102 protein-coding genes, 5 tRNA genes, 4 pseudogenes and 1 riboswitch (2 of these 112 running past the window's edge) are annotated in these 115343 nt (G+C 71.6%); of the genes and pseudogenes, 76 read left to right on the top strand and 35 right to left on the bottom strand.

What is annotated here, in order from left to right:
• The 4 genes from C3492_RS09095 to C3492_RS09080 form a co-directional block, all read left to right on the top strand.
• A protein-coding gene (locus tag C3492_RS09095) for a hypothetical protein (RefSeq protein WP_014675203.1) crosses the window boundary here: on the top strand, positions 1-393 show its 3' portion. It extends 114 nt beyond the left edge of the window; 393 of the gene's 507 nt are visible here — the last part of the coding sequence; its start codon lies off the left edge, out of view; its stop codon occupies positions 391-393.
• A gap of 34 nt (positions 394-427) precedes the next feature.
• On the top strand, positions 428-2731 hold the full coding sequence (locus C3492_RS09090) for a polysaccharide lyase 8 family protein (RefSeq protein ID WP_103811320.1): 2304 nt from the start codon (positions 428-430) through the stop codon (positions 2729-2731).
• A gap of 154 nt (positions 2732-2885) precedes the next feature.
• Entirely contained in the window at positions 2886-4481 is a 1596-nt protein-coding gene (locus C3492_RS09085; protein ID WP_103811214.1) for an acyl-CoA carboxylase subunit beta, read from the top strand.
• Positions 4482-4516: 35 nt separating this feature from the next.
• Positions 4517-4708 (top strand): acyl-CoA carboxylase subunit epsilon, encoded by a 192-nt coding sequence (locus tag C3492_RS09080; RefSeq protein WP_103811213.1) that lies wholly within the window; start codon positions 4517-4519, stop codon positions 4706-4708.
• Positions 4709-4862: 154 nt separating this feature from the next.
• Here the strand turns inward: C3492_RS09080 and C3492_RS09075 are convergent, their stop codons facing one another.
• From C3492_RS09075 to C3492_RS09040, 8 genes are all read right to left on the bottom strand, one after another.
• Positions 4863-5444 (bottom strand): ATP/GTP-binding protein, encoded by a 582-nt coding sequence (locus C3492_RS09075; RefSeq protein WP_014675207.1) that lies wholly within the window; start codon positions 5442-5444, stop codon positions 4863-4865.
• Positions 5425-5994 carry a DUF742 domain-containing protein gene (locus C3492_RS09070; protein WP_103811212.1) on the bottom strand — a complete coding sequence of 190 codons (570 nt, stop codon included), beginning with the start codon at positions 5992-5994 and terminating at the stop codon, positions 5425-5427. Before C3492_RS09070 ends, C3492_RS09075 begins: the two co-directional genes overlap by 20 nt.
• Before the next feature lie 94 nt (positions 5995-6088).
• Positions 6089-6502, bottom strand: a complete 414-nt coding sequence (locus tag C3492_RS09065) for a roadblock/LC7 domain-containing protein (protein ID WP_004983065.1) — start codon at positions 6500-6502, stop codon at positions 6089-6091.
• A gap of 10 nt (positions 6503-6512) precedes the next feature.
• Positions 6513-9743 carry a nitrate- and nitrite sensing domain-containing protein gene (locus tag C3492_RS09060; protein ID WP_181140274.1) on the bottom strand — a complete coding sequence of 1077 codons (3231 nt, stop codon included), beginning with the start codon at positions 9741-9743 and terminating at the stop codon, positions 6513-6515.
• A 398-nt stretch (positions 9744-10141) separates the two neighbouring features.
• Positions 10142-10717: an ATP/GTP-binding protein gene (locus tag C3492_RS09055; protein WP_014675211.1), complete on the bottom strand. Its 576-nt coding sequence runs from the start codon at positions 10715-10717 to the stop codon at positions 10142-10144.
• The gene (locus C3492_RS09050) at positions 10698-11096 is read right to left on the bottom strand and encodes a DUF742 domain-containing protein (RefSeq protein ID WP_009190816.1); all 399 of its coding nucleotides are present in this window, start codon (positions 11094-11096) and stop codon (positions 10698-10700) included. Before C3492_RS09050 ends, C3492_RS09055 begins: the two co-directional genes overlap by 20 nt.
• Positions 11097-11207: 111 nt before the next feature.
• Positions 11208-11621: a roadblock/LC7 domain-containing protein gene (locus C3492_RS09045; protein ID WP_014675212.1), complete on the bottom strand. Its 414-nt coding sequence runs from the start codon at positions 11619-11621 to the stop codon at positions 11208-11210.
• A gap of 9 nt (positions 11622-11630) precedes the next feature.
• Entirely contained in the window at positions 11631-15527 is a 3897-nt protein-coding gene (locus tag C3492_RS09040; RefSeq protein ID WP_103811211.1) for a nitrate- and nitrite sensing domain-containing protein, read from the bottom strand.
• A 568-nt stretch (positions 15528-16095) separates the two neighbouring features.
• Here C3492_RS09040 and C3492_RS09035 point away from each other — a divergent pair.
• From C3492_RS09035 to C3492_RS08990, 10 genes are all read left to right on the top strand, one after another.
• Positions 16096-16290, top strand: coding sequence for a hypothetical protein (locus C3492_RS09035; RefSeq protein ID WP_103811210.1), 195 nt, complete (start codon positions 16096-16098; stop codon positions 16288-16290).
• Positions 16291-16515: 225 nt separating this feature from the next.
• Complete coding sequence (locus tag C3492_RS09030; RefSeq protein WP_103811209.1) at positions 16516-17301, top strand: fumarylacetoacetate hydrolase family protein; 786 nt, start codon at positions 16516-16518, stop codon at positions 17299-17301.
• Positions 17294-18775 carry a glutamate--tRNA ligase gene (gene gltX, locus C3492_RS09025; RefSeq protein WP_103811208.1) on the top strand — a complete coding sequence of 494 codons (1482 nt, stop codon included), beginning with the start codon at positions 17294-17296 and terminating at the stop codon, positions 18773-18775. Before C3492_RS09030 ends, gltX begins: the two co-directional genes overlap by 8 nt.
• A gap of 126 nt (positions 18776-18901) precedes the next feature.
• The gene (locus C3492_RS09020) at positions 18902-19576 is read left to right on the top strand and encodes a DUF4241 domain-containing protein (protein ID WP_103811207.1); all 675 of its coding nucleotides are present in this window, start codon (positions 18902-18904) and stop codon (positions 19574-19576) included.
• Positions 19577-19642: 66 nt separating this feature from the next.
• Positions 19643-20374: an HAD family hydrolase gene (locus tag C3492_RS09015; protein ID WP_103811206.1), complete on the top strand. Its 732-nt coding sequence runs from the start codon at positions 19643-19645 to the stop codon at positions 20372-20374.
• Positions 20375-20464: 90 nt separating this feature from the next.
• Positions 20465-20536, top strand: a tRNA-Gln gene (locus C3492_RS09010).
• A gap of 21 nt (positions 20537-20557) precedes the next feature.
• A tRNA-Glu gene (locus C3492_RS09005) sits at positions 20558-20630 on the top strand.
• Positions 20631-20659: 29 nt separating this feature from the next.
• Positions 20660-20732 (top strand) — tRNA-Glu (locus C3492_RS09000).
• Between the two features lie 21 nt (positions 20733-20753).
• A tRNA-Gln gene (locus tag C3492_RS08995) sits at positions 20754-20825 on the top strand.
• Between the two features lie 28 nt (positions 20826-20853).
• A tRNA-Glu gene (locus C3492_RS08990) sits at positions 20854-20926 on the top strand.
• A 51-nt stretch (positions 20927-20977) separates the two neighbouring features.
• Here the strand turns inward: C3492_RS08990 and C3492_RS08985 are convergent.
• Entirely contained in the window at positions 20978-21622 is a 645-nt protein-coding gene (locus C3492_RS08985; RefSeq protein WP_103811205.1) for a MerR family transcriptional regulator, read from the bottom strand.
• Between the two features lie 81 nt (positions 21623-21703).
• On the opposite strand from C3492_RS08985, the gene C3492_RS08980 reads away from it, so the two are divergent.
• Complete coding sequence (locus tag C3492_RS08980) at positions 21704-22201, top strand: DUF4188 domain-containing protein (RefSeq protein WP_103811204.1); 498 nt, start codon at positions 21704-21706, stop codon at positions 22199-22201.
• A 91-nt stretch (positions 22202-22292) separates the two neighbouring features.
• On the opposite strand, the gene ndgR is transcribed toward C3492_RS08980, so the two are convergent.
• Complete coding sequence (gene ndgR / locus C3492_RS08975) at positions 22293-23009, bottom strand: IclR family transcriptional regulator NdgR (protein WP_014675221.1); 717 nt, start codon at positions 23007-23009, stop codon at positions 22293-22295.
• A 206-nt stretch (positions 23010-23215) separates the two neighbouring features.
• Here ndgR and leuC point away from each other — a divergent pair, with 206 nt between their 5' ends.
• The 4 genes from leuC to C3492_RS08955 all read left to right on the top strand — a co-directional run bounded on the left by leuC (position 23216) and on the right by C3492_RS08955 (position 26541).
• Positions 23216-24640, top strand: a complete 1425-nt coding sequence (gene leuC / locus C3492_RS08970; RefSeq protein WP_103811203.1) for a 3-isopropylmalate dehydratase large subunit — start codon at positions 23216-23218, stop codon at positions 24638-24640.
• A 5-nt stretch (positions 24641-24645) separates the two neighbouring features.
• Positions 24646-25239, top strand: coding sequence for a 3-isopropylmalate dehydratase small subunit (leuD, locus tag C3492_RS08965; protein ID WP_031102275.1), 594 nt, complete (start codon positions 24646-24648; stop codon positions 25237-25239).
• A gap of 272 nt (positions 25240-25511) precedes the next feature.
• On the top strand, positions 25512-25742 hold the full coding sequence (locus tag C3492_RS08960) for a hypothetical protein (protein ID WP_103811202.1): 231 nt from the start codon (positions 25512-25514) through the stop codon (positions 25740-25742).
• Positions 25743-25878: 136 nt separating this feature from the next.
• Complete coding sequence (locus C3492_RS08955) at positions 25879-26541, top strand: HU family DNA-binding protein (protein ID WP_103811201.1); 663 nt, start codon at positions 25879-25881, stop codon at positions 26539-26541.
• Positions 26542-26612: 71 nt separating this feature from the next.
• Here the strand turns inward: C3492_RS08955 and C3492_RS08950 are convergent, their stop codons facing one another.
• Both C3492_RS08950 and cofC read right to left on the bottom strand, forming a co-directional pair.
• Positions 26613-26816 (bottom strand): hypothetical protein, encoded by a 204-nt coding sequence (locus C3492_RS08950; protein WP_014675226.1) that lies wholly within the window; start codon positions 26814-26816, stop codon positions 26613-26615.
• Between the two features lie 135 nt (positions 26817-26951).
• Complete coding sequence (gene cofC, locus C3492_RS08945; protein ID WP_103811200.1) at positions 26952-27590, bottom strand: 2-phospho-L-lactate guanylyltransferase; 639 nt, start codon at positions 27588-27590, stop codon at positions 26952-26954.
• Positions 27591-27743: 153 nt separating this feature from the next.
• Here cofC and C3492_RS08940 point away from each other — a divergent pair, with 153 nt between their 5' ends.
• The 3 genes from C3492_RS08940 to C3492_RS08930 all read left to right on the top strand — a co-directional run bounded on the left by C3492_RS08940 (position 27744) and on the right by C3492_RS08930 (position 30999).
• Positions 27744-28514 carry a 1-acyl-sn-glycerol-3-phosphate acyltransferase gene (locus C3492_RS08940; protein WP_103811199.1) on the top strand — a complete coding sequence of 257 codons (771 nt, stop codon included), beginning with the start codon at positions 27744-27746 and terminating at the stop codon, positions 28512-28514.
• Entirely contained in the window at positions 28511-29521 is a 1011-nt protein-coding gene (locus C3492_RS08935) for an NAD(P)H-dependent glycerol-3-phosphate dehydrogenase (protein WP_103811198.1), read from the top strand. Before C3492_RS08940 ends, C3492_RS08935 begins: the two co-directional genes overlap by 4 nt.
• Before the next feature lie 320 nt (positions 29522-29841).
• A complete protein-coding gene (locus C3492_RS08930) occupies positions 29842-30999 on the top strand; it encodes a D-alanine--D-alanine ligase family protein (protein ID WP_103811197.1) in 1158 nt (385 codons plus the stop codon).
• Positions 31000-31011: 12 nt separating this feature from the next.
• Here the strand turns inward: C3492_RS08930 and C3492_RS08925 are convergent, their stop codons facing one another.
• Positions 31012-31533, bottom strand: coding sequence for a DUF3515 domain-containing protein (locus C3492_RS08925; RefSeq protein WP_103811196.1), 522 nt, complete (start codon positions 31531-31533; stop codon positions 31012-31014).
• 20 nt (positions 31534-31553) lie between these two features.
• On the bottom strand, positions 31554-31787 hold the full coding sequence (locus tag C3492_RS08920; RefSeq protein ID WP_014675232.1) for an Lrp/AsnC family transcriptional regulator: 234 nt from the start codon (positions 31785-31787) through the stop codon (positions 31554-31556).
• Between the two features lie 204 nt (positions 31788-31991).
• Here C3492_RS08920 and C3492_RS08915 point away from each other — a divergent pair, with 204 nt between their 5' ends.
• On the top strand, positions 31992-32957 hold the full coding sequence (locus C3492_RS08915) for a thiamine-phosphate kinase (protein WP_103811195.1): 966 nt from the start codon (positions 31992-31994) through the stop codon (positions 32955-32957).
• The gene (gene thiD, locus C3492_RS08910; protein WP_103811194.1) at positions 32954-33763 is read left to right on the top strand and encodes a bifunctional hydroxymethylpyrimidine kinase/phosphomethylpyrimidine kinase; all 810 of its coding nucleotides are present in this window, start codon (positions 32954-32956) and stop codon (positions 33761-33763) included. The genes C3492_RS08915 and thiD overlap by 4 nt, the downstream gene beginning before the upstream one ends.
• A gap of 92 nt (positions 33764-33855) precedes the next feature.
• On the opposite strand, the gene C3492_RS08905 is transcribed toward thiD, so the two are convergent.
• The 3 genes from C3492_RS08905 to rpmB all read right to left on the bottom strand — a co-directional run bounded on the left by C3492_RS08905 (position 33856) and on the right by rpmB (position 38759).
• A complete protein-coding gene (locus C3492_RS08905; RefSeq protein WP_181140273.1) occupies positions 33856-35058 on the bottom strand; it encodes an FAD-dependent monooxygenase in 1203 nt (400 codons plus the stop codon).
• A gap of 35 nt (positions 35059-35093) precedes the next feature.
• Entirely contained in the window at positions 35094-38417 is a 3324-nt protein-coding gene (locus tag C3492_RS45495; protein WP_258055572.1) for a BTAD domain-containing putative transcriptional regulator, read from the bottom strand.
• A 156-nt stretch (positions 38418-38573) separates the two neighbouring features.
• On the bottom strand, positions 38574-38759 hold the full coding sequence (gene rpmB, locus C3492_RS08890; protein ID WP_003993230.1) for a 50S ribosomal protein L28: 186 nt from the start codon (positions 38757-38759) through the stop codon (positions 38574-38576).
• Positions 38760-39019: 260 nt separating this feature from the next.
• On the opposite strand from rpmB, the gene C3492_RS08885 reads away from it, so the two are divergent.
• A complete protein-coding gene (locus tag C3492_RS08885) occupies positions 39020-40807 on the top strand; it encodes a DAK2 domain-containing protein (protein WP_103811192.1) in 1788 nt (595 codons plus the stop codon).
• 13 nt (positions 40808-40820) lie between these two features.
• On the opposite strand, the gene C3492_RS45490 is transcribed toward C3492_RS08885, so the two are convergent.
• From C3492_RS45490 to C3492_RS08875, 3 genes are read right to left on the bottom strand one after another with little or no spacing between them, the layout of a single operon-like run.
• Complete coding sequence (locus tag C3492_RS45490; protein WP_258055571.1) at positions 40821-41291, bottom strand: hypothetical protein; 471 nt, start codon at positions 41289-41291, stop codon at positions 40821-40823.
• Positions 41292-41319: 28 nt separating this feature from the next.
• Positions 41320-44019: a tetratricopeptide repeat protein gene (locus tag C3492_RS08880; protein WP_258055569.1), complete on the bottom strand. Its 2700-nt coding sequence runs from the start codon at positions 44017-44019 to the stop codon at positions 41320-41322.
• Positions 44016-45863, bottom strand: a complete 1848-nt coding sequence (locus C3492_RS08875; RefSeq protein WP_103811191.1) for an HSP90 family protein — start codon at positions 45861-45863, stop codon at positions 44016-44018. The genes C3492_RS08880 and C3492_RS08875 overlap by 4 nt, the downstream gene beginning before the upstream one ends.
• 198 nt (positions 45864-46061) lie before the next feature.
• On the opposite strand from C3492_RS08875, the gene recG reads away from it, so the two are divergent.
• From recG to mutM, 8 genes are all read left to right on the top strand, one after another.
• Positions 46062-48269 (top strand): ATP-dependent DNA helicase RecG, encoded by a 2208-nt coding sequence (gene recG, locus C3492_RS08870; protein WP_103811190.1) that lies wholly within the window; start codon positions 46062-46064, stop codon positions 48267-48269.
• A 62-nt stretch (positions 48270-48331) separates the two neighbouring features.
• A complete protein-coding gene (rsmD, locus tag C3492_RS08865) occupies positions 48332-48919 on the top strand; it encodes a 16S rRNA (guanine(966)-N(2))-methyltransferase RsmD (protein WP_103811189.1) in 588 nt (195 codons plus the stop codon).
• A 26-nt stretch (positions 48920-48945) separates the two neighbouring features.
• Positions 48946-49425 carry a pantetheine-phosphate adenylyltransferase gene (gene coaD / locus C3492_RS08860; protein ID WP_181140288.1) on the top strand — a complete coding sequence of 160 codons (480 nt, stop codon included), beginning with the start codon at positions 48946-48948 and terminating at the stop codon, positions 49423-49425.
• A gap of 57 nt (positions 49426-49482) precedes the next feature.
• Positions 49483-50541: a cell division initiation protein gene (locus C3492_RS08855; RefSeq protein WP_103811187.1), complete on the top strand. Its 1059-nt coding sequence runs from the start codon at positions 49483-49485 to the stop codon at positions 50539-50541.
• A gap of 129 nt (positions 50542-50670) precedes the next feature.
• On the top strand, positions 50671-51315 hold the full coding sequence (locus tag C3492_RS08850) for a DUF177 domain-containing protein (RefSeq protein ID WP_103811186.1): 645 nt from the start codon (positions 50671-50673) through the stop codon (positions 51313-51315).
• Between the two features lie 2 nt (positions 51316-51317).
• A complete protein-coding gene (gene rpmF / locus C3492_RS08845; protein ID WP_003951102.1) occupies positions 51318-51491 on the top strand; it encodes a 50S ribosomal protein L32 in 174 nt (57 codons plus the stop codon).
• 20 nt (positions 51492-51511) lie between these two features.
• Positions 51512-52336 (top strand): ribonuclease III, encoded by an 825-nt coding sequence (gene rnc, locus C3492_RS08840; RefSeq protein WP_103811185.1) that lies wholly within the window; start codon positions 51512-51514, stop codon positions 52334-52336.
• Positions 52337-52560: 224 nt separating this feature from the next.
• Positions 52561-53421, top strand: a complete 861-nt coding sequence (mutM, locus tag C3492_RS08835) for a bifunctional DNA-formamidopyrimidine glycosylase/DNA-(apurinic or apyrimidinic site) lyase (protein ID WP_103811184.1) — start codon at positions 52561-52563, stop codon at positions 53419-53421.
• Here the strand turns inward: mutM and C3492_RS08830 are convergent.
• On the bottom strand, positions 53394-53789 hold the full coding sequence (locus C3492_RS08830; protein ID WP_103811183.1) for a helix-turn-helix domain-containing protein: 396 nt from the start codon (positions 53787-53789) through the stop codon (positions 53394-53396). The genes mutM and C3492_RS08830 overlap by 28 nt on opposite strands.
• A gap of 141 nt (positions 53790-53930) precedes the next feature.
• Between C3492_RS08830 and C3492_RS08825 the strand changes: the two genes are divergently transcribed.
• Positions 53931-54515, top strand: a complete 585-nt coding sequence (locus C3492_RS08825; protein WP_103811182.1) for a flavodoxin family protein — start codon at positions 53931-53933, stop codon at positions 54513-54515.
• Positions 54516-54570: 55 nt separating this feature from the next.
• Here the strand turns inward: C3492_RS08825 and C3492_RS46840 are convergent, their stop codons facing one another.
• Positions 54571-55725, bottom strand: coding sequence for a CAP domain-containing protein (locus C3492_RS46840; protein WP_374938334.1), 1155 nt, complete (start codon positions 55723-55725; stop codon positions 54571-54573).
• Positions 55726-56267: 542 nt separating this feature from the next.
• On the opposite strand from C3492_RS46840, the gene C3492_RS08815 reads away from it, so the two are divergent.
• The 4 genes and pseudogenes from C3492_RS08815 (at position 56268) to C3492_RS08795 (ending at position 62710) form a co-directional block, all read left to right on the top strand.
• Positions 56268-56549 (top strand): acylphosphatase, encoded by a 282-nt coding sequence (locus C3492_RS08815; RefSeq protein ID WP_103811181.1) that lies wholly within the window; start codon positions 56268-56270, stop codon positions 56547-56549.
• 381 nt (positions 56550-56930) lie between these two features.
• A complete protein-coding gene (locus C3492_RS08810; RefSeq protein WP_031167290.1) occupies positions 56931-57134 on the top strand; it encodes a hypothetical protein in 204 nt (67 codons plus the stop codon).
• Positions 57135-57405: 271 nt separating this feature from the next.
• A pseudogene (locus C3492_RS08800) lies at positions 57406-61093 on the top strand (AAA family ATPase).
• A 198-nt stretch (positions 61094-61291) separates the two neighbouring features.
• Positions 61292-62710 carry a sugar porter family MFS transporter gene (locus C3492_RS08795; RefSeq protein ID WP_103811180.1) on the top strand — a complete coding sequence of 473 codons (1419 nt, stop codon included), beginning with the start codon at positions 61292-61294 and terminating at the stop codon, positions 62708-62710.
• Here the strand turns inward: C3492_RS08795 and C3492_RS46835 are convergent.
• Positions 62594-63231 (bottom strand): annotated as a pseudogene (locus tag C3492_RS46835) (LLM class flavin-dependent oxidoreductase); the annotation flags it as partial. The gene C3492_RS08795 and the pseudogene C3492_RS46835 overlap by 117 nt on opposite strands.
• Before the next feature lie 338 nt (positions 63232-63569).
• On the bottom strand, positions 63570-65021 hold the full coding sequence (locus C3492_RS08785; RefSeq protein ID WP_103811179.1) for a cytosine permease: 1452 nt from the start codon (positions 65019-65021) through the stop codon (positions 63570-63572).
• Between the two features lie 168 nt (positions 65022-65189).
• Here C3492_RS08785 and ftsY point away from each other — a divergent pair, with 168 nt between their 5' ends.
• A complete protein-coding gene (ftsY, locus tag C3492_RS08780) occupies positions 65190-66392 on the top strand; it encodes a signal recognition particle-docking protein FtsY (protein ID WP_103811178.1) in 1203 nt (400 codons plus the stop codon).
• Positions 66393-66488: 96 nt separating this feature from the next.
• On the opposite strand, the gene C3492_RS08775 is transcribed toward ftsY, so the two are convergent.
• Positions 66489-67151, bottom strand: coding sequence for a bifunctional DNA primase/polymerase (locus tag C3492_RS08775; protein ID WP_103811177.1), 663 nt, complete (start codon positions 67149-67151; stop codon positions 66489-66491).
• 458 nt (positions 67152-67609) lie between these two features.
• Between C3492_RS08775 and C3492_RS08770 the strand changes: the two genes are divergently transcribed.
• The 6 genes from C3492_RS08770 to ftsH all read left to right on the top strand — a co-directional run bounded on the left by C3492_RS08770 (position 67610) and on the right by ftsH (position 77281).
• Positions 67610-69088 (top strand): hypothetical protein, encoded by a 1479-nt coding sequence (locus C3492_RS08770; protein ID WP_103811176.1) that lies wholly within the window; start codon positions 67610-67612, stop codon positions 69086-69088.
• A gap of 352 nt (positions 69089-69440) precedes the next feature.
• On the top strand, positions 69441-70781 hold the full coding sequence (locus C3492_RS08765) for an ammonium transporter (protein WP_103811175.1): 1341 nt from the start codon (positions 69441-69443) through the stop codon (positions 70779-70781).
• Positions 70778-71116, top strand: a complete 339-nt coding sequence (locus C3492_RS08760; RefSeq protein ID WP_030990174.1) for a P-II family nitrogen regulator — start codon at positions 70778-70780, stop codon at positions 71114-71116. The genes C3492_RS08765 and C3492_RS08760 overlap by 4 nt, the downstream gene beginning before the upstream one ends.
• 55 nt (positions 71117-71171) lie before the next feature.
• Positions 71172-73625: a [protein-PII] uridylyltransferase gene (locus tag C3492_RS08755; protein WP_103811174.1), complete on the top strand. Its 2454-nt coding sequence runs from the start codon at positions 71172-71174 to the stop codon at positions 73623-73625.
• An 81-nt stretch (positions 73626-73706) separates the two neighbouring features.
• Complete coding sequence (ffh, locus tag C3492_RS08750; protein ID WP_103811173.1) at positions 73707-75254, top strand: signal recognition particle protein; 1548 nt, start codon at positions 73707-73709, stop codon at positions 75252-75254.
• 92 nt (positions 75255-75346) lie between these two features.
• The gene (gene ftsH, locus C3492_RS08745) at positions 75347-77281 is read left to right on the top strand and encodes an ATP-dependent zinc metalloprotease FtsH (RefSeq protein ID WP_103811172.1); all 1935 of its coding nucleotides are present in this window, start codon (positions 75347-75349) and stop codon (positions 77279-77281) included.
• On the opposite strand, the gene C3492_RS08740 is transcribed toward ftsH, so the two are convergent.
• Complete coding sequence (locus C3492_RS08740; protein ID WP_181140271.1) at positions 77250-78191, bottom strand: class I SAM-dependent methyltransferase; 942 nt, start codon at positions 78189-78191, stop codon at positions 77250-77252. The two genes, ftsH and C3492_RS08740, sit on opposite strands and share 32 nt — an antisense overlap.
• 521 nt (positions 78192-78712) lie before the next feature.
• On the opposite strand from C3492_RS08740, the gene C3492_RS08735 reads away from it, so the two are divergent.
• From C3492_RS08735 to C3492_RS08655, 17 genes are all read left to right on the top strand, one after another.
• Positions 78713-79309, top strand: a complete 597-nt coding sequence (locus C3492_RS08735) for a hypothetical protein (protein WP_030649065.1) — start codon at positions 78713-78715, stop codon at positions 79307-79309.
• A 293-nt stretch (positions 79310-79602) separates the two neighbouring features.
• Positions 79603-80022, top strand: a complete 420-nt coding sequence (gene rpsP / locus C3492_RS08730) for a 30S ribosomal protein S16 (protein WP_030612777.1) — start codon at positions 79603-79605, stop codon at positions 80020-80022.
• A 5-nt stretch (positions 80023-80027) separates the two neighbouring features.
• Positions 80028-80267, top strand: a complete 240-nt coding sequence (locus C3492_RS08725; RefSeq protein ID WP_003973401.1) for an RNA-binding protein — start codon at positions 80028-80030, stop codon at positions 80265-80267.
• Positions 80268-80349: 82 nt separating this feature from the next.
• Positions 80350-80919 carry a ribosome maturation factor RimM gene (gene rimM / locus C3492_RS08720; protein WP_103811170.1) on the top strand — a complete coding sequence of 190 codons (570 nt, stop codon included), beginning with the start codon at positions 80350-80352 and terminating at the stop codon, positions 80917-80919.
• Entirely contained in the window at positions 80916-81749 is an 834-nt protein-coding gene (trmD, locus tag C3492_RS08715) for a tRNA (guanosine(37)-N1)-methyltransferase TrmD (protein ID WP_103811169.1), read from the top strand. The genes rimM and trmD overlap by 4 nt, the downstream gene beginning before the upstream one ends.
• Before the next feature lie 134 nt (positions 81750-81883).
• Positions 81884-82234, top strand: coding sequence for a 50S ribosomal protein L19 (gene rplS / locus C3492_RS08710; protein ID WP_103811168.1), 351 nt, complete (start codon positions 81884-81886; stop codon positions 82232-82234).
• A 46-nt stretch (positions 82235-82280) separates the two neighbouring features.
• Positions 82281-82982, top strand: a complete 702-nt coding sequence (lepB, locus tag C3492_RS08705) for a signal peptidase I (protein ID WP_103811167.1) — start codon at positions 82281-82283, stop codon at positions 82980-82982.
• Positions 82975-84066, top strand: coding sequence for a signal peptidase I (lepB, locus tag C3492_RS08700; RefSeq protein WP_103811166.1), 1092 nt, complete (start codon positions 82975-82977; stop codon positions 84064-84066). The genes lepB (C3492_RS08705) and lepB (C3492_RS08700) overlap by 8 nt, the downstream gene beginning before the upstream one ends.
• Positions 83954-85003 (top strand): signal peptidase I, encoded by a 1050-nt coding sequence (gene lepB, locus C3492_RS08695; protein ID WP_258055566.1) that lies wholly within the window; start codon positions 83954-83956, stop codon positions 85001-85003. The genes lepB (C3492_RS08700) and lepB (C3492_RS08695) overlap by 113 nt, the downstream gene beginning before the upstream one ends.
• Positions 85004-85068: 65 nt before the next feature.
• The gene (gene lepB, locus C3492_RS08690; protein WP_103811165.1) at positions 85069-85854 is read left to right on the top strand and encodes a signal peptidase I; all 786 of its coding nucleotides are present in this window, start codon (positions 85069-85071) and stop codon (positions 85852-85854) included.
• The gene (locus tag C3492_RS08685) at positions 85844-86392 is read left to right on the top strand and encodes an NUDIX hydrolase (RefSeq protein WP_103811164.1); all 549 of its coding nucleotides are present in this window, start codon (positions 85844-85846) and stop codon (positions 86390-86392) included. The genes lepB (C3492_RS08690) and C3492_RS08685 overlap by 11 nt, the downstream gene beginning before the upstream one ends.
• A 56-nt stretch (positions 86393-86448) precedes the next feature.
• The gene (locus C3492_RS08680; RefSeq protein ID WP_014675276.1) at positions 86449-86757 is read left to right on the top strand and encodes a DUF2469 domain-containing protein; all 309 of its coding nucleotides are present in this window, start codon (positions 86449-86451) and stop codon (positions 86755-86757) included.
• Positions 86758-86904: 147 nt separating this feature from the next.
• A complete protein-coding gene (locus tag C3492_RS08675; protein ID WP_258055565.1) occupies positions 86905-87270 on the top strand; it encodes a YraN family protein in 366 nt (121 codons plus the stop codon).
• A complete protein-coding gene (locus C3492_RS08670) occupies positions 87271-88896 on the top strand; it encodes a YifB family Mg chelatase-like AAA ATPase (protein ID WP_103811162.1) in 1626 nt (541 codons plus the stop codon).
• Entirely contained in the window at positions 88893-90053 is a 1161-nt protein-coding gene (gene dprA, locus C3492_RS08665; protein ID WP_103811161.1) for a DNA-processing protein DprA, read from the top strand. The genes C3492_RS08670 and dprA overlap by 4 nt, the downstream gene beginning before the upstream one ends.
• A gap of 324 nt (positions 90054-90377) precedes the next feature.
• The gene (gene whiG / locus C3492_RS08660; protein WP_103811160.1) at positions 90378-91220 is read left to right on the top strand and encodes an RNA polymerase sigma factor WhiG; all 843 of its coding nucleotides are present in this window, start codon (positions 90378-90380) and stop codon (positions 91218-91220) included.
• Positions 91221-91284: 64 nt separating this feature from the next.
• Positions 91285-91842, top strand: coding sequence for a TetR/AcrR family transcriptional regulator (locus C3492_RS08655; RefSeq protein WP_103811159.1), 558 nt, complete (start codon positions 91285-91287; stop codon positions 91840-91842).
• A 279-nt stretch (positions 91843-92121) separates the two neighbouring features.
• On the opposite strand, the gene C3492_RS08650 is transcribed toward C3492_RS08655, so the two are convergent.
• On the bottom strand, positions 92122-92706 hold the full coding sequence (locus tag C3492_RS08650; RefSeq protein WP_258055564.1) for a murein hydrolase activator EnvC: 585 nt from the start codon (positions 92704-92706) through the stop codon (positions 92122-92124).
• Between the two features lie 274 nt (positions 92707-92980).
• On the opposite strand from C3492_RS08650, the gene rpsB reads away from it, so the two are divergent.
• The 12 genes and pseudogenes from rpsB to C3492_RS46830 form a co-directional block, all read left to right on the top strand.
• Positions 92981-93868 (top strand): 30S ribosomal protein S2, encoded by an 888-nt coding sequence (gene rpsB, locus C3492_RS08645; RefSeq protein WP_103811157.1) that lies wholly within the window; start codon positions 92981-92983, stop codon positions 93866-93868.
• A 163-nt stretch (positions 93869-94031) separates the two neighbouring features.
• A complete protein-coding gene (gene tsf, locus C3492_RS08640) occupies positions 94032-94868 on the top strand; it encodes a translation elongation factor Ts (protein WP_103811156.1) in 837 nt (278 codons plus the stop codon).
• Positions 94869-95083: 215 nt separating this feature from the next.
• Positions 95084-95842 (top strand): UMP kinase, encoded by a 759-nt coding sequence (gene pyrH, locus C3492_RS08635; RefSeq protein ID WP_014675284.1) that lies wholly within the window; start codon positions 95084-95086, stop codon positions 95840-95842.
• Positions 95843-96018: 176 nt separating this feature from the next.
• A complete protein-coding gene (frr, locus tag C3492_RS08630; RefSeq protein ID WP_014675285.1) occupies positions 96019-96576 on the top strand; it encodes a ribosome recycling factor in 558 nt (185 codons plus the stop codon).
• Entirely contained in the window at positions 96576-97721 is a 1146-nt protein-coding gene (locus C3492_RS08625; RefSeq protein WP_103811155.1) for a phosphatidate cytidylyltransferase, read from the top strand. The genes frr and C3492_RS08625 overlap by 1 nt, the downstream gene beginning before the upstream one ends.
• Before the next feature lie 194 nt (positions 97722-97915).
• Positions 97916-99190 (top strand): cytochrome P450, encoded by a 1275-nt coding sequence (locus C3492_RS08620; RefSeq protein WP_103811154.1) that lies wholly within the window; start codon positions 97916-97918, stop codon positions 99188-99190.
• 40 nt (positions 99191-99230) lie between these two features.
• Positions 99231-99419 carry a hypothetical protein gene (locus tag C3492_RS08615; RefSeq protein ID WP_103811153.1) on the top strand — a complete coding sequence of 63 codons (189 nt, stop codon included), beginning with the start codon at positions 99231-99233 and terminating at the stop codon, positions 99417-99419.
• Between the two features lie 60 nt (positions 99420-99479).
• On the top strand, positions 99480-100586 hold the full coding sequence (rlmN, locus tag C3492_RS08610) for a 23S rRNA (adenine(2503)-C(2))-methyltransferase RlmN (RefSeq protein ID WP_103811152.1): 1107 nt from the start codon (positions 99480-99482) through the stop codon (positions 100584-100586).
• Between the two features lie 23 nt (positions 100587-100609).
• Positions 100610-100716: riboswitch (TPP riboswitch) on the top strand.
• Between the two features lie 80 nt (positions 100717-100796).
• Positions 100797-101870, top strand: a complete 1074-nt coding sequence (locus C3492_RS08605) for a thiamine ABC transporter substrate binding subunit (protein WP_103811151.1) — start codon at positions 100797-100799, stop codon at positions 101868-101870.
• 47 nt (positions 101871-101917) lie between these two features.
• Positions 101918-103519 carry an iron ABC transporter permease gene (locus C3492_RS08600; protein ID WP_103811318.1) on the top strand — a complete coding sequence of 534 codons (1602 nt, stop codon included), beginning with the start codon at positions 101918-101920 and terminating at the stop codon, positions 103517-103519.
• A complete protein-coding gene (locus C3492_RS08595; RefSeq protein ID WP_103811150.1) occupies positions 103520-104539 on the top strand; it encodes an ABC transporter ATP-binding protein in 1020 nt (339 codons plus the stop codon).
• Between the two features lie 24 nt (positions 104540-104563).
• Positions 104564-104930: pseudogene (locus C3492_RS46830) on the top strand (maleylpyruvate isomerase N-terminal domain-containing protein); the annotation flags it as partial.
• 148 nt (positions 104931-105078) lie between these two features.
• Here C3492_RS46830 and C3492_RS08585 read toward each other — a convergent pair.
• From C3492_RS08585 to C3492_RS08555, 7 genes and pseudogenes are all read right to left on the bottom strand, one after another.
• Positions 105079-105777, bottom strand: coding sequence for an LAETG motif-containing sortase-dependent surface protein (locus C3492_RS08585; protein ID WP_258055563.1), 699 nt, complete (start codon positions 105775-105777; stop codon positions 105079-105081).
• Between the two features lie 176 nt (positions 105778-105953).
• Positions 105954-107078 carry an LOG family protein gene (locus C3492_RS08580; protein ID WP_103811149.1) on the bottom strand — a complete coding sequence of 375 codons (1125 nt, stop codon included), beginning with the start codon at positions 107076-107078 and terminating at the stop codon, positions 105954-105956.
• Between the two features lie 35 nt (positions 107079-107113).
• Entirely contained in the window at positions 107114-107521 is a 408-nt protein-coding gene (locus C3492_RS08575) for a VOC family protein (protein WP_103811148.1), read from the bottom strand.
• Positions 107522-107616: 95 nt separating this feature from the next.
• Positions 107617-108926: pseudogene (locus C3492_RS08570) on the bottom strand (hypothetical protein).
• A complete protein-coding gene (locus C3492_RS08565) occupies positions 108908-109648 on the bottom strand; it encodes an ABC transporter ATP-binding protein (RefSeq protein ID WP_103811147.1) in 741 nt (246 codons plus the stop codon). The pseudogene C3492_RS08570 and the gene C3492_RS08565 overlap by 19 nt, the downstream one beginning before the upstream one ends.
• A 191-nt stretch (positions 109649-109839) precedes the next feature.
• Positions 109840-111204 carry an aspartate aminotransferase family protein gene (locus tag C3492_RS08560; RefSeq protein WP_103811146.1) on the bottom strand — a complete coding sequence of 455 codons (1365 nt, stop codon included), beginning with the start codon at positions 111202-111204 and terminating at the stop codon, positions 109840-109842.
• A gap of 19 nt (positions 111205-111223) precedes the next feature.
• Positions 111224-111745 (bottom strand): Lrp/AsnC family transcriptional regulator, encoded by a 522-nt coding sequence (locus C3492_RS08555; protein ID WP_041665515.1) that lies wholly within the window; start codon positions 111743-111745, stop codon positions 111224-111226.
• 170 nt (positions 111746-111915) lie between these two features.
• Here C3492_RS08555 and C3492_RS08550 point away from each other — a divergent pair, with 170 nt between their 5' ends.
• Positions 111916-113355, top strand: coding sequence for a gamma-aminobutyraldehyde dehydrogenase (locus C3492_RS08550; RefSeq protein WP_031097257.1), 1440 nt, complete (start codon positions 111916-111918; stop codon positions 113353-113355).
• 166 nt (positions 113356-113521) lie between these two features.
• The gene (locus C3492_RS08545; RefSeq protein WP_103811145.1) at positions 113522-114715 is read left to right on the top strand and encodes a spermidine/putrescine ABC transporter substrate-binding protein; all 1194 of its coding nucleotides are present in this window, start codon (positions 113522-113524) and stop codon (positions 114713-114715) included.
• Between the two features lie 24 nt (positions 114716-114739).
• On the opposite strand, the gene C3492_RS08540 is transcribed toward C3492_RS08545, so the two are convergent.
• A protein-coding gene (locus C3492_RS08540) for a carbohydrate ABC transporter permease (RefSeq protein ID WP_103811316.1) crosses the window boundary here: on the bottom strand, positions 114740-115343 show its 3' portion. It continues 266 nt past the right edge of the window; only the last 604 of its 870 coding nucleotides appear in the window; the start codon falls outside the window, past its right edge; its stop codon occupies positions 114740-114742.

Here is a 115343-nt window from a genome sequence, read left to right as displayed (position 1 = left end):
GCGACCGCCACCCAGATGTTCCGCGACGTCGGCATCACATGGTCGTCCTCAGGTAACTGCTCCGACCGCTACAACTCCACCTGTACGTCCTTCGAGCAGCTCAACCTCGCCACCGCCCAGGGCGCCCAGACCCTCAAGCGGGCCAGCGGCTGCGCCCTCAACATCACCGGCGGCACCGAGACCGGCCACGCCTCCGGCACCTACTCCCACTGGAACGGCTACAAGCTCGACTACGGCAAGAACACGTGCGTGACGTCGTACATCAAGAACAACTTCGGCTACATCGGCCTGCGTGGCGACGGCGCCCCGCAGTACCAGTCCGGCTCCGGCAACATCTACGCCGACGAGGGCAACCACTGGGACGTCCTCTACTACAACTGCGGCGGCTGCTGAGCCGGGAGCCGAGGAGGGGGCGGTGACCGGGCCCATGCGCATGACCCGACGCGCGCTGCTGCTGGCCGCCGCCCTCGCCGCCGCTCCGGCGCCCGGCGCCCGGGCGGCCGACGACCCGTACGACGTGCTGCGCCGCCGCTGGCTCGGCATCGCCCTGGGCGCGGGATACGACCCGGCCGCCGAGCCGTACGCCTCCCGGCTCGCCCTCCTCGGGCAGCAGGCGCGGGAGTTCCGGGAGGGTATGGAGCCCGGACCCGCCTCCCTCTGGCCCGGGCATCCCTTCGACCCGCCCTCCGGCATCACCTTCAGCTACGGCCGGCTGTGGACCATGACCCAGGCGTACGTCCAGGCCGGCACCGGTTCCACCGGCGACCCCGGCCTCCTCACCGACGTGCTGCGCGGGCTCGACCACCTCTCCGCCACCGTCTACAACCCCGCCACCACCCGCTACGGCAACTGGTGGGAGTGGCAGATCGGCAGCCCCCGGCTGCTGACGGACATCACGGCCGCCCTGTACGAGCAGGCCGGCCCCGCCCGGGTGGCGGCGGCCTGCGCGGCCGTCGACCACTTCGTCCCGGACACCGTGCTCACCGACTACTCGGGCACCTCCACCGGCGCCAACCGCGTCGACCTGTGCCGCTCGGTCGCCCTGCGCGGCATCCTGGGCCGCAGTCCGCAGAAGATCTCCCTGGCCCGTGACGCCCTCTCGCCCGTCTTCCCGTACGTGACGCGGGGCGACGGCCTCTACGCCGACGGCTCCTTCGTCCAGCACACCTGGGTCGCCTACTCCGGTACGTACGGCCAGGTCCTGCTTGATGGCCTCGGCCGGCTGTTCGCGCTGCTCGCCGGGTCCGAGTGGGAGGTCACCGACCCCGCCCGGCAGAACATCCTGGACAGCGTCGAGCACGCCTACGCCCCCCTGATCCACGACGGACTGGTGATGGACTGCGTCAACGGCCGTGCCATCAGCCGCGGTTACCTGCGCAGCGACGACCAGCACGTGCTGCGCAGCGACCACTACCACGGGCAGGCCCTGATCGCCGCCGTCGCCCTCCTCGCGGACGGCGCCGGCCCGGCCGAACGGGAGCGGTGGCACAGCCGGATCAAGGGGTGGATCGAACGGGACGCCGTGGTGCCTATGCTGACATCACGTCAGTTCGGTGTCGCCGACCTCGCGCGGCTGCACGCCATCGCCGCCTCGCCCGCACCCGCCGCCCCGGAACCTCTCGGTCACCGCCTCTTCCCGGCCATGGACCGCGCCGTCCACCGCACCCCACGCTTCACCGCTGCCCTCGCCATGGCCAGCGACCGCATCGCCCACTACGAGTGCGGCAACGGCGAGAACCCGCGCGGCTGGCACACCGGTTCCGGCATGCTCTCCTGGTGGCCCCGGGGCCGCGGCGACCAGTACACCGACTGGTACTGGCCCACCGTCGACTGGTACCGGTTGCCCGGCACCACCGTGTCCACGAAGCGGCTCCCCGACCGGGCCGGCGGCGAGTGGGGCGCCCCCAAGCCGGACGTCCGCTGGGTCGGCGGGACCACCGACGGCACGTACGCGGCGGTCGGCCAGCACCTCAGGGGCCTCGGCTCCACCCTCCAGGCCCACAAGTCCTGGTTCTTCCTCGACGACGCCGTGGTCTGCCTCGGCGCCGGGATCTCCTGCGCCGACGGCGTCCCGGTGGAGACGGTCGTGGACAGCCGCAACCTGGGCGAGAACGGCACCCAGAGCTTCGTACGCGGACGGAACTGGGCGCACCTGGAGGAGCACGGCGGCTGGATCCTGCCGTACGGCGGCCGGCTGTGCACCCTCCGCGAGGACCGCACCGGCGCCTGGTCCGACATCAACACCACCAGCACGGACGAACGGCGCACCCGGCGATGGCAGACCCTCTGGCTCGACCACGGCACCGACCCCGAGGCCGCCCGCTACGTCTATGTCCTGCTGCCCGGCGCCTCCCGCGCCGAGACCGCCGCGCGGGCCGCCGACCGGCACTGGCTGTCCGTCCTCGCCAACGACGCCGGTCAGCAGGCCGTCGCCGTCCCCCGGCTGGGCCTGATGGCGTGGAACTTCTGGCGGGCCGGTACGGTGGGGGACCTGACCGTCTCGGCCGGCGCGAGCGTGCTCGTCGTACGGCGGGGCCGTGCGGCCACCCTCTGCGTGAGCGAGCCGCCCCGCACCGGAGCCCCGCTGGAGCTGGTCTGGGACCGTCCGGTGCGCGCGGTGACCCGGGTCGACGACAGCGTCGAGGTCCTTTCGGCCGACCGCCGTCTGAGGCTCCGTGTCACTCCGGGGATGGCATGTGCCACCCACGAATGTGAGCTGACTCTCGGCTGACGGCTTTGTGGTCTCCCTACAACGAGATGCCCTCCTGAGCAGTCGGAATGCCTGCATGCCGCCATGGTTCTGTTCACTGGCACCAGGAAAACGGGCCGGAGACTGTACGGAGTCGACGGCTCGCTTTTCTTCGGGTCCTTCGTAAGGTCGCTACATGACCGTTTTGGAAGAGACGACGGGTGAGCCGACCGGTGAGCCGACGGACGCGCGCGGACGGGTCGCCGAACTGCACGAGATCCGTGCGCGGGCCCTGGCGGGGCCGAGCGAGAAGGCGACCGAGGCGCAGCACGCCAAGGGCAAGCTGACGGCGCGGGAGCGGATCGAGCTGCTCCTCGACCCCGGGTCCTTCCAGGAAGTCGAGCAGCTGCGTCGGCACCGGGCGACCGGCTTCGGCCTGGAGGCCAAGAAGCCGTACACCGACGGTGTCATCACCGGCTGGGGCACGGTGGAGGGCCGTACGGTCTTCGTCTACGCCCACGACTTCCGGATCTTCGGCGGCGCCCTCGGCGAGGCTCACGCCACCAAGATCCACAAGATCATGGACATGGCCATCGCGGCCGGTGCCCCGCTGGTGTCGCTCAACGACGGTGCCGGTGCCCGCATCCAGGAGGGCGTCTCCGCCCTCGCCGGCTACGGCGGCATCTTCCAGCGCAACACCAAGGCCAGCGGTGTCATCCCGCAGATCTCCGTGATGCTCGGCCCGTGCGCGGGCGGCGCGGCCTACTCCCCGGCGCTGACGGACTTCGTCTTCATGGTCCGCGACACCTCCCAGATGTTCATCACGGGCCCGGACGTGGTCAAGGCCGTCACCGGTGAGGAGATCACCCAGAACGGCCTGGGCGGCGCGGACGTCCACGCCGAGACGAGCGGCGTCTGCCACTTCGCGTACGACGACGAGGAGACGTGCATCGCCGAGGTGCGCTACCTCCTGTCGCTCCTCCCGCAGAACAACCGTGAGAACCCGCCGCGGGTCGATTCCACCGACCCGGCGGACCGCCGCGGCGACGTGCTGCTGGACCTGGTCCCGGCCGACGGCAACCGGCCCTACGACATGGCCAAGGTCATCGAGGAGATCGTCGACGACGGCGAGTACCTGGAGGTCCACGAGCGCTGGGCGCGCAACATCATCTGCGCCCTCGCCCGTCTGGACGGTCAGGTGGTCGGCATCATCGCGAACCAGCCGCAGGTACTGGCGGGTGTGCTGGACATCGAGGCGAGTGAAAAAGCTGCGCGCTTTGTCCAGATGTGTGACGCTTTCAATATCCCGATCGTCACCTTCCTGGACGTCCCCGGGTTCCTCCCCGGCGTCGACCAGGAGCACGGCGGAATCATCCGCCACGGCGCGAAGCTGCTGTACGCCTACTGCAACGCGACCGTGCCGAGGATCTCGCTCATCCTGCGCAAGGCGTACGGAGGTGCCTACATCGTCATGGACTCCCAGTCGATCGGCGCCGACCTCACCTACGCGTGGCCGACGAACGAGATCGCCGTGATGGGCGCGGAGGGCGCGGCCAACGTCATCTTCCGCCGGCAGATCGCCGAGGCCCAGGACCCGGAAGCCATGCGCGCGCGGATGGTCAAGGAGTACAAGTCCGAGCTGATGCACCCCTACTACGCGGCCGAGCGGGGCCTGGTCGACGACGTCATCGACCCCGCCGAGACCCGCGAGGTGCTGATCAAGTCCCTGGCGATGCTGCACACCAAGCACGCCGACCTGCCCTCCCGCAAGCACGGCAACCCTCCGCAGTAACCCGGCGGACACCTCTCTCAGGGAGACTGACACCCATGAGCACTGCTGACATCCGCGTCGAGAAGGGCCACGCCGAGCCCGAGGAGGTCGCCGCCATCACAGCGATCCTCCTGGCCCGCGCCGCCGCCCGCCCCGAGCCTTCGGCGACCCACCGGATCCGTCCCAGGGCAGGCTGGCGCCGCCTGGAGCGAGAGCCGGGCTTCCGGGCACCGCACAGCTGGCACTGAGCCTTTCGAACGCGACCGCAGCCCCGCCGCCCCTTGTGGGAGGCGGGGCTGCGGTGTGTCCGGCTCCCGGTCGCGCGCCAGGGGCCGCCGTACGGCCCACGGGGTACGACAAAGGGGCCCTCTCCGGACGGAAAGGGCCCCTCGTGAAGGAGCGCTAGCGCAGGCGTGCCATCAGGGCGTGTTCCACCAGGGTGATCAGCGCGCTCTTGGCGTCCGCGCGGTGGCGGGCGTCCGTCGTGATGATCGGGGTGTCCGGTCCGATCTGCAGGGCCTCGCGGACCTCGTCGGGGGTGTAGGGCTGCTGGCCGTCGAAGCCGTTGAGGGCGATGACGAAGGGCAGGCCCGAGTTCTCGAAGTAGTCGACCGCCGGGAAGCAGTCGGCGAGACGGCGGGTGTCCACCAGGACGATCGCGCCGATGGCGCCGCGGACCAGGTCGTCCCACATGAACCAGAAGCGGTCCTGGCCGGGGGTGCCGAACAGGTACAGGATCAGGTCCTGGTCCAGGGTGATGCGGCCGAAGTCCATGGCCACCGTGGTGGTGGTCTTGTCTCCGGTGTGGGTGAGGTCGTCGATGCCGGCCGAAGCGGACGTCATGACGGCCTCTGTGCGCAGCGGGTTGATCTCCGAGACGGCGCCGACGAACGTGGTCTTGCCCACGCCGAAGCCGCCCGCCACCACGATCTTCGCGGAGGTGGTGGAGCGGGAAGGACCGCCGCTAGAGCTTGCGAAGTCCACTGAGCACCCTTTCGAGCAGTGTCACGTCTGGCTGGCCGCCGGCGTTCTCGTCGCCGCCGGGCTGATGGATGGCGACCAGGCCCGCCTCCGCCAAGTCGGCGACGAGAATCCTGGCCACGCCGAGGGGGATCGTCAGCAGGGCCGAGATCTCGGCCACCGACTTGATCTCCCGGCACAGGTTGCAGATCCGCTGATGCTCGGGCAGCTGGCCCTGCATCTGGTGCGGAGCGGCGGTGGTGTGCACCAGCGCCTCGATGGCGAGCTGGTAGCGCGGGCGGGTCCGGCCGCCGGTCATGGCGTACGGACGCACCAAGGGGTTGTTGGACGCCGAAGCCGGTGCCGGCTCGGGGCGGCGCTGCGGCTGGACCGGCTGGATGCGCGGCGCCGGAGGCTGGTCGTACGGCGACGGGCCCGGACCCTGCGGGGCGTACGGCTGCCGGTGGCTGGGAGCGGAGGGGAAGTTGTACGGGTTCGCCGAACCGTCGCCCTGGCCCTGGGCAGGGCCGTACGACCAGTTGCCCGAAGACGAACCGCCTGGGGGTGTTGCCACTTTCTCCTCCTCCGACTGCGCCGGGCACCCATCCCTGGGGAACCGCGTCCCGAAACCTTACGGCCCCGGGACGCGAATACGCACCGTCCGATTATTAGTTGAGAAGGCTTCCCTGGAGCTCCGCGCGGAGATCCGGGGTGAGGACCGTGCCCGCGCGGTCCACCAGAAGGGCCATCTCGTACCCGATGAGGCCGATGTCCGCCTCCGGGTGGGCCAGGACCGCGAGCGAGGAACCGTCGGAGATGGACATGATGAAGAGGAATCCCCGCTCCATCTCCACAACCGTCTGATTCACGCTGCCTCCCTCGAAGATCCGGGAGGCGCCTGCCGTCAGAGACGTCAGACCGGAGGCGACGGCCGCGAGCTGGTCGGCGCGGTCGCGGGGGAAGCCTTCGGACATCGCCAGAAGGAGTCCGTCGGCGGAGACCACCACCGTGTGGGACACCCCCGGGGTGTTGTCCACGAAGTTGGTGATCAACCAGTTCAGGTTCTGTGCCGCCTGGCTCATCGGGCTCACACTAACGCTCCTGGTTGTAGGTGCTGTCAGGACCGAAGCCCTGGCCGTTCGTTTCACTGCCTGCGCTGCGTCCGCGCTGGACGCCCCGGCGCAGGTTGCTCAGCCTGCCCCGGACGTCCTCCGGGGCGCGGGAGACCTGTGGGCCTCCCTGGGGGGTGGTTTCGGCGGATCCCTCGACCAGATTGGCCTTGGGCACCCGCCGCGGCAGGCCCGAGGCGGTGACCCCGCCTGCCTTGGGCTTCCGGAGCTGCGCGGCCTGCTGCCACCGCTCGTCGTTCGCCGAACGCCAGTCGCTCTGGCCGCCCGTCCCCGGAGCGTTCCCCGGTGCGGGAGCCGGCGCCTCCTGCTGCACGCGGGCCGTGCCGTTCGCGGAGCCGGCGCCGTGGGAGCCGCTCGCGGGGGCCCCGCGGCGGGGCAGCCCGGCGTCGGTCAGCGCGTGCGCGGCGGGAGAGGCCGTTCCCGGACGGTCGAAGCCTACGCGGTTCCGCTCACTCGCGTCAGCGGCCTGCGAGGATTCCGTTTCCGGAGCGTACTGGGCCGGATAGCCGTTCTGGTAGCCGTCCTGCTGGGGCCAGTCGTCCTGGTAGGGCGCCGTCTGGGCAGGCTCCGCATACGCGGACGCGGGCTCCGGGTAGCCGCCGTTCGCGGAAAAACCGTCGTGCTGCGGCACTTCGCCGTTCTGCGCGTAGTACTGCTCGTCGTAGGGCTGCTCGTACCGCTGCTCGTACGACGCGTGCTGCGGCTGCTCCTCGTACGTCTGCTGCTGCTCCTCGTACGGAGCCTCGTACGACTGCTGCTGTTCCTGGTACGCCTGATGCTGCCCGGTGAACGGGTCCGTGTACCCGGCGGGGGCCTCGGTGGCCTCCTGCCGCGGCTCGGCGGGCTGCTGGCCGTGGTTCTGGGCCTCCAGGGCGGCGCGGCGCTCCTCGCGCATCAGCGAGCGGCCCACGGGGTCCAGGTCGCGGATGTCGTCGGGGACCTGCGGGTACTGGCTGTCGTCGAAACCCAGTTCGGCGGCGGTGCGCATCGGCTGCTGCTGGCCGAAGTTCTCACCCTGGAACTGCTGCTCCGGGATGATCTGCGAGACGGTGAACTCCTCGCGGTCCAGCGGGGCCTCGCCGCCACCGCCGTGCGTGATCGCGTCCGGCAGCATGACCAGGGACGTCGTGCCGGCCTGCTCGCCCGAGGGGCGGAGCTGGACCCGGATGCCGTGCCGGTCGGACAGCCGGCCGACCACGAACAGGCCCATGCGCTGCGAGATCGCGGCGTCCACGGTCGGCGGGTTGGCCAGCTTGTGGTTGATGTCCGCGAAGTCCTCGGCGGTCAGGCCGATGCCCTTGTCGTGGATCTCGATCATCACACGGCCGTCGGGCAGACGGGTCGCCGTGACGCGGACCTTGGTCTGCGGGGAGGAGAACGTGGTGGCGTTCTCCAGCAGCTCGGCCAGCAGGTGCACGAGGTCGGTGACCGCCCGGCCGTGGATCTCGGCCTCCGGCACGCCCGACAGTTCGATGCGCTCGTACTGCTCCACCTCGGAGGAGGCGGCGCGCAGCACGTCGATGAGCGGCACGGGCTGGTCCCAGCGGCGGCCGGGCTCCTCGCCGGCGAGGACCAGCAGGTTCTCGCCGTTGCGGCGCATACGGGTGGCCAGGTGGTCCAGCTTGAAGAGGTTCTCCAGCTGGTCCGGGTCGGCCTCGTTGTTCTCCAGGTCGGTGATCAGCGTGAGCTGGCCCTCGATCAGCGACTGGTTGCGGCGCGAGAGGTTGGTGAAGATCGCGTTGATGTTGCCCCGCAGCAGGGCCTGCTCGGAAGCGAGCCGGACCGCCTCGCGGTGGACCTGGTCGAAGGCGCGGGCGACCTCGCCGATCTCGTCCTTGGTGGTGATCGGGATCGGCGCGACCCGGGTGTCGACCCGTCCGGGGTCGGTGCGGGAGAGCTGGTCGACCAGCATCGGGAGCCGCTGCTCGGCGATGCCGAAGGCGGCGTTGCGGAGTTGGCGCATCGAGCGGCTCATCTGGCGCGCCACCGCACCGGCCAGGATGAAGGCCAGCAGCAGGGCGATCACGACGACGGCACCGGTGATGAACGCCGACGTCTTGGCGTCGTCGGCGATGGCCGAGGCCTCGTTCACCGCCTTGTCGGCCATGTCCGACTCGATCTGGCGGTAGGCCTTGTACTTCAGCGTGTTGACCGCCCACCAGTTGTCGGCGGTGATGCCGCCCGCGGCCAGCTGGTCACGGGTGGCCGTGCTGGTGTCCTTCATGGTCGCCACCAGGGTGACCATCCGGGTCGGGTCGGAGGGCGGGGCGACGTACTGCGGGTTCCTCGCCTTGGCCTTCTGGACCATGCCGGCGGCGTCCGTCTTGATCTTCTGTTCGGCGTCGCTCAGCTTCTGCGCGTCGGCCTCGGTGCCACCGCCGAGGTACTCCTCCCGGGCGATGCGCTCCAGGTAGGCGTACGAGGACAGGGAGACCCGCTGGGTCGCGAGGTTCGGGGCGTCCGGGCCGGGCTTGACCAGCAGGTGGGTGCCGATCGACCGCTCCAGCGACAGCGCCGCCTTGGTCAGTGAGATGGCGTAGACGGTACGGCCGTAGGAGGTGATGTTTCCGGTGCCCAGACCGAGTTCGTTGGCGAACTCCATCAGCGGGTGGCTGACCTCGACGTAGCCCTCTTCGGTCTGCACGCCGGTCGCCTTGGAGGTGTACGCGATCTGCCGCAGCTGAGCCAGCTTGGGCTCGGCCTCGCGGAACAGCTTCAGCCGGCGCTGCAGGCCCGACGTGGCGGGCATGCTCTTCGTCGCCTCGTCGAAGGCGTCGGCGGCCTGGTCCGTGGCCTTGCGGGCGTTGTCGACGACCGCCTTGCTGTCCGCGTCCTTCTTGTTCAGCAGCAGCGGTGCCGCGGTGACGTCGCGCTCGCTCTCCAGCGCGTCGGCGTAGCTGAGGGCGGCGCGCACGAGACGGGCGGTGTTCTCGGCGTCGCGGGCCTGCTGCCAGGTGTCGATCGAGCTCTTCACCTGGAAGCCGCCCATGACGAGGCCGACGGCCACGGGTATGAGCAGGATCGCGTTCAGCCGGGTCGGCACCCGCCAGTTCCGCGGGGAGAGACGGCCGCCGCTCGGCGCGGGCGTGGCCGCCGGTTCCGCAGCGGGAACGGGGGTGGGCGCCGCAGCGCGCGGCGGCGGGGTGAAGTTGCCCCGCGCCGACGGCTCGGGACCGTTCTTGCTTCGCCTCACTCGACCAACAACCTCTCGGCGGTCGGCACCTACGTCGTGCCGCAGTCTCTCAGAGCCCGGTTCGCCATCGACCACCAGTACGCACTCGGTACGCACTCAGTACGTCTTTGACCATTGGGCAGTTCAGGCATTCCAGCACGTGGACCAGTGCACTTCCAAACAGTGGGAACGTGGGGATGGAGCGGTTGTAAGCGCCAGATAAAACGGTCATAAAGAGCGAGCCCCGCCAAAAGGCGGGGCGTTCGTGCGCACAGCGGCACCACACGACCGCGTCGCGTGGTGATGCCGGGCGATTCCTCTGCCGAACTGTTATGAACACCGGAGCCGACCGTGTCAAAGGCCACAGTCGGCTCCGAACCCCGTACGGCAACTGCCATACGGACCGTCGTACTTGAGTGCTACTTCAGGCGTGCCATCAGGGCGTGTTCCACCAGGGTGATCAGCGCGCTCTTGGCGTCCGCGCGGTGGCGGGCGTCCGTCGTGATGATCGGGGTGTCCGGTCCGATCTGCAGGGCCTCGCGGACCTCGTCGGGGGTGTAGGGCTGCTGGCCGTCGAAGCCGTTGAGGGCGATGACGAAGGGCAGGCCCGAGTTCTCGAAGTAGTCGACCGCGGGGAAGCAGTCGGCCAGGCGCCGGGTGTCGACGAGGACGACGGCCCCGATGGCGCCGCGGACCAGGTCGTCCCACATGAACCAGAAGCGGTCCTGGCCGGGGGTGCCGAACAGGTACAGGATCAGGTCCTGGTCCAGGGTGATGCGGCCGAAGTCCATGGCGACGGTGGTCGTCGTCTTGTCTCCGGTGTGGGTGAGGTCGTCGATGCCGGCCGAAGCGGACGTCATGACGGCCTCTGTGCGCAGCGGGTTGATCTCCGAGACGGCGCCGACGAACGTGGTCTTGCCCACGCCGAAGCCGCCCGCCACCACGATCTTCGCGGAGGTGGTGGCCCGGCCCCCGTCAGAGCTTGCGAAGTCCACTGAGCACCCTTTCGAGCAGCGTCACGTCCGGAGCGCCACCGTTGTTCTCGTCCCCACCCGGCTGGTGGATGGCGACCAGGCCGGCCTCGGCGAGGTCGGCCACCAGGATCCGGGCCACACCGAGCGGCATGGCCAGCAGCGCGGAGACCTCCGCGACCGACTTGACCTCGCGGCACAGGTGGCAGATGCGCTGGTGCTCCGGGAGCAGCCCCATGAGCGCTGCCGGGTCGGCCGTGGTGCTGATCAGCGCCTCGATGGCGAGCTGGTAGCGAGGCCTGGTCCGGCCGCCGGTCATGGCGTACGGCCTCACCAGCGGCTGGTCGCCCTCGTCCCCGTACGGCTCCGCGTACGGATCATGATGGGCGGTGGGCGGGGTCATGAATCCTCCGGGCGGGACAGCAAGTCGGTCAGTCAAGCCGTCTGACGGGGCCGGTGGGGGGATTGTGGCGGCCGGACGGTGTTTTTGTGAGGCGGGTGGTGCCGGGGGCGGTCAGTGAAGCAGACTTCCCTGGAGTTCGGCGCGCAGGTCCGGGGTGAGTACCGCCCCTGCGCGGTCGACGAGCAGTGCCATCTCGTAGCCGACGAGACCGATGTCCGCCTCGGGATGGGCCAGGACCGCGAGCGACGACCCGTCCGAGATGGACATCAGGAAGAGGAACCCGCGCTCCATCTCGACGACCGTCTGCGCCACGGTGCCGCCCTCGAAGATCCGGGACGCCCCGGCCGTCAGGGACGTCAGACCGGATGCGACGGCCGCGAGCTGGTCCGCGCGGTCCCGCGGGAAGCCTTCGGACATCGCCAGCAGAAGGCCGTCGGCGGAGACCACCACGGTGTGGGACACCCCAGGGGTGTTGTCCACGAAGTTGGTGATCAACCAGTTCAGGTTCTGTGCCGCCTGGCTCATCGGACTCAACTAACGCTCCTGCTGGTGAGTGGGGCTCGGGAAGCTGCCGGTCTGGCCGCTGCCGGCCTGACGGCCCTGAGCGATGCCCCGACGGAGATTGGTCAGCCGTCCGCGCACGTCGTCAGGCGCGCGCGAGACCTGCGGACCGCTTTGGTGCTGTTGCTGCTGTGCGGTGCCCGGCACGAGGTTCGCCCGGGGGACGCGGCGCGGCAGGCCGGAGGTGGTGACCCCGCCGGCCGCGGGCTGACGGACGCGCTCGGCCTGCCGGACGAGTTCGTCGTTCGGCGAGGTACGCCAGGAGCCGGTGTTGTTGCCGTTGGTGTGCGCGGGCGCGGGACGCTGCGGAGCGGGCGCCTGCGGCTGCCGCTGCGCGGGCGCGTTCTCCTGCTGCTGACCGTGGAACCAGTTGGTCTCCAGCGTGTCGTACAGCGGGGTACGGCCGTCACCCGGGCTGCTGGCCGGCGGCAGGGCCCATCCGTCACCGGGCGCCTGGGCGGCGCCCCGGTTGCCGGGCCCCTGCTGGACCGGACGCTGCTGCGGGGCCGGCGGACGGGGGGCGCCGAAGTCGTCACGGGCCGGCTGCGGGCGCTCGAACTGACCGGTGTGACCGGGGTTCTGGCGACCGGGCAGAGCGTGCTGCCCGGTGGAGCTGCCGTCGTAGCCGCCGTCGTACCCCTGCGGGGCCTGCTGGGCCGGGAACTGGCCCGTGTGCTGGGCGCCGGGGTCCCGTCGCCCGGGCGCCGGCGTGCCGAACACGTCGGAGCGGACGAACGAGCCGGTGCCCTGCTGGTCGCCGCCGTCGAAACGGCCCTGCTGCCGGCCGTCGTCGGGGAGCCCGAACTGGCCCGTGTCCTGCGGGTTCTCGGGCCGCGCGAACTGGCCGGTCTGCTGGAGATCGTCGGGGCGCGCGAACTGGCCGGTCTGCTGGAGGTTGTCCGGGCGCGCGAACTGGCCCGTGTTCTGGGCGCCTTCAGGCCGCGCGAACTGGCCGCTCTGCTGGGCGAGGTCCGGGCGGGCGAACTGACCCGTGTGCGAGCCGCCGTTCAGCTCGGCACGCGGGAACTCGCCGGTCGCGGCCGGTCCCTGGGCGTCGATCCGGGGCATCTCCGCGGTCGAACCCGGACCCTGCCGGTCGTCCACGCGCGGCATGTGCGCGGTCTGTGCCGGGTCCTGCTCGTCGTGGCCGCGCGGGGTGTCCAGCGAGGCACGCGACAGCGGGGCCTGGGCGTCGCTCCAGTCCGGCGTGCGGGACTGTGGGTCACCGCCGGGCAGTTCGGCCCGCGGGCCGCCGCGCGGCGGGAGCTGGGGCTGGCGGACCTGGTCGGGGGCGCCGCCGGACCGCTTCGGGCGACGGCCGCCGAAGGCGTCCTGCTGCGGACCGCCCGGGTTCGCGGCCTGGAGCCCCTGCGGGGTGCCCGGCGCCTGACCGCCGAAGCCGCCGGCACCGGCACCGGCCGGAGCCGGCCGGCCGCCCTGGGGACCACGGGGGCCCGGCGCTCCGGGACGGCCGCCCTGGCCCGTGCCGGGCAGCGCGGCCCGGGAACCCTGGGCGGAGCCGACCTGGCCACGCGTGCCCGGACCGGCACCGAGCAGACCGCCGCCGCCCGGGGCGCCGCCGTTGCCGGCGGTCTGCCGCCGGGCCGCGGCCGCACCGGCGGCGGCCTGCGCGGCGGCGGGACCACCGGTGGACACGGGGGCACCGGGCTTGCCCGGAGCGGGCTTCTTGCCACCCTGGGCGACGTCCACGGGCAGCATGACCAGGGCGGTCGTGCCACCGGAGTCGGACGGGCGCAGCTGGATGCGGATGCCGTGCCGCTGGGACAGCCGGCCGACCACGAACAGGCCCATGCGGCGGGAGACGGAGACGTCCACGGTGGGCGGCGAGGCGAGCCGCTCGTTGATCGCGGCGAGGTCCTCGGGGGAGAGGCCGATACCGGTGTCGTGGATCTCGATCAGGACGCGGCCGTCGGGCAGCGCGTGACCGGTGACCTTGACCTTGGTCTGCGGCGAGGAGAACGAGGTCGCGTTCTCCAGCAGCTCGGCGAGCAGGTGCACGAGGTCGTTGACGACCCGGCCGGCCACCTCGGTGGTGGGGACGGCGGCCAGCTCGATGCGCTCGTACTGCTCCACCTCGGACGCGGCGGCGCGGAGCACGTCGACCAGCGGGACCGGGCGGGTCCAGCGACGGCCGGGCTCCTCACCCGCGAGGACGAGGAGGTTCTCACCGTTACGGCGCATACGCGTCGCGAGGTGGTCGAGCTTGAAGAGCGAGGAGAGCTGGTCCGGGTCGGCCTCGCGGGACTCCAGTTCGGAGATGAGGGAGAGCTGGCGCTGGATCAGACCCTGGGAGCGGCGCGAGAGGTTGGTGAACATCGCGTTGACGTTGCCCCGCAGCAGGGCCTGCTCGGCGGCGAGGCGGACCGCCTCGCGGTGCACGTCGTCGAAGGCCGCGGCCACCTGGCCGATCTCGTCCCGGGAGTGCACACCGACCGACTCCACCGAGGTGTCGACGTCCTGCGGGTCCGACTCCGACAGCTGCTTGACCAGCTCGGGCAGGCGGTCCTGGGCGACCTTGGTCGCGGTCTCCTGGAGCCGGCGCAGCGAGCGGATCATGGACCGGGCGACGACGAACGCGCCGACCAGCGAGACACCGAGCACGAGCAGGATCAGCGCACCGGAGATGATCGCGTCACGCTGGGTGGCGCTCTTCAGCTCGCGCGCCTTCTGCTCCATCTCCTCCAGGAGCGTGCGCTCGATCTTCTTCATCTGCTCGATCTTGGTCGAGCTGTCGTCCACCCAGTCCTTGTACGACCGCGCGGGGAGCTGCTGGAGGCCGTCCGGGGACTCGAAGGAGCGCTTGGCGTAGGTGTCGGCGGACTCGATCGTCGGGTTGCCCTCGTCGATCGGCTTGAGCAGTTCCTCGGCGTTCTGGCTGGCGTAGATCTTCCGGAAGATCGCCAGCTCGGAGCCCTCGCTCTCGTACGCCGACTGGCCGTAGAGGCGGTCGTTCTCGGAGAGGTCGCCCTTGGTGTTGGTGGTCGCGGGCAGCGCGGCGGCGATCATCGCGCGCTGCACGGAGGCGTACTCCTTGGCGGTGGAGAAGGCCGCCAGGGCGCGGGTGCGCGAGATCATCTCCGGGTTGCTGGACGCCTCGGCCATGTCCTGGGAGAGGCCGATCAGCTGGGTGATGAGCCGGTGGTAGGACTCGACCGTCTGGGTCGCGTTGTCCTTGGACGAGTAGGCCGACTTGCGGATCTTGGCGAGGTCGTCGAGCTGGTTGGCGAGGCCCACCAGCGCGTCGCGGACGCCCTGGAGATTGCCGTCCTTGCTGGCCGCGTCGATCTCCTCGGAGGCGTCGAGGAAGTTCTCGCGGGCCCGGTCGGTCTTCTGCTGGTAGGCCTTGATCTGGTAGTCGTTCGCCTTCAGGCCGCCGTGCGCCAGGGGACCGGCGGACTGATCGCGCTCCTCCTGGAGCGCGTGGGCCAGCTCGGTGGCCTGCTTGGTCATCTCCGTCAGCAGCTTCATGTTGTCGAGCTGCTGGATGTCCTCGACGGACTGGTCGATGCGCAGCGCGCCCAGCGAGGTGGCCGCGACCACCGGCAGCGCGAGCAGCGACACCAGGCGGGTGGAGATGCGCCAGTTGCGCAGGGCGAGCCGCGAACCGGTGCCGGCCGGGCCCTGCACGGGCTTCACCGTCGGCGCGGGGTCGCCCGAGGGCGTCGCGGTCGCGGAGGCCGACGAGGCCGAGGCGCCCGGACGCCCGCCGCGCTCACCGCCGTCCGCGGCCTGGCCCGGGCCCGGGTTCTGGGCGTGCTGGGGCGAGGAGCTGACGGCCTTGGGGCCAGTCCCGCCGTGCGGCTCCGGCTCCGCCGAAGCGCTGCCATCCCTCTTGAAACGTCCCTGCACTAGCGTCGCAACCTCTGGACCAGGCGCCCCTCCGGGTGAACGGAGGGACACGGTGTCGGCGTTGTGGAGAGCGCCCTGAATACGCCCCCCGGTGGTCTTGAGTGACCGGCGCTGGTTCCCCCCTGTCTCGCCGCCGCTCGGCGCTGTGCGCGCCCCCTGCGCCGGTTCGATCCCGCGGCGGTCCGTGGAATTCCAGCACAGTGCAGGATCTCCAACAAGGGCAGTGGGCCGAGCTGTGACCTCCGTGACGGCCAGTGAGTGCCGGGTTACCAGCCGTGGAACCGGATCTTGGGCATAACGGGCGTACTCGTGCGAGTCGCCGCGCGGCGCTCTGTGTCCCAGTCGCCATGATCAGGAGCGGAATGATGGCTTCAGTGGGCCAATGTCCGTTTCGCTGAGGCGGGTTGCCGGTCGGAATTGACCGGTTTGCCCGCGACTTCGTGAGCAAACTCACACGCGACTCGTGGGCAGTTGGCGTCTTCGTCGGGGAATCGGATGTTTAGCCTGACGCTTTACAAGACGGACGACTCTGCCAACCACTCGACTCAGAGGGCACAGGACGACAACGGTGAAGACGACGATGATGTTCCGCAAGATTGCCAACCCGCGGCGCACGACCCTGGCGCACCTGAAGGACGCCGGCGAACTGCAGACGCCCGAGCTGCCGGAGCACTCCGTCGACCTTCCCACCCAGACGGCCAACCCCAGGCGCACCGTCCTGATGGAGGTCCCGGTCGGCGCGGGGGCCCCGGCCGGCGAGTGACCGACGGCTCCGCCGGGCGCGGCCGGAAGGACCACGACGGTCCCTTCCGGCCGCGTTCGCGTTCTCTGGGTCCCCCGGCCGGCGCCGCGGGGGGACCGCGCCGGAGTGCGCCCCGGTGACCCGCCCCTGACCTGCGGCGATGCCCCCGGAAGCGAACAACTTCGCATAGCTCCGATAACCTGAGGCGTCAGTACGCCGGTTCTCAGTGAGGGGCGCAAGGATCCCGTGCGCATCGCCAGGTTCTCCATCGACGGGAACGTAGCCTTCGGCGCGGTCGAGGGCGACAAGCAGGACGAACTCGTCCTCGACATCATCAAGGGCATCCCGTTCGCGGACTTCGAGCTGTCCGGGACGAAGGTGCCGCTGAGCAAGGTCAGGCTGCTCCCGCCGGTGCTCCCCAACAAGGTCGTGGCGTTCGGCCGCAACTACGCCGAGCACGCGCGCGAACTGGGCAACGAGGTGCCCGACGCGCCGTTCGCCTTCTTCAAGCCGTCCACCTCCGTGATCGGCCCCGGCGACGACATCCAGTACCCCTCGTTCTCCCAGGAGCTGCACCACGAGGCCGAGCTGGCCGTCGTCATCGGCCGTCTGTGCCGCGAGGTCCCGCGCGACCGCGTCAAGGACGTGATCTTCGGCTACACCTGCGCCAACGACGTCACCGCCCGCGACGTGCAGAAGCGCGAGAAGCAGTGGGCCCGGGCCAAGGGCTTCGACACCTCCTGCCCGCTCGGCCCCTGGGTGGAGACCGACCTCTCGGTGGACGCCGCGAACGACCTCACCATCCAGCTCACGGTCAACGGCGAACAGCGTCAGCTCGGCCGCACGAGCGAGATGATCCACCCCATCGAGGACCTGATCGTCAACATCTCCGAGGCCATGACGCTGCTCCCCGGCGACGTGATCCTCACCGGCACCCCCGCGGGGGTCGGCCCCCTCGGCGTCGGCGACGAGGTCGCCGTCACCATCGAAGGCATCGGCACTCTCACCAACAAGGTTGTCAAGCGTGGCTAGCGCACCCGGCTCCGTACGCGTCCGTTTCTGCCCCTCGCCCACCGGTAACCCCCACGTGGGCCTGGTCCGCACCGCCCTGTTCAACTGGGCGTTCGCCCGGCACCACCAGGGCACCCTGGTCTTCCGCATCGAGGACACCGACGCGGCCCGCGACTCCGAGGAGTCGTACAACCAGCTGCTCGACGCGATGCGCTGGCTCGGCTTCGACTGGGACGAGGGCCCCGAGGTCGGCGGCCCGCACGCGCCGTACCGCCAGTCGCAGCGCATGGACGTCTACGCCGACGTCGCCCAGAAGCTCCTCGACGCCGGCCACGCCTACCACTGCTACTGCTCCCAGGAGGAGCTGGACAGCCGCCGCGAGGCCGCCCGCGCCGCCGGCAGGCCCTCCGGCTACGACGGCCACTGCCGCAACCTGACCGCCGAGCAGGTCGAGGAGTACCAGGCGCAGGGCCGTACCCCGATCGTCCGCTTCCGTATGCCGGACGAGACCATCACCTTCACCGACCTGGTCCGCGGCGAGCTCACCTTCACGCCGGAGAACGTGCCCGACTACGGCATCGTCCGCGCGAACGGCGCCCCGCTGTACACGCTGGTGAACCCGGTCGACGACGCCCTGATGGAGATCACCCACGTCCTGCGCGGAGAGGACCTGCTCTCCTCCACCCCGCGCCAGATCGCGCTGTACAAGGCGCTGATCGAGCTGGGCATCGCGAAGCAGATCCCGCGGTTCGGCCACCTGCCGTACGTCATGGGCGAGGGCAACAAGAAGCTCTCCAAGCGCGACCCGCAGTCGTCCCTCAACCTCTACCGCGAGCAGGGCTTCCTGCCCGAGGGCCTGCTCAACTACCTGTCCCTGCTGGGCTGGTCGCTCTCCGCGGACCAGGACATCTTCACGATCGAGGAGATGGTCCAGGCCTTCGACATCGCCGATGTGAACCCCAACCCGGCGCGCTTCGACCTGAAGAAGTGCGAGGCGATCAACGCCGACCACATCCGCATGCTGGACGTGAAGGAGTTCACCGAGCGCTGCCGCCCCTGGCTGAAGGCCCCGTTCGCGCCCTGGGCGCCGGAGGACTTCGACGAGGCCAAGTGGCAGGCGATCGCCCCGCACGCCCAGACCCGCCTGAAGGTCCTGTCCGAGATCACCGACAACGTCGACTTCCTGTTCCTGCCGGAGCCGGTCTCCGACGAGGCCTCGTGGACCAAGGCGATGAAGGAGGGCTCCGACGCCCTGCTGCGCACCGCCCGCGAGAAGCTCCAGGAGGCCGACTGGACCTCGGCCGAGTCGCTCAAGGAGGCCGTCCTGGCCGCCGGCGAGGCACACGGCCTCAAGCTCGGCAAGGCCCAGGCCCCGGTCCGCGTGGCCGTCACCGGCCGCACCGTCGGCCTGCCGCTCTTCGAGTCCCTGGAGATCCTGGGCCAGGAGAAGACGCTGGCCCGCATCGACGCGGCGCTGGCCAGGCTGACGGCGTAGGCGCGCGCATCCCCGAGGGGCGGTGGCCGTACGGCTGCCGCCCCTCGGGCGTGCCTGTCAGCGGGTCGCACTAGTGTTTCGGCTCACACGGCTCGCACAGCGAGCGGGATCGAGAAGGGCGCCGTCATGCCGATGAGTCCGCGGGACTACACCTGGCTGTTCACCCCGGGCAGCACGTTCGCTTACGAGTCCGGGACCACCGGTGTGATCCACGTGGCCGACGGGGGCGAACTGGACCTCCCCACCGGCCGGGTCGTCGCGAGCGATCCGTTCGTCTACCTCGGCAGCGGTGACATAGAGCCGTTCACGGCCACCGTCGAGCCCGGCCGCTACCGTGTCGAAGCGGCCGTCGCGACCCTCACCCGGCCCGGCGAGCCCCCGTCCGACGTGCCCCACCTGCGCGTGGCCGCCGCCCGCCTCGTCATCCGGGACGAGCCGGCCGCCACCTGGGAACTGGCCCTGCTCCCCGGCCAGGACCCCGCGACGCTCAAGGACGACGAGTTCTTCGGGTACGGCGTCGACGCCGGCACGGGCTGCTTCTACGACGCCTCGGCCGAGGAGGCCTTCCCGGAGACCCAGGAGGAGGAAGGGCCGCTGTGGGACGCGTTCGAGAGCAGCGACTGGTCGCCGGGGCCGTACCTGGTCAGGTCCACGGACGGCGGCCACACCCTGGCCGCGTTCACCTCCGGCTGGGGCGACGGCTGCTATCCCACCTGGACGGGCCGCTCGGCGTCGGGTGAGGTCACCTGCTTCCTGACGGACTTCTTCGTGGCCCCGGACCCCGCCTCCGACCAGGCCTGACCGCGTCCGACGGGCAACGATCCCGTTCCCCGGCGCCCCCGCCGGTGCGGCGGTACCGTCGGTCGTATGACGATCAGAGCCGTGGTCTGGGACGTGGACGACACCCTGTTCGACTACACGACCGCCGACCGGGAGGGCATGCGGGCCCACCTCGCGGTGGAGGGGCTGCTCGCCGGCCACGGCAGCGCCGAGGCCGCGCTGGTCCGGTGGCGGGAGATCACCGAGCGGCAGTGGGCGCGCTACGCGGCCGGCGAGACCACCTTCCAGGACCAGCGGCGCGACCGGGTGCGGGTCTTCCTGGACAAGGACCTGACCGACGCGGAGGCCGACGACTGGTTCGGGCGGTACATCGGGCACTACGAGGCCGCCTGGAGCGTCTTCCCGGACGTCCTGCCCGCCCTGGAGGCCCTCGCGGCCAGCCACCGGCACGCGGTGCTGTCCAACTCCAGCATCGCCGTCCAGGAGTACAAGCTGCGCACACTCGGCCTGCTCCACCGCTTCGAGTCCGTGCTGTGCGCCGCCGAGCTGGGCGTCTCCAAGCCGGAGCCGGGCGCCTTCCTGGCGTCCTGCGAGGCGCTGGGACTGCCCCCGCACGAGGTGGCGTACGTCGGCGACCACCCGGAGATCGACGGGCGGGGCGCCGCCGAGGCCGGGTTGCTGTCGGTGTGGATCGACCGCGGGGCGGCCTACGCGCGGGCCGCCGGGGAGGTCGTGGCGCACCGGATCTCGACCCTCGCCGAACTCCCGGCACTCGTCCGCGCGGATACCCGTTTTGGAGCCCCGTCCACCTTCAGGTAATGTTCTTCCTGCGCCGAGGGGAGCGGGCCGGAAGGCCGGAGCCCCGAGGAGCAAGCTAGAACGAGAACCCCGTAGGGGCTTGAGTTCCAGTGGCCTATGGTGTAATTGGCAGCACGACTGATTCTGGTTCAGTTAGTCTTGGTTCGAGTCCAGGTAGGCCAGCTCGCAGAGCTTATCTGCAAAGCCCCCGTTGTGTAGCGGCCTAGCACGCTGCCCTCTCAAGGCAGTAGCGCCGGTTCGAATCCGGTCGGGGGTACTGATCTCGACCGCGTCGGGATCGCTAGGGCCCCCGTTGTGTAGCGGCCTAGCACGCCGCCCTCTCAAGGCGGTAGCGCCGGTTCGAATCCGGTCGGGGGTACTGACTGGTCTAAACCATCATTGGTCTATGGTGTAATTGGCAGCACGACTGATTCTGGTTCAGTTAGTCTTGGTTCGAGTCCAGGTAGACCAGCTCGGACCTGCGGAAACGCAGAGTCCACGCCCCCGTTGTGTAGCGGCCTAGCACGCCGCCCTCTCAAGGCGGTAGCGCCGGTTCGAATCCGGTCGGGGGTACGCACAGGGAAGGCCCTCCACTTCGGTGGGGGGCCTTCGTCGTGCCGGGCGTTACTCGAAGCCGTACCGCCGGGCCGACTCCTCCTCCTGGGCCAGCCGGCGCAGGGCCTGGAGGATCGGCTCGGTCAGCACCGCGCCGAGCACCGCCGTCTCCACCTTCTCCGCCTCCGACGGGTGGGTCTCCACGAAATCCAGATCGAGCTTCGCCGTCTCGTGCATCAACTCGGCGTAGGAGACGAGCAGTTCGCTGTCCCAGCCGTAGCCGAGCCGGCGGAACGCGGCCACCGCCACCACCAGGGAGCGGTAGGCGGGGGAGATCGTGGTCAGCAGCCTCGCGTTCGACCAGCCCAGCCGGTCCAGCAGCTCGTCCGTCTCCCGGCGCGCGGCCCGGACGTACTCGTCCTCCTCGTCCGGCTCCGGCACCTGCGGCAGCGCCCACAGGGCCGCGCCCAGCCGGATCGTGCGTCCCAGGGACTCGTCGTCGACGTTCCGCAGCACCTCCCGGACCGTGGCCACCGGGAGTCCGCCGACCTGGATCATCGCGCGGACCAGCCGCAGCCGGCGCAGATGCGCGTCGTCGTACTCCGCCGTCGTCGCGTTGATCTGGCGGCCCGGCGGCAACAGGCCCTCGCGCAGGTAGTACTTGATCGTCGCGGTGGCCACACCGCTGTGTCTGCTCAGCTCGGCGAGCCGCATGTCTTGCGCTCCTCTTTGGATACCGCCACTATCCAAGCACCGGCCGTTGGATAGTGCCGCTCACCGACGAGGGGGGACGTCATGGTGTCCCGTACGACCGCCGACGCGAAGGGCGACGTCGTCGTCCTGCTGATCGGCATGCGCATCAACCGCTTCCGGGCGGTTCACCTGTGGCTGCCGGTGATGCTCGCGATGCTGCGCATGCTGCGGGAACTGGAGAAGGACCCCGGGCGGGGGCTGCTGGCCAAGGTGCTGTTGACCGCGTCCCCGCGTACGTACTACGTGGTGCAGTACTGGCAGTCCAAGGACAAGCTGTACGCCTACGCGACCGCGCCGGACGCCTTCCACCACAAGGTGTGGGCGCGGCTCAACCGCAAGGAGCGGGCCGGGAAGCTGCGCGGGCAGGTCGGGATATGGCACGAGTCGTACGTCGTGCCGGAGGGGGCCTACGAGGCGATCTACGGGGACATGCCGGCGTTCGGGCTGGCCGCCGCGCACGGGCAGGTGCCGCTGGAGAAGCGGGGGCGCTACGCGAAGGACCGGTTCGCCTACCGGTCGGGCGGTGATGTGCGCGCCTAGGCGGCGTGGGGGGAGGTGATCCGCTCCCGTCGGGAAGAGGCCGCCGCGGCGTTGAGGCGGCCGCTTCCCGACCGGAGCGGATCACCTGCTCTCAGCCCGAGCGGCGCAGGGCCTCCGAGAGGCGGCCCGCCGCGTCGATGACCGCCTGGGCGTGCATGCGGCCCGGGTGGCGGGTCAGGCGCTCGATGGGACCCGAGACGGAGACGGCGGCCACCACGCGGTTGGAGGGGCCGCGCACAGGCGCGGAGACGGACGCGACGCCCGGCTCGCGCTCGCCGATGGACTGGGCCCAGCCGCGCCGCCGTACGCCGGACAGGGCCGTCGCCGTGAAGCGGGCGCCCTGCAGACCCCGGTGCAGGCGCTCGGGCTCCTCCCAGGCGAGCAGGATCTGCGCCGAGGAGCCGGCCTTCATCGTGAGCGTGGAGCCGACCGGGACCGTGTCCCTGAGGCCGGACAGGCGTTCCGCCGCGGCCACACAGATCCGCATGTCACCCTGGCGCCGGTAGAGCTGCGCGCTCTCGCCGGTGACATCACGGAGGTGGGTGAGCACGGGGCCCGCCGTCGCGAGCAGGCGGTCCTCGCCCGCCGCTGCCGCGAGCTCCGCGAGACGCGGGCCGAGGATGAAACGGCCCTGCATGTCGCGTGCCACCATGCGGTGGTGTTCCAGGGCCACGGCCAGGCGGTGGGCCGTGGGTCGTGCCAGTCCGGTCGCGCCGACCAGACCCGCGAGGGTGGCCGGACCGGACTCCAGAGCGCTCAGGACGAGGGCCGCCTTGTCCAGAACGCCGACGCCGCTACTGTTGTCCATGCAACGATATTCACGTCTCACTCTGTGAAACGCAAGTTCAATTTTCCGTGGAACGCGCCACCCTTGAATCACACAGCGGCCCGCAGACCAACGGGCCTGGCGGTGGACGCCCGGAATCACGACGTTCAGGGGCCCGAGACGGGCAGCCACCGCTCCTCAAGATCTCTAGTTGGGTCGGTGGACGCTTGCCGGCCGGAGGGAAAGCGATGGGTAGGACACTCGCGGAGAAGGTCTGGGACGACCACGTCGTCCGGCGCGCCGAGGCAGAGCCCGACCTCCTCTACATCGATCTGCACCTGCTGCACGAGGTGACCAGCCCGCAGGCCTTCGACGGGCTCCGCAAGAACGGCCGCCGGGTGCGCCGCCTCGACCTCACCATCGCGACCGAGGACCACAACACCCCGACCCTCGACATCGACAAGCCCATCGCCGACCCGGTCTCCCGTGCCCAGCTGGAGACCCTGCGCAAGAACTGCGCCGAGTTCGGGGTGCGGCTGCACCCGCTGGGCGACGTCGAGCAGGGCGTCGTCCACGTCGTCGGCCCCCAGCTGGGTCTGACCCAGCCGGGCACCACCGTCGTCTGCGGTGACTCCCACACCTCCACGCACGGCGCGTTCGGCGCGCTGGCGTTCGGCATCGGCACCTCGCAGGTCGAGCACGTGCTGGCCACCCAGACGCTGCCCCTGGCCCGCCCGAAGACGATGGCGATCACGGTCGACGGCGAGCTGCCCGAGGGCGTCACCGCCAAGGACCTGATCCTGGCGATCATCGCGCGGATCGGCACCGGCGGCGGCCAGGGCTACATCCTGGAGTACCGCGGCTCCGCCATCGAGAAGCTCTCGATGGAGGCCCGGATGACCATCTGCAACATGTCGATCGAGGCCGGTGCCCGGGCGGGCATGATCGCCCCCGACGAGACCACCTTCGACTACCTCAAGGGCCGTCCGCACGCCCCCGAGGGCGCCGACTGGGACGCGGCCGTCGCGTACTGGAAGACGCTGCGGACCGACGAGGACGCCGTCTTCGACGCCGAGGTCGTCATCGACGCCGCCGAGCTGTCGCCGTTCGTCACCTGGGGCACCAACCCCGGCCAGGGCGCACCGCTTTCGGCGCACGTCCCCGACCCGGCTTCGTACGAAGACGCTTCGGAGCGCCTGGCCGCCGAAAAGGCCCTGGAATACATGGGGTTGGAGGCAGGACAGCCGCTGCGGTCCATCGGTGTGGACACCGTCTTCGTAGGCTCCTGCACCAACGGCCGCATCGAGGACCTGCGCGCCGCCGCCGACATCCTGCGGGGCCGCAAAGTCGCCGACGGCGTACGGATGCTGGTCGTCCCCGGCTCCGCGCGCGTGGGTCTCCAGGCCGTCTCCGAGGGCCTGGACGTGGTCTTCAAGGAGGCCGGCGCCGAATGGCGGCACGCGGGCTGCTCGATGTGCCTCGGCATGAACCCCGACCAGCTGGCCCCGGGCGAGCGCTCCGCCTCCACCTCCAACCGCAACTTCGAGGGCCGGCAGGGCAAGGGCGGTCGTACCCACCTGGTGTCGCCGCAGGTCGCGGCGGCCACCGCCGTCCTGGGCCACCTGGCCTCCCCGGCCGATCTGACCGACGACCGCACGCCCGCTGGAGTCTGAGAATCATGGAAGCCTTCACCACCCACACCGGCCGGGCCGTCCCGCTGCGCCGCAGCAACGTCGACACCGACCAGATCATCCCTGCTCACTGGCTCAAGAAGGTCACCCGGGACGGCTTCGAGGACGGGCTGTTCGAGGCCTGGCGCAAGGACCCCGAGTTCATCCTCAACCGCCCCGAGCGGCAGGGCGCCACGGTCCTGGTCGCCGGCCCCGACTTCGGCACCGGCTCCTCCCGCGAGCACGCCGTCTGGGCGCTCCAGAACTACGGCTTCAAGGCCGTGATCTCCTCCCGCTTCGCCGACATCTTCCGGGGCAACTCGCTGAAGAACGGCCTGCTCACGGTCGTGCTGGACCAGAAGATCGTGGACGCGCTGTGGGAGCTCACGGAAGCGGACCCCACGCTTGAGGTCACTGTGGACCTTGAGGCGCGTGAGGTGCGTGCCGAGGGCATCACCGCCTCCTTCGAGCTGGACGAGAACTCCCGCTGGCGGCTGCTGAACGGCCTGGACGACATCTCCATCACCCTCCGGAACGAGGACGAGATCGCCGCCTACGAGGCAGGGCGGCCCGCCTACAAGCCGCGGACGCTCCCGGTCTGATCCGGCGCCGACCGGGCCTTCGAAGGTCAGGTTTCGGCCACTCCCACACCTCGTCTGTACCCCCGATCGCCACGATTGGGGGTACAGCCATGTCTGCACCCGAACGGCCCTGCGACTCTGCCCTGGTCCGCTCAACTTCCCACGTTACGACGGCCGTTGCCCGGGTAGGTGAGTGCTGTGTTCGCGTCTTCCGCAAGTGCCTGGAAGGCCATTTGAGGCGGTAGTTGCACCCTGCGCAGGCGACAACTCGCCCCAGATGGCACAATCTGTGCATGGAACACGACGGCCAACTCCAGCTCTATACGGCGGTCGCGAACCAGCTCAAGGAAGCGCACGCAAGGGTGCGCGCACTGCAAGTCCCGGAGGGCGTACGGATGGCGCTGACCCGGAAGCTGCTGGTCATTACGGCCGCGGCCAAGCACGATCTCGCCGACGCGGCAAGGCGGCTCGATCGGTTCACGGCGGATCTCGACGCGGGTCGGATCCCCGACGAGGACCGCTGAACCGTCCGGCACAGCCGAGTCCGTTGCGGCACAAGGGTGATAAGCCCGTTTCGTGTTTGATTTGCGGTATATATCTGCCTAACGTGCGAAAAAGCTTGAACACTTTCGTTCTGGCGATGTCTCCGAAGGGGAAGACGTGAACAAGGCGCAGCTCGTAGAAGCGATTGCCGACAAGTTGGGTGGCCGCCAGCAGGCCGCCGACGCTGTCGATCATGTTCTGGACGCCATCGTCCGCGCGGTCGTCGCGGGCGAGCGGGTCTCCGTCACCGGCTTCGGGTCCTTCGAGAAGGTGGACCGCCCCGCCCGTTACGCGCGAAACCCGCAGACGGGCGAGCGGGTTCGGGTCAAGAAGACCTCCGTGCCGCGCTTCCGCGCCGGTCAGGGCTTCAAGGACCTGGTGAGCGGTTCGAAGAAGCTCCCGCGCGGGGGCGAGGTGGCGGTCAAGAAGGCGCCGAAGGGCAGCCTGTCCGGCCCGCCGCCCACCATCGCGAAGGCCGCAGGCAAGAAGGCCGCCGCCAAGAAGACGGCGGGCGCGGCGAAGAAGACCGCGGGTACCGCGGCGAAGAAGACGGCGGCGAAGAAGACCACCGCCGCCGCGAAGAAGACCACGGCGAAGAAGGCTCCCGCCAAGAAGACCACGGCGACCGCCAAGACCACCGCGACGAAGACCGCCGCCAAGAAGACGACGGCCAAGAAGGCCCCGGCGAAGAAGGTCACCGCCAAGAAGGCCCCGGCGAAGAAGTCGACGGCCCGCAAGACCACCGCCAAGAAGACCACCGCCCGCAAGGCGACGTCGTAAGGCCGCCAGGGCATTCACGCGCCGGGCCGGACTCCCCTGGGGAGCCCGGCCCGCGGTGTGTGTAAGGACGGTCAGAGGGTTTGAAGGGTTACGAGGGTGATCCGGAGGGCACCGCCCTCGGACTCCGTCTCGATCCGCACCCGCTGGCCCGGCCGCAGCAGCCGCAGTCCGCCCCGGTCGAACGCCGCCGCGTCGAAGGGGACCGGGGTGCCGTCGTCGAGGAGCACCTGGCCGCTGCGGGTTTCGGGGTCGTAGGTGTAGGCGGTTGCTTGCATGGCGGCCAGCGTAGTGCGTCCCGCGGTTCGCGTCGGGGTGCGGGCCGGACCCCGGCTGCTTGGACCGTCGTGGTTGCTCGCGTCCACGCGGCGGAGCCGCACATCGACACGGCCCCGCGCCCCCTTCGGGGCGCCTCAGGGGCCCGGGATGAGGAGTCCCGCCGACGCTGCTGCCGTATGCGGGCCCACGCCCAGTGTCAGTGCCGCTCGCAGGTCCGCGGCCGTGTCGACGTCCTGGCGGACCGAATCCACCCCCGTGAGCGCGAGTTCCACCGCGCCGGAGGCCCGGTGGCGGGAACGGGAATCGACGCCGAACGCCGGCCGCAATTCACGGTCACCGGCCGCCGCCAGCAAAGTCGTGCCCAGCGCCGCCGCGTCCGCGAGAAAAGCGCGCGGGAATTGCGAAGCAGTCGCCAGCACCCGGGACAGTTCCGCCGGGCGCAGGGCCGGCAGATCGGCGTTCAGGGCCGCCACCGCGGCGCCGGGACGGATCGCGCGTACGACGGCCGCGCCGTGCGCCAGCGCGGCGTTCAGGCCGCTGCCGGGCGTGTCCGGCACGATCCGCGCGCCCAGCGCGGCCAGCTCCCGGCCGGCCAGCTCGTCGTCCGTGACGACCGCCACATCCGACACCGCCGGACACGCCACCGCCGCGGCCACCGTGTCCTGCGCGAACGCCAGTGCCAGGCCCGGGCGCACCCCGTCGTCGGCGGTGTCCGCGAGCCTGCTCTTGGCCCGCGTCAGGGGCTTCAGGGGGATGACCAAGGTCCACTGCACCGGCGTACCGTCCCTCTCTCGTCGCGCTCATTGTCCCCCGCGCCATCTGGCGCCACGGGGGGCGGGGCGTACGGTGTTCTCGACAGACCGGCGGCCCGGGGCCACACTTGTGCGGCCCCCGCCGGGGTTGCAGCCCTAGAGGAAGGTGTCCTTGTGTCCCGCCGCAGAATCGGCTTCTGGTACCGCTTCGCCGCGGTGATCTGCAAACCGCCGCTGGTGGTTCTGATCAAGCGGGACTGGCGTGGAATGGAGCACATTCCGACCGAGGGCGGATTTATCACCGCGGTGAACCACAATTCCCACTTGGACCCCTTCGCGTACGCGCACTATCAGTACAACACCGGACGGGTCCCGCGATTCCTCGCGAAGAGCGGGCTTTTCAAGAAGGGATTCGTGGGCGCCGCCATGCGCGGCACCGGGCAGATCCCCGTCTACCGCGAGTCCACGGACGCCCTCAGCGCCTTCCGGGCCGCGATCGACGCCGTGGAGCGCGGCGAGTGCGTCGCGTTCTACCCCGAGGGCACCCTCACCCGCGACCCGAACGGCTGGCCCATGACCGGCAAGACCGGCGCCGCCCGGGTCGCCCTGCAGACCAAGTGCCCGGTCATCCCGGTCGCGCAGTGGGGCGCCAACGAACTGCTGCCGCCGTACGCCAAGAAGCCGAACCTCTTCCCGCGCAAGACGCACCACGTGCTCGCGGGACCCCCCGTGGACCTCTCCCGTTTCTACGACCAGGAGATGACCCCGGAGGTGCTGAAGGAGGCCACCGAGGTCATCATGGCGGCCATCACCCGCCAGCTGGAGGAGATCCGCGGCGAGAAGGCGCCCGAGACGCCCTACGACCCGCGCCGCGAGCGGATCGAGCAGCGCCGCCGCACCAAGGCGCAGGCGGAGGGCCGGCAAGTGGAAGGGCAGAGCAAGTGAGCGCACCGGTAAGGGCGGCGGTCTTCAGCGCCGGTTCGTGGGGCACCGCCTTCGGCATGGTGCTCGCCGACGCCGGCTGCGAGGTCACCCTGTGGGCCCGCCGGCCGGAGGTCGCGGAGGCGATCAACACCACCCGGATCAACCCCGACTACCTGCCGGGCGTCGAACTCCCCGAGAACCTCCGGGCCACCACCGACCCGGCCGAGGCCGCGGCCGGCGCCGACTTCACGGTCCTGTCCATCCCCTCCCAGACCCTGCGCGCCAACCTCGCCGAGTGGGCTCCGCTGCTCGCGCCGGACACCGTCCTCGTCTCCCTGATGAAGGGCGTCGAACTCGGCTCCACCATGCGGATGAGCGAGGTCATCGAGGACGTCGCCAAGGTCGGCGCCGACCGGATCGCGGTCGTCACCGGACCCAACCTGGCCCGCGAGATCGCCGCCCGCATGCCCGCCCTGGCCGTGGTGGCCTGCACCGACGAGGCGGTCGCCCAGCGGCTCCAGGGGGCCTGCCACACGCCGTACTTCCGGCCGTACACCAACACCGACGTGGTCGGCTGCGAACTCGCCGGCGCGGTCAAGAACGTCATCGGGCTCGCGGTCGGCATCGCCGACGGCATGGGGCTCGGCGACAACGCCAAGGGCTCGCTCATCACGCGCGGCCTCGCCGAGACCACCCGGCTCGGCCTCGCGATGGGCGCCGACCCGCTGACCTTCTCCGGACTCGCGGGCCTGGGCGACCTGGTGGCCACCTGCTCCTCGCCGCTGTCCCGCAACCACACCTTCGGCACCAACCTCGGCAAGGGCATGACCCTGGAGGAGACCATCGCGGTCACCAAGCAGACCGCCGAGGGCGTCAAGTCCTGCGAATCCGTGCTGGATCTGGCCCGCCGGCACGGTGTCGACATGCCCATCACCGAGACGGTCGTCAGCATCGTGCACGAGGGCAAGTCACCGGTCGTCGCGCTCAAGGAACTGATGGCACGCAGCGCCAAGCCCGAGAGGCACTGAGCCCGGAGGGACGCCGAGGTCTGGTGGCTTCGAGGTCGGGGGCGTCGGGCTGAGGGGGCCGGGCCCGGAAGCCGTTGCCCGGCGGGGTTCTGAGCCCGGGAGACGTTGGGCCCGGGAAGGCGCCGAGACCAGGAGCGGCGAAGGCCGGGTAGGCGCCGAGGCCGGTGGCGTCGAGGCCGGGAGACACCGAGGTCGGGAAGGTGCCGGGGCCGTCCGGGAGGTGTTGGGGACGACACTGAGCGACCGTCCGTGCGACGCTGAGCGACGGCCCGGGAGCGCGCGCTGACTTGGGCGCTACCTACGGGTACTCTCAACGCGATATGAGCACCGAGAACCTTCCCCAGAGCCCTGAGCAGCCGTCGCGCAAGCCGCGCGTGGCCGTCGTGTTCGGCGGGCGCAGCTCCGAACACGGGATCTCCGTGGTCACCGCCGGCGCCGTCCTCAAGGCCATCGACCGGACGAAGTACGACGTCCTGCCGATCGGCATCACCGCGGACGGCCGCTGGGCGCTGACGGCCGACGAGCCGGAGCGGATGGCCATCACCGACCGCCGCACCCCCAGCGTGGCCGAGCTGGCGGAATCGCACGAGGGCGGCGTGGTGCTCCCCGTCGACCCGTCGAACCGCGAGGTCGTCTACAGCGAGCCCGGCTCCGTGCCCAAGGCGCTCGGCGAGGTCGACGTGGTCTTCCCGGTGCTCCACGGCCCCTACGGCGAGGACGGCACCCTCCAGGGCCTGCTGGAACTGTCCGGAGTGCCGTACGTCGGCTCCGGCGTGCTCGCCTCGGCCGTCGGCCAGGACAAGGAGTACATGAAGCGGATCTTCACCTCCTACGGGCTCAAGGTCGGCCCGTACCTGGTGATCCGGCCCCGCGAGTGGGCCCAGGACGAGTCCGCCGCCCGCAAGCGGATCGTCGACTTCGCCGGCGAGCACGGCTGGCCGCTGTTCGTGAAGCCCGCGCGCGCGGGCTCGTCCATCGGCATCACGAAGGTCGACGACCTGTCCGGCCTGGACGAGGCGATCGCCGAGGCGCAGTCCCACGACCCGAAGATCCTGGTCGAGGCGGCCGTGCGCGGCCGTGAGATCGAGTGCGGCGTCCTGGAGTTCGAGGACGGCCCGCGTGCCTCCGTCCCGGCCGAGATCCCGCCGCCGGACGCGCACGCGTACTACGACTTCGAGGCCAAGTACATCGACTCCACGCCCGGCATCGTCCCGGCCCCGCTCACCGAGGAGCAGACCGCCGAGGTGCGCGGGCTCGCCGTCGAGGCGTTCGAGGCGGCCTCCTGCGAGGGCCTGGTCCGCGCGGACTTCTTCCTCACCGAGGACGGCGAGTTCGTGATCAACGAGATCAACACCATGCCCGGCTTCACGCCGATCTCGATGTACCCGCAGATGTGGCAGGCGACCGGGATCGGCTACCCCGAGCTGGTGGACCGCCTGGTGCAGGCGGCCCTGCGCCGCCCGACGGGGCTGCGCTGACCCCGTCAGGTCTCATCCCCGCATGGAGGCGATCCCCTTCGGGATCGCCTTCTTCACGGCTGGGGCCAGGTCCATCATCACCTGGGCGCTGTCGTCCGGCCCGGACAGCTTCTTCGGCAGGGTCACCTGCACGTACGCCCGGCGATTGGACGTGGTGAACCGCCAGGTGCCGTCGCCCTGCTTCTCCATCAGCCACTCGACGCCGTTCACCCCGCCGCCGATCGCGTTCGGGTCGTCGCCCTGCGCCACCTTGGCATCGACCATCTTCGGCGGCCGGACGATGCCGCAGCGCAGTATGATCGCCGGGCTTCCCCAGCCCGCCGTGTAGGCGGACCGGGGCTCGGGGTCGGCGCGGGTCTGCCCGTCCACCGTCCGCGGCAGGACCTTGTCCAGGTCCCGGCAGAGCGGGGCGGTCCGCGCGTCGGGGGTGGGAACCGCCACGGTGTCGCTGTCGTCTGCCGTGGAACAGCCCGTGACCGCGATGAGCAGGGCCGGCGCGATCAGGGCGAGAGGCCGGTGACGGAAGATGTTCACCGGCCAAGCGTAGACGGGGGCTACAGATGCACCACCGGACAGGTCAGGGTGCGCGTGATGCCGTCCACCTGCTGGACCTTCGCGACCACCATGCGGCCCAGATCGTCGACCGTCTCGGCCTGGGCGCGCACGATGACGTCGTACGGTCCGGTCACGTCCTCGGCCTGGATCACTCCGGGAATCTTGCTGATCGTCTCGGCGACGGTCGACGCCTTGCCGACCTCCGTCTGGATCAGGATGTACGCCTGTACCACGGAACCTCCAGGGCGGCCACGAGGATCATGTGGGGAAAAGGAACGCCACGGTATCGCGTCGCCGCTCCCCGAGGGGAGACCTGCGGGAACCGGGCTTGCGCGCCAGGGTGCAGGCACGACGGAAGTTGACGGTCACCTCGACCGTATCGGGGACACTGGTGACGCGCGACCGGGCGTGGCAAGGCACAGAAGGGGCTTGAGGCAATGAAGGGCACAGTGGGTGAGCTAGGTGAGTTCGGGCTCATCCGGGAGCTGACCTCCCGTCTCACCACCACCCCGGCGGTCCGGGTCGGCCCCGGCGACGACGCCGCGGTGGTCGCCGCGCCCGACCGGCGGGTGGTGGCGAGCACCGACATCCTGCTGGAGGGCCGGCACTTCCGCCGCGACTGGTCCACGGCCTACGACGTCGGCCGCAAGGCCGCCGCGCAGAACCTCGCGGACATCGCCGCCATGGGCGCCGTACCGACCGCGCTGCTGCTCGGCCTGGTCGTCCCCGCGGAACTGCCGGTCACCTGGCCGACCGAGCTGATGGACGGCCTGCGCGACGAGTGCCAGGTCGCCGGTGCCTCCGTGGTCGGCGGAGACGTCGTACGCGGCGACACGATCATGGTGTCGATCACCGCGCTCGGCGATCTGCGCAACCACGAGCCCGTCACGCGCGCGGGTGCCCAGCCCGGCGACCTCGTGGCCGTCACCGGCTGGCTGGGCTGGTCCGCGGCCGGGTACGCGGTGCTCGCCCGCGGTTTCCGCTCGCCCCGCGCCTTCGTGGAGGCCCACCGGCGCCCCGAGCCGCCGTACCACGCGGGCCCGGCCGCCGCCGCGCTCGGCGCCACCGCGATGTGCGACGTCAGCGACGGTCTGATCGCCGACCTCGGGCACATCGCCGAGGCCAGCAAGGTCCGCATCGACATCCGGTCCGGCGCGATCGACATCCCGACGCAGATGAACGACATCGGGCAGGCCGTCGGCGTGGACCCGCTCCAGTGGGTGCTGACCGGGGGAGAGGACCACGCGATCGTGGCCACCTTCCCGCCGGACGCCAAGCTCCCGGCCCGCTGGAAGGTCATCGGCGAGGTCCTCAACCCCTCCGCGCTGCCCCAGGTGACCGTCGACGGGGCGCCCTGGACCAGCAAGGGCGGCTGGGACCACTTCGGGGACATCGAGTCATGAGCACCTCCGCGGCGCCGCCCAGGGTGCTCACGGTGGCCGGCTCGGACTCCGGCGGCGGCGCCGGCATCCAGGCCGACCTGAAGACGATGCTCGCGCTCGGCGTGCACGGCATGAGCGTGCTGACCGCCGTCACCGCGCAGAACTCCGTGGGGGTGCAGGGCGCCTGGGAACTGCCCGTGGAGGCGGTCCGGGCCCAGTACCGCAGTGTCGTGGACGACATCGGCGTCCAGGCCGTGAAGACCGGCATGCTGGCCTCCGCGGAACTGGTCGAGGCGGTCGCCGAGTTGATCTCCGGCACGGACGCGCCGGCCGTGGTGGACCCGGTCGGCGTCTCCAAGCACGGCGACCCGCTGCTGGCCGCCTCCGCCCTGGACTCCGTACGGACGAAGCTGCTCCCGGTGGCGACCGTGGCCACCCCGAACCTCGACGAGGTGGCCCAACTCACCGGCGTCCGCGTCCAGTCGGAGGACGATCTGCGACGGGCCGCCGCGGCCGTGCTGGAGTTCGGGCCGCGCTGGGTGCTGGTCAAGGGCGGACACCTGGCGGGCGACGCCGTGGACCTGCTCACCGACGGCTCCGAGGTCCACCTGCTGCGGGCGCCCCGGCACGACAACCGGCACACCCATGGCACCGGCTGCACCCTCGCCTCCGCCATCGCCTGCGGCCTGGCCCAGGGACAGCCCGTGCCGGAGGCGGTCGCGGCGGCGAAGGAGTACGTCACCGGGGCCATCGCCGCCGGGTTCGCCCTCGGCGCGGGGATCGGGCCCGTGGACCACGGGTGGGCGCTCAGACGGGGCACGCCCTGAGGACCGGGCGGGGTACGTCCTGAGGAGGAGGCGGGGCGCTGGCGGAGGTCGGCGGGGCACGCCCTGAGAAGCGGGCGGGGTACTCGCCGAGGTCAGGCGGGGTAGTCCCCGAGCTCGATCGCGGTCGCCGCCTTCTCCGTCAGCCGTTTGAAGAAGCCGGCCAGCGGCCGGGAGCCGAGCAGCCGGTACATCCGGTCCCGGCTGCGGATGCGCCGCTCGGTGGCCGGGGCGAAGAACGACCCCGCGTTGCCGGAGATCTTCTGACAGCCCCTGGCGAAGTCCCGGACGCGGCTCTCGTAGGCGGCCAGCGCGACCCGGTGGTCGCCGCCCGCCAGGGCCAGCTCACCGGCGAGGACATGGGCGCCGACGATCGCCACACCCGTGCCCATGCCGCCCATCGTCGCCCCGTACCCGGCGTCCCCGAGCAGCGCCACCCGGCCCTTGACGAGACGGTCGACGTGGATCTGGGCGATGGCGTCGAAGTACAGGTCGTCCGCCTCCGCGAGGCCCTTCAGCACGGTCGGCGTCTCCCAGCCCGTCCCGGCGAACCGCTCGGCGAGGATCCGCTTCTGCGCCGCGACGTCCCGGCGGTCGTACGCCAGCCGCCCGGACCGGAAGACCAGCAGGGCGCCGGCGCGCTCCGGGTCGCCGTCGTAGTTGCTGATGCCGACACAGCGGCCGGGCTCGCTGTAGAGGCGGCCGGTGCGGTTCAGGCCCAGGTGATTCGGGAGGGTGAAGCCGGCCACGTAGTGGTCGAGGAAGCGCAGGTAGCGGGATTCGTCGCCGAAGACGAGGCGGCGGGTGTTCGAATGGAGGCCGTCGGCGCCGACGACGAGGTCGAAACGGCGGGGCGCGCCCCGCTCGAACGCGACCTCGACGCCGCTCGGGGTGTCGGTCAGCGCCGTGACGGAGTCGCCGAAGACGTACTCCACCGCGTCCTTCGTCCGCTCGTACATGATCCGGGCCAGGTCGCCGCGGAAGATCTCCACGTCGCCGCTCATCATCTCCGCGGGCAGGTTCACGCGCGGGGTGCCGTCTGAGGAGACGACGCTCTGGGGGCCCATGCGGGTCTGGTGGGCGTGCACGTCGTCCCAGATGCCCATCGCGGTGAGGACCGTACGGTGCACGTGCCCCCGGAAGTCGACGGCGAAGCCGCCGGCGCGCAGGGCGGGCGCCTTCTCCACGACCGTGACCCGGGCGCCGTAGCGGGCCAGGTTCAGGGCGAGGGCGGGGCCGGCGACGCTGGCGCCGGAGATCAGGACGGACAGGTGGCCGAGGTGCTGTGTCTGCGTCATGCCGGCCACTGTCCGGGGCCCTGCTCACCGTGCCCTTACCGTTCGCTGACCGCCGCTGACCGCAGGCGCCGGCCCCGCTCGTAGGCCCGGGCGTACGCCTCGGCGGACAGGCACGCGCGCGTGTCCTGCGTCGTCCGCGCCACGTCCGGGTCCCCGGGCAGGGGAGCGCCGCGCAGACCCGCGGCGGCACCGAGGAGTTCGGCCGCCCGCTCCGGCCGCGGGGCCATGGCGGCGAGCGCGTCGGCGACATCGGCGAGCAGGAGCCCGTCGGAGGACTCCAGGGCCTGTGCGCGGGCCTGGGCCAGCCAGTCCCGGGCGGCATCCGTGTTCCCCTCGGCAGCGGCGGTACGGCCCAGCCCGATGAGGATCCGCGCCGTCTCGCCCACGCTGAACCAGGTGGCCGCGCAGGCCTCCAGGGCGTTCTCGTAGTGCACGCGTGCGCGTGCCGTGTCGCCGCTCCGCCGGGCCGCGTCCCCCAGCCCGCGCAGCGCACCGGCCACCTTGTCGGTCGCCCCGGCGGTACGGGCCAGGTCACCGGAGCGCGTGAAGTGCGCGACCGCCTCCTCCGAGGCACCCTGGGCGAGCAGCACCACCGCGCGCGTGCGCAGCAGATCGGCGGTCTCCTCGGGCGCGTCCAGTTCCCGGACGTGCACCAGTCCCTCGTCCAGCAGGGCCAGCGCCCTGTCGTACGCGCCCCGGCCGTACGCGAACCCGCCCAGCGGGTCGAGGCAGTTGGCCATGCCCCAGCGGTCACCCGTCCCCTGGAAACCCTTCCACGCGCGCGTGAAGCGCGCTTCCGCGTCGGCGGCCCGCCCCGCGAACAGCGCCTGGTAGGCGAGGCCGAGCTCCAGTACGGCCAGGCCCCACGGCTCCCGGTCCAGTTGCACGCGCACGCGTTCGTCCACGTTCAGTCGGGGGCCGCCCGTGAGGGACCACAGGATCACCGTGAACGGCAGCCGCAGCGGGCCGTCCAAGGAGGCCATGAGGGTGGCCGCGCGGTCGATCAGGCCGGGGTCCGCCGGGTCGTCACCGCGCCCGGAGACCGCGTTCATCACACACAGCGCGTACTCCTCGGCCAGGCCGGGCGGCGGCTCCTCGCCGACCGCGGCTAGCAGGGCCCGGGCGCCCGGCACCCGGTCGCCGTGCAGGCCGCGCAGCCGCCGGAACCAGGTCAGCGCGGCCGTCAGCCGCAGCGCGTCCCGCGGAGCCGTCTCGGTCAGATACCGCAGGGCCGCGTCGAGATTGCCCTGCTCGGCGGCCAGCCGCCGCAGCCAGGGCAGTTGCCCGCCACCGCGCAGGAGCGGCTCGGCGTGCTCGGCCAGCCGCAGGAAGTAGGCCGCGTGGGCGGCGCGCAGTCGACGGAGGCCGGTGGCTGGTTCGGCGGGCGTGGTGCCGGGCTCTCGGGGGTAGGTGGGGGTGGTGCGGGGTCCTCGGGAGTCGGGGGGCGTGGTGCCGGGCTCTTGGGGGCCGGAGGGCATGGTGCCGGGTACTTGAGGGCCGGTGGGGGTGGTGCCCGGGTGCCGGGGCCCGGTAGACGTGGCGCCCGGGTGTCGGGAGCCGGTGGCGGTGGTGTCCGGCTGCCGGGGATCGGTGGCGGTGTTCGGCTGCCGGGAGTCGGCGGGCGTGCCGTCCGGCTGTCGGCGACCCGTGAGTGACTCGGCGGCGAAGGCGCGGATCGTCTCCAGCATCCGGTAGCGCCCGTCGGACACCTCCAGGAACGACTTCTCGACCAGGGACGCCAGCGGGTCCTCCGGGTACGGCACCCCGCAGACGGCCGCCACGGCGTCCAGCGTGGCCCCGCCCGCGAAGACGGTCAGCCTGCTCGCCAGGTCCCGTTCCGCCGCGTCCAGCAGTTCCCAACTCCACTCCACCACCGCGCGCAGCGTGCGATGACGGGGCGCCTTGGCCCGGTCCCCGCGCGCGAGCACCCGGAACCGGTCGTGCAGCCGGTCCGCCAGCTCGTCCACGGAGAGGGTGCGCAGCCGGGCCGCCGCCAGTTCGATCGCCAGCGGCAGCCCGTCCAGCGCCCGGCAGATCTCCACCACGCGCGCGTGGCCGTCGAAATCGGGCCGCACCGCCCGCGCGCGGTCCAGCAGCAGCCGTACGGCCGGCTCCTCGGGCAGCGGCGGCACCGGCACCAGCACCTCGCCCGTGATGCCCAGCGACTCCCGCCCGGTCGCCAGGACGCGGACCCCGGGGCAGGCACCGAGGAGCAGCGCGGTCGTGCGCGCGGCGGACTCGACCAGGTGCTCGCAGTTGTCGAGCACCAGCAGCACCTCACGGTCGGCCAGCGCGGCCAGCAGCCGGTCCAGGGCGTCCGTGGCGGGGCTGCGGAAGCCGTCCCGCACCCCGAGCGCCGCCAGGACCGCGTACGGGATCCGGGCACCGTCGGTGAGGGGCGCGAGTTCCACCAGACAGACGTCCGTGGCGTCGGCGGGACGGGCCGACGGCGGAGGGGTGCCGGTCCGGGCGCGGGCCGCCTCCAGGGCGAGCCTGGTCTTGCCCACGCCGCCGGGGCCCGTCAGCGTCACCAGGCGGGAGTCGGTGAGGGCGCGGTCGATCCGGGCGAGTTCCGGTTCACGGCCCACGAAGCGGGTGAGCTGGGCGGGCAGACGCGGGCGGGGCGGGGTCCGCGTGCCGTCCCGGAGCAGCTGGAGGTGGAGCGCGGACAGGGCGGGCGACGGGTCGGCGCCCAGCTCGTCGGCGAGGCCGCGCCGCGCCTCCTCGAACACCGAGAGCGCCTCGGCGGACCGCCCGGCCGTGTGCAGGGCCCGCATCAGTTGCCCGTACAGCCGTTCGTCCAGCGGACGTTCCCGGAGCAGCGCCCGCAACTCGGGTACCAGCTCCGGCCCGCCCCCGAGCTCCAGCTCCGCCTCGATCCGGTCCTGCACGGCGGCCAGCCGCAGCTCCTCCAGCCGCGCCCGGTCGGCGTGCGCGTCCGGCAGGTCGGGCAGCGCCGGCCCGCGCCACAGCGCGAGGGCGTCCCGCAGGAGGGCCGCCGCCCGCTGATGATCGCCGGCGGTGAGCGCCGTACGGCCCTCGGCGGCCAGTCGCGCGAAACGGTGGACGTCGACCGCGTCCGGGTCGACGGCGAGGGCGTAGCCGGCGGGGACGGCGTCGACGCCGGCGTGCGGCGCGAGACGCCGGCGCAGGCGGGAGATCTGGGACTGGAGCGCGCCCGTGGCCCCGGCGGGCGGCTCGGCGCCGTACAGGCCGTCCAGCAGGCGCCCCACCGACACCGCGCGGCCGGCGTCGAGCAGCAGCAGCGTGAGCAGGGCGCGGGGCCGGGGACCGCCGGGGTCGAGGGGAGTGCCGTCGTCGGTGCGGATCTCGACCGGGCCCAGGATGCCGAAGCGCATTCCGTGGATTCTGGCAGGCGGCCGTTCATGAGTACGGCTCACGGGCGGCACGGGTACCGCGCGCGGACACCGGGATACGGCAAGAAGCCGGCCCACCCGGAGGTGGACCGGCTCAGTGCAGCGAACCAGACAGTGGCCGCGCGCTCAGCTGTAGCGTCAGCGCGAGACCTTGCCGGCCTTGATGCACGAGGTGCAAGCGTTCACGCGCTTCGGCGTCCCGCCGACCACGGTACGCACACGCTGGATGTTCGGGTTCCAGCGGCGGGACGTACGGCGGTGCGAGTGCGAGATGTTGTTGCCGAAGCCCGGCCCCTTGCCGCAGACGTCGCAGTTGGCAGCCACGGGTCACTCCAAAGACTTCAGATGCACTTACGGTTGATCCCGGCATGCCGGGGATCGAGATCCTATAAGACCTGAATCTTGAGTGGCGCTGCCAGGGGAATGGCCCGATCGGATCGGGCAACCGGAGCAGCATACAACGGCTGCGCCCGTACAACGAAACTACCATGGCAGCTCAGACCCCTGTCCCCGGCCCTCTTCCGCGGGACACCGGTCCGGGGTCTACGCTGCGTGCCACGTCAAGCCAGCTCAGGGAGGCGCAGGTGACGCAGGTGCCGCAGACATTCCTCGATGCTCTCGCGGTGCGTACCTGGTGCGGTCTGGCGCTGCGGGCCCTGGGGAGGGCCCGTGAGGAGATCGACGCGATCAACGTCTATCCGGTGGCGGACGGTGACACCGGGACCAATCTGTACCTGACCCTGGAGTCGGCGGCGACGGCCGTGGAGGCGGTGTTCGCCGGGTACGAGACCGGCTCCGGGGAGCCCGCCCTGGCGGACGCCGTCCGGGCCATGGCCCACGGGGCGCTGATCGGGGCCCGGGGCAACTCGGGGACGATCCTCGCGCAGCTCCTGCGCGGGATGGCGCAGGTGCTCGCGGACGACGGTGACGCCTCTCACATCGACGGCCCGGAGCTGCGGCTGGCCCTGCGCCGGGCCGCCGACTCCGCCCGGCAGGCCGTCGCCCACCCCGTCGAGGGCACCGTGCTCACGGTCGCCTCGGCCGCCGCCGACGCCGCCGAGGGAGCCGAGGGCGACTGCCGGACGGTCGCCCGGGCCGCCTACGAGGGAGCGCGGGCGGCCCTCGCGGCGACCCCGGGCCAACTGGCCGTGCTGGAGCGGGCCGGCGTGGTCGACGCGGGCGGCCGGGGGCTGGTGGCGGTGCTGGGGGCGCTGGTGGAGGCGTTCACGGGGGAGGCGGTACGGGAACCTCCGGTACGTGAGCGTGCGGTACGCGAGCGTCCGGCACGCGAGCTTGCGGTACGTGAACTTCCGGTGCGCGAGTCCCTGCTGCGGGAGATCCCGCAGCCTCAGGGAGCCGTGTCCGTACCCGCGTCCGCTCCTGACGGCGACACACCCGCGCACGCGCGCCTGGCGGCCACCGAGCGGTGCGCCGACGAGGCCGGACCCGGCGGACCGGCCTTCGAGGTGATCTATCTCCTGGAGGCCGACGACGCGGCCGTGGCCCGGCTGCGCGCGCGGCTCGACGCCCTCGGGGACTCCCTGGTCGTGGTCGGCGGCGACGGGCTGTGGAACGTCCACGTGCACGTCGACGACGCCGGTGCCGCCGTGGAGGCCGGCGTGGAGGCCGGGCGGCCGTACCGGATCCGGATCACCCACTTCGGGCTCGGCGATGTGCACACCGGCCGCGAGCGCCCGCCGCGCGAGCGGGCCCAGCGGGCGGTCGTCGCCGTCGTACCCGGCGAGGGGCTGGCCGGGCTGTACGCCGAGTCGGGCGCGACCACCGTCCTCGCGCGTCCCGGTGAGCCGCCCGCCAGCGGGGAGCTGGTGCAGGCGGTACGGCGGGCCCACGCGCGGGAGGTCGTGCTGCTGCCCAACGACGCCGACCTGCGCCACACGGCCGCCGCCGCGGCCGAACAGGCCCGCACCGAGGGCATCCGCGTGGCCCTGATCCCGACCCGCTCGGCGGTCCAGGGCATCGCCGCGCTCGCGGTGCACGAGCCGGGGCGCCGGTTCGACGAGGACGTCGTCCAGATGACCTCGGCGGCGGGCGCCACCCGGTACGCCGAGGTCGTCGTCGCCGAGCGCCAGTCCTGGACGACGGCCGGCATCTGCCAGGCCGGGGACGTGCTCGGCCTGATCGACGGCGATGTCGCGGTGATCGGCGCGGACGTCACCGCCACCGCCCGCACCCTCCTGGACCGCATGCTCCAGGCCGGCGGCGAACTGGTCACGCTCGTCGTCGGCGACGAGGCGCCCGAGACCGTCGCGGCGCATCTGGAGGCACGCGTACGGGAGTCCTACCTGGCCGTGGACACGGTGGTGTACCGGGGCGGCCGGCAGGGGGCGCTGCTGCTCATCGGCGTGGAGTGACGGTGGGGACGGTTCAGCCCCGTTCGGCGTCCTCCCCGGCCCGCTTGTGTGCCGCCTCCAGCAAATGGGCCGCCTCTTCCCGCCGGGCCCGGGCCGTCTCGTCCCGCTCGCCCGCGCCCTCGTAGGCCGCGAGCACCCCGCGCGCGCGTGCCGCCGCCCGCGCCGGACGGCCGAGGTCCGCCTCCAGCCTGCCCGCGGCCAGTTCCGCGCCGGTACGGTGGTGCAGTCCGGCCGCACCGAGCGTCGCGAACACCGCCACGGCCCGGGACAGCTCCTCCAGCGCCGCCTCGAACGCGGCCCGGATCGCCGGGTCCCCGGCCTCCCCGGCCTCCTCAGCGTCCGCGGCTTCCTCGGGCGCCGAGCGGACCAGCAGCTCCGCGAACTGCCGGTGGGTGCCGCCCAGTTCGGTGGCCAGCTCCTCCCGGTCCGCCGCCTCCTCCGCCGCCGCCAGCGCCGTATCGCACTCCCGTACCGCCCGCGCCATCAGCGCACGCGCTTCCGCCGCCCCCGGCTCACCGTCGAGGGCGAGCCAGGCGCGGGCGCGCAGCGAGCGGACCAGGAACGGGGTGTTGCCGAGCGCGCGCCACAGTTCGCCCGCGCGGGCGTACGCGCGATCCGCCTCCGCCGCGAGCCCGGCGTTGCCCAGCGACTCCGCGGCGAGGTTGGGCGAGCGTGGCGTGGTCCTGCTGCTCGGGCCAGTGCCGGGCGAGGTCGGCGGCCTTGAGCCGCTGTTCGGCGGCGGCCCGGTGCTCGCCCAGCTCGCCCAGGCAGTCCCCGAGCCACCAGCGCGCCTGTACGACCGTCCCGTCGCCGTGTGTGTCGGGGCTGAGGTCGGCCAGCGCGGACTCCAGCACCTCGGCGGCCTCCGCGTACCGGCCCCGGCGCAGCAGGAACCCGCCGAGCTGCTGCCGCGCCCAGGCGCCCAGGGTGCCGCCCTCACCGGCCTCGTCGGCCCAGTGCGCGGCCTCCAGCGCGTGCTCGGCCGCCTCACCGGGGGCGTCCCGGCCACCGAGCACCTCGGCGAGCTGGAGGTGCAACTGCGCCCGTCCGACCGGCTCCACGTACGGCGCGCCGTGTTCGAGGGCCGCCCGCAGCGCCCGCTCGGCCCCGGCCAGGTCACCGGCCTGGTGGGCCAGGGCGGCGACCTGCACCTGGTACTCCACCGCGAACCAGGCAAGCCCGGCGGCCACATACGCGTCGGCGGCCCGCCGGAACGACTCCGCCGCCCGCCCGGCGTCCCCGGTCACCCCGGCCAACTCGCCGAGCATCGCCCACGCCTCGGCCCCCCGCGCCGCCAACCGCACGTCGCCGCCACCACGCCCGTCGACGAGCGCCAACACCTCCCGCACAGCGGCCTCGGCCTCAGCGACGGCCTGTCCGACGGCCGCCGCGGCGGCTTGCTCAGCGCTCGCTGAAACCTGCCCCGCGTCCGCCCGAGCCTCCACGGTGTCAGCCCCGGCCTCCCCGGTCTCCGCCGCGGCCTCCCCGGTCTCCGCCGCGGCCTCCCCGGTCTCCGCCGCGGCCTCCCCGGTCTCCGAGACGGCCGCCCCGCCCTCCCCGGGACCCGCCCCGGTGAGCCCCTCGAACTCCCGGCCCCCGTCGTCCCCGGCGCCCCCGCCCGCCGTCTGGTGCACCCGGCGCATCAGGACCCGGGCCCGGCTCATCGCCACCGACGCTGTCTGGCGTACTCCGGTGCCCTCGTCGGCGTACAGGGCGAGCGCCTTGTCGTACAGGGACGTGACCGTGGTGAGGGCCGTGTCCAGTTCGCCCGTCAGGGCGCGGATGTGCGCGCCACGCGCGCGTGCCGCCAGCGCCTCCCCGGGGTCGCCCGCCTCCGCGTACAGGGCCGCCGCTCGCTCGAACAGCCCCAGCCCCTCCGGTCCCCGGGCCATCGCCTCGTGGTCGGCGATCTCCGCGCGGTCGCGTGGCGTCAGGGCGGCGCCGTCCCGCGCGGCCCGTGCGACCGCCGCCCAGGCATCCAGGGCCTGCGGTCGCAGGGCGTCCGACAGGCGCCGCGCCTCGGCGAGCAGGGCGGGCAGGTCCGGTTCGGCGGAGGTGGACTGCGGCGAGGGGGCGACCGCCGGCGCCGGCGCGGGACGTACCGTACGCACGCCCAGCGGGAGGCGGTCCACCAGCGGGCGCTGGGCCATCCGCGCGCGGACGCGGTCGCCGACGGCGGACGTGCCGTTGCGCCGGTCGAACCGCTCGGCGAGCTCCGTCGCCTCCGCGCGCGCGTGCGCGGCGAGTTCCCGCGCGGTCCAGGTCCGGCCGGCCGGCCCCGGCACCCGCTGCTCGCCGTGCCCCAGCTCGGTCAGCCGGTCCATCAGCAGCGTCACCACGGCCATGAAGTCCAGCCGGCTGCGCGGATGCCCGGTGTCCGTGAAGTACGCCGGCCGCTCCGCCAGCAGCTCCAGACCGCGCGCCTCGTTCCCCGTCAGCGCGCAGAACTCCACATGCTCGGCGTACGCGCCCCGCATGCTCTCCATGGAGCGCACCAGCCGGAAGCCCCGCAGATGGTGCGCGCGGGCCTCCTCGACGCGGCCCAGCCGCAGCAGCGGTACCAGCGAGGAGGCGAGCACGTTGTGCGGCTCGTGGGCGCACGCGAACTCGCCCTCCAGCACCGGCCGCCACAGCTCAAGCGCCTCGGCGTCCCGCCCGCACCGCGCCTGCCAGTCGCCCTGCCCACGCAGCTCGCAGGCGTGGCAGTCGGCCATCCCGTCCCGGTCGGCGGCCAGCCACGCCGCGTACGCCCGCTCCGCGCGCGCGACGTCCCCGATGTGCGCGGCCACGCTGAACTCGGCACTGCGCACGGCCCGTTCGGAGTGCCCGGCGAGCCGGTAACGGTGCTCCATCTCGCCGAGCCACTTCTCGACCGAGGCGAGCGGGATGTGCGGCTGGTCCAGCATGCCCGCCGACATCCACTTGAAGACCCAGTACAGCGAGTGCGTCTCGTACGCGTCGAAGTCCTCGGGCCGTTCGTCCCACATGCGCAGCAGCCGCGCGAAGGGAACGAACATCTTGTCCTTCTCGGAGCTGTAGTTGTAGACCTTCAGCTGGTGCCCGAGCGCCTCGATCACGGCGAGCGGGATGTCCAGCTTCTCGGCCTCGGCGAGCAGCTGCTCCGCGCGCGCGTTGCGGGCCGGGCCCTCCGGCTGCTCGGAGTTCTCCGCCAGCGCCCGGCGCAGCGCGTCGAAGTCGGTGATCTCACTCATCGTCCGTCCCCCTCCCCGTGGGTCGCCCATTCGAGCAGCCCGATGAACGCCCGGTTGAGCAGCGCCGAGTCGGCCGGCCTGAGCGGGCGCTGCGCCATCAGCAGGGCCTGCCCGTACAGCGACTCGGTCGCGGTGCCGATCAGCTCCGGGTCGCCGAGCGAACCGATCCGCCGGACCAGCGGGTTGAGGTGGTTGAGCACCAGACGCGCGCGGGGGGCGCTGCCGCGCAGCGAGCCCAGGATGCCCGCCCACAGGTCGTCGGCCTGCTCCTCGGCCGCCGCTCGGGCCTGCTCGTGCCGGGCGGCCCGGTCGTCCAGGTGCAGCGCGGGCACGGACAGCGGGTGGAAGGCCCGCAGGACGACGTCACAGCCCAGCGGGTCGAGCCGGTCCCGCGCGGCGGCCAGGAACCCGGACAGCGCCAGCTCCTCCGCCGGGTCGACCGCGTCCAGGTGCGCGGTCACGGTGTCCGCGTCCAGCTCGGCGACCACCGTCCCCGGCCGCACCCGCGGCAGCGCCTCGACCAGCTCGCTGTCGTACGTGTAACCGCCGTTGACCACCCCGACGCCCTGCGCGGCGGCGATCGGCGCGACCTGCCGGTACTCCTCGACCGTCCGCGTGAAGTGCACCACCGGGTGCCGCCGCGCGAACTCCTCCAAGGAGAGCTGCCCGTCGGTCGTCTCGAACGGCAGCCACGGCAGCATCGTGCGCAGCATGCCGGCGTCGTGCCGGGCGAGGGACTTCACGCCCAGGTGGTGCACGGCGAGGAAGGCCGCGAGGCGCTCCGGATCACCGGCCGCGAGTCCGGTCAGCCAGGATCGGATCCGCGTCCCGAGCGCGTCCCGCACGGCGGCCAGCGTCTCGTCCTCGTACAGCGCCTCGCGCGAGGCGGTCGGCCGCAGGCTGTCGGTGTCCAGGACGCAGCGCACGAAGAACGCCCAGTCCGGCAGCAGTTGTTCGGCCCGCTCGGTGAGCAGCATGCCCTTCAGGTGCACGCGGTGCCTCGCCCGCTGGGCCGGGCTGACCGCCGAAGGCAGCACGTACGCCACCCCGCGCACCCCGGCCACCGGCATGTCCAGGTCGATGGAGTCCAGCGGGGTGAACCCGAACAGCTCACGGCAGTGCCGGGCCAGCGCCACCCGGCGGCCGGCCGGACCGGGATGGGCGCGGTCCCAGGGCGCGGGCAGCTCGGTGACGGGCTCGTCGCCGACCCGGACGTCGTACGGCAGCAGGGAACCGAAGTCCCGGGCCAGGGCGCGGACCCGTTCCGGCGCCAGCCACTCCGCCGCACCGGCCCGCGCGGTCAGGTACACGGTCGTGCCCGGCTCGGGCCGCTCGGCGTCGGGCAGCGTGCGCACGGTGTATGAGCCGTCGTCCCGGGCGGTCCACTCCACCGGCGGGGCCCCGGGCGTGCGGGCGCTGCGGCTGACCACCCGGATCCGCTCGGCGACGACGAAACAGGCCAGCAGCCCGATGCCGAACTGGCCGAGGAAGTCCGAGCGGGCCTCCTCCAGGCCCTCGGCCCGCTTGTAGCTGCGGCCGATGGTCGCCAGCAGACCGTGCACGTCCGGCTCGGTGAGCCCGACACCGGTGTCCTCCACCCGCAGCCCGCCGTCCGACGCGTACAGCCGGATCCGCGCCGGGGCGTCCGGTTCGGCGGCCCGGCGGGCGGTGACGGCGTCCACGGCGTTCTGCAGCAGCTCGCGCAGATAGACCTTGGGGCTGGAGTAGAGGTGGTGGGAGAGCAGGTCCACCAGACCACGCAGGTCGACCTGGAAGCTGTGAGGCGGAGGAGGTGATTGGGGTGGCTGGGGCGGCTGTGATGCCTGAGAGCTCTGGGAGTCCATCGTCACTGCGCCGGAGGGGGCGTGCGTACGGCGCGGGGTCGGGCGGTCCCGGCGGGGCGGTGACCGCGAAGGATGGCCGGAGCGCGCCATCCTAGGGCCGGAGCAGCCCAGCTGACCAGGAGTTTCCCTGATGTTTACGGCACCCGGCCGGGAATCCGCGCAGCAGGGTGTACGGCGTTGTCAGTGGCGTGGTGTGCAATGGATCTCGTGCCCGCACTGCAAGAACCGCTCAAGAAGGTGCTCGGCCCCGCCACCGCGAAGGTGATGGCCGAGCACCTCGGCCTGCACACCGTCGGTGACCTGCTCCACCACTACCCGCGCAGATACGAGGAGCGCGGGCAGCTCACGCACCTCGCCGACCTCCCCATGGACGAGCACGTCACGGTGGTCGCCCAGGTCGCCGACGCCCGCCTGCACACGTTCGCCTCGGCCAAGGCCCCCCGCGGCAAGGGCCAGCGCCTCGAAGTCACCATCACCGACGGCAGCGGCCGGCTCCAGCTCGTCTTCTTCGGCAACGGCGTGCACAAGCCCCACAAGGAGCTGCTGCCGGGCACCCGCGCGATGTTCGCCGGCAAGGTCTCCGTCTTCAACCGCCGCCTCCAACTGGCCCACCCGGCCTACGAACTGCTGCGAGGCGACAGCGAGGAGACCGTCGAGACCTGGGCGGGCGCCCTGATCCCGATCTACCCGGCGACCGCGAAACTGGAGTCCTGGAAGATCGGCAAGGCCGTGCAGACGGTGCTCCCGAGCGCCCAGGAGGCCCTCGACCCCCTGCCCGACACCCTCCGCGCGGGCCGCGGCCTGCTGCCGCTCCCCGAGGCCCTGCTCAGGATCCACCGCCCGCACACCAAGGCCGACATCGCCGACGCGCGCGCCCGCCTGAAGTGGGACGAGGCCTTCGTCCTCCAGGTCGCCCTGGCCCGCCGCCGGCACGCCGAGACCCAGCTCCCCGCCGTCCCCCGCGTCCCCAGGCCGGACGGCATCCTCGCGGCCTTCGACGACCGCCTCCCCTTCACCCTCACCGAAGGCCAGCGGAAGGTCTCCGAGGAGATCTTCGCCGACCTCGCCACCGCCCACCCCATGCACCGCCTCCTCCAGGGCGAGGTCGGAAGCGGGAAGACGATGGTGGCCCTGCGCGCCATGCTCGCCGTCGTCGACGCGGGCGGGCAGGCGGCCATGCTCGCGCCCACCGAGGTCCTGGCCCAGCAGCACCACCGCTCGGTCACCGAGATGATGGGCGAACTGGCCGAGGGGGGCATGCTGGGCGGCGCCGAGCACGCCACCAAGGTCGTCCTGCTCACCGGCTCCATGGGCACGGCCGCCCGCCGTCAGGCCCTGCTGGACCTGGCCACCGGCGAGGCCGGCATCGTCATCGGCACCCACGCGCTCATCGAGGACAAGGTCCAGTTCCACGACCTCGGCCTGGTCGTGGTGGACGAACAGCACCGCTTCGGGGTGGAACAGCGCGACGCCCTGCGCGGCAAGGGGAAGCAGCCCCCGCACCTCCTCGTCATGACGGCCACCCCCATCCCGCGCACGGTCGCCATGACGGTCTTCGGCGACCTGGAGACCTCGGTCCTCGACCAGCTCCCGGCCGGCCGCTCCCCGATCGCCAGTCACGTCGTCCCGGCCGCCGACAAGCCCCACTTCCTGGCCCGCGCCTGGGAACGGGTCCGCGAGGAGGTCGAGAGCGGTCACCAGGCGTACGTGGTCTGCCCCCGGATCGGGGACGAGGAGGACGATCCCAAGAAGTCCGGCCAGAAGAAGGCGCCCGAGGACGAGGCGGAGAAGCGCCCCCCGCTGGCCGTGCTCGACGTGGCCGACCAGCTCGGCCGCGGCCCCCTGAAGGGCCTGAAGGTGGAGGTGCTGCACGGCCGTATGCACCCCGACGACAAGGACGCGGTGATGCGCCGCTTCGCCGCGGGGGAGACGGACGTCCTGGTCGCCACCACCGTCATCGAGGTCGGCGTCAACGTCCCCAACGCCACGGCCATGGTCATCATGGACGCCGACCGCTTCGGCGTCTCCCAGCTCCACCAGCTGCGCGGCCGGGTCGGCCGTGGCTCCGCCCCCGGCCTGTGCCTGCTGGTCACGGAGATGCCCGAGGCCAGCGCGGCCCGCCAGCGCCTCAATGCCGTCGCCTCCACCCTCGACGGCTTCGAACTCTCCCGCATCGACCTCGAACAGCGCCGCGAGGGCGATGTCCTCGGCCAGGCCCAGTCCGGCGCCCGCTCCAGCCTGAGGGTCCTGGCGGTCATCGAGGACGAGGAGGTCATCGCGGAGGCGAGGCAGGAGGCGGCGGCGGTGGTCGCGGCCGACCCGGAGCTGACCGGCCTCCCGGCCCTGCGCACGGCCCTGGACGCCCTCGTGGACGAGGAGAGGGAGCAGTACTTGGAGAAGGGCTGAGGTGCAGCACCCCTGCCGCCTGCCAGACTGAATCCGTAACCATCCCCGAACAAGGACCGAAGATGACTCGCGTGATCGCCGGCCGGGCAGGCGGACGGCGCCTCTCCGTACCGCCCGGCACCGGAACCCGGCCGACCTCGGACCGCGCGCGCGAGGGCCTCTTCTCCACCTGGCAGTCCCTCCTCGGCGGTCCCCTGGACGGCGAGCGGGTCCTGGACCTCTACGCCGGCTCGGGCGCCGTGGGGCTGGAGGCCCTGTCCCGCGGCGCGGGCCACACGCTCCTCGTGGAAGCCGACGCCCGCGCGGCGAGAATCGTCCGCGAGAACGTGAAGAACCTGGGCCTTCCCGGCGCAGAGGTGAAAGCGGGCAAAGCGGAACAAGTCATCAGGACCGCGCCCCCCACCGAGCCCTACGACCTGGTCTTCCTCGACCCCCCGTACGCCGTCACGGACGACGATCTTCGGGAGATTCTGCTCACACTCCGCTCGGAACGCTGGCTCGCCGAAGAAGCCCTCGTCACCGTGGAGCGCAGCACCAGAGGCGGCACATTCCACTGGCCGGACGGCTTCGAGGCCCTTCGGTCCCGTCGCTACGGCGAGGGAACGTTTTGGTACGGTCGCGCCGCCTCTACGTGCGAAGACGCACGATGACCGGACCGGAGAGCGAGGGATCACAAGTGCGCCGCGCCGTCTGTCCCGGGTCTTTCGACCCGATCACCAACGGACACATCGACATCATTGCCCGAGCCTCCCGTCTCTACGACGAGGTCTACGTCGCGGTGATGATCAACAAGTCCAAGAAGGGCCTGTTCGAGATCGAGGAGCGGATCGAGCTGATCCGCCAGGTCACCGCCGAGTACGCCAACGTCCGGGTGGAGGCGTTCCACGGCCTCCTCGTCGACTTCTGCAAGCAGCGCGACATCCCCGCCATCGTCAAGGGCCTGCGCGCCGTCAGCGACTTCGACTACGAACTCCAGATGGCGCAGATGAACAACGGCCTCACCGGCGTGGAGACGCTGTTCGTGCCCACCAACCCCACCTACAGCTTCCTGTCCTCCTCCCTCGTCAAGGAGGTCGCGGCCTGGGGCGGCGACGTCTCCCACCTGGTGCCGGCCGAGGTCCTGGAGGCGCTGAACAAGCGTCTCGCCAAGGGCTGATGGGGCTACAGTCGTCCCGTCCGTCTCCAACCCGGCTGTAGAGAGTGGCGAGCACAGGTGGACGTGCAGAAGAAGCTCGACGAGATCGTCTCCGCGGTCTCCGGCGCCCGGGGCATGCCCATGTCGGCGTCGTGCGTGATCAACCGCGCCGAACTGCTCGCGATGCTCGAAGAGGTGCGCCAGGCGCTGCCCGGTTCCCTGGCCCAGGCTCAGGAACTGATCGGCGACCGTGAGCAGATGGTCGAGCAGGCCCGGCTGGAGGCCGAGCGGATCATCGAGAACGCGCACGCCGAGCGCGGCTCGCTGATCTCCGACACCGAGATCGCCCGCCGTTCCCAGGCCGAGGCCGACCGGATCCTCGCCGAGGCCCGCAAGGAGGCCGAGGAGATCCGCGCCGAGGCCGACGACTACGTCGACTCCAAGCTCGCCAACTTCGAGGTCGTCCTCACCAAGACCCTCGGCTCGGTCGGCCGGGGCCGGGAGAAGCTCCTCGGCACCGGTCCGGGCCTGGACGAGAACGGCTACGAGGACGAGGACGCCCCCGAGCGCAGCCAGGACCCGGAGACCCTGCGCCACAACGCCGACGCCTACGTGGACGCCAAGCTCGGCGCCTTCGAGGCGGTCCTCGCCAAGACCCTGGAGGCCGTCGGCCGGGGCCGGCAGAAGCTGCACGGCCGGATCGCCACGGACGATCTCGGCGCCCTCGCCGACGACACCACGACCTTCCAGCACTCCAGCGACGCCGACTACCTCGCCGACCTCGCGGCCCTCGCGGACAGCGACCGGGCGGCACAGCGGCAGCCCGAGCCGCCCCAGCCGTCGTACGAACCGCAGCCGGCCTACGGCTACCAGCAGGACCCGTACGCGGGCTTCCCGCAGCAGCCGGAGTACGCCCCGCAGCAGGACCCGTACGGCTACCAGCAGGCCGATCCCTACGCGTACCAGGGCTACGACGCCCAGCAGACCGGCTACGACCCCCAGCAGCCGCACCAGTCCGAGCAGCAGCCGCAGCACCAGGACCAGCAGGGTTACGCCCTGGACGAGACGAGCCTCTTCGACACGAGCATGATCAGCGCGGAGCAGCTCCGGGCGTACGAGCAGGGCCGGGGCCTGTAGCCCGGGCGGATTGGGCGCTGAGCGAAAGGTCCAGTATCCTGGCTGTTCGGTCGCGCGTATGTCCGCGATCACCGCTGCCCGGAACACCGACGGGTGGCGTCCCTTCGAGTTCGAAGATCGAAAGCAGGAATGGCTTCCAACGCCCGCCTCGACCACCGCAACCCCCTCGTGATCGACACGCACGAGCTGGGTCGGCGTCCTGGTGCGCTGCAGCGCCTGACCCGCGAGGTCGACGCTCCCAAGGATCTCGGCATCCAGGGAGTCGTCGGAGTGCCGGAAGGCGCCCCGATGGAGCTCGAACTCCGCCTTGAGTCGGTCATGGAAGGGGTGCTTGTCACAGGCACCGCCCGTGCAACGGCCGAGGGGGAGTGCGTAAGGTGTCTGGAGCCGGTCGAGCTGGAACTCGAAGCGGACTTCCAGGAGATGTTCTCGTACCATGACGCCGACGACCGGGGCCGCGTGATCGCGGAACCGGGCGACGACGCCGAGGACGACGAGGACAGGCTCTTTGTCGAGGACGGTCTGATCGACCTCGAACCCGTGCTGCGCGATGCGGTGGTGCTCGCACTGCCGATGCAGCCGGTGTGCCAGGAAGACTGCCCGGGCCTGTGCTCCGAGTGCGGGGCGCGGCTGGCGGACGACCCGGACCACCACCACGACGCCGTCGACATCCGTTGGGCGGCTTTGCAGGGATTCGCCGATTCACTCGAAGCCGGCGATAAGGACGAGATGAGCGGCGCCGAAGCGGGCGTCGACGAGAAGCAGGAGAAGTAGCCGTGGCTGTTCCGAAGCGGAAGATGTCGCGCAGCAACACGCGCCACCGCCGGTCGCAGTGGAAGGCTGCGGTCCCCACCCTGGTTGCGTGCGAGCGCTGCCACGAGCCCAAGCAGCAGCACATCGCGTGCCCGTCTTGCGGCACCTACAACAAGCGCCAGGTCCTCGAAGTCTGAGCGGGCTGGTGAGAGGCACTGTGTCCACGCCGAAGAAAACCTCTGCGGACAACCAGGCCTCGTCCCACACGCTTCTGGAAGGGCGGCTCGGCTACCAGGTCGAGTCCGCCCTTCTGGTGCGAGCGCTGACCCACCGTTCCTACGCGTACGAGAACGGCGGTCTGCCGACGAACGAGCGCCTGGAGTTCCTCGGAGACTCCGTGCTGGGCCTCGTCGTCACGGACACGCTGTACCGCACCCACCCCGACCTGCCCGAAGGCCAGCTGGCCAAGCTGCGGGCCGCGGTGGTCAACTCGCGTGCGTTGGCGGAGGTCGGGCGCGGCCTCGACCTGGGCGCCTTCATCCGGCTCGGCCGGGGTGAAGAGGGCACGGGCGGCCGGGACAAGGCATCCATCCTCGCCGACACCCTTGAAGCGGTGATCGGCGCGGTCTATCTCGACCAGGGCCTCGACGCGGCCTCCGAACTGGTGCACCGCCTGTTCGACCCGCTGATCGAGAAGTCCTCCAACCTCGGTGCCGGCCTGGACTGGAAGACGTCCCTCCAGGAGCTCACCGCGATCGAAGGGCTCGGTGTGCCCGAGTACCTGGTCACGGAGACCGGCCCCGACCACGAGAAGACCTTCACTGCTGCCGCCCGCGTCGGGGGCGTCTCGTACGGCACCGGCACCGGCCGCAGCAAGAAGGAGGCGGAACAGCAGGCCGCCGAGTCCGCCTGGCGGGCGATCCGGGCCGCCGCGGACGAGCGGGCCAAGGTGGCCAAGGAGCCCATCAGGGAGACGGCCGACGAGGCCGTCAAGGGCAGCCGGGCCGTCAAGGACGGCGACGCGTCGTCCGCCACCGCCTGACCGGAACAGAACAGCACCATCCGAGCGCCCGCCCCGCCGCCCGCGGGACGGGCGCTCGGCCATCCCTGAGCGCTCGGTCACCGCGGGCCCTCGGCCGTCCACGGCTGCCCGGCCGTCCAGCGGCGCTGCCGGCGGGCGGAGGTGCCCATCGGTCTGCCCGGTGGACCGGCCGGGCCCCGGGATACCCTGCCCTCAGCTCTTCCGCAGTCGCCCGAAGGAGTGTCGTGCCCGAGTTGCCCGAGGTCGAAGTCGTCCGCCGGGGCCTGGAGCGCTGGGTCGCCCATCGGACCGTCGCCGAGACCGAGGTGCTGCACCCGCGAGCCGTGCGCCGGCACGTCGCCGGGCCCGACGACTTCGCGCACCGGCTCAAGGGCCACCACATCGGCACACCCCGGCGGCGCGGCAAGTACCTGTGGCTGCCGCTGGAGGAGACGAACCAGTCCGTCCTCGCCCACCTCGGCATGAGCGGCCAGCTCCTGGTCCAGCCGCATGAGACGGCGGACGAGAAGCACCTGCGCATCCGCGTGAGGTTCGCCGACTCCCTCGGCACCGAACTGCGCTTCGTGGACCAGCGCACCTTCGGCGGGCTGTCGTTGCACGACAACACCCCCGACGGCCTGCCCGACGTCATCGCGCACATCGCCCGCGACCCGCTGGACCCGCTTTTCGACGACGAGTCCTTCCACCAGGCGCTGCGCCGCAAGCGGACCACGATCAAGCGTGCCCTGCTGGACCAGTCGCTGATCAGCGGCGTCGGCAACATCTACGCGGACGAGGCCCTGTGGCGCGCCCGCATCCACTACGAACGCCCCACGGCGAACTTCACCCGCCCGGTCACGGCGGAACTCCTCGGTCACATCCGGGACGTGATGAACGCGGCCCTCGCCGTCGGCGGCACCAGCTTCGACAGCCTGTACGTCAACGTCAACGGCGAATCCGGCTACTTCGACCGCTCCCTGGACGCCTACGGCCGGGAGGGCGAGCCCTGCCGCCGCTGCGGCACCCCCATGCGCCGGCGCCCCTGGATGAACCGGTCCAGCTACTTCTGCCCCAGGTGTCAGAGGGCGCCGCGCGTCTCGTCGTAACGCGCGCGGGACGCGAGGACGTCGTCCATCGCGCCCTCCACGCAGTGGATGAGCGCCAGTAGCCGCTCGGCGACCCGCCGGCCCAGGGGCGTCAGCTCGTAGTCCACGCGCGGCGGGTTCGTCGGCTGGGCCTCGCGGTGGACCAGGCCGTCCCGTTCCAGCGCGTGCAGCGTCTGGGACAGCATCTTCTCGCTCACCCCGTCCACGCGCCGGCGCAGTTCGTTGAAGCGCAGCGGACCCTCGTACAGCGCGCCGAGCGTCAGCCCGCCCCAGCGGCCCGTGACGTGCTCCAGCGTGCCCCGTGACGGGCACGCCTTGGCGAAGACGTTGTACGCGAGGTCGTCGTGGTCCTGGGTGGTCACGGTCATACCGGCAAGGGTACGCCCGCACAGCGCTCTCCACCAGGTTGCACTAACTTCCAGTTAGTGCTTTCCTGTGGTTACTGCCCACGAGCTGCTCTCTCTTCTTCCGAGCCGCCGTTCACCGCTGCGCCTTTCGAGGAGTCCTCCATGACCACCCCCGTCGTCTCCATCGCCTACCACTCCGGTTACGGCCACACCGCCGTCCTCGCCGAGGCCGTCCGCGCCGGTGCCCTCGACGCGGGGGCCGAGGTGCACCTGATCAAGGTGGACGAGATCACCGACGAGCAGTGGGAGACGCTGGACCGCTCCGACGTGATCGTCTTCGGCTCGCCCACCTACATGGGCACCGCCTCCGGCGCCTTCCACACCTTCGCCGAGGCCACCTCCAAGCGCTGGTTCGGCCAGGACTGGAAGGACAAGCTGGCCGCCGGCTTCACCAACTCCGCCTCCAAGAGCGGCGACAAACTGCACACGCTGCAGTTCTTCCAGACGCTCGCCGCCCAGCACGGCATGCACTGGGTCAACCTCGGCCTGCTCCCCGGCTGGAACAGCAGCACCGCCTCCGAGCACGACCTCAACCGCCTCGGCTTCTTCGCCGGTGCCGCCGCCCAGAGCAACAACGACCAGGGTCCCGAGGGCGTCCACAAGGCCGACGTGGCCACCGCCGAGCACCTGGGGCGCCGGGTGACGGAAACGGCGAAGATCTTCACCCGCGGACGCGTCGCCGCCTAGCGCCTGCTCCGGCTCGGGGAGCCCCCTCGTGCTCGCCGGGCTGACTGCGGTTGTCTCAGTAGCCGAAGTCCTGCGTCCACCAAGGTCCGCCCGGGCCGAAGTGAACGCCGACGCCGAGGGTCTTGAAGTCGCAGTTCAGGATGTTGGCGCGGTGGCCTGGGCTGTCCATCCAGGCAGCCATGACGGCCGCCGCGCCGGCCTGACCGCGGGCTATGTTCTGGCCGCCGAGATCGGTGATGCCGGCCGCCGCCGCCCGGTCCCACGGCGTCCTGCCGTCCGGGTCGGTGTGGTCGAAGTAGCCACGCGCGGCCATGTCGTCGCTGAAGGCCTCGGCCAGCTTCGTCAGTGAGGAGTTCGCCGCCAGCGGGCTGCAGCCGACCTTCGCCCGCTCGTCGTTGACGAGCTTCAGCACCTGCGCCTCGGCGGCGGCCTCCCGCGACACCGTCACCGGCGAGGACGTCGGCGTCGGCGCCTTGGTGACCGTACGGGACGGGGTGGCGTCCGGCGTGGACGGCTTCGCTGGTGCGGCCGGTTTGGCCGGTGCGACCGGTCTCGAGGGTGCGGGCGGCGCGGACGGTGTGGTCGGGGCGGACGGCGCTGTCGGCTTTGACGGCGCGGTTGGCTTTGACGGCGCGGAGGGCGTGGTCCTCGGCGCCGTCCTGACCGGCGTCGGCTTCCCGGTCGGCGTCTTGGAGGGGCTGGCCGTCCTTGAGGGGGCTGCCGTCGCGGAAGGGGTCGCCGTCTTGGAAGGGCTGGCGGTCCGTGAGGGGGTCGGCGTCTTCGAGGGCGCCGCCGCCCTGGAGGGGCTGACCGTCCTTGAGGGGGCCGTCGTCCTGGAGGGGGTCGCCCTCTTCGAAGGGGACGTCGGGTCCGAGGAGGACGTCGGCTTCGGGGTGGGCGCGGAGGCGGAGGGGGTGGGGGTGGAGGAGGGGGAATGCGAGGCGGACGCCGAGGCCGACGGGCCGGCGGAGCCGCCGCGCGTACTGCTCCCGCCACTGGACGGGCCGGCGGACATGTCCGCGCCGCCCGAGGTGCCGCCCTGCTCGCCGGCCGTGTTGCTGGGGGCGGCCGCGGTCCGTATCCGGTCCCCGCCGGTGGTGTGCGTACCGCCGCCGAGCTGGTACTGCTCCAGGCCCGGTATGGAACCCGTGGCCACCGCGATCGCGCCGAGGCCGACGGCCAGGGAGGCGCCGAGCAGACCCGCGCGCACCGGCCGTCCGAGCCTGTGCTGCCGCTGGTGCTCACCGGACGGGGTGAGACCGCCGCTCGCGGAGCCACCGCCGCCGGATCCGGACCCCTGTCCCGGCGCCGGCTCGTCGCCCGTCGCGAACAGGTACGCCTGGGCCTTCTCCGTGGCCTCGGCGTAGGCCTCCGGGTTCAGGTAGGGCGCGATGCCCATCGGCATCCGCCGTTCCCCCGCGGACGAGTGCTGGGGATCGTCGCTCCCGGAACCCGGGTGCTGCGCGTGGCCGGCCTCCGTGGCGCGGCCCGTGGCGGCGCGGCCGGCGGCGGAGCGTCGGTGGCGTCCCATGTCCTTGCCCTCTTCCTCGTGCCTGGCGGTCGACCGGCGCCTGCACGGCGAGTGAGTTCCCGGCGAGCGACTCGTGGCGAGTGACTCCCTCTGGCCAACCCGACTCACTCGATCGAGTGAGTTTTGTATGAGATGGATTGGTTCCGGACGGTACCCGATGTCGCTCGGGGACGATGTGGCCCGGCCGACACCGGTCGGCACCGGCCGGTTAGGTTGCACCCATGAGCGAGGAAGTGCGACTGGTCGCCTGGGTGCGTGGACGCGTGCAGGGCGTGGGATTTCGCTGGTTCACGCGCGCCAAGGCGCTGGAGATCGGCGGGCTGAGTGGTTTTGCTCTCAATTTGGCCGACGGCCGGGTCCAGGTGGTCGCGGAGGGGTCGCGGGAGGGGTGCGAGGGGCTGCTGGCCTGGCTCCAGGGCAGCGACACGCCCGGGCACGTGGACGGTGTCACCGAGATCTGGGACACACCGCGCGGTGGCTACGACGGCTTCGCCATCCGCTGATCCGGAGGGGCCCGGTCCTGGGCGACGGGGCGTGGCAAGCTGCCAGGGGCACATGCGGGAGACGGAAACGCCCTGGTGGTTGCCAAGACGGGCGTGGCATGGCAGGCTCCGCTTTTACTGCTGGTCGCCACGCCCTGAGGGTCCGGAGGAGTCGCAGCGCCGCCGCTTCACCGGCCGCGCGCCCCGGTTTGCCCGCCAATACAGGGCGTGATCGTGTTGACCGTCAAACTTTTTGGTGAGACGCTGAAAGCCCCGCGCACCTTAGCTGTTTGGCATGGAGCAACACCAGAGCAACACCCGGATGTGCCAAGCACCACGGGTGCGAATCCCTCACGACCCACACCGCATCGGTCGGTCACTCAGTGTGGAGGACCATCCATCATGGCAAAGGCGCTTCTCGGTTACGTCGGCGGCTCCGACCCTCGACTCCTCGCCGAGATGCGACGGCTGCAGCAGCGCGTCCAGGACCTGGAGTCCGAGCTCGTACGGATCCAGGCGGAGAACGAAGCGCTGTCGGCTGCCGCTTCTCAGGACAGGATCATGGAGAGCATCGACGCACACCAGGCGGAGCCTGCGCTCACCTGATCGTTGCATCGCTCCACGACAGCAGTCGCAGCGATCGGGCTGCCCGTATCAACCGCTCAGTTGATCGGACGGCTGAGATCCAGCCGTCAGAGTTGCAAGGGACGCTTCGGCGTCCCTTCGTTCTTTCCCCCGGTCTTCCCCCGCCGCTCGTTGGCCCGCGCATCCTTTCAGGCTCTTCAACATCTGGTGTGCCCTGCATGGTCACCAGCGAAACCGCGCGGTTGCGAGGGTTCATGGAGTGAGATAGCGGCGGCGGGTAGAGTCCAGCGGCGTGCACCTCAAGGCCCTGACCCTCCGCGGGTTCAAGTCGTTCGCCTCGGCGACCACGCTCCGGTTCGAACCGGGCATCACGTGTGTCGTGGGACCGAACGGCTCGGGCAAGTCCAATGTCGTGGACGCGCTCAGCTGGGTCATGGGCGAACAGGGCGCCAAGTCGCTGCGCGGCGGCAAGATGGAGGACGTCATCTTCGCCGGCACCACCGGCCGCCCGCCGCTCGGCCGGGCCGAGGTGTCCCTGACCATCGACAACTCCGACGGCGCGCTGCCCATCGAGTACGCCGAGGTCACCATCACGCGGATCATGTTCCGCAACGGCGGCAGCGAGTACCAGATCAACGGCGACACCTGCCGTCTCCTCGACATCCAGGAACTGCTCTCCGACTCCGGCATCGGCCGCGAGATGCACGTCATCGTCGGCCAGGGCCAGCTCGACTCGGTCCTGCACGCCGACCCCATGGGCCGCCGCGCCTTCATCGAGGAGGCGGCCGGCGTCCTCAAGCACCGCAAGCGCAAGGAGAAGGCGCTCCGCAAGCTGGACGCGATGCAGGCCAACCTCGCGCGCGTGCAGGACCTGACGGACGAGCTGCGGCGCCAGCTCAAGCCCCTCGGCCGGCAGGCCGCCGTCGCCCGCAGGGCCGCCGTCATCCAGGCCGACCTCCGTGACGCCCGCCTGCGGCTCCTCGCCGACGACCTGGTCCGCCTGTGCGAAGCCCTCCAGGCCGAGATCGCCGACGAGGCGGCCCTGAAGGAGCGCAAGGAGACCGCCGAGCAGGAGCTGAAGAAGGCCCTCCACCGCGAGGCCCTGCTGGAGGACGAGGTACGCCGGCTGACCCCGCGTCTCCAGCGGGCCCAGCAGACCTGGTACGAGCTGTCCCAGCTGGCCGAGCGCGTGCGCGGCACGGTCTCGCTGGCCGACGCCCGGGTCAAGAGCGCCACCTCCGCGCCCCCCGACGAGCGGCGCGGCCGGGACCCGGAGGACCTGGAGCGCGAGGCCGCCCGCGTCCGCGAGCAGGAGGCCGAGCTGGAGGCCGCCCTGGAAGCGGCCCAGCGGGCTCTGGACGACACCGTCGCCCACCGGGCCGAACTGGAGCGCGAGCTGGCCGCCGAGGAACGCCGGCTGAAGGACGTCGCCCGCGCCATCGCGGACCGCCGCGAAGGGCTGGCCCGCCTCTCGGGGCAGGTCAACGCGGCCCGCTCGCGCGCCGCCTCCGCCCAGGCCGAGATCGACCGGCTGGCCACGGCCCGCGACGAGGCACAGGAACGTGCCGTCCGCGCCCAGGAGGAGTACGAGGCCCTCCAGGCCGAGGTCGACGGCCTCGACGCCGGCGACGCCGACCTGGCCGAACAGCACGAGACGGCGAAACGGGAGCTGGCCGAGGCCGAGGCCGCCCTGACCGCGGCCCGTGAGGCACTGACCGCCGCCGAGCGCAGCCGCGCCGCGACCCGGGCCCGCCACGAGGCGCTGGCGCTGGGCCTCCGCCGGAAGGACGGCACCGGCATACTGCTCGGCGCCCGGGACCGCCTCACCGGAGTACTCGGCCCCGCGGCGGAGCTGCTGACGATCACACCGGGCTACGAGATCCCGCTGGCAGCGGCCCTGGGAACAGCGGCGGACGCCATCGCCGTGACGAACCCCGCGGCGGCGACCGAGGCCATCAACCTCCTCCGCAAACAGGACGGCGGCCGAGCGACCCTCCTCCTCGCAGGAGCCCCGGAGAACGCGCCCCAGGGCGGCGCGGGGAACGGCGCGAGCAACCACGACGAACCGACGCGCGACCACGGCGGATCAGCGCCCCAAGGGGGCACGGGGAACGGCGCGAGCAACCACGACGCTCCCGCACCCGACCACCGACCCACCGCCCCCCTCCCCGCCCCCGACCACCGGCCCGCCGCCGACCTCGTCCACGGCCCAGCCGAGCTGATGCCCGCCGTCCGCCGCCTCCTGGCCGGCATCGTGGTGGTCGACACCCTCGACGACGCCGAGGCCGTGGTCCACGCACACCCTGAGCTGACCGCCGTCACCGCCGAGGGCGACCTCCTCGGCGCTCACTTCGCGCACGGCGGTTCGGCGGGTGCGCCCAGCCTGCTGGAGGTGCAGGCGTCCGTCGACGAGGCCGCGGCCGAGCTGGCCGAGCTGGAGGTGCGCTGCCGGGGGGCTGGCCGAGGCCCTGCGGGCCGCGGCCGAGCACCGCGAGCGGGCCGCCGCCCTGGTCGAGGAACTGGGGGAGCGGCGACGGGCCGCCGACCGGGAGAAGTCGGCCGTGGCGCAGCAGCTCGGCCGGCTCGCCGGACAGGCGCGCGGCGCCGCCGGGGAGGCCGAGCGGTCGGCCGCGGCGGCGGCCCGCGCGCAGGAGGCGCTGGAGAAGGCCGTACAGGAGGCCGAGGAACTCGCCGAGAGGCTGGCCGTGGCCGAGGAGATGCCGGTGGAGGAGGAGCCGGACACCTCGGTGCGCGACCGGCTCGCCGCCGACGGGGCCAACGCGCGGCAGACCGAGATGGAGGCCCGCCTCCAGGTCCGTACGCACGAGGAGCGGGTCAAGGGGCTCGCCGGACGCGCCGACTCGCTCGACCGGGCGGCCCGCGCCGAACGCGAGGCACGCGCGCGTGCCGAGCAGCGCCGGGCCCGGCTGCGGCACGAGGCGGCGGTCGCGGAAGCCGTCGCCTCCGGCGCCCGGCAGCTGCTCGCGCACGTCGAGGTGTCCCTCGCCCGGGCGGAGCAGGAGCGTTCCGCCGCCGAGGCCGCCAAGGCCCGGGGCGAGCAAGAGCTGGCCGCCGCCCGTGCGGCGGGCCGTGAACTGAAGGCCGAACTCGACAAGTTGACGGATTCGGTCCACCGTGGCGAGGTACTCGGCGCCGAGAAGCGGCTGCGCATCGAGCAGCTGGAGACCAGGGCGCTGGAGGAGCTGGGTGTCGAGCCGGAGGGTCTGGTGGCGGAGTACGGGCCGCACCAGCCTGTGCCGCCCTCGCCCCCCGCCGACGGCGAGCAGCTGCCCGAGGACCCGGACGATCCGCGCAACCAGCCGCGCCCCTTCGTGCGGGCCGAGCAGGAGAAGCGGCTCAGGGCGGCCGAGCGGGCGTACCAGCAGCTGGGCAAGGTCAACCCGCTGGCGCTGGAGGAGTTCGCGGCGCTGGAGGAGCGGCACAAGTTCCTCAGCGAGCAGTTGGAGGACCTGAAGAAGACCCGCGCCGACCTGCTCCAGGTGGTGAAGGAGGTCGACGAGCGCGTCGAGCAGGTCTTCACCGAGGCCTACCGGGACACCGCCCGGGAGTTCGAGGGAGTCTTCAGCCGCCTCTTCCCGGGTGGCGAGGGCCGGCTGATCCTGACGGACCCCGACAACATGCTGACCACGGGCGTGGACGTCGAGGCGCGGCCGCCGGGCAAGAAGGTCAAGCGGCTCTCCCTGCTCTCGGGCGGCGAGCGCTCGCTGACGGCCGTCGCGCTGCTGGTGTCGATCTTCAAGGCCCGGCCGAGCCCCTTCTACGTCATGGACGAGGTCGAGGCCGCGCTGGACGACACCAACCTCCAGCGGCTGATCCGGATCATGCAGGAGCTGCAGGAGACCTCGCAGCTGATCGTGATCACGCACCAGAAGCGGACGATGGAGGTCGCCGACGCGCTCTACGGCGTGTCCATGCAGGGCGATGGCGTCTCGAAGGTCATCTCCCAGCGCCTTCGGTAGCACCACTCCAAGATCAACTGACTCTGTGTTCAAGAAGTGAACACGGAGTGCTTTGGGCATATCTGAAAACTCACAGCTGTTGAAGTATTGACTTCGAAACTTGAAGGCATAGTCTCTGCAACGTTGCTTTTACCTTCAGGTCCTACCTGTAAGGGCCCCATACCCGCGGCAGCGCTGCCGTGGCCCGAGGAGTTACACGTGACCAGCACAGCGCAGGCACCTCAGTCAGGAGCCAGGACGGCTCACCCCGATCATCTCGGGCACGTCATCTTCATCGCGGCGGCTGCCGCCATGGGCGGCTTCCTCTTCGGCTACGACAGCTCCGTCATCAACGGCGCCGTCGAGGCCATCCGGGGCCGTTACGACATCGGGTCCGCCGCCCTCGCCCAGGTCATCGCGATCGCCCTGATCGGCTGTGCCATCGGCGCCGCCACCGCCGGCCGCATCGCCGACCGCATCGGCCGCATCCGCTGCATGCAGATCGCCGCCGTCCTCTTCACCATCAGCGCCGTCGGCTCCGCGCTGCCCTTCGCGCTGTGGGACCTCGCCTTCTGGCGCATCGTCGGCGGCTTCGCCATCGGCATGGCCTCCGTCATCGGCCCGGCCTACATCGCCGAGGTCGCCCCGCCCGCCTATCGCGGCCGGCTCGGCTCCTTCCAGCAGGCCGCGATCGTCGTCGGCATCGCCATCTCGCAGCTGGTCAACTGGGGCCTGCTGAACGCCGCCGGCGGCGACCAGCGCGGCAAGCTGATGGGCCTGGAGGCCTGGCAGGTCATGCTGGGCGTGATGGTCATCCCGGCCGTCCTCTACGGCCTGCTGTCCTTCGCGATCCCCGAGTCCCCGCGCTTCCTGCTCTCCGTCGGCAAGCACGACCGCGCCCGTGAGATCCTCGCCGAGGTCGAGGGCAAGGACATCGACCTGGACGCCCGCGTCGCCGAGATCGAGCTGGCGATGAAGAGCGAGCACAAGTCCAGCTTCAAGGACCTGCTCGGCGGCTCCTTCTTCTTCAAGCCGATCGTCTGGGTCGGTATCGGCCTGTCGGTCTTCCAGCAGTTCGTCGGCATCAACGTCGCGTTCTACTACTCCTCGACGCTGTGGCAGTCGGTCGGCGTCGACCCGACGGACTCGTTCTTCTACTCCTTCACGACCTCGATCATCAACATCATCGGCACCGTGATCGCGATGATCTTCGTGGACCGCGTCGGCCGCAAGCCGCTCGCCCTCATCGGCTCGGTCGGCATGGTCGTCGGCCTGGCCCTGGAGGCCTGGGCGTTCAGCTACCACCTGGTCGACGGCAAGCTGCCGAGCACCCAGGGCTGGGTCGCCCTGATCGCCGCCCACGTGTTCGTCCTCTTCTTCGCCCTCTCCTGGGGCGTGGTCGTCTGGGTCTTCCTCGGCGAGATGTTCCCGAACAAGATCCGTGCCGCCGCCCTGGGCGTGGCCGCCGCCGCGCAGTGGATCGCCAACTGGGCCATCACCGCGAGCTTCCCGTCGCTGGCCGACTGGAACCTCTCCGGCACCTACGTGATCTACACCGTGTTCGCCGCGCTCTCCATCCCGTTCGTCCTGAAGTTCGTCAAGGAGACGAAGGGCAAGTCCCTGGAGGAGATGGGCTGAGCCTCGTAGCGAGGCCCCCCGAACTCGGGGAGAAGGGCCAAGTCCCCGCTGCCCTCTCCTCGAACCGTCCGCCGCCCCCGGCCCGGCCACTGCCCGGACCGGGGGCGGCGGTGTCGTACGGCCGGACGGCCCGGCTCAGCCCTCCAGCGCCGGCCGCGCCGGTGCCAGTCCACGCCGAACAGGGCGTACTCCTGCAGCCGGTATCCGATCCCGGCCACGGTCACCAGCCGGCCGCCGCTGAGCAGGTCCAGCACGGCGATCGCCCCCGCCGTCGGCAGCGGGTCGTGCGGCGGGCCGACAACCGCCGACACCGTCACCGCGATCCGGCGGGTCACGCCGAACACCGCGCCCGCGAAGGCGAACGGCGACGGCAGCCAGTGGTCGTCGGCACCCGGGTGCTCCTCGGTCCGCGCGGTGCTGATCCCGTGCTCGTCCGCGTACGCGGCCCGGTACCGGGCGGAGAGGGCGGCGGGACCGGCGCCGGGCGCGACGAGATGGAGACGTACGACCGTGACGGGCATGCGAAGGTCCCCTCCGGTGCGCTGCGGTGGAGGGGGACCCTCGCTGACGGTGCGTCAGATGGCCGGGGGCGGGCAGGCAGGCTCGCGGGATGACCGAACCCGTGCCCACGGATCGCCGGGCCGAGGCCGAGCGCGGCCGGGTCGCCCTCTGGCTGGAACCGGACGATCTGCGCTGGCCGGCCCGCCACTGCTGCTGTGCGGACGACGCCGACGAGGAGACCCGGGACCGGTGCGGCCGGCTGCGCTTCCGGGCGAGTGCCGCCCTGTACAAGAGCGGCCTGTCCGGGGCAGGCGACAGTCCCTCCGGGCGCGGGAGCGACCCGTCCGGCCGAGGCGCGTCACACGCCGACGGTCGTGCGGTCCTCGGCCGGCTCGGCCGAGGAGGCCGGGCGGGCCGTCGCCGGCTTCGGCAGCGCCAGGTACAGGCCGCCCGAGATGACGATCGTCGCGACCCAGCCGAGGCCGTACTCGCCGATCACGTTGTTCGTCGCGAGCGGTCCGGTGAACCAGTCCGAGGTGGTGAACATCAGGCCCGACACCAGGCCGACCGCCCAGGCGGCCACGGCCGCGGGGGAGAAGCCGCCCTTGTGCCAGTATGCGCTGGTGCGGGTGGTGTCGGCCATGGCCCGGCCGTCGTACTCCGTACGGCGGAACATGTCCGCGCCGAACACCCCGACCCAGGCCGAGAAGGCGACCGCCAGCAGCGACAGGAAGGCGATGAACGAGCCCATGAAGCTCGTCGCCACCAGCATCAGCACCCCGCCGAAGACCAGCGAGATCACGGCGTTGACCGAGACCGCCCAGTGCCGCGGCACCTTGAAGCCCAGGGTCTGCGCGGTGAAGCCCGCCGAGTACATCGACATCGAGTTGATCAGCAGCATGCCGATCAGCGCGATGAACAGGTACGGCACGGCGATCCAGGTCGGCAGGATCTCGCCGAGGAAGGACACCGGGTCGCTCGCCGAGGCCAGGTCCGGCGTCGAGACCGCCATCACGGCGCCCATCAGGACCATGGGCAGCACGACGACACCGGCGCCGCCCACCGCCGTACCCACGATCGCCCTGGACGAGGCCGTGCGCGGGAGGTAGCGGGTGAAGTCCGGGGCGGACGGGATCCAGCTCACACCGCCCGCCGCGATCATGCCGATGCCGGTGATCACCGCGGCCGTGGAACCGGCGCTGTGGTCCATCACCTTCGACCAGTCGGTGTTCGCCACCAGATAGGCCAGGACCAGCACCGAGAAGACACCGAAGAGGTAGGTCGCGTACTTGTTGCACCGCTGCACGGCGTTGATGCCGAGCCCGGAGATCGCGAAGGTCGCGACGACGAACACCAGCAGCGTCACCATGTCCAGCACGCTGTTCGCCTTGATGCCGAACAGGATGTCCAGGATGGTGAGCATCGCGTAGGCGCCGGTCACCGCGTTGATCGTCTCCCAGCCCCAGCGCGCGACCCAGATCAGCGAACCGGGCAGCAGATTGCCGCGCTGCCCGAAGACCGCCCGCGACAGCGCCATGCCGGGCGCGCCGCCCCGCTTGCCCGCGATGCCGATCAGGCCGACGAGGCCGTACGACACGATCGGTGCGGCCACCGCGACGACCAGCGCCTGCCAGATGTTCAGGTGGTATGCGACGACCAGGCTCGCGCCCATCGTCAGCAGCAGCACGCTGATGTTCGCACCGACCCAGGTGGGGAACAGTTCCCGGGTCTTCGCCGTGCGCTCGTGGTCGGGGACCTGCTCGATACCGCGCGTTTCGAGAGCGCCTTCGGTCTCGACGGTTTTCGTCATGAAAGAGGTGCCAGACGTGGGGGGACAGGGACGAGGGGACTCTACGCGCGTCAACAGCGCGCCCACCATCGTACTTTGCTCCCACTCCTAGCGATACGTGGCGTTTGTCTCTCGGACGAAGCCACAAACGGGGTCCGTGGACACCCCATGGCCGATACTGGACGCGTTATGGAAACCGTCATCCTTGCTGTAGTCATCGCCGTGGTCGTGCTCGGCGCGCTCGGCGGGCTGATCGTGGGCAGCCGGCGCCGGAAGCCGCTGCCCCCGCCGCCCCCCAAAGCGCCCGACATCACCGCGCCCCCGGCCGAGCCGCACGTCGGCGACGAAGCCGAGACGCCGCGCGACGAACCGCGCCGGACGATCGAGGAGGTGGATCTTCCCGGCGGCCCCGCACCGGTCGTCGTCGAGGAGCCTCCCGTGGTCGAGGCTCCCGAGATCGAGATCCCGGAGCCCACCGCAGGCCGGCTGGTCCGCCTGCGCACCCGCCTGTCCCGCTCGCAGAACGCCCTCGGAAAGGGTCTGCTCACGCTGCTCTCGCGCGAGCACCTGGACGAGGACACCTGGGAGGAGATCGAGGACACGCTGCTCACCGCCGACGTCGGCGTGCAGCCCACCCAGGAGCTGGTCGAGCGCCTGCGTGAACGCGTCCGGGTCCTCGGCACCCGCACCCCCGAGGAGCTGCGTGGCCTGCTCCGAGAGGAGCTGCTCAAGCTGATCGGCACCGATGTCGACCGCACGGTCAGGACCGAGCCCGAGGACCGCAAGCCGGGCATCGTGATGGTCGTCGGCGTCAACGGCACCGGCAAGACCACCACCACCGGCAAGCTCGCCCGCGTGCTCGTCGCCGACGGCCGCAGTGTCGTGCTCGGCGCCGCCGACACCTTCCGCGCCGCCGCCGCCGACCAGCTCCAGACCTGGGGCGAGCGCGTGGGCGCCTACACGGTGCGCGGCCCCGAGGCCGGCGACCCCGCCTCCGTCGCCTTCGACGCGGTCAAGGAGGGCAAGGAGATGGGGGTCGACGTCGTCCTCATCGACACCGCCGGCCGCCTGCACACCAAGACCGGCCTCATGGACGAGCTGGGCAAGGTCAAGCGCGTGGTCGAGAAGCACGCGCCGCTGGACGAGGTGCTGCTCGTCCTGGACGCCACCACCGGGCAGAACGGCCTGGTGCAGGCCCGGGTGTTCGCCGAGGTCGTGGACATCACCGGCATCGTGCTGACCAAGCTGGACGGTACGGCCAAGGGCGGCATCGTCATCGCCGTCCAGCGCGAGCTGGGCGTGCCGGTGAAGCTGGTGGGGCTCGGCGAGGGCGCGGACGACCTCGCGCCGTTCGAGCCGGAGGCGTTCGTGGATGCGCTGATCGGAGAGTGAACCACCCGCGGACACCGTCGGGTGGCCGCGTGGTCACCAAGAAGCTCCCGCCCCGAGGTGCAGTCGGGGACGGGAGCTTCGTCCTGGCGGGCCCGCCTACGCCCTGGCCCGCGAGCGGTGGGCCACGTACGCCAGCGTGCCGAGCAGCAGCCGCGCCGCCGGGGGCCGCGTCGCCGAGTCCAGCGCGGGCGGGCGCAGCCAGCGCACCGGGCCCAGGCCGCCCCGGTCGGAGGGTGGCGCGGTGATGTGCGTGCCGGGGCCGAGGCCGCGCAGGTCCAGCGCGCCCGGGTCGTCCCAGCCCATGCGGTAGAGCAGCCGGGGGAGGTCGGCGGCGGCGCCGGGGGCGACGAAGAAGTGGGCGCGGCCGTCGGGGGTGGCGGTCACCGGGCCGAGCGGGAGGCCCATCCGCTCCAGGCGGACCAGGGCGCGGCGGCCGGCCGGCTCCGAGACCTCGATGACGTCGAAGGCCCGGCCCACCGGCAGCATCACCGAGGCGCCCGGGAACTCCGACCAGGCCTTGCCCACCTCGTCCAGGGTGGCCCCGGCCGGAACGGACGGCGCGAAGCCCAGCGGATGCGCGCCCGGCGCCGGGCAGTCGGACCGCCCGCACGAGCAGGCGCCCCCGGCGGCCCGCGCCCCCGGCACCACGTCCCAGCCCCACAGCCCGGTGAACTCGGCGACGGCGGTGCACTCGGCGGACCGGCCGCGCCGACGCGTGCCGGAACGGATCTCGCGGATGCCGCCGATCGTGAAGCCCATGCCCCCTCCAACGGGTCCAGCGCGCCGGTGGTTACGCCACGGAGCGAGACGGAAGCGGAACGTAACGCTACGGCTCCGCCTCCCCGCGGCGACGCGGTGCTAAGGCGGCGCCTTGAGGTGCGGAGGGTGGCGCACCGGAGGGATACGCGCCCCTGGGTGCATCACTCCGCCCACTTCCGGCCGTCCTATGTCAAGTGAATCGCGCGCGGGCCACCGTGAGTTCATTCGAAGGGGTGGCGAATGGTGGCGTTTCAGGGATCCCTGTGGTTGGACGGGTGATCGTAGGATTACTGTGAGTGTGCGAGTCCCCGTGGCACATGCACTCGCGGGTATGCCGGAGGCAAGTAGTCAAACCGTTCGAAGGGTGAGAACCGGCGGACGGGAGGCCGTATTTACCGGCATTCTGATAGGGCTTGGCGCATCGGGCGACAAGTGGTCTCAGGGATGGGGGCGTTCCAGTGGGCGGCAACGGCGGAAGCGGGACACACGCTGACAAGCGCCCCAACGAGCTGCTCGGTTCGTGGTTCGTGCGCAGCGGTTGGTCCAAGGGTGAGCTGGCCCGCCAAGTGAACCGCAGAGCCCGCCAGTTGGGTGCCAACCACATCTCCACCGACACCTCGCGGGTGCGCCGCTGGCTGGACGGGGAGAACCCGCGCGAACCCATCCCGCGCATCCTCTCGGAGCTGTTCTCCGAGCGCTTCGGCTGTGTCGTCTCCATCGAGGACCTCGGCCTGCGCGCCGCCCGCCAGTCGCCCGCCGCCTCCGGAGTCGACCTGCCCTGGACGGGCCCGCAGACGGTCGCCCTGCTCGGCGAGTTCTCCCGCAGCGACCTGATGCTCGCCCGGCGCGGCTTCCTCGGGACCTCGCTCGCGCTGTCCGCCGGCCCCTCCCTCATCGAGCCCATGCAGCGCTGGCTCGTCCCCACCCCGGCCTCCCCGGCCCCGCCCGACCCCCAGAGCGCCCTCGACGCGCGCAGGCCGGGCCGGCTGTCCCGGCCGGAGCTGGAGCTGCTGGAGTCCACCACACGCATGTTCCGCCAGTGGGACGCCCAGTGCGGCGGCGGCCTGCGCCGCAAGGCGGTCGTCGGCCAGCTGCACGAGGTCACCGACCTGCTCCAGGAGCCCCAGCCCGAGGCCACCACCCGCAAGCTGTTCAAGGTCGCCGCCGAGCTGGCCGAGCTGGCCGGCTGGATGTCGTACGACGTCGGCCTCCAGCCCACCGCCCAGAAGTACTTCGTGCTCGCCCTGCACGCGGCCAAGGAAGCCGGGGACAAGCCGCTCGGCTCGTACATCCTCTCCAGCATGAGCCGCCAGATGATCCACCTCGGCCGGCCCGAGGACGCCCTGGAGCTGATCCACCTCGCCCAGTACGGCAGCCGCGACTGCGCGAGCCCGCGCACCCAGTCCATGCTGTATGCGATGGAGGCCCGCGCCTACGCCAACATGGGCCAGCCCGGCAAGACCAAGCGGGCCGTCCGCATGGCCGAGGACACCTTCGCCGAGGTCGACGAGTGGGACGAGCCCGACCCCGACTGGATCCGCTTCTTCTCCGAGGCCGAGCTCTACGGCGAGAACTCCCACTCCTACCGCGACCTCGCCTACGTGGCCGGACGCAGCCCCACCTACGCTTCCCTCGCCGAGCCGCTGATGCGGCGGGCCGTGCAGTTGTTCGCCGACGACTCCGAGCACCAGCGGTCGTACGCGCTCAACCTCATCGGCATGGCCACCGTGCACCTGCTCCAGCGCGAGCCCGAGGAGAGCACGACCTATGCCACACGCGCCATGGAGATCGCCAAGAAGGTCCGCTCCGAGCGTGTGAACACTCGTATCCGAAAGACGGTCGACACGGCCGTCCGCGACTACGGCGACCTCGCCGCCGTGATCGACCTCAGTGACCAGCTCGCCGTCGACCTGCCGGAGACCGCCGAAGCCGTCTGACCGCCACAGCACCCCGGACCCCGGCCGCGGCCGGTCCTCCCGAACTGCCCGACTCGGCTCCCCCATGCCAGGTCATCGGAAGGCCCGCCGCGGCCGGCTTGTGTCTCCGCTGTCTCCGCGCGGGTACCGCGCGGAAGGTTGCGCCACGATAACGATCGCGCGGCCCCGGCACCCCGCACTTCATCGACGCGTAACACACAGGGCGCCTTCGTCACCCCGGCGAAACAACGAGGGGCTTCCACCGAAACCGCGCTGCGCCAGTCTCGTGGCGCATAACCGGCCCACCCCTCACCCGACCGGACCGCTCAGGCACCGCCCGCACGGGGCCGTACCAACCGACGAGGAGACGCCGATGGCACCAGCCATCATGCTTGCGGCGGACGCACCCAAACTGTCGTCCGCGAACACAGGCTTCATGCTCATCTGTTCCGCCCTGGTGATGCTGATGACCCCGGGACTGGCCTTCTTCTACGGAGGCATGGTCCGCGTCAAGAGCACCCTGAACATGCTGATGATGAGCTTCATCAGCCTCGGGATCGTCACCATCCTGTGGGTCCTCTACGGCTTCTCCCTCGCCTTCGGCACGGGCAACAGCCTGCTCGGCTGGAACGCCGACTGGATCGGCCTCAGCAACATCGGCCTGACGCAGCTCTGGGACGGCTACACCATCCCGGTCTTCGTGTTCATGGTCTTCCAGCTGATGTTCGCGATCATCACCCCGGCCCTGATCAGCGGCGCCCTCGCCGACCGGGTCAAGTTCTCCGCCTGGGCGCTCTTCGTCGCCCTGTGGGCCACGATCGTCTACGTCCCGGTCGCCCACTGGGTCTGGGGCGCCGACGGCTGGGCCTACAAGCTCGGCGTGATCGACTTCGCGGGCGGTACGGCGGTCCACATCAACGCCGGCGCGGCCGCGCTCGGTGTCATCCTCGTCATCGGCAAGCGCGTCGGCTTCAAGCGCGACCCCATGCGCCCGCACAGCCTCCCGCTGGTCATGCTCGGCGCCGGTCTGCTGTGGTTCGGCTGGTTCGGCTTCAACGCGGGCTCCTGGCTCGGCAACGACGACGGCGTCGGCGCGCTGATGTTCGTCAACACGCAGGTCGCGACGGCCGCCGCCATGCTGGCCTGGCTCGCCTACGAGAAGATCCGGCACGGCGCGTTCACCACGCTCGGCGCCGCCTCCGGCGCGGTCGCCGGCCTGGTCGCCATCACCCCGTCCGGCGGTGCCGTCTCCCCGCTCGGCGCGATCGCCGTCGGCGCCATCGCCGGTGTCGCCTGCGCCGCGGCCGTCGGCTTGAAGTTCAGGTTCGGCTACGACGACTCCCTCGACGTCGTCGGCGTCCACATGGTCGGCGGCATCATCGGCTCCCTGCTCATCGGCTTCTTCGCCACCGGCAAGGGCCAGTCCGCCGCCACCGGCGTCTTCTACGGCGACCACACCTGGGACCAGCTGTGGAAGCAGTGCGCCGGTGTCTTCGCGGTCCTCGCCTACTCCCTGATCGTCTCCGCCGTCCTCGCCTTCCTCCTCGACAAGACCCTGGGCATGCGGGTCACCGAGGACGAGGAGATCTCCGGCATCGACCAGGCCGAGCACGCCGAGACCGCATACGACTTCAGCGGCGCCGGCGGCGGCGTCACCGGCTCCCTCTCCGCCCCGGCCCTGGCCGCCGCGCAGAACAAGAAGGTGGACGCATGAAGCTCATCACCGCCGTCGTGAAGCCCCACCGGCTCGACGAGATCAAGGAAGCCCTCCAGGCCTTCGGCGTCCACGGACTGACGGTCACCGAGGCCAGCGGCTACGGCCGGCAGCGCGGCCACACCGAGGTCTACCGCGGCGCCGAGTACACCGTCGACCTCGTGCCCAAGATCCGCATCGAGGTGCTGGCCGAGGACGACGACGCCGAGCAGCTCATCGAGGTCATCGTCAAGGCGGCCCGCACCGGCAAGATCGGGGACGGCAAGGTCTGGTCGCTGCCCGTCGAGACCGCCGTACGGGTCCGCACGGGCGAGCGCGGGCCGGACGCGCTCTGACACAGCACAATCCGGTTCAGGGGAACGTCGGGGGAAACGGAACAGGAGTCGCTGGGTGACCGGTACGGATGTGCGGAAAGAGACGGAAGACTCGGGACCCGGCGGCTACGCGGCGGCCCGGCTGCGCCTCCTCACGGAGGGGGCGCGGTCCGGGCCGCCGCGCCGTGCCGCCCTGGCCGGACTGACCGACGACTGGCTCGCCGGACTGTTCGACGCGGCGGCGGGCACGGCACACGGCGTCTCCCTCGTCGCCGTCGGCGGCTACGGCCGCGGGGAACTGTCCCCGCGCAGCGACCTCGACCTCGTCCTGCTCCACGACGGCTCCGACCCCGGCGCGGTCGCCGCCCTCGCCGACCGGATCTGGTACCCGGTCTGGGACCTCGGCCTCGCCCTCGACCACTCCGTCCGCACCCCCGCCGAGGCCCGCAGGACGGCCGGCGAGGACCTCAAGGTCCACCTCGGCCTGCTGGACGCCCGCCACCTGGCCGGCGATCCCGCCCTCACCGCCGGCCTGCGCACCGCCACCCTCGCCGACTGGCGCAACCAGGCCCCCAAGCGCCTCCCCGAACTCCAGGAGCTGTGCGCCGAACGCGCCGCGCGCCAGGGCGAACTGCAGTACCTGCTGGAACCCGACCTCAAGGAGGCCCGCGGCGGCCTCCGCGACGCCACCGCCCTGCGCGCCGTCGCCGCCTCCTGGCTCGCCGACGCACCCCGCGAGGGCCTGGCCGACGCCCGCCGCCGTCTCCTCGACGTCCGGGACGCCCTGCACCTGGCCACCGGCCGCGCCACCGACCGGCTCGCCCTCCAGGAACAGGACCAGGTGGCCGCCGAGCTGGGGCTGCTCGACGCCGACACCCTGCTGCGGCAGGTCTACGAAGCGGCGCGGGTGATCGCGTACGCCAGTGACGTGACCTGGCGGGAAGTGGGGCGCGTACTGCGTGCGCGCGCCGTCCGGCCGCGTCTGCGCGCCATGATGGGCGGCGGCAAGCCGGTCACCGAACGGTCGCCCCTGGCCGAAGGCGTGGTGGAACAGGACGGCGAGGTGGTGCTCGCCCGCGCCGCACGCCCCGAGCGCGACCCCGTGCTTCCGCTGCGCGCCGCGGCCGCCGCCGCCCAGGCCGGCCTCCCGCTCTCCCTGCACGCCGTACGGCGCATGGCCACCACCGCACGCCCCCTGCCCACGCCCTGGCCCGCCGAGGCCCGCGAGCAGCTGGTCACCCTGCTCGGCTCCGGCCGCCCCACCATCGAGGTCTGGGAGGCCCTGGAGGCCGAGGGCCTGATCACCCGCCTGCTGCCCGACTGGGAGCGGGTGCGCTGCCGGCCGCAGCGCAACGCCGTGCACGTGTGGACGGTGGACCGCCACCTGATCGAGACGGCGGTCCGCGCCTCCGAGTTCACCCGCCGCGTCAGCCGCCCTGATCTGCTGCTGGTCGCCGCCCTGCTGCACGACATCGGCAAGGGCTGGCCCGGCGACCACTCGGTGGCCGGCGAGATCATCGCCAAGGACGTCGCCGCACGGATCGGCTTCGACCGCTCGGACGTGGCCGTGCTGTCCCTGCTGGTGCGCCACCACCTGCTGCTCATCGAGACCGCCACCCGGCGCGACCTGGACGACCCCGCCACCGTCCGCTCGGTCGCCGAGGCCGTGCGCAGCCAGAGCACCCTGGAACTGCTGCACGCCCTCACCGAGGCGGACGCCCTCGCCACCGGCCCCGCCGCCTGGTCCTCCTGGCGCGGCTCCCTCGTCGCCGACCTCGTCCGACGCGTGTCCGCCGTCCTAGCCGGGGACGCCCCCGAGGAGCCCGAGCCGGCCGCGCCCACCGCCGAGCAGGAACGCCTCTCCATCGAGGCCCACCGCACCGGCGGCCCGGTCCTCGCCCTGCGCGCCCAGACCGAACCGGTCACCGACGAGGAGCCGGCCGGCGACCCGGAACCCCTGGGCGTGGAGCTGCTCATCGCCGTACCCGACCAGCCCGGTGTCCTCCCCGCGGTCGCCGGTGTCCTCGCCGTGCACCGCCTCACCGTCCGCACGGCGGAACTGCGCGCGCTGCGCCTGCCGGACGACGTGGACGACGACGGAACCGTCCTCCTGCTCAACTGGCGGGTCGCCGCCGAGTACGGCTCCCTGCCCCAGGCGGCCCGGCTGCGCACCGACCTGGTCCGCGCCCTGGACGGCACCCTCGACATCGCCGGCCGCCTCGCCGAGCGCGACGCGGCCTACCCGCGCCGCCGCGGCTGGACCGCCCCACCGCCCCGGGTGACGGTCGCCCCGGCCGCCTCCCACCACGCCACGGTGATCGAGGTCCGCACCCAGGACGCCCCGGGCCTGCTGTACCGCATCGGCATGGCCCTGGAGAAGGCGGGCGTACGGGTCCGGAGCATGCACGTGAGCACGCTGGGCTCCAACGCGGTGGACGCGTTCTATGTCACGACGGGGGCGGACGCGCCCCTGCCCGCCGGGGACGCGGCGTCGCTGGCGGGGGTGGTCGAGGAGACGCTGCGCGGATGACCTGCCCCGGTGCTTGCGGCGCCGGGATACCCTGGAGGGCGACCTTCAAGACCGTCACCGACCCCGAGGACCGCGAGCGCCGTGTTCGACACTCTCTCCGATCGCCTGTCAGCGACTTTCAAGAACCTGCGCGGCAAGGGACGGCTCTCCGAGGCGGACATCGACGCCACGGCGCGCGAGATCCGTATCGCGCTCCTCGAAGCCGACGTGGCCCTGCCCGTGGTGCGCTCCTTCATCAAGAACGTCAAGGAGCGCGCGCTCGGGGCCGAGGTCTCCCGGGCGCTGAACCCCGCCCAGCAGGTCCTCAAGATCGTCAACGACGAACTGATCACCATCCTCGGCGGCGAGACCCGGCGTCTTCGTTTCGCCAAGCAGCCGCCCACCGTGATCATGCTGGCCGGTCTCCAGGGCGCCGGTAAGACCACCCTGGCGGGCAAGCTCGGCAAGTGGCTGAAGGAGCAGGGCCACTCCCCGCTGCTGGTCGCCGCCGACCTCCAGCGTCCCAACGCCGTCAACCAGCTCAGCGTCGTCGCCGAGCGCGCCGGCGTCGCGGTGTACGCGCCGGAGCCGGGCAACGGCGTCGGCGACCCGGTGAAGGTCGCCAAGGACTCCATCGACTTCGCGAAGTCCAAGGTCCACGACATCGTGATCGTGGACACCGCCGGCCGCCTCGGTATCGACGCCGAGATGATGCAGCAGGCCGCGGACATCCGGGACGCGGTCGGCCCCGACGAGATCCTGTTCGTCGTCGACGCCATGATCGGTCAGGACGCCGTCAACACCGCCGAGGCCTTCCGCGACGGCGTCGGCTTCGACGGCGTGGTCCTCTCCAAGCTCGACGGTGACGCCCGCGGTGGTGCGGCCCTGTCCATCCGGCAGATCACCGGCAAGCCGATCATGTTCGCGTCGAACGGCGAGAAGCTGGACGACTTCGACGCGTTCCACCCGGACCGGATGGCCTCCCGCATCCTCGACATGGGTGACCTGCTCACCCTGATCGAGCAGGCGGAGAAGACGTTCAGCCAGGAAGAGGCCCAGAAGATGGCCTCGAAGCTGGCGTCGAAGAAGGGCCAGGACTTCACCCTGGACGACTTCCTGTCCCAGATGGAGCAGGTCAGGAAGATGGGCAGCATCAGCAAGCTGCTCGGCATGCTCCCGGGCATGGGCCAGATCAAGGACCAGATCGCCAACCTGGACGAGCGGGACGTCGACCGCACCGCCGCGATCATCAAGTCGATGACCCCGGCCGAGCGCCAGGACCCGACGATCATCAACGGCTCCCGCCGCGCCCGTATCGCGCGTGGTTCCGGTGTCGAGGTCAGCGCGGTGAAGAGCCTGGTCGAGCGGTTCTTCGAGGCCCGCAAGATGATGTCCCGCATGGCCCAGGGCGGTATGCCCGGCATGCCGGGGATCCCGGGCATGGGCGGCGGCCCCGGCCGGCAGAAGAAGCAGCAGAAGAAGGCCAAGGGCAAGCAGCGCTCCGGCAACCCGATGAAGCGCAAGCAGCAGGAGCTGGAGGAGGCCGCACGCCGGGCCGCCGCGGCGGAGGGCGCCAACGCCTTCGGCCTGCCGCAGCAGGGCGGTCAGGATTTCGAGCTGCCGGACGAGTTCAAGAAGTTCATGGGCTGAGTCCCGCTCGGACGAAACGCCGGGGGCGCCTCCTTCCACAGGGGGCGCCCCTTGCGCGTGCCGAGGCCCGTGGGGTGTCGTAACGTCCAGATATGAGTGATGCGGCGCCGCCCCGCAAGGCGCCTGATCAGCCGTGGCGCGCCGAGGGCACACCGGAGGAGCCTCCTCGGCGGCCCGGTCGGCTCAGGGGCGGCAAATGGTGGGGCCTGCTCGCCACCGCGGTGGTCGTCTTCGTGCTGGCCTACGTCGGGCTGCACTACTTCGGCCAGGGCAACGAGCCGACGATCTCCTACACGGAGTTCAGCAGGCAGGTCGGCGAGGGCAACGTCGCCACGATCTACTCCAAGGGCGACGCGATCCAGGGCCAGCTCAAGAACCCCCGCTCCGATCCCGAGGGCGGCGGCCAGTACACCAAGTTCAAGACACAGCGGCCGGCCTTCGCGGACGACCGGCTGTGGCAGAACCTGAACAGCCACGGGGTCACGGTGACCGCGCGGCCGGTCGTGCAGGAACGCAGCCTCACGGCCAACCTGCTGATGTCCCTGATCCCCATCGCGGTCCTGGTCGTGGTGTGGCTCCTCGTCCAGCGGCGGCTCGGCGGGATGCTGCCCGGCGCGGGTGGCCTGTTCGGCCGCCGGTCGCCGCCCAGACCGGTCGGCCCGCGGCCGGACACCGAGCGCACGACCTTCGCCGACGTGGCCGGCATCGACGAGGTCAAGGGAGAACTCGACGACGTCGTCGACTTCCTGGAGCACCCCGACGTCTACCGCAGGATGGGCGCGAAGCTGCCCCGCGGAGTGCTGCTCTCCGGCCCGCCCGGCACCGGCAAGACCCTGCTGGCACGGGCGGTCGCGGGGGAGGCCGGCGTGCCGTTCTTCTCGGCCTCGGCGTCCGAGTTCATCGAGATGATCGTGGGCGTCGGCGCGTCCCGCGTCCGCGAGCTGTTCGCCGAGGCTCGCAAGGTGGCGCCGTCGATCATCTTCATCGACGAGATCGACACCATCGGACGCGCGCGCGGCGGCAGTTCGTCGATGAGCGGTCATGACGAACGCGAGCAGACGCTGAACCAGATCCTCACGGAGATGGACGGCTTCTCCGGCGCCGAGGGCGTGATCGTCATCGCGGCGACCAACCGGGCGGACATCCTCGACCCGGCGCTGACCCGTCCCGGCCGTTTCGACCGGGTGGTCACCGTGTCCCCGCCGGACCGCGGCGGCCGCGAGTCGATCCTGCGGATCCACACCCGGGAGATCCCGCTCGCGCCCGACGTGGACCTGACGCAGATGGCCCGCGTCACCCCGGGCATGACCGGAGCGGATCTGGCCAATCTCGCGAACGAGGCCGCTCTGCTCGCGGTCAAACGCAAGCAGGAGCAGGTGACCGGCGCCGACCTGTCCGAGGCGCTGGAGAAGGTGCAGCTCGGCGCCGAGCGCACCCTGATCATGCCGGAGGAGGACCGCCGCCGTACCGCGTACCACGAGAGCGGCCACGCCCTGCTCGGCATGCTGCAACCCGGCGCCGACCCCGTCCGCAAGATCACCATCGTGCCGCGCGGCCGGGCGCTCGGGGTGACGATGTCCACGCCCGAGGTGGAGCGGTACGCGCACTCCGAGGAGTACCTGCGCGGGCGCATCATCGGCGCCCTGGGCGGCATGGCGGCGGAAGAGGTCGTCTACGGGGTCGTCACGACGGGTGCCGAGAACGACCTCGAACAGGTCACCAACATCGCGCGCGGGATGGTGGGCCGCTGGGGCATGAGCGAACGCGTCGGCCGGCTGTCCGCCCTGCCGAGCGACGCCCAGCAGGCGTACGGACTGTCGGCCGCCCCGCAGACCCTGGACGTCATCGACTCCGAGATGCGGCGGATCGTGGACGAGTGCTACGAGGAGGCGTGCCGCAAGCTCCGCGACCACCGGGGCCGGCTGGACGCGCTCGCGCAGGCGCTGCTGGAGAGCGAGACGCTGGAGGAGGCGGACGCCTACCGGATCGCCGGGATCACCCGCCTGAGCAAGCCGAGCGAGGACTGACGACGGGGCCGGCGGGAACCGAGGGCCAGGGCACGCGCGCGATGAGGTAGCGGAAGACGTTCGGCATCCACACGGTGCCGTCCGGGCGGCGGTGCGGGTGCAGAGCCTCCGTCAACTCCTTGTCGACCTGTTTGGCGTCGGTCGCCGCGATCGCCGCGTCGAACAGGCCGGTGGACAGCAGCCCGCGTACGGCGCTGTCGAGGTCGGCGTACCCGAACGGGCAGGCGACCCGGCCCGAGCCGTCCGGCTTCAGCCCGGCCCGCCCGGCGACCTCCTCCAGGTCGTCGCGCCGTGCGGGCGGCCGGCTGCGCGCGCCGCGCAGCGGATCGGCGAGCTTGGCGGCCACCCGCAGCACCGAGGAGGTGGCGCAGCGCTCTGGTGGTCCCCAGCCGGTCAGCACCACGGCGGCCCCGCGGCCTGCCAGCGGCAGCACGCCGGCGAGCAGGTCGCCGAGCCCCTCGGCGTCGCCCGCGAGGCCGCCGATCGGTTCGAAGGCGGTCACCAGGGTGTACGCGCCCGTCCCCGGGCCGTCCGCGGCCACGGGCGGGCCGTCGAGGAGTTCCGCGTCCGTACGCGCGCGCGTGCCGCGTCCGCCGGCGCCGCCCCGGCCGGGCGGGGCGTCCGGCAGCAGGCGCTCGCGCGCGAGGGCGAGCCGTTCGGGGGAGGCGGAGTCGACACCGGTGACCGCGGCGCCCCTGGAGGCCGCCATCAGCAGGGCGAGCCCGGAACCGCAGTTCAGGCCCAGCAGCCGGGTGGCGGGGCCCACTTCGAGTCGGTCGTACACGGCTTCGTAGAGCGGTACGAGCATCCGCTCCTGGATCTCGGACCAGTCACGCGCGCGTGCGCTCAGGTCCACGCGGGGTGAGGACTCCCCGTGGGACGTGTGCTGCCGCACGAGCGTAGGTGTCATAGGTAAGCGCCCCAATCCGCCGACAGTTCGCCGCCGCGCCCGGTTGCGTACCCCCGTGCCGTGCGCGCGCCCTTCCCACGTATGCCAGGTAACTCCCGGCTCGCGGTGGCGTCCAGGGGTCGTGGGGCGCGGCTTGGGGTGAGCGCGCCGGTGTGGCGAGATTTCACATCCCGGCAATCTGGACGGCCGCACGGTGTCGACCCTCGGAAGGCGGGCCGGTGACCGAGGTCGCGGCGGCACGCGGTAACGTCACGGGGGCCGTGGACGCTGACCGGGGTGAGGGCGCGCGCCGAGAGCGGCCGAAACACCTCTTGCGCAGCAGCCGGCCCTCGTCGCCCCGGGGCTCACCAGCGGTGCGTAGCGCGGACTACGCACCAGCTTGGTACGAGCTGTGACGCTTCTCCGCAGATCAGCGCACCCGCCCTCGTCAGGACGCATCAGCGGCAACTGACGGGTACGTGCAAATTATTTGGGATGCCCCGGAATAGGAACACAGCGGCACCCACGCTCGTTGTCATTACGTGAGCACGACACAGACACCACCTGTTCTCGCCGCAGAGCTGGCGCAGGCGTGGGCCGACATCCAGCGGTACCACCCCGAGCTGCCTGACCTTGCCGCGCCTGAATCCCTGATCGGGGAGTCGTCGTCCGCGTGCGGTCACGAACTCTCCTTCGAGAGGCTGCTCCATGAGGCAGTCCACGGCATCGCCGCCGCCCGCGGCGTCCGCGACACCTCCCGGGCCGGCCGCTACCACAACCGCCGTTTCCTCGCGATCGCCGAGGAGCTGGGCCTGGACCACCCCGAGGAGCCGCACCCGAGCAGCGGTTTCTCGCTGGTCACGCTCAACGCCGAGGCGAAGCGGCGCTACCGCCCGACCATCGAGCGGCTCCAGCGCGCCCTGAAGGCCCACACGGCGGCCACCTCGGCGGACACCTCCCGGACCTTCCGCGGCCCGGCCGCCCGGCACGGCTCCTCCGGTGGCGGCGTCCGCGTCAAGGCGGTGTGCGACTGCGGTCGCAACGTCCGGGTGGTGCCCTCGGTCCTCGCCCAGGCCCCGATCGTCTGCGGCGGGTGCGGCAAGCCGTTCAGGATCCCGGAGGTCGTGGGAGCGGCGTAGCGGTCACGGCTGCTCGTGGCAGCCGTGGCCGGCGCGACCTCGCGCCACCGGGCGGCGCACCCGACGTGACCTCACCTCCACGCCGGGTGCCTCCCCGGCATGCCCGGGGCGGAGATCGCGCACCCTCGGCCGAGAGCGGCCCGCGGGGTATGGCAGAATGGCTAGCTGTACTCGACAGCCGCACAGGACCCCTCTCTCCTCCGGCTGACGCGTCCATCGGGCACTCGGGTACCGCAACCCCACGCGGCAACTCGCCGTGCCCAACCACGTCAAATCCAGGAGAACCCACTCCCGTGGCAGTCAAGATCAAGCTGAAGCGTCTGGGCAAGATCCGTTCGCCTCACTACCGCATCGTCGTCGCCGACTCCCGTACCCGCCGTGACGGCCGGGCCATCGAGGAGATCGGCAAGTACCACCCGACCTACAACCCGTCGGTCATCGAGGTGGACGCCGAGCGTGTGGCGTACTGGCTCGGTGTCGGCGCCCAGCCGACCGAGCCCGTGCTCGCCATCCTGAAGAAGACCGGCGACTGGCAGAAGTTCAAGGGCGAGCCGGCTCCCGCGCCGCTGCTCGTCGCCGAGCCGAAGCCGGCCCGTCCGTCGTTCGAGGCGTTCACCGGTGAGGACGAGGGCAAGGGTGAGGCGATCACCCAGAAGAAGAAGGCTGAGAAGAAGGACGAGGCGGCTGCCGAGTCCGGCTCGACCGAGGCCTGAGCAGCATGCTCGAAGAGGCGCTTGAGCACCTCGTGAAGGGCATCGTCGACAACCCTGACGATGTGCAGGTCGCCTCGCGCAACCTGCGCCGCGGGCGTGTGCTGGAGGTCCGGGTCCACCCGGACGACCTCGGCAAGGTGATCGGCCGCAACGGCCGCACCGCGCGCGCCCTGCGCACCGTCGTGGGCGCCATCGGCGGTCGCGGTGTCCGCGTCGACCTGGTCGACGTGGACCACGTCCGCTGACGCTTCATCGCAACCGGCTCGGGCCGGGGAGGGCCACAGGGCCGTCCCCGGCCCGCAGTCGTACGACAGGAGATTTGGACAGGTGCAGCTGGTAGTCGCACGGATCGGCCGTGCCCATGGCATCAAGGGCGAGGTCACCGTCGAGGTACGTACCGACGAGCCGGAGCTCAGGCTCGCGCCCGGCGCCGTACTCGCCACGGATCCCGCCTCGGCGGGACCGCTGACCATCGAGACCGGCCGCGTCCACAGCGGCCGCCTCCTGCTGCGCTTCGCGGGCGTCAGCGACCGCAACGCCGCCGAGGCCCTGCGTAACACCCTGCTGATCGCCGAGGTGGACCCCGAGGAACTGCCCGAGGGCGAGGACGAGTACTACGACCACCAGCTCATCGACCTCGACGTCGTCACCGAGGACGGCACGGAGGTCGGCCGGATCACCGAGATCTCGCACCTGCCCACGCAGGACCTGTTCATCGTCGAGCGCCCCGACGGCACCGAGGTGCTGATCCCCTTCGTCGAGGAGATCGTCACCGAGATCGACCTGGCGGAGCAGAAAGCGGTCATCGCGCCCCCGCCCGGCCTGATCGACGACCGCGCCGAGATCGCCTCCGCCAGGGACGAGTCCGGGGCGGAGTCCGGGGAAGACACCGCATGAGGCTCGACGTCGTCACGATCTTCCCGGAGTACCTGGAGCCGTTGAACGTCTCCCTCGTGGGCAAGGCACGCGCGCGTGGGCAGCTGAACGTCCATGTGCACGACCTGCGCGCGTGGACGTACGACCGGCACAACACGGTGGACGACACGCCGTACGGCGGCGGCCCCGGCATGGTCATGAAGACCGATCCCTGGGGAGACGCCCTGGACACGGTCCTCGCCGACGGTTACGAGTCGGGCGCCCAGGCGCCCTCGCTGATCGTGCCCACGCCCAGCGGCCGCCCCTTCACCCAGGAACTGGCCGTCGAACTGTCCGAGCGCCCCTGGCTGATCTTCACCCCGGCCCGCTACGAGGGCATCGACCGGCGTGTCATGGACGAGTACACGACCCGGATGCCGGTCTACGAGGTCTCCATCGGCGACTACGTCCTCGCCGGCGGCGAGGCGGCCGTCCTCGTCATCACCGAGGCCGTCGCCCGGCTGCTGCCCGGTGTCCTCGGCAACGCGGAGTCCCACCGCGACGACTCCTTCGCCCCCGGCGCGATGGCCAACCTCCTGGAGGGCCCCGTCTACACCAAGCCGCCCGTCTGGCGCGGCCGGGACATCCCCGAGGTGCTGCTCAGCGGCCACCACGGGAAGATCGCCCGCTGGCGCCGCGACGAGGCCCTGCGGCGCACGACCCTGAACCGCCCCGACCTGATCGAGCGCTGCGACCCCAAGGCCTTCGACAAGAAGGACCGCGAGATGCTCTCCATCCTGGGCTGGGAACCGGACCCGGACGGGGAGCCGTACGGCCGATTTTGGCGCCGGGCCGAGGGCATGGAACAATAGACCGCTGTTGTGCGCCCGTCCGGCGTGCGCCCCTGCCACAGGGGGAGACGACGCCCGCCCCGACCCGCACGGCAGACTCCTGTACACCTAGTTCCCGTTGATGACCTGTGGCATCAGCGAAGAAAGCAGACGAAATGTCTCACCTGCTCGACTCCGTCGACGCCGCGTCGCTGCGCAGCGACATCCCGGCCTTCCGCCCGGGTGACACCGTCAACGTCCACGTGCGCGTCATCGAGGGCAACCGCTCCCGTGTGCAGCAGTTCAAGGGCGTTGTGATCCGCCGCCAGGGTTCTGGTGTCCGCGAGACCTTCACGGTCCGCAAGGTCTCGTTCTCCGTCGGCGTCGAGCGCACCTTCCCGGTGCACACCCCGATCGTCGAGAAGATCGAGCTGGTCACCAAGGGTGACGTGCGCCGCGCCAAGCTGTACTACCTCCGTGAGCTGCGCGGCAAGGCCGCGAAGATCAAGGAGAAGCGCGAGAGCTGAGCGCTTTCCCGTCAGTCACAGCGGAGCCGGATAGCATCTGGCCCCGATGGACACCGAAGCACAGCCGACGGAACGCGACCGCTCCTCCCACCCCGGTACTCCGGGGGCGGAGGGCCGGTCGCGTTTCGCGTTGGTGTCGCGGGTCGCCGAGTGGCTGCCCGGCGGCAGGATCACCCTCACGCTCTTCCTCTGCCTGGCGTTCCTGCTGGCCCTCAACGCCTTCGTGGTGCAACCGTTCCAGATCCCGAGCGGATCCATGGAACAGGGATTGAGGATCGGCGACCGCGTTCTCGTAAACAAGTTGGCGTACCGTTTCGGTGCCCAGCCGCGCCGCGGCGACGTGATTGTGTTCGACGGCACCGGGTATTTCGGGGACGCCGACTACATCAAGCGCGTGGCCGGTGTGGGGGGAGACCATGTGGTCTGCTGCGACAAGAAGGGGAGGATCGAGGTGAACGGCCGACCGGTCGACGAGACGGCGTTCCTCTATCCCGGGGACAGCGCCTCCAGCGTGCCCTTCGACGTCGTCGTGCCCCCGGGCCGCCTCTTCGTCCTCGGCGACCACCGCAGCGACTCCAGTGACTCCCGCGACCACCTCGGCTCGCCCGGCGGCGGGATGATCCCCGTCGGGGACGTCATAGGGCGGGCCGACTGGATCGTGTGGCCGTACGGCCACTGGACGCATCTGACCCGGCCGCCCGCCTACGCGCGCGTGCCCGCCGCCCCCGCGGGGGGCGCCCATGGGTAACCGCGGCAAACCGCGCGGGGTGCCCAGCACGCCCGCCGACAACCTGCTGCCCACCGGGGTGCGCCGCACCTCCGCGCCCGGCGGTGGCCGCACGCGCGCGGAGCGGCGGCAACTGCAGCGCAAGGTCAAGCGCAAGCGCAGACGGTCGGCCGTCCGGGAGATCCCCCTCCTGGTCGGGGTCGCCGTCCTCATCGCGCTCGTCCTGAAGACGTTCCTCGTGCAGGCGTTCGTGATCCCGTCCGGGTCCATGGAGGAGACGATCCGGATCGGCGACCGGGTCCTGGTCGACAAGTTCACCCCGTGGTTCGGCTCGAAGCCACAGCGCGGGGACGTCGTCGTGTTCCACGACCCGGGCGGCTGGCTCCAGGACGAGCAGACCGCCAAGAAGCACGACCCGGTCGTCGTCAAGCAGCTCAAGGAAGGCCTCACCTTCATCGGCCTGCTGCCGTCGGACAACGAGAAGGACCTGATCAAACGGGTCATCGGCGTCGGCGGCGACCACGTCAAGTGCTGCGACGCCCAGGGCCGTGTCACCGTCAACGGCGTCCCGCTCACCGAGGGCGACTACCTCTACCCCGGGGACGTGCCCTCCACCATGCCCTTCGACGTCACCGTCCCCAAGGGCCGGCTGTGGGTGATGGGGGACCACCGGGGCAACTCCGCGGACTCCCGCTCCCACCAGGACACGGCCTACGGCGGCACGGTCTCGGTGGACTCGGTGGTCGGCCGGGCCATGGTCATCGGCTGGCCGGTCGGTCACTGGACGCGCCTGGAAGAACCTAAAACCTTTGCAAGCGTCACCGACGCGGCGCCGGGGACGACCGCTGGTCCCCAGGCGTCGCATAGGGTTGCTTCCGAGAATCCGAACGGAATCACCCAGCTCCCGACCCCTGCGGAACTCCCGCTCGTTATGGGAGTGGTGGGCCTGCGCCGGGTGCGGCGCGGGCGGCGGCACAGAGTGAGGAGTTGGCGTGGGGGATGTGGCGGTTGGCGCACGGTCGGGACACGACGGCGAGGAGCACCGCGGGCACCCCGTGGAACCGGACGTTCCCGTACCGGGCAGCGCCATGAACTCCGGGAATGACGCAGCGACGGGCGACGAGGGCACGCCGGAGGGCGACTCGGAGCCGCGCGGCGACGGCCCGGGCGCGGGCGCGGCGGCCGTGCGCCCGAGGCAGCCGCGGTCCTTCTGGAAGGAACTGCCGATCCTGATCGGCATCGCGCTGGTCCTGGCGTTGCTGATCAAGACGTTCCTGGTACAGGCGTTCTCGATCCCGTCCGACTCGATGCAGAACACCCTCCAGCAGGGCGACCGGGTGCTGGTCGACAAGCTCACGCCGTGGTTCGGGTCCAAGCCCGAGCGCGGTGAGGTCGTCGTCTTCCACGACCCGGACAACTGGCTGGCGGGCGAGCCGACGCCGACGCCGAACCCGGTGCAGAAGGTCCTCAGCTGGATCGGCCTGATGCCGTCGGCGGAGGAGAAGGACCTGATCAAGCGCGTGATCGGAGTCGGCGGCGACACGGTCGAGTGCAAGGGCAGCGGCCCGCTGAAGGTCAACGGCAAGGCGCTGAACGAGCCGTACGTCTACCCGGGCAACACACCGTGCAGCGTGGACGACCAGGGCGGCCAGTTCAAGGTGAAGGTCCCCAAGGGCTTCATCTGGGTGATGGGCGACCACCGCCAGAACTCCCGTGACTCCCGGTACAACCAGTCCGACAGGAACCACGGCATGGTCCCCGTCGACAAGGTCGTCGGCCGCGCGATCGTCAAGGCCTGGCCGATCAACCGCTGGGGCACCCTGCCGATCCCGGACACCTTCGACCAGCCCGGCCTGAACGAGCAGTCCGGCGCCGCGGCCTCCCTGACGGTGGCCCCCGAGGGCGTCGCCGTCGCCGCGGCCCTGCCGCTGGTGCTGTGGCGGCGCAGGCGCGCTGACGGCCCGGAGTCCGAGAACGCGGAGTCCGTCGACGCCGAGTCCGCAGACGCGGACCTCCAGCCCGTGGAGTTCAAGAAGCGGTAAGCGGTCGCCCCGGCCGGGCGAGAGGGGCTGCCCCCGTTCGGTACCGCCGGGTAGGGTGCGGGTCCATGGGTGGCGAGAGCATGACGCGTACGGCCCCGCAGGGCGGCGGCACCAGCACGGCACAGGCCGGCGGCAGCCGGCTCGGGCAGCGGCTGTCCGGACTGGCCGTGGCGCTGGGTCTGGTGCTGTTCCTCGGCGGCTTCGCCTGGGGGGCTATGGTCTACCGGCCGTACACCGTGCCCACCAGCTCGATGACCCCCACCATCGACGCCGGTGACCGCGTGCTGGCCCAGCGCGTCGACGGCGACGAGGTGCGGCGCGGTGACGTGGTCGTCTTCGAGGACAAGACCTGGGTCAGCAACGCCAAGGTGGTCAAGCGCGTGGTCGCCGTGGGCGGGGACACCGTCTCCTGCTGCACGAACGGCAAGCTGACCGTCAACGGCAAGCAGATCGACGAGCCGTACCTGCCCGAGGGCAGCCTCGCCGAGATCAAGAACTTCGCCACGGTGACCGTCCCGGAGGGCCGGCTGTTCCTCCTCGGCGACGAACGCCAGGGCTCCCTGGACTCCACCGCCCACCTCACCGATGCCGCACAGGGCACCGTGTCCCGTGGCGCGGTGTCCGCCCGCGTGGAGGCCGTGGTCTGGCCCTGGAAGGGCACGCTCAAGCGCCCCACGGGCTTCGAGACGCTCGGCGCGCTCTCCGAGTCCGGCCCGCTGCGCACGATCGAGCTGCTCATCGTGGCCGGCGCGGTCCTGGTCCTCGGCGGCGGCGCCTACGGCCCGATCGCGGGCCGCGTGAGCCGCTCCCGCGCCCGCACGGCCCGCCCGGAGACGGCCGGTGTCCGCTGAGACCACGCGGCCGGCGGGGGAGTCGTACGGGCGCGGGGACGAAGGCGGGGCCGGGACCGGCCTGCGGAAGGTGGCCCGGGTCGTCCTCCTCGACCCCGAGGACCGCATCCTGCTCCTGCACGGCCACGAACCGGACGACCCGGCGGACGACTGGTGGTTCACGCCCGGCGGCGGCCTGGAGGGCGCCGAGACGCGCGAGGAGGCCGCGCTGCGGGAACTCGCGGAGGAGACCGGCATCACCGACGTCGAACTCGGTCCCGTGCTCTGGCGGCGGCGGTGCTCGTTCCCGTTCGCGGGCCGCCGCTGGGACCAGGACGAGTGGTACTACCTGGCCCGTACGACCCAGACGGCCACCGCGGCGACAGGGCTGACGGAGCTGGAGCGGCGCAGCGTCGCCGGAGCGCGCTGGTGGACGTGTCGGGAACTGACCCGGGCACATGAGACGGTGTATCCGACCAGACTCGCCGAGCTGCTGCGTACGCTGCTCGTCGAAGGTCCCCCCGCCCGGCCCGTGACCCTCGACACGGAAATCGTCTGAGGGTTCCCGGGACTGGCGCACAATGGGGGGATCGCACGGCTGAAGGGGAACATGCCATGAGCGCCGAGGACCTCGAGAAGTACGAGACCGAGATGGAGCTGAAGCTCTACCGGGAGTACCGAGATGTCGTCGGTCTGTTCAAATACGTGATCGAGACCGAGCGGCGGTTCTACCTCACCAACGACTACGAGATGCAGGTGCACTCGGTGCAGGGCGAAGTCTTCTTCGAGGTCACCATGGCCGATGCCTGGGTCTGGGACATGTACCGGCCGGCTCGCTTCGTGAAGCAGGTCCGGGTGTTGACGTTCAAGGACGTGAACATCGAGGAGCTGAACAAGAGCGATCTGGAGTTGCCGGGCGGGTGACCGGGTGTGCCGTGTGGGTGGCTGGTGCGGATGCCCGGGTGGTCGGCGTGGACGGGTGACGGAGTTTTCCACAACCGCTGAGTAGTCCACCAAGATCAACACCGCTCGGCCGGATGCGTGACCGTTGGTGCCGGAGGTGGTGCCGACATGACCAAGGCACGCAACGGACTCGGCAAGTACGGCGAGGACCTGGCCGCCCGGCGGCTGGCCGCACAGGGAATGACGATCCTGGAGCGCAACTGGCGCTCCGGCAGGTCCGGCGAGATCGACATCGTGGCCAGGGACGGCGACGCCCTGGTCGTCTGCGAGGTGAAGACCCGCAGGGGCGGCGGCTATGAACACCCGATGGCCGCGGTGACCCCCGCGAAGGCCGCCCGGCTCCGTGCACTCGCCGAGCACTGGATCCAAGCGCACGGAGGAGCCCCGCCGGGCGGGGTCCGCATCGACCTCGTAGGCGTCCTGCTGCCCCGCCGGGGCGCCCCGTCCGTCGAGCACGCGCGGGGGGTGGCCTGAATGGCATTCGCCCGTACGTGCTCGGTCGCCCTGGTCGGCGTCGAAGGCGTGGTCGTCGAGGTCCAGGCCGACCTCGAACCCGGAGTCGCGGCCTTCACCCTGGTCGGCCTCCCGGACAAGAGCCTGACGGAAAGCCGCGACCGGGTGCGGGCGGCGGTGGTGAACTCGGGCGGCGAATGGCCGCAGAAGAAGCTCACCGTCGGACTCAGCCCGGCCTCCGTCCCCAAGGCCGGCTCGGGGTTCGACCTGGCCGTCGCCTGCGCGGTGCTCGGTGCCGCCGAACGGATCGATCCCCGGGTCCTCGCCGACATCGTCATGATCGGAGAGCTGGGGCTGGACGGCCGGGTGCGCCCGGTACGGGGCATCCTGCCGGCCGTCCTCGCGGCGGCCGACGCGGGGTACGAGCAGGTGGTGGTACCCGAATGCGCCGCCGCCGAGGCCTCGCTGGTCCCCGGTGTGTCCGTGCTCGGTGTCCGCAGTCTGCGACAGCTCATCGCGGTCCTGACCGAGGAGCCCGTCCCGGACGAGGCACCGGACGAGCTGGGACGGCCCGATCCCCTCCTGGCAGGACTGCGTGTACCGGGCGCGGGCGCCACCACCGGCATGCACAGCATCGGCGCCGCGCACCCCGACCACGATCACGACCTGGCCGATGTCGTCGGGCAGACCTCCGCCCGCACGGCCGTTGAGGTGGCCGCGGCCGGCGGACATCACCTGTTCCTGGAGGGGCCGCCCGGCGCGGGCAAGACCATGCTCGCGGAACGCCTGCCCGCCGTGCTTCCCCGGCTCACCCGGGACGAGTCGCTGGAGGTCACGGCCGTGCACTCGGTCGCCGGGCTGCTGCCCCCGGGCAAGCCGCTCATCGACGTCGCCCCCTACTGCGCCCCGCACCACTCGGCGACGATGCAGTCACTCGTCGGCGGCGGACCGGGCATCGCCCGGCCGGGCGCGGTGTCCCTCGCCCATCGCGGCGTGCTGTTCCTGGACGAGGCGCCCGAATTCCACAGCCAGACGCTCGACGCCCTGCGGCAGCCGCTGGAGTCGGGGCACGTCGTCATCGCGCGGAGTGCAGGCGTGGTCCGGTTCCCGGCGCGCTTTCTGATGGTTCTGGCGGCCAACCCCTGTCCCTGCGGACGCTTCTCACAGCGCGACTCGCTGTGCGAGTGTCCGCCCTCGGCGATCCGCCGCTACCAGTCCCGGCTGTCCGGCCCGCTGCTGGACCGGGTGGACCTGCGCGTCGAGGTCGACCCGGTCACCCGGGCCCAGCTCACCGAGCCCGGCGCCCGCGGCGAGTCCACGGCGACCGTGGCCGACCGGGTACGGCAGGCCCGGGAGCGGGCGGTGGCCCGCCTCGCCGGCACCCCGTGGCGCACGAACAGCGAGGTGCCCGGCCGCGAACTGCGCAGCCGGTACCACGCCGCCGCCGGAGCCATGGACGAGGCCGAACGCAACCTGGAACGGGGCGTGCTCACCGCCCGCGGGATCGACCGTGTCCTGCGCGTCGCCTGGACGGTCGCCGACCTCGTCGGACACGACCGCCCGGACGCCACCGACGTCGCCCTGGCCCTGCAACTGCGCACCGGTGTTGCCCGCGGAGTACCGATGGCCATCGGAGCGCTGACATGACCGGACAGGAGGACCCCGGCGCCGAGCTGCTCGGGCGGGTGTTTCTCGGGCGGGTCGTCGAGGCGGGGGACGAGGTCGGTGGGCGGTGGGTGCGGGAGTTCGGGGTGGGGGAGGTGGTGCGGCGGCTGCGCGATGGCGGGGACGCGTTGCCGGGGGTGAGCGGGACCCGGTGGGCGGGGCTCGTCGCGCGGGCCCGCCGGACCGAGCCGGAGCGGGATCTGGAGCTGGCCCGGGCCGTCGGGGCGCGATTCGTCTGCCCGGGGGACGCCGAGTGGCCCCGGCAGCTCGACGACCTCGGGGACGCGCGGCCCCTCGGGCTGTGGGTACGGGGCCGGCCGAACCTGCGGATGTGGGCGCTGCGGTCCGTGGCCGTGGTCGGCGCCCGAGCCTGCACCGAGTACGGCGCCCACGCTGCCGCCACCCTCGCCTCCGGTCTCGCCGAGCGCGGCTGGGTCGTCGTCTCGGGCGGGGCGTACGGCATCGACGGTGCCGCCCACCGCGGCGCCCTCGCCACCCACGGCGCCACCGTCGCCGTTCTGGCCTGCGGCGTCGACCAGCCCTACCCCCGCGGTCACGCCGCGCTGATCGCCCGGATCGCGGAACGGGGACTGGTGGTGGGTGAGCTGCCGCCGGGTGATCATCCGACACCCAGCCGGTTCATCCTCCGTAACCGCGTGATCGCCGCGCTGACCAGGGGCACCGTCGTCGTGGAGGCGGCCTGCCGCAGCGGCTCGCTGGCCACCGCGCGGGCCGCGCAGCGCCTCGGGCGGTTCACCATGGGCGTCCCCGGCCCGGTCACCAGCGCCCTCTCCGCCGGTGTGCACGAACTGTTGCGCGGTGAGGCCACCCTGGTCACCGATGCCACGGAGATCATCGAACTCGTGGGCGACATGGGTGAGCTGGCGCCGGCCCGGCGGGGCCCCGTCCTCCCGCGTGACCTGCTGCAACCTGCCGCCCGCACCGTGCTCGCCGCCCTCCCCGGCAACCGGGCGGCCCCCGCCGAGGAGGTCGCGCTCGGCGCGCGCACCACGCGGGAGGAGGCGATCGCGAGACTGTACGAACTCCGAGCACTTGGTTACGTCGAACGACACGGCGACGGCTGGAAGTTGACACGCCAGGCGATGATCTCGGTCCGGAACGGTCACCGTCCGTGCTGACCGGCTGGGTTCGGCCGTCCGGGCGAACCCTCGACGCCCTTGGGGTTTCCCGGAGTTGGCGCCTCGGACCGGTCACACAGAGCGAGCTCCGGCAGGGGGTCACCCGACCGGCGCGAGCGCCCCGCGCACGGGTGGCGCAGCCCTGTTCGCACACCGCGACTCCTCAGTCACGCTACGCTCACGAAGGCGGTGGCGCAGATCGCGCCAACCCCACATCAGACCGTCACCTCACCCAGGCAGCCCCACTTCACCCCCAGGAACCCCACCTCCGGCCACTCCACGGCACTTCACGGCACTTCACGGCAGAACGGCACAAGGCGACGAATGCCCCAGCACACCTCCGGGTCCGACCGGGCGGCGATCCCCCCAGCCGCCCGCGACGGTGGCAGCGTGCGACCGCCCGCTCCCTCGACACTCGACGAGCTGTGGCGGTCGTACAAGGCGACGGGGGACGACCGGCTGCGGGAGCAGCTGATCCTGCACTACTCGCCGCTGGTCAAGTACGTGGCCGGCCGGGTCAGCGTCGGGCTGCCGCCCAATGTGGAGCAGGCCGACTTCGTCTCCTCGGGCGTGTTCGGGCTGATCGACGCGATCGAGAAGTTCGACATCGACCGGGAGATCAAGTTCGAGACGTACGCGATCACCCGGATCCGCGGCGCGATGATCGACGAGCTGCGGGCGCTGGACTGGATCCCCCGCTCGGTCCGGCAGAAGGCCCGCAACGTCGAGCGTGCCTACGCCACCCTGGAGGCGCGGCTGCGGCGGACGCCGACGGAGGGGGAGGTCGCCGCCGAGCTGGACATGGAGGTCGACGAACTGCACGCCGTGTTCAGTCAGTTGTCGCTGGCCAACGTCGTCGCCCTGGAGGAGCTGCTGCACGTCGGCGGCGAGGGCGGGGACCGGCTCAGCCTGATGGACACGCTGGAGGACACCGCCGCCGACAATCCGGTGGAGGTGGCCGAGGACCGCGAGCTGCGGCGGTTCCTGGCGCGGGCGATCAACACGCTGCCCGAGCGGGAGAAGACCGTCGTCACCCTGTACTACTACGAGGGGCTCACCCTCGCCGAGATCGGCAACGTGCTCGGGGTCACCGAGAGCCGGGTCAGCCAGATCCACACCAAGTCGGTGCTCCAGCTGCGGGCCAAGCTGGCGAGCTTCGGGCGCTGACTCCTCCCTTCCGGGACGGCGTGTCCGTAAAGTGGTCGGCGTGCCAAGGATTCGAGCGGCCTCCGTGGCCGAACACCGGTCGATGCAGCGAGCCGCCCTGCTGGACGCGGCTCGGTCCCTGCTGTCCGAGGGCGGGACGGAGGCGCTGACCTTTCCCGCGCTGGCCGAGCGGACGGGGCTGGCGCGGTCGTCCGTGTACGAGTACTTCCGGTCCCGGGCCGCCGTGGTCGAAGAGCTGTGCGAGGTCGACTTCCCGGTGTGGGCGGCGGAGGTCGCGGCGGCGATGGAGCGGGCCGGGACGGCCGAGGGCAAGGTCGAGGCGTATGTACGGCGGCAGCTCGCGCTGGTGGGGGACCGGCGGCACCGGGCGGTCGTCGCCATCTCCGCGAGCGAGCTGGATGCCGGGGCCCGGGAGAAGATCCGTGCGGCCCACGGGGGGCTCGTCGCGATGATCGTCGAGGCGCTGGAGGAGCTGGGGCACGAGCAGCCCCGGCTGGCGGCGATGTTGGTGCAGGGGGTCGTGGACGCGGCGGTACGGCGCATCGAGCTGGGCGCGGCCGAGGACCCCACGGTGGTGACGGACGCGGCCGTGGCCATGGCACTTCGAGGCGTGAACGGCTGAACCCGGCCAACGCCGACCAGGGTCGGTGACGTTCCCAGCGCCGTGCCCCGAAGGGGGCGCGGCGAACTGCGCGAGCGGCCACGGCTCGCCTGCGGCCGGCTCACGACCGTAGCGATCTGGCCGGCCCCGCGGCCGACGGCACGGCAGCGCCCCGAAGGGGGCGCGGACGCGAGCGGCCACGACCGGCCCGTGGCCGGCTCGCGACCGGAGTGACCTCGCAGGGCCCCGGTGTGAACGACCGATCGGGCCCCTCCCCGCAGCCAAGGCACACCCGCCCCGCTAAGACTCAACCGGCAGCAATCTCGACGGCCCCCCGCCCAGCCACGGTGGCAGCACGGACAGCGGGTTCACGTACGCGTCTCCCCGCAGCAGACCCCAGTGCACGCACGTCCGTGTCCCGCAGTGGGACCCCGTCGGCTCCACCATCCCGACCACCGCCCCGGCCCCCACCTCCTCCCCTTTCCGGACCGACGCCCGCACCGGCTCGTACGTCGTCCGCAGATCCGTCCCCCGCAGTTCCACCGAGACCACGCCCCGCCCCGCCACCCGCCCCGCGAACAGCACTCGGCCCGGTGCGATCGCCCGTACGGGCGCCCCGGCCGGCGTTCCCAGATCGACCCCCCGGTGCCCGGGGCCGTACACCGTCGCCGGTGGTTCCCAGCCACGCAGGACCGGTGGGCGGGCACCGACCGGCCAGACGCGGGCCACGGTCGGCACGGGGGCCGTCGGAGGGCGCGGCGGCTCCACGGGAGGGGTGTCCGCCCAGGCCAGAGGCGTGAGCAGGGCCAGCCCCAACCCCAGGCCCGACGCCAGGCCGAGGACCAGCGCCGGCCACAGCAGCGCACATCGCATCGTTCGTCGCATGCCGACACCGTCCCGCACACCCGCCGATCGTGGCCTGACCCTGTGGACCACTCGCCGGTTGTGGACAGCGGCGTCACCCGGTGCCTCGCCGGTCCCGTACACTTCTTCTGGCGATCCGGGTCACCGGGTCGACTTCGCACGCCCCGGTACGGCAGCCGGCAACGGTTCGTACCACGCGCCCCTCGGTCCTTCGCGGCACGGCGCATCGCGGGCGTCAGGCGCGACCGCCGTCCGGCGGACGCGGCACAACCGAGAACACCAAGGAGAAACGGCCATGGCCGTCGTCACGATGCGGGAGCTGCTGGAGAGCGGCGTCCACTTCGGTCACCAGACCCGTCGCTGGAACCCGAAGATGAAGCGCTTCATCTTCACCGAGCGCAACGGCATCTACATCATCGACCTGCTCCAGTCGCTGTCGTACATCGACCGCGCCTACGAGTTCGTCAAGGAGACCGTCGCCCACGGCGGCACGGTCATGTTCGTCGGCACGAAGAAGCAGGCGCAGGAGGCCATCGCCGAGCAGGCCACCCGCGTCGGCATGCCCTACGTCAACCAGCGCTGGCTGGGCGGCATGCTCACCAACTTCTCGACCGTCTACAAGCGTCTGCAGCGCCTCAAGGAGCTTGAGCAGATCGACTTCGAGGACGTCGCCGCGTCCGGTCTGACCAAGAAGGAGCTTCTCGTGCTCTCGCGCGAGAAGGCCAAGCTGGAGAAGACCCTCGGCGGTATCCGCGAGATGCAGAAGGTGCCCAGCGCCGTCTGGATCGTGGACACCAAGAAGGAGCACATCGCCGTTGGTGAGGCCCGGAAGCTGAACATCCCGGTCGTCGCGATCCTCGACACCAACTGCGACCCCGACGAGGTCGACTACAAGATCCCGGGCAACGACGACGCGATCCGCTCCGTCACCCTGCTCACCCGCGTGATCGCCGACGCCGTCGCCGAGGGCCTCATCGCCCGCTCCGGCGTCGCCACCGGCGACAAGGGCGAGAAGGCCGCGGGCGAGCCGCTCGCCGAGTGGGAGCGTGACCTGCTCGAGGGTGAGAAGAAGGACGAGGCTCCGGCCGCCGAGGCCGAGAAGCCGGCCGAGGCCGCTGCCGAGGCTCCGGCTGCCGAGGCTCCGGCTGTCGAGGCTCCGGCCGCCGAGGCCGAGCAGGCCTGACGCCGATCCGTCAGCGTTCGACGGCGGGGGCGGGACATGACTCCGCCCCCGCTGTTCACCCGTAGGTCGGCACGACGTACGCGGTCCGCGTTCCCCTGGGACCTGGACCGCCGACCGTGCGGATCTGAAGATCTTCCAGACTTCGAGAAAGACTCACAGACTCATGGCGAACTACACCGCCGCCGACGTCAAGAAGCTCCGTGAGCTGACCGGCGCCGGCATGATGGACTGCAAGAAGGCGCTGGACGAGGCCGAGGGCAACGTCGAGAAGGCCGTCGAGGCGCTGCGCATCAAGGGCCAGAAGGGCGTCGCCAAGCGCGAGGGCCGCTCCGCCGAGAACGGCGCCGTGGTCTCCATCATCGCCGACGACAACTCCTCCGGTGTCCTGGTCGAGCTGAAGTGCGAGACGGACTTCGTCGCCAAGGGCGAGAAGTTCCAGGCCGTGGCCAACGCCATCGCCGAGCACGTCGCCAAGACGAACCCGGCCGACCTCCAGGCCCTGCTGGCCTCCGAGATCGAGCCCGGCAAGACCGTCCAGGCGTACGTCGACGAGGCCAACGCCAACCTCGGCGAGAAGATCGTCCTGGACCGCTTCGCGCAGTTCTCCGACGGCTACGTCACCGCCTACATGCACCGCACCATGCCCGACCTGCCCCCGCAGATCGGTGTCCTGGTCGAGCTCGACAAGCCGAACGCCGAGGTCGCCAAGGGCGTCGCCCAGCACATCGCCGCCTTCGCGCCGAAGTACCTCTCCAAGGAGGACGTGCCGGCCGACGTCGTCGAGTCCGAGCGCCGCATCGCCGAGGAGACCACCCGCGCCGAGGGCAAGCCCGAGGCCGCGATCGGCAAGATCGTCGAGGGTCGTCTCAACGGCTTCTTCAAGGACGCCACGCTGCTCGGCCAGCCGTACGCGCTCGACAACAAGAAGTCGGTCCAGAAGGTGCTGGACGAGGCCGGTGTCACCCTGAAGCGCTTCTCGCGCATCAAGGTCGGCATCTGAGTCCGTACCGCGATCGACGCGCGACCCCCGGAGAAATCCACGAGGAAATCCCGATAGGGTCGACCGCAGTCGTCCGCGCACACCGCCACACCCCGGCGTGGGGCGGACGGCAGCAGATCTGACGAGGAGGCCATTGCCGCGCATGGGAGCGAAAAGCAACCCCATCGGCAATGGCCTTCTTCGTATGTGCAACACGTGAAAGAGTTGGGATCCCCATGACCACCAAGGCCCAGAAGAGCGACGACGGCAAAGTACGCGGCCGGTTTCTGCTGAAGCTGTCCGGAGAGGCCTTCTCCGGTGGCGGGGGACTGGGCGTCGACCCGGACGTGGTGCACAAGATCGCCCGTGAGATCGCGGCCGTCGTGCGCGACGGCGCCCAGATCGCGGTCGTCATCGGCGGCGGCAACTTCTTCCGCGGCGCCGAACTCCAGCAGCGCGGCATGGACCGTGCCCGCTCCGACTACATGGGCATGCTCGGCACCGTGATGAACTGCCTCGCCCTCCAGGACTTCCTGGAGAAGGAGGGCATCCAGTCCCGCGTGCAGACCGCCATCACCATGGGCCAGGTCGCCGAGCCGTACATCCCGCTGCGCGCCGTGCGCCACCTGGAGAAGGGCCGCGTGGTCATCTTCGGCGCCGGTATGGGCATGCCCTACTTCTCCACCGACACCACCGCCGCCCAGCGCGCCCTGGAGATCGACGCCGAGGCGCTGCTCATGGGCAAGAACGGCGTGGACGGGGTCTACGACTCCGACCCCAAGACCAACCCCGACGCCGTCAAGTTCGACGCTCTCGGCTACGGCGAGGTCATCACCCGGGACCTCAAGGTCGCCGACGCCACCGCCATCACGCTGTGCCGCGACAACAAGCTCCCGATCCTCGTCTTCGAGCTTCTCGCGGAGGGCAATATCGCCCGTGCCGTCAAGGGTGAGAAGATCGGCACGCTGGTGGGTGACCAGGGCAGCCGGGACTGACCCCGGATCAACCCGGCCGGTGATGTGCGGCCCTGTGAGGGGGCCGGACCCCGGCCGGGGGATGGACAATGTCCTGCCGGTCGGGAACCGTGCAGGAAGAAGACGCGACGCAGCCGGCCGCCGACCGAGTTCAGGAACCGCAGCCGGGCCTTACTCAAGACACGCAGGAGCAAGTGGTGATCGAAGAGACCCTCCTCGAAGCCGAGGAGAAGATGGAGAAGGCCGTCGTGGTCGCCAAGGAGGACTTCGCCGCGATCCGCACCGGCCGTGCGCACCCGGCGATGTTCAACAAGATCGTGGCCGACTACTACGGTGCCCCGACGCCGATCAACCAGCTGGCCTCGTTCTCCGTGCCGGAGCCGCGCATGGCGGTCGTGACCCCGTTCGACAAGAGCGCGCTGCGCAACATCGAGCAGGCCATCCGCGACTCCGACCTGGGCGTCAACCCCAGCAACGACGGCAACATCATCCGGGTGGTGTTCCCCGAGCTGACCGAGGAGCGCCGCCGCGAGTACATCAAGGTGGCCAAGGGCAAGGGCGAGGACGCCAAGGTCTCGATCCGCTCGGTGCGCCGCAAGGCCAAGGACGCCATCGACAAGCTGATCAAGGACGGCGAGGTCGGCGAGGACGAGGGCCGTCGTGCGGAGAAGGAGCTCGACGACACCACGGCGAAGTACGTCGCCCAGGTGGACGAGCTCCTCAAGCACAAGGAAGCGGAGCTGCTCGAAGTCTGATGAGCGACTCTTCCTGGGGGGCGCCGCCATCAGCGGGCCAGGCCGGGTACTGGGGGCCCACCGGGGGTGGGCCCGCCCAGCCTGTCCCGGGGGCCGGCCCGGCGGGTCCCGCATACGATGCGCCTGAGGCGCAGCAGACTCGCCCCATGTCCATCGTGCCCGACGCCCCCGTGTACGGCGGAGGAGACCAGGACGACGACCGGGGGGCCGCTCGGCTGAGCGGCCCCTTGTTCCGAGACGAGACGTTCCAGGCCCGGGAACTCCCGGCCGAGACCCAGAACCCGGAGCCCATGCCCGACGTCCCGCAGCCGGCGCCAGCGCCGCAGAAGAAGAGCGCGGGCCGTGACCTGAGCGCGGCCATAGGCGTCGGCGTCGGGCTGGGTGTGGTGATCGTCGCGTCCCTGTTCATCGTCAAGGCCGTGTTCGTCGGCGTGATCGCGGTCGCCGTCGTCGTCGGTCTGTGGGAGCTGACCAGCAGGCTCCAGGAACGCAAGGGCATCAAGGCGCCGCTGGTGCCGCTCGCGGTCGGCGGCGCGGCGATGGTCGTCGCCGGCTATGTGCGGGGGGCCGAGGGGGCGTGGGTCGCCATGGCGCTGACGGCGCTGGCCGCGCTGGTCTGGCGGATGACGGAGCCGCCGGAGAACTACCTCAGGGACGTCACGGCCGGCCTCTTCGCCGCGTTCTACGTGCCGTTCCTGGCCACGTTCGTCGCGATGATGCTCACCGCCGAGGACGGCCCCTGGCGGGTGCTCACCTTCCTGCTCCTGACGGTCGTCAGCGACACCGGCGCCTACGCGGTCGGCTGGCGCTTCGGCAAGCACAAGCTCGCTCCGCGCATCAGCCCCGGCAAGACCCGCGAGGGACTGCTGGGCGCGGTGCTGTTCGCGATGGTCGCCGGCGCGCTGTGCATGCAGTTCCTGATCGACGACGGGAGCTGGTGGCAGGGCCTGCTGCTGGGCCTCGCGGTAGCGGTCAGCGCCACGCTGGGGGACCTCGGCGAATCCATGATCAAGCGGGATCTGGGCATCAAGGACATGGGCACCTTGCTTCCCGGTCACGGCGGCATCATGGACCGGCTCGACTCGCTGCTGCCCACGGCGCCGGTGGTGTGGCTGCTGATGGTGATCTTCGTCGGCTCCACGTGAGCGGCCCGTCCCCGTGAGCGCCACGGCTTTTCGGCCCCCGTCCTGAAACAGGGCGGGGGCCGTCGTCGTACCCGTTCCACTCCGCCGTACCCGGATGCCGCAGCAGGAGTCGGCGGGCGGTGCCGGTGCGCGGCAGACTCCCTCAGAGGACGGCCGTTCCACCACCGCCCGGCGACGCAGCAGGGAGTGAGCCGATGCCCCTCGACCCGACGTCCATGTCGGCCGACCCGGTGCCCGCCTCCGCTGCCCCCGGTCCCGCTTCCACCCCGCCACCCCCGCCCATCCGGTTCTGGCCCGTCGACGACCTGCCCGCGCTCGCCCCCGATCCCTTGCTGGACGTGCTGTCGCGTGAGGAACCGGTCGCGCGGATCAGGTTGCCGTACGGCGAGGGGTGCGCCTGGCTGGTCACGCGTTACGAGGACGTCCGGTTCGTCACCTCGGACCCGCGTTTCTCCCGGGAACGGGTCGTCGGCCGTGCCGTCACCACGATGCGCCCGGTGCCGGTGGCCTCGCAGACGGCGGGCCTGCAGTACATCGATCCGCCCCGGCACACCCGGCTGCGCCGGGTCGTCGCCCGCGCGTTCACCGGGCGGAGCATGCGGCGGCTGCGACCGCTCGCGGAGCGCAGGGCCGCCGGCCTGCTCGACGCGATGGAACGCGCCGGCGCCCCGGCCGACCTCATGGAGCACCTGCACGGACCCTTCCCGATCGCCGTGCTCCGCGACTTCCTCGGCGTGGCGGAGGAGGACTGGCACCGCTGGGCCGCGACGGGCGAGGCCCTGCTGTCCGCGGGAGCCGGTTCGGAGCAGCGGGCCGCGGAGGCGGCCCGGACCACCCGGGCCCTGATCACCGAACTGCTCCGGAGGCGCCGAGACGATCCCCGCGACGACCTGGCCGGCGTGCTGGCGCAGGCCACCGCGGCCGGCGAGATCACCGACGACGAGGCGGTCTCCCTCGCCATCGCCGTCCAGGTCAGCGGCGGCCACGCGGTCCGCAACAACAGCGGTTCGATGATGTACGCGCTGCTCACCCACCCCGGCCACCTGGACCGGCTGCGCCGCGAGCCGGAGCTGCTGCCCCGGGCCCTGGAGGAGCTGTTCCGCTACGTCCCGCACCGCAACGGCGTCGGCATCCCCCGTGTCGCCACTGAGGATGTGGAGGTCGGCGGCCGGCTGATCCGGGCCGGTGACGTCGTCTACAACGCCTACCTCGCCGCCAACCGCGACCCCGAGGTCTTCCCCGACCCCGGCGCCCTGGACTTCGACCGCGACAACCTCGCCCACGTGGCGTTCGGGCACGGCCCGCACCACTGCCTGGCCGCCGTCATGGCCCGCATGGAGGCCGAGGTCATGATCGGCGCCGTACTCACCCGCTTCCCCGGCATCCGCCTGGCCGTGCCGCCCGAGGAGGTGGAGTTCCAACGGCAGGGTCTGATCCGCGGGCCGAGGTCCCTGCCCGTGACGTGGTGAACCGTCGCATGGCAAAGTACGCAGGAACACAGGGGGGAACATGATCTTTCTACTGCTCGGCGTCCTGGCGCTCGTCATCGGCGGCTGCGTGTGCGTGGTGTGGGCGGAGCGCGGCGGCCCACGCTGGGTCCGGGTCGTCGCCGCCCTCACGCGCGGCGCGGGCGAACTGGTGAGCAGCGCCCAGAAGAGCCGGGGCCGGGGCGGCAGCGGGGACACCGACGACGACTAGGAACGGCCCCCTCACGCACGCGCCGGGCCACCCGTTTGGATCTGCGACACTGGTAGGACCATGCCCAAGCCCGGAGAACTCACTTTCGTCGCGCCGCGCGGAGCCAAGAAGCCGCCGCGGCATCTCGCCGACCTTACGCCCGCCGAGCGCAAGGACGCGGTGGCCGGGATCGGTGAGAAGCCGTTCCGTGCCAAGCAGCTCTCGCAGCACTACTTCGCGCGGTACGCGCACGACCCGGAGCAGTGGACCGACATCCCCGCCGGTTCCCGCGCCAAGCTCCAGGAGGCGCTGTTCCCGGAGCTGATGACCGTCGTGCGGCATCTGTCCACCGACCAGGGGACCACGCGCAAGACGCTGTGGCGGCTGTTCGACGGGACGCTGGTCGAGTCCGTGCTGATGCGGTACCCGGACCGGGTCACCATGTGCATCAGCTCGCAGGCCGGGTGCGGTATGAACTGCCCGTTCTGCGCGACCGGGCAGGCGGGGCTGGACCGGAACCTGTCCACCGCGGAGATCGTCCACCAGATCGTGGACGGCATGCGGGCGCTGCGGGACGGCGAGGTGCCCGGTGGGCCCGCGCGGCTGTCCAACATCGTCTTCATGGGGATGGGCGAGCCCCTCGCCAACTACAAGCGGGTCGTCGGCGCCATCCGGGCGCTCACCGACCCGGCCCCGGACGGGCTGGGCCTCTCGCAGCGCGGGATCACCGTCTCCACCGTCGGGCTCGTGCCGGCCATCCACCGGTTCGCCGACGAGGGCTTCAAGTGCCGGCTCGCGATCTCCCTGCACGCCCCCGACGACGAGCTGCGGGACACCCTCGTCCCCGTGAACACGCGGTGGAAGGTGCGCGAGGTGCTGGACGCCGGGTTCGAGTACACGGAGAAGTCCGGGCGCCGGCTGTCCATCGAGTACGCGCTCATCCGCGACATCAACGACCAGGCGTGGCGGGGGGACAGGCTCGGGCGGCTGCTGAAGGGCAAGCCCGTGCACGTCAACCTCATCCCGCTGAACCCGACGCCGGGGTCGAAGTGGACCGCGTCGCGGCCGGAGGACGAGAAGGCGTTTGTGGAGGCCATCGCCGCGCACGGTGTGCCCGTCACCGTCCGGGACACCCGTGGACAGGAGATCGACGGGGCCTGCGGTCAGCTCGCGGCCACCGAGCGGTAATCTGACCCCGTCCACATATCTTCATATTCCGACAGGGGAGCGCCACAGCGCTGAGAGTGCGGCACCGGGCCGCAGACCCTCTGAACCTCGCCCAGGTCATTCTGGGTAGGGAGTTCGGTCATCACTCAAGCTGTTGCGCCCTGCCCGGGCTCCCCGGCGGAGCCCGGGCGGGGCCGCGTCTCTTCCTGGCCAACCCCAGGAGGACATCCAGTGCACAACAAGACCTTCGTGGCCGTGGCGGTCGGGCTCGGCCTGATCGGCCTGTCCGCGTGCGGTTCCGGCGGGAGCGGGTCGTCCGCGGACTCCAAGACGGTGACCCTCGTCAGCCACGACTCGTGGGCCGTCTCCAAGAACGTGCTGAAGGACTTCGAGAAGCAGTCCGGGTACAAGGTCAGGGTCCTCAAGGACGGGGACGCCGGGCAGGCCGTCAACAAGGCCGTCCTGACCAAGGACAACCCGCAGGGCGACGTCTTCTTCGGCGTCGACAACACCCTGCTGTCCCGGGCCCTGGACAACGGGCTCTTCCAGCCGTACCAGGCCAAGGGCTACGACACGGTCCGGCCCGAGTTCCGCGTCGACCAGGACAAGCACCGGGTCACGCCCGTCGACACCGGCGACATCTGCGTCAACTACGACAAGGCCTGGTTCAGCGCGCACAAGCTGACGCCGCCGCAGTCCTTCGCCGACCTCGCCGAGCCGCAGTACAAGAACCTCCTCGTCACCGAGAACGCGGCCACCTCCTCGCCGGGCCTCGGCTTCCTGCTCGGCAGCGCCGCGCAGTTCGGCGACGGGGGCTGGCAGGGCTACTGGAAGAAGCTGAAGGCCAACGGCGTCAAGGTCGTCGACGGCTGGGAGCAGGCCTACTACCAGGAGTTCTCCGGCTCCTCCGAGGGCAGGAAGGCGGGCGGCGACCGGCCGCTCGTGGTGTCGTACGCCTCCTCCCCGCCCGCCGAGGTGATCTACGCCAAGAAGCGGCCCGGCACCGCCCCGACCGGGGTGTCCTACGGGACCTGCTTCCGGCAGACCGAGTACGCCGGGCTGCTGAGCAACGCGAAGAACACCAAGGGCGGCAAGGCGTTCCTCGACTTCCTGCTCACCAAGGAGTTCCAGCAGGACATGCCGCTGAACATGTTCGTCTACCCGGTCGTGCAAGGGGCCGCCGTCCCCGCCGACTTCACCGAGTACGGGCCGGCCGCCAAGGATCCCCGGACCATGGCCCCGGACAAGATCGCCGCCAACCGCGACCAGTGGGTCAAGGCGTGGACGTCACTCGTACTGAAGTGACCGCCCGCGTGAGGGACAGGCGCGGGAACGCGGCGCGGCTCGGCCTCATGGCCCTGCCCGTCGCGTTCTTCGCGCTGTTCTTCGCCTGGCCCGTGGCCGCGATCGTCGCGCGCGGGCTGAGGACGGACGGCGCCTGGCACCTCGGGCGGATCGCGGACGTCGTCACCCAGCCGGACATCCGGCACGTGCTGTGGTTCACCACCTGGCAGGCGCTCGCCTCCACCGCGCTCACCCTGCTGCTCGCCCTGCCCGCCGGCTACGTCTTCGCCCGCCTCGACTTCCCGGGCAAGCAACTCCTGCGGGCCGTCGTCACCGTCCCGTTCGTGCTGCCGACCGTCGTCGCGGGCAGCGCCTTCCTGGCGCTGGTCGGCCGGGGCGGGCTGCTGGACGAGCTGTGGGGGGTACGGCTGGACACCACGGTCTGGGCGATCCTGCTGGCCCATGTCTTCTTCAACTTCGCGGTCGTCGTGCGGACCGTGGGCGGGCTGTGGGCGCAGCTCGACCCCCGGCAGGAGGAGGCCGCCCGGATGCTGGGCGCCTCCCCGCTGACGGCCTGGCGGAAGGTCACCCTCCCCGCGCTCGCGCCCGCCGTGGCCGCCGCCTCCCTGATGGTGTTCCTGTTCACCTTCACCTCCTTCGGTGTGGTGCAGATCCTCGGCGGCCCCACCTTCTCCACCCTCGAAGTGGAGATCTACCGGCAGACCTCGGAGGTCTTCGACCTGTCCACGGCCGCCGTCCTCACCCTGGTCCAGTTCGCGGCGGTCGGCGCGGTCCTCGCCGTGCACGCCTGGACGGTACGGCGCCGGGAGACCGCGCTGCGGCTCGTGGACCCGAAGGTGACGGCCCGGCGCCCGCGCGGCGCCGGACAGTGGGCCCTGCTCGTCTCGGTCCTCGCCGTCGTGGCGCTGCTGCTGGTCCTGCCGCTCGCCGTCCTCGTCCGCCGCTCCCTGGACGCGCCCGGCCTCGGCTACTACCGGGCGCTGACCCACACGGACGGCGGTACGTTCCTGGTGGCGCCCGTGCACGCGGTGTGGACCTCGCTCCAGTACGCGGTCGCGGCCACCGCCGTCGCCGTGGTGATCGGTGGGCTCGCCGCCGCCGCGCTGGCCCGGCGGGACGCGGGACGGCTGGTGCGGGGCTTCGACGCGCTGTTGATGCTGCCGCTCGGCGTCTCCGCCGTGACCGTCGGCTTCGGCTTCCTGATCGCGCTGGACAAGCCGCCGCTGGACCTGCGCCAGTCCTGGGTCCTGGTGCCGCTCGCCCAGGCGCTGGTCGGCGCCCCGTTCGTCGTACGGACCATGCTGCCCGTGCTGCGCGCGGTGGACGTCCGGCTCAGGGAGGCGGCGGCCGTGCTGGGCGCCTCGCCCTGGCGGGTGTGGCGGGAGGTGGATCTGCCGCTGGTGCGGCGGGCGTTGCTGGTCGCGGCCGGGTTCGCGTTCGCCGTGTCGCTGGGCGAGTTCGGGGCCACCGTGTTCATCGCCCGGCCCGACAACCCGACGCTCCCGGTCGCGGTGGCCAGGCTGCTCAGCCGTCCCGGCGACCTCAACTACGGCCAGGCGATGGCCCTTTCCACGATTCTCATGGTGGTGTGCGCCGCCGCGCTGCTCGTCCTGGAGCGGCTGCGGACCGACCGGACGGGGGAGTTCTAGATGCTGCTGAGCCTGGATGCCGCGACCGTGCGCTTCGGCGGGCGGGCCGTGCTCGACGCCGTCGGCCTCGAAGTCGCCGAGCACGAGGTGGTGTGCGTCCTCGGACCCAGCGGCAGCGGGAAGTCGACGCTGCTGCGGGCCGTGGCCGGGCTCCAGCCCCTGTCCGGTGGACGGATCCTGCTCGACGGCCGGGACCAGGCGGGCGTACCCGCGCACCAGCGGGGCGTCGGACTGATGTTCCAGGACCACCAGTTGTTCCCGCAGCGGGACGTCGGCGCGAACGTGGCGTTCGGGCTGCGCATGCACGGCGTCGCCAAGGGGGAACGGGACGCCGAGGTGGGCCAGTTGCTGGAGCTGGTCGGGCTGCCCGGCGCCGCGCGGCGGGCGGTGGCCTCGCTGTCCGGCGGCGAGCAGCAGCGCGTGGCCCTCGCCCGGGCGCTCGCGCCCCGGCCCCGGCTGCTGATGCTGGACGAGCCGCTGGGCCAGCTGGACCGCTCGCTGCGGGAACGGCTGGTGGTCGAACTGCGGGAGCTGTTCGGCCGGTTGGGGACGACCGTGCTGGCCGTGACCCACGACCAGGGAGAGGCGTTCGCGCTGGCCGACCGGGTGGTGGTGATGCGGGACGGGCGCATCGCCCAGTCCGGGACGCCGCTCGATGTGTGGCAGCGCCCCGCCGACGCGTTCGTGGCCCGCTTCCTCGGCTTCGAGAACGTGGTCCCGGCGACCGTCGCCGGCACGGTCGCCGACAGCCCGTGGGGCAAGCTGCCGGTGCCGGACGGCTCCGCGCAGGGCCACCGCACGGTCCTCGTCCGCCCGGCCGGCGTCCGGCTCGTGCCCGCCGACCAGGGCCTGGCGTGCACGGTGACCGCCCGCACCTTCAAGGGCACCCATGTGGCCGTCCACCTCCAGCCGGCGGACGGCCCCCGACTGGAGGCGGCCTGCCCGCTCCGGGACGCACCGGAGCCCGGCGCCTCGGTCGGCGTGGAGTTCGACGTGGCCGAAACCGTCGTGCTCGACTGATCATCGCGTCCTTGGGGTGAGGCCATGCCTCTGCTCGCGCATGACCGCTACTGCGACGAGATCGCCCAGCACACCGAGCGGTTGAGAGCCGTGGTGACCTCGGGCGCCGACCTGTCCCCCCACCGTGCCGACCTGCCCCGACTGGTCGCTGGAGGACCTCGTACGCCATATGGGGGCGCCCTGCGCTGGGTCCACGCCCTGGTGCGCACCCGGGCGCGGGGGAACATCCCGCCGGACGAGGTGCCGCTGGGCGTCGGCACCGAGGAGCGCGGGGACGCGGCGGCCCTGGGCCAGTGGCTCGCCGGCACGGGCCAGCTGGTCGTCGGCGCGTTGCGCGAGGCCGGCTCCGACACCGGGAGTGTGGGCGTGGACCGGGATGCTGAACTCCGGCTGCCGGCTGCCGCTGGACACGCCCGGACTGGAGGTGCTCGGCGATCGCGTGGTGCTGGAGTTCTGGCTGGCGCGGACCACGTTCGGCTGACGCGCCCCGGCCCGCCCCCTGGGCACAGGGGACGGGCCGGGGCGGTACGGCGGTGAGGTCAGCCGTTGCGGCTCGCCCCACGGCGGCGCATGCCGAACCAGACGGCGCCACCGCCGACGACGACCAGGAGCGCCGCGACGCCGGCTATCAGACCGGTGTTGGAGTTCGCACCGGTCTCGGCGAGGTTGGACTCACCGGCCGCCGGGGACGGCGCGTTCTCGGCGGTACCGGCCGGGGCGGAGCTCGATCCCGAGGCCGACGGGGCCGGGGTCGCCGGCTGGGCCGGGGCGGACTTGCCCGGCGACGACGACGGTGACGGCGACGGGGTCGCGCTGGCCGTCGGCTTCGGGGTCTCGCTCTCGGTCTTGCAGGCGGTGGACGGGGTCACCAGGTCCGGCTGGATGTCCTCGTCGACGATGTTGCCTGCCTTGACGTGGATCCGGTACGTGGCGCTCGGCTTCCAGTCCTCGGAGAAGGTGATCCGGACGCCTTCCTTGGACCCCTTGACCGGCTGCTCGCCGACCTTGGTCTCGACGCCGCCGACGCCCTTGAGGAAGACGCTGACGGTGGCGTCCTTGGCGGACGCGTCGGTGTCGGTGACGACGATGACGCCCTTGTCGCCGTCGCACTTGGCTTCGGCGGAGAAGTCCTTGATGTTGCACGCGAGAGCGGAGCCGGCCAGTCCGAGCACCAGCGCCGCCGACCCGGAGGCGACACCCAGAACGCGCACGGAACGGCGTGCGCCACGGAGAGTCATGGACAACGTTTGTCCTTTACAGAGTGCCATTGCGGGGGGTGGACGGGGAGTTGGGGCGAGGGATGACACACGGACAGCTGAGGCCCCAGCAACCCCGGGAGGCTCCCAGGTCTATAAGCGCTCCATAAGGAGTGTCAACGCATCGGCCGTCAACGGCTGTTGACTTTGCCCGCTTATTAACCGCCCAGACGTTTGAGCGCGTCCGGAGCCTGCTCGATCCGGTCAACGAGGGCGATTCGGGACTCCATCGCCCGCCCCCGCGCCAGCGACCGGAGCAACGGCCAGGCCGGCAGCTCCCGCGTCCAGTGCCCGCTGTCCACGAGCACCATCGGGGTCGGCTCGCCGCGCGACTCGTAGTAGTTGGGCGTCGCGTTGTCGAAGATCTCCTGTACGGTCCCGGCGGCGCCCGGCAGGAAGACCACCCCGGCGGTGGAGCGGGCCAGCAGGCCGTCCTCGCGGGTGGCGTTGGCGAAGTACTTGGCGATGTGCGCGGCGAAGGCGTTGGGCGGCTCGTGGCCGTAGAACCAGGTGGGGATGCCCACCGAGTCCCCGCCTCCCGGCCAGCGCTCGCGCACCTCGAACGCGGCGCGCGCCCACTCGCTGACCGACGGCCGGAACGAGGGTGCCTTGGCGAGCAGCCGGAGCGCGTCGTCCAGCATGTCGTCGCCGAACGGAGCGGCGTAGGCACCGAGGTTGGCGGCCTCCATCGCGCCCGGTCCGCCGCCGGTGGCGACCGTGCAGCCGGCGCGGGCGAGTTCGCGGCCGAGCCGGGCGGCACCGGCGTACGCGTCGGTCCCACGGGCCATCGCGTGGCCGCCCATGACACCCACCACCCGGGCGCCGACGAGGAGTTCGTCCAGGGCGTCGGAGACGGCGTCGTCGTGGATCGAGCGGAGCATCGAGGAGAAGACGTCACCGTCGGCCTTCGTCCGCTGGAACCAGGCGTAGGCGCGCGCGTCCGGCGTCACCTCGTACCCCGCGTCCAGCCCCTCGAACAGCTCGTCGGGCGTGTAGACGAAGGCGCGGTACGGGTCGAACGGGAGCCCCGGTACCGGCGGGAACACCAGGGCCCCGGCGGCCCGGACCCGGGCGGCGGCCTCCGGGTCCATCGGGCAGCCGAGGAAGACGGCGCCCGTGGTGTCGAGGCGGAGCAGGGCGTCCGTACGGCTGGTCAGGTCGACGGCCTGGACCCGGAACCGGGCGAGCGAGCCGTGTTCGGCGACCACCTCGTCGAACTCGGCGAGGGACTCTATCTCGCGGTCGTGGGCGGCGCGGTGCGGCTGGGCGGGTGTCGGTTGCACCCGCCCATGCTGGCACGGATGTTCGGGCCCCGGGGTCAGCTCTGGATGGCCGCCGGGTCCATCCACACGACCTCCCAGGTGTGGCCGTCGAGGTCGTCGAAGGCGCGGCCGTACATGAAGCCCTGGTCCTGGGGCTCGCCGCTCGCCGTACCACCGGCCGCGATGGCCTTGTCGACCAGCTCGTCCACCTTCTCGCGGCTCTCGGCGCTCAGACAGATCAGCACCTCGCTCGTCGTCGTCGCGTCGGCGATCTCCTTCTTGGTGAAGGTCGCGTAGAACGGCTTGGTCAGCAGCATCGCGACGATGCTGTCGCTGATCACCACGGAGGCCGCCTTGTCGTCGCTGAACTGCGGGTTGATCGAGTAGCCGAGTTCCGTGAAGAACTTCTTGGAGGCGTCCAGGTCGTTCACGGGCAGGTTCACGAAGATCATCTGCTGGTACATGCGGGCCTCTCCCGTCCGGGTCGTGCGCGGTTCGTCGCGTTCGGTGGGTAGACCGGCGGCCCGCGCCGGACTCATCGGCGACCGCCGAAGTTTTTTCAGATCAGCGGCAGCGCCGACAGCGCGGCGATCCCGAGGGTGAGCGGGCCGAAGAGGGCCAGCAGGGCGGCCGCGCGGAGGGCGGCGGCGCCGCGCAGCATCGCGGTGGGCGCGCCGAGGCGGAGCAGCGCGGCGATGGTGTCGGCGCGGCACTGGCGGGCCTCCACGGCCGCGGTGAGGAGGGTGGCGAGCGTGGAGCCGGCGACGACGAACGCGCCGAGGGCGGACAGCGGGCCGAAGGCGGGGGCCGGGCCGGCGCCGTCGTACAGGGCGGTCATGGCGTAGCCGGCGGACGCCACCGCGCAGAGCACGCCCAGCGGGCGGCCGATCCGGGCGGCCTCCGCCATCAGGACCCGGCCGGCGAGCAGCCTCAGCGCCCCCGGGCGGGAGCACTGCAGGAGTCGTCCGCACAGATGGGTGAGGCCGGGGGAGGCCAGGACGAGACCGGTGGCGGTGAGGAGCCAGCCGAGGAGCACGGCGAGGGAGGGTGCGGGCGTGGAGCGGCCGGCGTAGGCCTGTACGGCCAGTCCGGCGGTGACGAGGGCCACGCCCCAGGGCAGGCCGGCGGGGGGCTGGACCTCGGTGTCCGGTGCGGGTGCGGAGGGTTCGGGGTCGGGTCCCGTTCCCTGCGCTGCCTCGTCGCCGCCCGTGGGACGCGGGTCCGCTGCCGCCCGTGCCCGCGGGGACGCTGCCGCGCGTCCCCGGAAGCGCCCCGCCGCCCCGAACGTCTCCTTCTTCGGCGACCCCCCGTACGCACCGAAGCGGCCGAAGCCCCGGCCGGTCCGGGGCGGGGGACCGGGTCCCGCGGGCGCAGGGCCAGGGCCACCGCCGTCGTCGCCGTGGCCGGGAGCAGGGCGAGGAGGGTCAGGGTCGCCGGGAGGGGGAGGGAACGGTCCGCGGCCAGGACGTCCGCCGCCGCGCCGTCGAACGGCATGCCCGTCAGGTCGCCGCGCAGGTGGAGGAAGACCAGCAGGGCCAGCAGCGAGCCCAGGGTGCAGGACAGGGCCGTCGTCAGGGCGGAGAGGGCCATGAGACGGGCCGGGCCGAGGCCCACGGCGGACAGGCCGGGGCGCGGCCGGGTGCCGGGGTCGGTGCGGGCGACCGCGAGCGCCAGGTACACCGTGGCGGCGAGCGGCACCGCGCACCAGGCCAGGCGCAGCGCGGAGGCGTCCGCGGCCTCGGGGTGGTTCAGGGCGTGGCCGAGGCAGGACAGCAGCAGGAAACCGGTGCCCGCCGAGGCCGCGGCCACCAGCAGGCGGCGCAGTTGGACGGCGGGCCGGGCGGCACGGGTCAGACGGAGAGCGAGCACGCGGCCCGGCCTTCCGTGTCGGGGCTGTCCGGCAGGTGCACGGTGTGCACGCGCCGCCCGTCCAGCAGGGCCACCGTGCGGTCGGCGAGGGCGGCGGTCTCGGCGTCGTGCGTGGCGAGGACGACCGTGATGCCGTGCGAGCGGGCCGCCGCGGTGAGGGTGCGCAGGACGTGGCCGCGGTCGGCGCGGTGCAGCGGGGCCGTGGGTTCGTCGGCGAAGAGGACCGTGGGGCCGGGGGCGAGCGCGCGGGCGATGGCGACGCGCTGGCGTTCGGCGTGCTGGAGGTCGCGGGGGCGGCTGCGGGCCTTCTCGCCGACGTCCAGCCGCTCCAGCCACTCCAGCGCGGCCACCTTGGCCCGGCGGCGCCCGGTGCCGCGCAGCATCAGCGGGAGCGCGGCGTTCTCCCACACGTTCAGCTCGGGGACCAGGAACGGCTCGGGGTCGATCCAGCCGAAGCGGTCACGGCGCAGCCGCTCGCGGGCCATCGGGCCGAGCGTGTGCACGGGGGAGCTGTTGAACCACACCTCGCCGCACCGCACCGGCTCCAGGCCGGACAGGCAGCGCAGCAGTGTCGTCTTGCCGCTGCCGCGCGGGCCGCTGACGGCGAGGATCTCGCCCTGCCGTACGCCGAGCGAGACCCCGGCGAGTCCGGGGGAGCCGTCGCGGTGGCTGAAGTGCAGGGAGCGTGCCCAGAGCACGTCGTTGTCCGGCGGAGCCTCCATGGGCGTACACCTCGGTTCAGATCCGTTTTCCCGTGCCTGTTCCTCCGTCCGGGGGAACGAGGGCTGGGCCGATCGGTCACTGGCACGCTAGGCAGGTCCCGGACGGGAGCCCGGACAGCACACGGCCCCGGGCCGCCGTTCTCACTCGAACGGAGCGCACCGGGGCCGGGGTCGGTCATCCCGTCGGATGATCAGAGCTTGGTCCACGCCTCCGTGAGGGTGGCCCGCAGGATCTGCTCGATCTCGTCGAAGGTCCCCTGGTCGGAGATCAGCGGCGGGGCGAGCTGGACGACCGGGTCGCCGCGGTCGTCGGCACGGCAGTACAGGCCGTTGTCGAACAGCGCCTTGGAGAGGAAGCCGTACAGGACGCGCTCGGTCTCCTCGTCGTTGAAGGACTCCTTGGTGTTCTTGTCCTTCACCAGCTCGATGCCGTAGAAGAAGCCGTTGCCGCGGACGTCGCCGACGATCGGCAGGTCGTGCAGCTTCTGCAGGGTCCGCAGGAAGGCGCCCTCGTTGTCCAGGACGTGCTGGGTGAGGTTCTCGCGCTCGAACAGGTCGAGGTTGGCGAGGCCCACCGCGGCCGACACGGGGTGGCCGCCGAAGGTGTAGCCGTGCAGGAAGGTGTTGTCGCCCTTGTAGAACGGCTCGGCGATCCGGTCGGAGACGATGCACGCGCCGATCGGGGAGTAGCCCGAGGTCATGCCCTTGGCGCAGGTGATCATGTCCGGGACGTAGCCGAACTTGTCGCAGGCGAACATCGTGCCGAGGCGGCCGAAGGCGCAGATGACCTCGTCCGACACGAGCAGCACGTCGTACTGGTCGCAGATCTCGCGCACGCGCTGGAAGTAGCCGGGCGGCGGCGGGAAGCAGCCGCCGGCGTTCTGCACCGGCTCCAGGAAGACCGCGGCGACGGTCTCCGGGCCCTCGAAGAGGATCTGCTGCTCGATCTGGTCGGCGGCCCAGCGGCCGAAGGCCTCCGGGTCGTCGCCGTGGATGGGCGCGCGGTAGATGTTGGTGTTCGGGACCTTGTGCGCACCCGGCACCAGCGGCTCGAAGGGGGCCTTCAGAGCCGGCAGGCCGGTGATCGACAGGGCGCCCTGCGGGGTGCCGTGGTAGGCGACCGCGCGGGAGATGACCTTGTACTTGGTCGGCTTGCCCTGGAGCTTGAAGTACTGCTTGGCGAGCTTCCAGGCGGTCTCGACGGCCTCGCCGCCGCCGGTGGTGAAGAAGACCTTGTTCAGGTCGCCCGGGGCGTAGTCGGCGAGGCGCTCGGCCAGCTCGACGGCCTTGGGGTGGGCGTAGGACCACACCGGGAAGAAGGCGAGCTCCTGGGCCTGCTTGAAGGCGGTCTCGGCGAGTTCCGTGCGGCCGTGACCGGCCTGGACCACGAACAGACCCGCCAGACCGTCGAGGTAGCGCTTGCCCTTGTCGTCGTAGATGTAGGTGCCCTCACCCCGGACGATGGTCGGGACGGGGGAGTTCTCGTACGAGGACATGCGGGTGAAGTGCATCCACAGGTGGTCGTACGCGGTGCGGCTGAGGTCCTTGCTGCTCACGGTTATCGGGTCCTCACGGTTATCGGGTTCCCCACATGTAGGTCTGCTTCTTGAGCTTCAGGTAGACGAAGCTCTCGGTGGAGCGCACTCCGGGCAGGGACCGGATGCGTTTGTTGATGACGTCCAGCAGGTGGTCGTCGTCCTCGCAGACGATCTCGGCGAGGATGTCGAACGAGCCCGCGGTCATCACCACGTACTCGACTTCCGACATGTCAGTCAGCGCGTCCGCGATCTTCTCGACATCGCCCTCGGCGTTGATCCCGACCATCGCCTGCCGGCGGAAGCCCACGGTGAGCGGGTCCGTGACGGCGACGATCTGCATCACGCCCTGGTCCAGCAGCTTCTGCACGCGCTGCCGCACGGCCGCCTCGGACAGGCCGACGGCCTTGCCGATCGCGGCGTACGGCCGGCGGCCGTCCTCCTGGAGCTGCTGGATGATGGCGAGGGAGACGGCGTCCAGCTGGGGACTGCCGCCGTTCCTGGACTCGCGGGACGAGTCCCTCTGGTCTGCGCTTCGACTGGCCACGGCCTCACTGTGCACGACGTCTCGACAGTTTCGCAAGGCCCGATCGATGAAATTCGTTGTTTGCGCGACTCCACCTTGCGGATTTCGCAGAAGTGGTCGCGGTGGGGGTGTTGAAAACGTCGGTACGCCGACTAGGGTGGGTGTCTCAGAGATCGGACAGCTTGAACCAGATCAGGAGGCCGGCAGTGAGCACCGAGCTGCGTCGTCTGCGCAACTACATCGACGGTGAGTTCCGGGACGCCGCCGACGGACGGACCACCGAGGTCGTCAACCCGGCGACGGGCGAGGCGTACGCCACCGCGCCGCTGTCCGGGCAGGCGGACGTGGACGCCGCCATGGAGGCCGCCGCCCGCGCCTTCCCGGGCTGGCGCGACACCACGCCGGCCGAGCGGCAGAAGGCCCTCCTGAAGATCGCCGACGCCTTCGAGGAGCGTGCGGAGGAGCTGATCGCGGCCGAGGTGGAGAACACCGGCAAGCCGGTCGGGCTCACCCGCTCCGAGGAGATCCCGCCGATGGTCGACCAGATCCGCTTCTTCGCGGGCGCGGCCCGGATGCTGGAGGGCCGCTCGGCCGGCGAGTACATGGACGGGATGACCTCGATCATCCGCCGTGAGCCGGTCGGCGTCTGCGCGCAGGTCGCGCCCTGGAACTACCCGATGATGATGGCCGTGTGGAAGTTCGCCCCGGCCATCGCCGCCGGCAACACGGTGGTCCTGAAGCCGTCGGACACCACCCCGGCCTCCACCGTCCTGATCGCCGACATCATCGGCTCGATCCTGCCCAAGGGCGTCTTCAACGTCATCTGCGGCGACCGCGACACCGGCCGCATGATGGTCGAGCACGACATCCCGGCCATGGCCTCCATCACCGGCTCCGTGCGCGCCGGCATGTCCGTCGCCGAGTCCGCCTCCAAGGACCTCAAGCGGGTGCACCTGGAGCTGGGCGGCAAGGCCCCGGTCGTCGTCTTCGAGGACACCGACATCGCCAAGGCCGTCGAGGACATCTCCGTGGCGGGCTTCTTCAACGCCGGCCAGGACTGTACGGCCGCCACCCGCGTCCTCGTCCAGGAGTCCATCCACGACGAGTTCGTGGCCGCGCTCGCCAAGGCCGCGTCCGAGACCAAGACCGGCCAGCCGGACGACGAGGACGTGCTCTTCGGCCCGCTGAACAACCCCAACCAGCTCAAGCAGGTCTCCGGCTTCATCGAGCGCCTCCCCGCCCACGCCAAGGTCGAGGCGGGCGGCCAGCAGGTCGGCGACAAGGGCTACTTCTACGCCCCGACCGTCGTCTCCGGCCTGAAGCAGGACGACGAGATCATCCAGAACGAGGTCTTCGGCCCGGTCATCACCGTGCAGTCCTTCACCGACGAGGACCAGGCCGTCGAGTGGGCCAACGGCGTCGAGTACGCGCTCGCGTCCTCGGTGTGGACCAAGGACCACGCCCGCGCGATGCGGATGTCCAAGAAGCTCGACTTCGGCTGCGTGTGGATCAACACCCACATCCCGCTGGTCGCCGAGATGCCGCACGGCGGCTTCAAGAAGTCCGGCTACGGCAAGGACCTGTCGGCGTACGGCTTCGAGGACTACACGCGGATCAAGCACGTGATGACGTCGCTGGACGGCTGACGGTCCCTGCCGGGTCCGGCCGTTGTCCGGCTGCGGGCGCGTGGGGCTGTTCGCGCAGTTCCCCGCGCCCCTTCGGGTGGCTGATCGACAACGTGCCGGATCGGCGACGGCCCGCTCGACGCAGCGTCGACTGTCTCTTCGCGCGGCGGGGCGGCATTCTGCCGGGGTGCCCCTGACTTCCTCCCGCAGGCCCCTTCTGTCCCGCCGCTCCCTCCTCGCCGCCCTCGGGGGCACCGCCGTGCTCGGTGCCCTGGGCGGCTGCGGGGTGCCCGCCGCCCGTGTGGCGCCCGCTGACCGGGCCGTGGCCGACGAGTCCGCGGGCGACAGAAGGCTGACCTGGGCGAACTGGCCGCTCTACATCGACACCGACGATGACGACCCGAACCTGCGGCCCACGCTGGAGGGGTTCGAGAAGCGCACCGGGATCACCGTCGACTACGTCGAGGAGATCAACGACAACGACGAGTTCTTCGGCAAGATCAGCCCCGCGCTGATGAGCCACCGGTCCACCGGCCGCGATCTGATCGTCATCAGCGACTGGATGTGCGCCCGGTACGTCCGGCTCGGCTGGGTCCAGGAGATGGACCGCGCCCACCAGCCGAACGTGGCCGGGCACCTCGACCCGCTGCTCCGCTCGCCCGCCTTCGACAGAGGCCGCCGGTTCACCGTGCCCTGGCAGTCCGGCATCACCGGCATCGCCTACAACCGCCGCGCGCTCGGCCGCGACGTACGCCGTGTCTGCGACCTGTGGGCCAAGGACCTCAAGGGCCGCGTGACCCTGCTGTCCGGCCTGGACGAGTCGTTCGCCCTGCTCATGCAGGGCAACGGCGTCGACATCACCCGGTGGACCGCGGACGACTTCCACCAGGTCTGCGACCAGGTGGAACGGCAGGTCCACCGCGGCCAGATACGCCGGTTCACCGGCAACGACTACACCAAGGACCTGGTCAGTGGGGACGTCCTCGCCTGCCAGGCGTACTCCGGCGACGTCATCCAGCTCCAGGCGGACAACCCCGACATCCGCTTCGTCGTCCCCGAGGAGGGCGCCGAGCTGTGGTCGGACTCCCTGATGATCCCCGACCGCGCCCGCCACAAGGCCAACGCCGAGCGCCTGATCGACTACTACTACGTCCCCGAGGTCGCCGCCCGGCTCGCCGCCTGGGTGAACTACGTCTGCCCGGTCCCGGCGGCCCGCGAGGTCCTGGCCGCCGCCAAGGACAAGGACACGGCCGCCCTCGCCGACAACCCCCTGATCTTCCCGGACTCCGCCATGCGCCGCCGCCTCGCCGTCGCCCGCGACATCACCTCCGCGGAACGCCCGGAGTTCACCCGGCGGTGGAACGGGATCGTGGGGCTCTAGCACACAGCCGCCGGGGTGCCGGGCTCACTTCAGGCCGCTGAGCATGACGCCCCTGATGTAGTACTTCTGGAGCAGCAGGAAGAGGAGCAGGACCGGGAGGATGCTCAGGACGAGGCCGGCCATGACGATGGGCATCGTGCGGGTCGGGTCGACGTGGTCCTGGAGCAGTTGGATGCCGACGGGCAGGGTCATCACGTCCGGGTTGGCGGTCGAGACGAGCAGCGCCCAGATGTACTCGTTCCAGGCGTCGACGAAGGTCAGCAGCCCGAGCGTGACCAGGACCGGCTTGGTCTGCGGTACGACGATCCGCCACCACACCGTGAACTCGCCGGCGCCGTCGATGCGTGCCGCCTCCAGGACCTCGTCCGGGATCGCGACCATGAACTGGCGGGTCAGGAAGATCCCGAAGCCGTTGACGAGGAACGGCACGGCGAGCGCCGCGACACTGACGGTCAGGCCGGCGCCACCGCGCCCGAACAGGTCGTTGCCGCCCGCCAGCGGCCAGTGCACCAGGATCAGGAAGTGCGGGATGAGGAAGAGGAACGGCGGGAACATCATCGTGGACAGCACGAGGCGGAAGACGAAGTCCCGGCCCGGGAAGCGCAGTTTGGCGAGCGCGTAGCCCGCG

This window comes from Streptomyces sp. Ru62 (assembly GCF_002920615.1).
GTDB lineage: Bacteria > Actinomycetota > Actinomycetes > Streptomycetales > Streptomycetaceae > Streptomyces.
The sequence above is the reverse complement of the archived record's forward strand: the minus strand, read 5'-3'. Positions and strand labels throughout refer to the sequence as shown.

What these genes read in the sequence shown, in the direction of transcription:
- C3492_RS09090 (WP_103811320.1), top strand. Translation starts at nt 428, where the DNA reads ATGCGCATGACCCGACGCGCGCTGCTGCTGGCCGCCGCCCTCGCCGCC.
- C3492_RS09085 (WP_103811214.1), top strand. Translation starts at nt 2,886, where the DNA reads ATGACCGTTTTGGAAGAGACGACGGGTGAGCCGACCGGTGAGCCGACG.
- C3492_RS09080 (WP_103811213.1), top strand. Translation starts at nt 4,517, where the DNA reads ATGAGCACTGCTGACATCCGCGTCGAGAAGGGCCACGCCGAGCCCGAG.
- C3492_RS09065 (WP_004983065.1), bottom strand. Translation starts at nt 6,502, where the DNA reads ATGAGCCAGGCGGCACAGAACCTGAACTGGTTGATCACCAACTTCGTG.
- C3492_RS09050 (WP_009190816.1), bottom strand. Translation starts at nt 11,096, where the DNA reads ATGACCCCGCCCACCGCCCATCATGATCCGTACGCGGAGCCGTACGGG.
- C3492_RS09045 (WP_014675212.1), bottom strand. Translation starts at nt 11,621, where the DNA reads ATGAGCCAGGCGGCACAGAACCTGAACTGGTTGATCACCAACTTCGTG.
- C3492_RS09020 (WP_103811207.1), top strand. Translation starts at nt 18,902, where the DNA reads ATGCCGATGAGTCCGCGGGACTACACCTGGCTGTTCACCCCGGGCAGC.
- C3492_RS09015 (WP_103811206.1), top strand. Translation starts at nt 19,643, where the DNA reads ATGACGATCAGAGCCGTGGTCTGGGACGTGGACGACACCCTGTTCGAC.
- C3492_RS08985 (WP_103811205.1), bottom strand. Translation starts at nt 21,622, where the DNA reads ATGCGGCTCGCCGAGCTGAGCAGACACAGCGGTGTGGCCACCGCGACG.
- C3492_RS08980 (WP_103811204.1), top strand. Translation starts at nt 21,704, where the DNA reads ATGGTGTCCCGTACGACCGCCGACGCGAAGGGCGACGTCGTCGTCCTG.
- ndgR (WP_014675221.1), bottom strand. Translation starts at nt 23,009, where the DNA reads ATGGACAACAGTAGCGGCGTCGGCGTTCTGGACAAGGCGGCCCTCGTC.
- leuC (WP_103811203.1), top strand. Translation starts at nt 23,216, where the DNA reads ATGGGTAGGACACTCGCGGAGAAGGTCTGGGACGACCACGTCGTCCGG.
- leuD (WP_031102275.1), top strand. Translation starts at nt 24,646, where the DNA reads ATGGAAGCCTTCACCACCCACACCGGCCGGGCCGTCCCGCTGCGCCGC.
- C3492_RS08960 (WP_103811202.1), top strand. Translation starts at nt 25,512, where the DNA reads ATGGAACACGACGGCCAACTCCAGCTCTATACGGCGGTCGCGAACCAG.
- C3492_RS08950 (WP_014675226.1), bottom strand. Translation starts at nt 26,816, where the DNA reads ATGCAAGCAACCGCCTACACCTACGACCCCGAAACCCGCAGCGGCCAG.
- C3492_RS08930 (WP_103811197.1), top strand. Translation starts at nt 29,842, where the DNA reads ATGAGCACCGAGAACCTTCCCCAGAGCCCTGAGCAGCCGTCGCGCAAG.
- C3492_RS08915 (WP_103811195.1), top strand. Translation starts at nt 31,992, where the DNA reads ATGAAGGGCACAGTGGGTGAGCTAGGTGAGTTCGGGCTCATCCGGGAG.
- thiD (WP_103811194.1), top strand. Translation starts at nt 32,954, where the DNA reads ATGAGCACCTCCGCGGCGCCGCCCAGGGTGCTCACGGTGGCCGGCTCG.
- C3492_RS08905 (WP_181140273.1), bottom strand. Translation starts at nt 35,058, where the DNA reads ATGACGCAGACACAGCACCTCGGCCACCTGTCCGTCCTGATCTCCGGC.
- C3492_RS45495 (WP_258055572.1), bottom strand. Translation starts at nt 38,417, where the DNA reads ATGCGCTTCGGCATCCTGGGCCCGGTCGAGATCCGCACCGACGACGGC.
- C3492_RS45490 (WP_258055571.1), bottom strand. Translation starts at nt 41,291, where the DNA reads ATGGCGCGGGCGGTACGGGAGTGCGATACGGCGCTGGCGGCGGCGGAG.
- C3492_RS08880 (WP_258055569.1), bottom strand. Translation starts at nt 44,019, where the DNA reads ATGAGTGAGATCACCGACTTCGACGCGCTGCGCCGGGCGCTGGCGGAG.
- C3492_RS08875 (WP_103811191.1), bottom strand. Translation starts at nt 45,863, where the DNA reads ATGGACTCCCAGAGCTCTCAGGCATCACAGCCGCCCCAGCCACCCCAA.
- recG (WP_103811190.1), top strand. Translation starts at nt 46,062, where the DNA reads ATGGATCTCGTGCCCGCACTGCAAGAACCGCTCAAGAAGGTGCTCGGC.
- rsmD (WP_103811189.1), top strand. Translation starts at nt 48,332, where the DNA reads ATGACTCGCGTGATCGCCGGCCGGGCAGGCGGACGGCGCCTCTCCGTA.
- C3492_RS08850 (WP_103811186.1), top strand. Translation starts at nt 50,671, where the DNA reads ATGGCTTCCAACGCCCGCCTCGACCACCGCAACCCCCTCGTGATCGAC.
- C3492_RS08830 (WP_103811183.1), bottom strand. Translation starts at nt 53,789, where the DNA reads ATGACCGTGACCACCCAGGACCACGACGACCTCGCGTACAACGTCTTC.
- C3492_RS08825 (WP_103811182.1), top strand. Translation starts at nt 53,931, where the DNA reads ATGACCACCCCCGTCGTCTCCATCGCCTACCACTCCGGTTACGGCCAC.
- C3492_RS08815 (WP_103811181.1), top strand. Translation starts at nt 56,268, where the DNA reads ATGAGCGAGGAAGTGCGACTGGTCGCCTGGGTGCGTGGACGCGTGCAG.
- C3492_RS08810 (WP_031167290.1), top strand. Translation starts at nt 56,931, where the DNA reads ATGGCAAAGGCGCTTCTCGGTTACGTCGGCGGCTCCGACCCTCGACTC.
- C3492_RS08785 (WP_103811179.1), bottom strand. Translation starts at nt 65,021, where the DNA reads ATGACGAAAACCGTCGAGACCGAAGGCGCTCTCGAAACGCGCGGTATC.
- ftsY (WP_103811178.1), top strand. Translation starts at nt 65,190, where the DNA reads ATGGAAACCGTCATCCTTGCTGTAGTCATCGCCGTGGTCGTGCTCGGC.
- C3492_RS08775 (WP_103811177.1), bottom strand. Translation starts at nt 67,151, where the DNA reads ATGGGCTTCACGATCGGCGGCATCCGCGAGATCCGTTCCGGCACGCGT.
- C3492_RS08765 (WP_103811175.1), top strand. Translation starts at nt 69,441, where the DNA reads ATGGCACCAGCCATCATGCTTGCGGCGGACGCACCCAAACTGTCGTCC.
- C3492_RS08760 (WP_030990174.1), top strand. Translation starts at nt 70,778, where the DNA reads ATGAAGCTCATCACCGCCGTCGTGAAGCCCCACCGGCTCGACGAGATC.
- ftsH (WP_103811172.1), top strand. Translation starts at nt 75,347, where the DNA reads ATGAGTGATGCGGCGCCGCCCCGCAAGGCGCCTGATCAGCCGTGGCGC.
- C3492_RS08740 (WP_181140271.1), bottom strand. Translation starts at nt 78,191, where the DNA reads ATGACACCTACGCTCGTGCGGCAGCACACGTCCCACGGGGAGTCCTCA.
- C3492_RS08725 (WP_003973401.1), top strand. Translation starts at nt 80,028, where the DNA reads ATGCTCGAAGAGGCGCTTGAGCACCTCGTGAAGGGCATCGTCGACAAC.
- trmD (WP_103811169.1), top strand. Translation starts at nt 80,916, where the DNA reads ATGAGGCTCGACGTCGTCACGATCTTCCCGGAGTACCTGGAGCCGTTG.
- rplS (WP_103811168.1), top strand. Translation starts at nt 81,884, where the DNA reads ATGTCTCACCTGCTCGACTCCGTCGACGCCGCGTCGCTGCGCAGCGAC.
- lepB (WP_103811167.1), top strand. Translation starts at nt 82,281, where the DNA reads ATGGACACCGAAGCACAGCCGACGGAACGCGACCGCTCCTCCCACCCC.
- lepB (WP_103811166.1), top strand. Translation starts at nt 82,975, where the DNA reads ATGGGTAACCGCGGCAAACCGCGCGGGGTGCCCAGCACGCCCGCCGAC.
- lepB (WP_103811165.1), top strand. Translation starts at nt 85,069, where the DNA reads ATGGGTGGCGAGAGCATGACGCGTACGGCCCCGCAGGGCGGCGGCACC.
- C3492_RS08680 (WP_014675276.1), top strand. Translation starts at nt 86,449, where the DNA reads ATGAGCGCCGAGGACCTCGAGAAGTACGAGACCGAGATGGAGCTGAAG.
- C3492_RS08675 (WP_258055565.1), top strand. Translation starts at nt 86,905, where the DNA reads ATGACCAAGGCACGCAACGGACTCGGCAAGTACGGCGAGGACCTGGCC.
- C3492_RS08670 (WP_103811162.1), top strand. Translation starts at nt 87,271, where the DNA reads ATGGCATTCGCCCGTACGTGCTCGGTCGCCCTGGTCGGCGTCGAAGGC.
- dprA (WP_103811161.1), top strand. Translation starts at nt 88,893, where the DNA reads ATGACCGGACAGGAGGACCCCGGCGCCGAGCTGCTCGGGCGGGTGTTT.
- whiG (WP_103811160.1), top strand. Translation starts at nt 90,378, where the DNA reads ATGCCCCAGCACACCTCCGGGTCCGACCGGGCGGCGATCCCCCCAGCC.
- C3492_RS08650 (WP_258055564.1), bottom strand. Translation starts at nt 92,706, where the DNA reads ATGCGACGAACGATGCGATGTGCGCTGCTGTGGCCGGCGCTGGTCCTC.
- rpsB (WP_103811157.1), top strand. Translation starts at nt 92,981, where the DNA reads ATGGCCGTCGTCACGATGCGGGAGCTGCTGGAGAGCGGCGTCCACTTC.
- tsf (WP_103811156.1), top strand. Translation starts at nt 94,032, where the DNA reads ATGGCGAACTACACCGCCGCCGACGTCAAGAAGCTCCGTGAGCTGACC.
- pyrH (WP_014675284.1), top strand. Translation starts at nt 95,084, where the DNA reads ATGACCACCAAGGCCCAGAAGAGCGACGACGGCAAAGTACGCGGCCGG.
- C3492_RS08625 (WP_103811155.1), top strand. Translation starts at nt 96,576, where the DNA reads ATGAGCGACTCTTCCTGGGGGGCGCCGCCATCAGCGGGCCAGGCCGGG.
- C3492_RS08620 (WP_103811154.1), top strand. Translation starts at nt 97,916, where the DNA reads ATGCCCCTCGACCCGACGTCCATGTCGGCCGACCCGGTGCCCGCCTCC.
- C3492_RS08615 (WP_103811153.1), top strand. Translation starts at nt 99,231, where the DNA reads ATGATCTTTCTACTGCTCGGCGTCCTGGCGCTCGTCATCGGCGGCTGC.
- rlmN (WP_103811152.1), top strand. Translation starts at nt 99,480, where the DNA reads ATGCCCAAGCCCGGAGAACTCACTTTCGTCGCGCCGCGCGGAGCCAAG.
- C3492_RS08600 (WP_103811318.1), top strand. Translation starts at nt 101,918, where the DNA reads ATGGCCCTGCCCGTCGCGTTCTTCGCGCTGTTCTTCGCCTGGCCCGTG.
- C3492_RS08595 (WP_103811150.1), top strand. Translation starts at nt 103,520, where the DNA reads ATGCTGCTGAGCCTGGATGCCGCGACCGTGCGCTTCGGCGGGCGGGCC.
- C3492_RS08585 (WP_258055563.1), bottom strand. Translation starts at nt 105,777, where the DNA reads ATGACTCTCCGTGGCGCACGCCGTTCCGTGCGCGTTCTGGGTGTCGCC.
- C3492_RS08575 (WP_103811148.1), bottom strand. Translation starts at nt 107,521, where the DNA reads ATGTACCAGCAGATGATCTTCGTGAACCTGCCCGTGAACGACCTGGAC.
- C3492_RS08565 (WP_103811147.1), bottom strand. Translation starts at nt 109,648, where the DNA reads ATGGAGGCTCCGCCGGACAACGACGTGCTCTGGGCACGCTCCCTGCAC.